113 protein-coding genes and 3 tRNA genes (2 of these 116 only partly in view) are annotated in these 115,343 nt (G+C 29.5%); 50 read left to right on the forward strand and 66 right to left on the reverse strand.

What is annotated here, in order from left to right:
• Window positions 1-309, reverse strand: the 5' end (the start) of a protein-coding gene (locus ACTT9C_RS01495) for a TIGR01459 family HAD-type hydrolase (protein ID WP_440922737.1). Its footprint begins 510 nt before the window's first position; only the first 309 of its 819 coding nucleotides appear in the window; it begins with the start codon at window positions 307-309; its stop codon lies off the left edge, out of view.
• A gap of 123 nt (window positions 310-432) precedes the next feature.
• Here ACTT9C_RS01495 and groES point away from each other — a divergent pair, with 123 nt between their 5' ends.
• The 3 genes from groES to typA all read left to right on the forward strand — a co-directional run bounded on the left by groES (window position 433) and on the right by typA (window position 4,511).
• Window positions 433-723, forward strand: coding sequence for a co-chaperone GroES (groES, locus tag ACTT9C_RS01500; protein ID WP_440922738.1), 291 nt, complete (start codon window positions 433-435; stop codon window positions 721-723).
• Between the two features lie 23 nt (window positions 724-746).
• Window positions 747-2,408, forward strand: coding sequence for a chaperonin GroEL (groL, locus tag ACTT9C_RS01505; protein WP_440922739.1), 1,662 nt, complete (start codon window positions 747-749; stop codon window positions 2,406-2,408).
• A gap of 276 nt (window positions 2,409-2,684) precedes the next feature.
• The gene (gene typA / locus ACTT9C_RS01510; RefSeq protein WP_440922740.1) at window positions 2,685-4,511 is read left to right on the forward strand and encodes a translational GTPase TypA; all 1,827 of its coding nucleotides are present in this window, start codon (window positions 2,685-2,687) and stop codon (window positions 4,509-4,511) included.
• On the opposite strand, the gene yczE is transcribed toward typA, so the two are convergent.
• Window positions 4,508-5,155, reverse strand: a complete 648-nt coding sequence (gene yczE, locus ACTT9C_RS01515) for a membrane protein YczE (RefSeq protein ID WP_440922741.1) — start codon at window positions 5,153-5,155, stop codon at window positions 4,508-4,510. The genes typA and yczE overlap by 4 nt on opposite strands.
• Window positions 5,156-5,205: 50 nt before the next feature.
• Here yczE and ACTT9C_RS01520 point away from each other — a divergent pair, with 50 nt between their 5' ends.
• On the forward strand, window positions 5,206-5,886 hold the full coding sequence (locus ACTT9C_RS01520) for a DUF6134 family protein (RefSeq protein ID WP_440922742.1): 681 nt from the start codon (window positions 5,206-5,208) through the stop codon (window positions 5,884-5,886).
• A 1-nt stretch (window position 5,887) separates the two neighbouring features.
• On the opposite strand, the gene ACTT9C_RS01525 is transcribed toward ACTT9C_RS01520, so the two are convergent.
• Genes ACTT9C_RS01525 through tldD form a run of 3 tightly spaced genes read right to left on the reverse strand, consistent with a single transcriptional unit; the run spans window position 5,888 to window position 9,585 of the window.
• The gene (locus ACTT9C_RS01525; protein ID WP_440922743.1) at window positions 5,888-6,859 is read right to left on the reverse strand and encodes an NAD(P)-binding protein; all 972 of its coding nucleotides are present in this window, start codon (window positions 6,857-6,859) and stop codon (window positions 5,888-5,890) included.
• Entirely contained in the window at window positions 6,856-8,172 is a 1,317-nt protein-coding gene (locus tag ACTT9C_RS01530) for a TldD/PmbA family protein (RefSeq protein WP_440922744.1), read from the reverse strand. The genes ACTT9C_RS01525 and ACTT9C_RS01530 overlap by 4 nt, the downstream gene beginning before the upstream one ends.
• Window positions 8,173-9,585, reverse strand: coding sequence for a metalloprotease TldD (gene tldD / locus ACTT9C_RS01535; protein ID WP_440922745.1), 1,413 nt, complete (start codon window positions 9,583-9,585; stop codon window positions 8,173-8,175).
• A gap of 95 nt (window positions 9,586-9,680) precedes the next feature.
• On the opposite strand from tldD, the gene ACTT9C_RS01540 reads away from it, so the two are divergent.
• Window positions 9,681-10,034, forward strand: coding sequence for a thiol-disulfide oxidoreductase DCC family protein (locus tag ACTT9C_RS01540; RefSeq protein WP_440922746.1), 354 nt, complete (start codon window positions 9,681-9,683; stop codon window positions 10,032-10,034).
• Here the strand turns inward: ACTT9C_RS01540 and truA are convergent.
• Genes truA through ACTT9C_RS01565 form a run of 5 tightly spaced genes read right to left on the reverse strand, consistent with a single transcriptional unit; the run spans window position 10,024 to window position 14,166 of the window.
• Complete coding sequence (gene truA, locus ACTT9C_RS01545) at window positions 10,024-10,764, reverse strand: tRNA pseudouridine(38-40) synthase TruA (protein ID WP_440922747.1); 741 nt, start codon at window positions 10,762-10,764, stop codon at window positions 10,024-10,026. The two genes, ACTT9C_RS01540 and truA, sit on opposite strands and share 11 nt — an antisense overlap.
• Complete coding sequence (gene fmt, locus ACTT9C_RS01550; protein ID WP_440922748.1) at window positions 10,757-11,689, reverse strand: methionyl-tRNA formyltransferase; 933 nt, start codon at window positions 11,687-11,689, stop codon at window positions 10,757-10,759. The genes truA and fmt overlap by 8 nt, the downstream gene beginning before the upstream one ends.
• A gap of 2 nt (window positions 11,690-11,691) precedes the next feature.
• The gene (def, locus tag ACTT9C_RS01555; protein ID WP_440922749.1) at window positions 11,692-12,216 is read right to left on the reverse strand and encodes a peptide deformylase; all 525 of its coding nucleotides are present in this window, start codon (window positions 12,214-12,216) and stop codon (window positions 11,692-11,694) included.
• Window positions 12,217-12,239: 23 nt separating this feature from the next.
• Entirely contained in the window at window positions 12,240-14,012 is a 1,773-nt protein-coding gene (locus ACTT9C_RS01560; RefSeq protein WP_440922750.1) for a hypothetical protein, read from the reverse strand.
• Window positions 13,987-14,166 carry a hypothetical protein gene (locus tag ACTT9C_RS01565; RefSeq protein WP_440922751.1) on the reverse strand — a complete coding sequence of 60 codons (180 nt, stop codon included), beginning with the start codon at window positions 14,164-14,166 and terminating at the stop codon, window positions 13,987-13,989. The genes ACTT9C_RS01560 and ACTT9C_RS01565 overlap by 26 nt, the downstream gene beginning before the upstream one ends.
• 57 nt (window positions 14,167-14,223) lie before the next feature.
• Here ACTT9C_RS01565 and ACTT9C_RS01570 point away from each other — a divergent pair, with 57 nt between their 5' ends.
• Together ACTT9C_RS01570 and aroB are read left to right on the forward strand one after the other, a co-directional pair.
• Window positions 14,224-14,736 carry a shikimate kinase gene (locus tag ACTT9C_RS01570; protein WP_440922752.1) on the forward strand — a complete coding sequence of 171 codons (513 nt, stop codon included), beginning with the start codon at window positions 14,224-14,226 and terminating at the stop codon, window positions 14,734-14,736.
• Window positions 14,723-15,829: a 3-dehydroquinate synthase gene (aroB, locus tag ACTT9C_RS01575; protein WP_440922753.1), complete on the forward strand. Its 1,107-nt coding sequence runs from the start codon at window positions 14,723-14,725 to the stop codon at window positions 15,827-15,829. Before ACTT9C_RS01570 ends, aroB begins: the two co-directional genes overlap by 14 nt.
• Here aroB and ACTT9C_RS01580 read toward each other — a convergent pair.
• Window positions 15,818-16,078 carry a BolA/IbaG family iron-sulfur metabolism protein gene (locus tag ACTT9C_RS01580; RefSeq protein ID WP_440922754.1) on the reverse strand — a complete coding sequence of 87 codons (261 nt, stop codon included), beginning with the start codon at window positions 16,076-16,078 and terminating at the stop codon, window positions 15,818-15,820. The genes aroB and ACTT9C_RS01580 overlap by 12 nt on opposite strands.
• Before the next feature lie 16 nt (window positions 16,079-16,094).
• Here ACTT9C_RS01580 and ACTT9C_RS01585 point away from each other — a divergent pair, with 16 nt between their 5' ends.
• The 3 genes from ACTT9C_RS01585 to ACTT9C_RS01595 are packed head-to-tail and all read left to right on the forward strand — an operon-like array spanning window position 16,095 to window position 19,386.
• Complete coding sequence (locus ACTT9C_RS01585) at window positions 16,095-16,616, forward strand: J domain-containing protein (RefSeq protein WP_440922755.1); 522 nt, start codon at window positions 16,095-16,097, stop codon at window positions 16,614-16,616.
• Window positions 16,613-17,587: a cobaltochelatase subunit CobS gene (gene cobS, locus ACTT9C_RS01590; RefSeq protein ID WP_440922756.1), complete on the forward strand. Its 975-nt coding sequence runs from the start codon at window positions 16,613-16,615 to the stop codon at window positions 17,585-17,587. Before ACTT9C_RS01585 ends, cobS begins: the two co-directional genes overlap by 4 nt.
• The gene (locus ACTT9C_RS01595; protein WP_440922757.1) at window positions 17,587-19,386 is read left to right on the forward strand and encodes a cobaltochelatase CobT-related protein; all 1,800 of its coding nucleotides are present in this window, start codon (window positions 17,587-17,589) and stop codon (window positions 19,384-19,386) included. Before cobS ends, ACTT9C_RS01595 begins: the two co-directional genes overlap by 1 nt.
• Here the strand turns inward: ACTT9C_RS01595 and ACTT9C_RS01600 are convergent.
• From ACTT9C_RS01600 to ACTT9C_RS01620, 5 genes are all read right to left on the reverse strand, one after another.
• Window positions 19,383-20,663, reverse strand: a complete 1,281-nt coding sequence (locus tag ACTT9C_RS01600) for an ActS/PrrB/RegB family redox-sensitive histidine kinase (RefSeq protein WP_440922758.1) — start codon at window positions 20,661-20,663, stop codon at window positions 19,383-19,385. The genes ACTT9C_RS01595 and ACTT9C_RS01600 overlap by 4 nt on opposite strands.
• 3 nt (window positions 20,664-20,666) lie before the next feature.
• Window positions 20,667-22,724 (reverse strand): DNA gyrase subunit B, encoded by a 2,058-nt coding sequence (locus ACTT9C_RS01605; protein ID WP_440922759.1) that lies wholly within the window; start codon window positions 22,722-22,724, stop codon window positions 20,667-20,669.
• Window positions 22,725-22,839: 115 nt separating this feature from the next.
• A tRNA-Ser gene (locus tag ACTT9C_RS01610) sits at window positions 22,840-22,929 on the reverse strand.
• A gap of 3 nt (window positions 22,930-22,932) precedes the next feature.
• Window positions 22,933-23,739, reverse strand: a complete 807-nt coding sequence (locus ACTT9C_RS01615) for a glycosyl transferase family 17 (RefSeq protein WP_440922760.1) — start codon at window positions 23,737-23,739, stop codon at window positions 22,933-22,935.
• The gene (locus ACTT9C_RS01620) at window positions 23,732-24,760 is read right to left on the reverse strand and encodes a Gfo/Idh/MocA family protein (protein WP_440922761.1); all 1,029 of its coding nucleotides are present in this window, start codon (window positions 24,758-24,760) and stop codon (window positions 23,732-23,734) included. The genes ACTT9C_RS01615 and ACTT9C_RS01620 overlap by 8 nt, the downstream gene beginning before the upstream one ends.
• Window positions 24,761-24,783: 23 nt before the next feature.
• Between ACTT9C_RS01620 and ACTT9C_RS01625 the strand changes: the two genes are divergently transcribed.
• Window positions 24,784-25,881 (forward strand): glycosyltransferase family 61 protein, encoded by a 1,098-nt coding sequence (locus ACTT9C_RS01625; protein WP_440922762.1) that lies wholly within the window; start codon window positions 24,784-24,786, stop codon window positions 25,879-25,881.
• Here the strand turns inward: ACTT9C_RS01625 and lepA are convergent.
• The 8 genes from lepA to ACTT9C_RS01665 are packed head-to-tail and all read right to left on the reverse strand — an operon-like array spanning window position 25,871 to window position 35,435.
• Entirely contained in the window at window positions 25,871-27,676 is a 1,806-nt protein-coding gene (gene lepA / locus ACTT9C_RS01630; RefSeq protein WP_440922763.1) for a translation elongation factor 4, read from the reverse strand. The two genes, ACTT9C_RS01625 and lepA, sit on opposite strands and share 11 nt — an antisense overlap.
• Before the next feature lie 7 nt (window positions 27,677-27,683).
• Window positions 27,684-30,089 carry a phenylalanine--tRNA ligase subunit beta gene (pheT, locus tag ACTT9C_RS01635; RefSeq protein WP_440922764.1) on the reverse strand — a complete coding sequence of 802 codons (2,406 nt, stop codon included), beginning with the start codon at window positions 30,087-30,089 and terminating at the stop codon, window positions 27,684-27,686.
• A complete protein-coding gene (pheS, locus tag ACTT9C_RS01640; protein WP_440922765.1) occupies window positions 30,086-31,153 on the reverse strand; it encodes a phenylalanine--tRNA ligase subunit alpha in 1,068 nt (355 codons plus the stop codon). The genes pheT and pheS overlap by 4 nt, the downstream gene beginning before the upstream one ends.
• A 43-nt stretch (window positions 31,154-31,196) precedes the next feature.
• Window positions 31,197-31,553 (reverse strand): 50S ribosomal protein L20, encoded by a 357-nt coding sequence (gene rplT / locus ACTT9C_RS01645; protein WP_440922766.1) that lies wholly within the window; start codon window positions 31,551-31,553, stop codon window positions 31,197-31,199.
• Window position 31,554: 1 nt separating this feature from the next.
• Window positions 31,555-31,761 carry a 50S ribosomal protein L35 gene (gene rpmI, locus ACTT9C_RS01650; protein WP_440922767.1) on the reverse strand — a complete coding sequence of 69 codons (207 nt, stop codon included), beginning with the start codon at window positions 31,759-31,761 and terminating at the stop codon, window positions 31,555-31,557.
• A gap of 53 nt (window positions 31,762-31,814) precedes the next feature.
• Window positions 31,815-32,360, reverse strand: a complete 546-nt coding sequence (gene infC / locus ACTT9C_RS01655) for a translation initiation factor IF-3 (RefSeq protein ID WP_440922768.1) — start codon at window positions 32,358-32,360, stop codon at window positions 31,815-31,817.
• A 6-nt stretch (window positions 32,361-32,366) separates the two neighbouring features.
• On the reverse strand, window positions 32,367-34,280 hold the full coding sequence (gene thrS, locus ACTT9C_RS01660; protein WP_440922769.1) for a threonine--tRNA ligase: 1,914 nt from the start codon (window positions 34,278-34,280) through the stop codon (window positions 32,367-32,369).
• Window positions 34,281-35,435, reverse strand: coding sequence for a glycosyltransferase family 4 protein (locus ACTT9C_RS01665; protein ID WP_440922770.1), 1,155 nt, complete (start codon window positions 35,433-35,435; stop codon window positions 34,281-34,283).
• Between the two features lie 42 nt (window positions 35,436-35,477).
• On the opposite strand from ACTT9C_RS01665, the gene ACTT9C_RS01670 reads away from it, so the two are divergent.
• On the forward strand, window positions 35,478-36,224 hold the full coding sequence (locus ACTT9C_RS01670) for a serine aminopeptidase domain-containing protein (RefSeq protein ID WP_440922771.1): 747 nt from the start codon (window positions 35,478-35,480) through the stop codon (window positions 36,222-36,224).
• Here ACTT9C_RS01670 and gltB read toward each other — a convergent pair.
• Window positions 36,217-40,722, reverse strand: a complete 4,506-nt coding sequence (gltB, locus tag ACTT9C_RS01675; protein WP_440922772.1) for a glutamate synthase large subunit — start codon at window positions 40,720-40,722, stop codon at window positions 36,217-36,219. The two genes, ACTT9C_RS01670 and gltB, sit on opposite strands and share 8 nt — an antisense overlap.
• Window positions 40,722-42,161, reverse strand: a complete 1,440-nt coding sequence (locus ACTT9C_RS01680) for an NAD(P)-dependent oxidoreductase (RefSeq protein ID WP_440922773.1) — start codon at window positions 42,159-42,161, stop codon at window positions 40,722-40,724. The genes gltB and ACTT9C_RS01680 overlap by 1 nt, the downstream gene beginning before the upstream one ends.
• A 183-nt stretch (window positions 42,162-42,344) precedes the next feature.
• On the opposite strand from ACTT9C_RS01680, the gene ACTT9C_RS01685 reads away from it, so the two are divergent.
• Entirely contained in the window at window positions 42,345-43,124 is a 780-nt protein-coding gene (locus ACTT9C_RS01685) for an undecaprenyl-diphosphate phosphatase (protein WP_440922774.1), read from the forward strand.
• Here ACTT9C_RS01685 and ACTT9C_RS01690 read toward each other — a convergent pair.
• The 4 genes from ACTT9C_RS01690 to ACTT9C_RS01705 all read right to left on the reverse strand — a co-directional run bounded on the left by ACTT9C_RS01690 (window position 43,092) and on the right by ACTT9C_RS01705 (window position 49,692).
• Complete coding sequence (locus ACTT9C_RS01690; protein ID WP_440922775.1) at window positions 43,092-43,988, reverse strand: DMT family transporter; 897 nt, start codon at window positions 43,986-43,988, stop codon at window positions 43,092-43,094. The genes ACTT9C_RS01685 and ACTT9C_RS01690 overlap by 33 nt on opposite strands.
• 8 nt (window positions 43,989-43,996) lie before the next feature.
• Window positions 43,997-45,262, reverse strand: a complete 1,266-nt coding sequence (locus ACTT9C_RS01695; RefSeq protein WP_440922776.1) for a 2-oxo acid dehydrogenase subunit E2 — start codon at window positions 45,260-45,262, stop codon at window positions 43,997-43,999.
• Complete coding sequence (gene aceE / locus ACTT9C_RS01700; RefSeq protein WP_440922777.1) at window positions 45,262-48,300, reverse strand: pyruvate dehydrogenase (acetyl-transferring), homodimeric type; 3,039 nt, start codon at window positions 48,298-48,300, stop codon at window positions 45,262-45,264. The genes ACTT9C_RS01695 and aceE overlap by 1 nt, the downstream gene beginning before the upstream one ends.
• 216 nt (window positions 48,301-48,516) lie before the next feature.
• Entirely contained in the window at window positions 48,517-49,692 is a 1,176-nt protein-coding gene (locus ACTT9C_RS01705; protein ID WP_440922778.1) for an acetyl-CoA C-acetyltransferase, read from the reverse strand.
• Between the two features lie 72 nt (window positions 49,693-49,764).
• Here ACTT9C_RS01705 and ACTT9C_RS01710 point away from each other — a divergent pair.
• From ACTT9C_RS01710 to ACTT9C_RS01735, 6 genes are all read left to right on the forward strand, one after another.
• Window positions 49,765-49,841: transfer RNA gene (locus ACTT9C_RS01710), tRNA-Arg, on the forward strand.
• Between the two features lie 120 nt (window positions 49,842-49,961).
• A complete protein-coding gene (locus ACTT9C_RS01715) occupies window positions 49,962-50,366 on the forward strand; it encodes a PaaI family thioesterase (protein WP_440922779.1) in 405 nt (134 codons plus the stop codon).
• 173 nt (window positions 50,367-50,539) lie between these two features.
• Window positions 50,540-53,017 carry a helicase-related protein gene (locus ACTT9C_RS01720; RefSeq protein ID WP_440922780.1) on the forward strand — a complete coding sequence of 826 codons (2,478 nt, stop codon included), beginning with the start codon at window positions 50,540-50,542 and terminating at the stop codon, window positions 53,015-53,017.
• 4 nt (window positions 53,018-53,021) lie between these two features.
• A complete protein-coding gene (locus ACTT9C_RS01725; RefSeq protein WP_440922781.1) occupies window positions 53,022-53,447 on the forward strand; it encodes a TerB family tellurite resistance protein in 426 nt (141 codons plus the stop codon).
• Window positions 53,428-53,754 (forward strand): ferredoxin FdxA, encoded by a 327-nt coding sequence (gene fdxA, locus ACTT9C_RS01730; protein WP_440922782.1) that lies wholly within the window; start codon window positions 53,428-53,430, stop codon window positions 53,752-53,754. Before ACTT9C_RS01725 ends, fdxA begins: the two co-directional genes overlap by 20 nt.
• Window positions 53,711-54,553, forward strand: coding sequence for a CarD family transcriptional regulator (locus ACTT9C_RS01735; protein ID WP_440922783.1), 843 nt, complete (start codon window positions 53,711-53,713; stop codon window positions 54,551-54,553). The genes fdxA and ACTT9C_RS01735 overlap by 44 nt, the downstream gene beginning before the upstream one ends.
• Before the next feature lie 336 nt (window positions 54,554-54,889).
• On the opposite strand, the gene ACTT9C_RS01740 is transcribed toward ACTT9C_RS01735, so the two are convergent.
• Window positions 54,890-56,590, reverse strand: a complete 1,701-nt coding sequence (locus tag ACTT9C_RS01740; protein ID WP_440922784.1) for an AMP-dependent synthetase/ligase — start codon at window positions 56,588-56,590, stop codon at window positions 54,890-54,892.
• Window positions 56,591-56,594: 4 nt separating this feature from the next.
• Window positions 56,595-56,679, reverse strand: a tRNA-Leu gene (locus ACTT9C_RS01745).
• Between the two features lie 60 nt (window positions 56,680-56,739).
• Here ACTT9C_RS01745 and ACTT9C_RS01750 point away from each other — a divergent pair.
• Genes ACTT9C_RS01750 through ACTT9C_RS01760 form a run of 3 tightly spaced genes read left to right on the forward strand, consistent with a single transcriptional unit; the run spans window position 56,740 to window position 58,337 of the window.
• Window positions 56,740-57,345, forward strand: coding sequence for a YqaA family protein (locus ACTT9C_RS01750; protein WP_440922785.1), 606 nt, complete (start codon window positions 56,740-56,742; stop codon window positions 57,343-57,345).
• On the forward strand, window positions 57,338-57,823 hold the full coding sequence (locus ACTT9C_RS01755; protein WP_440922786.1) for a disulfide bond formation protein B: 486 nt from the start codon (window positions 57,338-57,340) through the stop codon (window positions 57,821-57,823). The genes ACTT9C_RS01750 and ACTT9C_RS01755 overlap by 8 nt, the downstream gene beginning before the upstream one ends.
• A complete protein-coding gene (locus tag ACTT9C_RS01760; RefSeq protein ID WP_440922787.1) occupies window positions 57,807-58,337 on the forward strand; it encodes a demethoxyubiquinone hydroxylase family protein in 531 nt (176 codons plus the stop codon). The genes ACTT9C_RS01755 and ACTT9C_RS01760 overlap by 17 nt, the downstream gene beginning before the upstream one ends.
• Window positions 58,338-58,339: 2 nt before the next feature.
• Here the strand turns inward: ACTT9C_RS01760 and ACTT9C_RS01765 are convergent, their stop codons facing one another.
• Both ACTT9C_RS01765 and ACTT9C_RS01770 read right to left on the reverse strand, forming a co-directional pair.
• Complete coding sequence (locus ACTT9C_RS01765; RefSeq protein WP_440922788.1) at window positions 58,340-58,909, reverse strand: HNH endonuclease; 570 nt, start codon at window positions 58,907-58,909, stop codon at window positions 58,340-58,342.
• Window positions 58,910-58,954: 45 nt separating this feature from the next.
• On the reverse strand, window positions 58,955-59,608 hold the full coding sequence (locus ACTT9C_RS01770) for an alpha/beta hydrolase (RefSeq protein WP_440922789.1): 654 nt from the start codon (window positions 59,606-59,608) through the stop codon (window positions 58,955-58,957).
• 49 nt (window positions 59,609-59,657) lie between these two features.
• Here ACTT9C_RS01770 and ACTT9C_RS01775 point away from each other — a divergent pair, with 49 nt between their 5' ends.
• On the forward strand, window positions 59,658-59,861 hold the full coding sequence (locus tag ACTT9C_RS01775; protein WP_085149556.1) for a twin transmembrane helix small protein: 204 nt from the start codon (window positions 59,658-59,660) through the stop codon (window positions 59,859-59,861).
• On the opposite strand, the gene ACTT9C_RS01780 is transcribed toward ACTT9C_RS01775, so the two are convergent.
• Window positions 59,858-60,367 carry a TlpA family protein disulfide reductase gene (locus ACTT9C_RS01780; protein ID WP_440922790.1) on the reverse strand — a complete coding sequence of 170 codons (510 nt, stop codon included), beginning with the start codon at window positions 60,365-60,367 and terminating at the stop codon, window positions 59,858-59,860. The genes ACTT9C_RS01775 and ACTT9C_RS01780 overlap by 4 nt on opposite strands.
• A 24-nt stretch (window positions 60,368-60,391) precedes the next feature.
• Between ACTT9C_RS01780 and argH the strand changes: the two genes are divergently transcribed.
• The 4 genes from argH to ACTT9C_RS01800 are packed head-to-tail and all read left to right on the forward strand — an operon-like array spanning window position 60,392 to window position 63,838.
• Window positions 60,392-61,783 carry an argininosuccinate lyase gene (gene argH / locus ACTT9C_RS01785; RefSeq protein WP_440922791.1) on the forward strand — a complete coding sequence of 464 codons (1,392 nt, stop codon included), beginning with the start codon at window positions 60,392-60,394 and terminating at the stop codon, window positions 61,781-61,783.
• Window positions 61,780-61,914 (forward strand): hypothetical protein, encoded by a 135-nt coding sequence (locus ACTT9C_RS01790; protein WP_440922792.1) that lies wholly within the window; start codon window positions 61,780-61,782, stop codon window positions 61,912-61,914. The genes argH and ACTT9C_RS01790 overlap by 4 nt, the downstream gene beginning before the upstream one ends.
• On the forward strand, window positions 61,911-63,125 hold the full coding sequence (gene lysA, locus ACTT9C_RS01795; RefSeq protein WP_440922793.1) for a diaminopimelate decarboxylase: 1,215 nt from the start codon (window positions 61,911-61,913) through the stop codon (window positions 63,123-63,125). Before ACTT9C_RS01790 ends, lysA begins: the two co-directional genes overlap by 4 nt.
• Before the next feature lie 11 nt (window positions 63,126-63,136).
• On the forward strand, window positions 63,137-63,838 hold the full coding sequence (locus ACTT9C_RS01800; RefSeq protein ID WP_440922794.1) for a lysophospholipid acyltransferase family protein: 702 nt from the start codon (window positions 63,137-63,139) through the stop codon (window positions 63,836-63,838).
• On the opposite strand, the gene dnaN is transcribed toward ACTT9C_RS01800, so the two are convergent.
• The 4 genes from dnaN to mutM form a co-directional block, all read right to left on the reverse strand.
• On the reverse strand, window positions 63,835-64,947 hold the full coding sequence (gene dnaN / locus ACTT9C_RS01805) for a DNA polymerase III subunit beta (protein ID WP_440922795.1): 1,113 nt from the start codon (window positions 64,945-64,947) through the stop codon (window positions 63,835-63,837). The two genes, ACTT9C_RS01800 and dnaN, sit on opposite strands and share 4 nt — an antisense overlap.
• The gene (gene dnaA, locus ACTT9C_RS01810; RefSeq protein ID WP_440922796.1) at window positions 64,944-66,344 is read right to left on the reverse strand and encodes a chromosomal replication initiator protein DnaA; all 1,401 of its coding nucleotides are present in this window, start codon (window positions 66,342-66,344) and stop codon (window positions 64,944-64,946) included. Before dnaA ends, dnaN begins: the two co-directional genes overlap by 4 nt.
• 271 nt (window positions 66,345-66,615) lie before the next feature.
• Entirely contained in the window at window positions 66,616-66,876 is a 261-nt protein-coding gene (gene rpsT / locus ACTT9C_RS01815; protein ID WP_440922797.1) for a 30S ribosomal protein S20, read from the reverse strand.
• 50 nt (window positions 66,877-66,926) lie between these two features.
• Window positions 66,927-67,790, reverse strand: a complete 864-nt coding sequence (gene mutM, locus ACTT9C_RS01820; RefSeq protein ID WP_440922798.1) for a bifunctional DNA-formamidopyrimidine glycosylase/DNA-(apurinic or apyrimidinic site) lyase — start codon at window positions 67,788-67,790, stop codon at window positions 66,927-66,929.
• A 33-nt stretch (window positions 67,791-67,823) separates the two neighbouring features.
• Between mutM and ACTT9C_RS01825 the strand changes: the two genes are divergently transcribed.
• The 6 genes from ACTT9C_RS01825 to ACTT9C_RS01850 are packed head-to-tail and all read left to right on the forward strand — an operon-like array spanning window position 67,824 to window position 72,927.
• A complete protein-coding gene (locus tag ACTT9C_RS01825; protein ID WP_440922799.1) occupies window positions 67,824-68,528 on the forward strand; it encodes a class I SAM-dependent methyltransferase in 705 nt (234 codons plus the stop codon).
• Window positions 68,528-70,093 carry a 2-polyprenylphenol 6-hydroxylase gene (gene ubiB / locus ACTT9C_RS01830; protein ID WP_440922800.1) on the forward strand — a complete coding sequence of 522 codons (1,566 nt, stop codon included), beginning with the start codon at window positions 68,528-68,530 and terminating at the stop codon, window positions 70,091-70,093. The genes ACTT9C_RS01825 and ubiB overlap by 1 nt, the downstream gene beginning before the upstream one ends.
• An 8-nt stretch (window positions 70,094-70,101) precedes the next feature.
• Window positions 70,102-71,301 carry a bifunctional phosphopantothenoylcysteine decarboxylase/phosphopantothenate--cysteine ligase CoaBC gene (coaBC, locus tag ACTT9C_RS01835; protein ID WP_440922801.1) on the forward strand — a complete coding sequence of 400 codons (1,200 nt, stop codon included), beginning with the start codon at window positions 70,102-70,104 and terminating at the stop codon, window positions 71,299-71,301.
• Entirely contained in the window at window positions 71,301-71,738 is a 438-nt protein-coding gene (gene dut / locus ACTT9C_RS01840) for a dUTP diphosphatase (RefSeq protein ID WP_440922802.1), read from the forward strand. The genes coaBC and dut overlap by 1 nt, the downstream gene beginning before the upstream one ends.
• Window positions 71,735-72,472: a HesA/MoeB/ThiF family protein gene (locus ACTT9C_RS01845; RefSeq protein ID WP_440922803.1), complete on the forward strand. Its 738-nt coding sequence runs from the start codon at window positions 71,735-71,737 to the stop codon at window positions 72,470-72,472. Before dut ends, ACTT9C_RS01845 begins: the two co-directional genes overlap by 4 nt.
• Window positions 72,473-72,486: 14 nt before the next feature.
• Complete coding sequence (locus ACTT9C_RS01850) at window positions 72,487-72,927, forward strand: SH3 domain-containing protein (RefSeq protein WP_440922804.1); 441 nt, start codon at window positions 72,487-72,489, stop codon at window positions 72,925-72,927.
• A gap of 36 nt (window positions 72,928-72,963) precedes the next feature.
• Here ACTT9C_RS01850 and ACTT9C_RS01855 read toward each other — a convergent pair whose 3' ends face one another.
• The 5 genes from ACTT9C_RS01855 to ACTT9C_RS01875 form a co-directional block, all read right to left on the reverse strand.
• Window positions 72,964-73,143 carry a hypothetical protein gene (locus tag ACTT9C_RS01855; protein WP_440922805.1) on the reverse strand — a complete coding sequence of 60 codons (180 nt, stop codon included), beginning with the start codon at window positions 73,141-73,143 and terminating at the stop codon, window positions 72,964-72,966.
• Window positions 73,144-73,292: 149 nt separating this feature from the next.
• Window positions 73,293-73,532 carry a DUF2061 domain-containing protein gene (locus tag ACTT9C_RS01860; RefSeq protein ID WP_440922806.1) on the reverse strand — a complete coding sequence of 80 codons (240 nt, stop codon included), beginning with the start codon at window positions 73,530-73,532 and terminating at the stop codon, window positions 73,293-73,295.
• Window positions 73,532-74,128 (reverse strand): aspartyl/asparaginyl beta-hydroxylase domain-containing protein, encoded by a 597-nt coding sequence (locus ACTT9C_RS01865; protein ID WP_440922807.1) that lies wholly within the window; start codon window positions 74,126-74,128, stop codon window positions 73,532-73,534. Before ACTT9C_RS01865 ends, ACTT9C_RS01860 begins: the two co-directional genes overlap by 1 nt.
• Before the next feature lie 24 nt (window positions 74,129-74,152).
• Window positions 74,153-76,390 (reverse strand): catalase/peroxidase HPI, encoded by a 2,238-nt coding sequence (katG, locus tag ACTT9C_RS01870; RefSeq protein ID WP_440922808.1) that lies wholly within the window; start codon window positions 76,388-76,390, stop codon window positions 74,153-74,155.
• A 90-nt stretch (window positions 76,391-76,480) separates the two neighbouring features.
• On the reverse strand, window positions 76,481-76,879 hold the full coding sequence (locus ACTT9C_RS01875) for a Fur family transcriptional regulator (protein ID WP_440922809.1): 399 nt from the start codon (window positions 76,877-76,879) through the stop codon (window positions 76,481-76,483).
• Between the two features lie 94 nt (window positions 76,880-76,973).
• Here ACTT9C_RS01875 and fabA point away from each other — a divergent pair, with 94 nt between their 5' ends.
• Genes fabA through ACTT9C_RS01890 form a run of 3 tightly spaced genes read left to right on the forward strand, consistent with a single transcriptional unit; the run spans window position 76,974 to window position 79,473 of the window.
• Window positions 76,974-77,474, forward strand: coding sequence for a bifunctional 3-hydroxydecanoyl-ACP dehydratase/trans-2-decenoyl-ACP isomerase (gene fabA / locus ACTT9C_RS01880; RefSeq protein ID WP_440922810.1), 501 nt, complete (start codon window positions 76,974-76,976; stop codon window positions 77,472-77,474).
• Window positions 77,474-78,685 (forward strand): beta-ketoacyl-ACP synthase I, encoded by a 1,212-nt coding sequence (gene fabB / locus ACTT9C_RS01885; RefSeq protein WP_440922811.1) that lies wholly within the window; start codon window positions 77,474-77,476, stop codon window positions 78,683-78,685. Before fabA ends, fabB begins: the two co-directional genes overlap by 1 nt.
• A gap of 2 nt (window positions 78,686-78,687) precedes the next feature.
• Complete coding sequence (locus tag ACTT9C_RS01890) at window positions 78,688-79,473, forward strand: enoyl-ACP reductase FabI (protein ID WP_440922812.1); 786 nt, start codon at window positions 78,688-78,690, stop codon at window positions 79,471-79,473.
• A 140-nt stretch (window positions 79,474-79,613) separates the two neighbouring features.
• Here the strand turns inward: ACTT9C_RS01890 and pnp are convergent, their stop codons facing one another.
• From pnp to ACTT9C_RS01950, 12 genes are all read right to left on the reverse strand, one after another.
• Window positions 79,614-81,686, reverse strand: coding sequence for a polyribonucleotide nucleotidyltransferase (gene pnp, locus ACTT9C_RS01895; RefSeq protein ID WP_440922813.1), 2,073 nt, complete (start codon window positions 81,684-81,686; stop codon window positions 79,614-79,616).
• 61 nt (window positions 81,687-81,747) lie between these two features.
• The gene (gene rpsO, locus ACTT9C_RS01900) at window positions 81,748-81,996 is read right to left on the reverse strand and encodes a 30S ribosomal protein S15 (protein ID WP_440922814.1); all 249 of its coding nucleotides are present in this window, start codon (window positions 81,994-81,996) and stop codon (window positions 81,748-81,750) included.
• 12 nt (window positions 81,997-82,008) lie between these two features.
• On the reverse strand, window positions 82,009-82,377 hold the full coding sequence (gene rbfA, locus ACTT9C_RS01905; RefSeq protein ID WP_440922815.1) for a 30S ribosome-binding factor RbfA: 369 nt from the start codon (window positions 82,375-82,377) through the stop codon (window positions 82,009-82,011).
• Window positions 82,377-84,551 carry a translation initiation factor IF-2 gene (infB, locus tag ACTT9C_RS01910; protein ID WP_440922816.1) on the reverse strand — a complete coding sequence of 725 codons (2,175 nt, stop codon included), beginning with the start codon at window positions 84,549-84,551 and terminating at the stop codon, window positions 82,377-82,379. The genes rbfA and infB overlap by 1 nt, the downstream gene beginning before the upstream one ends.
• A 10-nt stretch (window positions 84,552-84,561) precedes the next feature.
• Window positions 84,562-86,115, reverse strand: a complete 1,554-nt coding sequence (gene nusA / locus ACTT9C_RS01915; RefSeq protein ID WP_440922817.1) for a transcription termination factor NusA — start codon at window positions 86,113-86,115, stop codon at window positions 84,562-84,564.
• Between the two features lie 96 nt (window positions 86,116-86,211).
• Window positions 86,212-87,381, reverse strand: coding sequence for a methionine adenosyltransferase (gene metK, locus ACTT9C_RS01920; RefSeq protein ID WP_440922818.1), 1,170 nt, complete (start codon window positions 87,379-87,381; stop codon window positions 86,212-86,214).
• Complete coding sequence (lnt, locus tag ACTT9C_RS01925; protein ID WP_440922819.1) at window positions 87,374-88,918, reverse strand: apolipoprotein N-acyltransferase; 1,545 nt, start codon at window positions 88,916-88,918, stop codon at window positions 87,374-87,376. The genes metK and lnt overlap by 8 nt, the downstream gene beginning before the upstream one ends.
• 1 nt (window position 88,919) lies before the next feature.
• Window positions 88,920-89,381 (reverse strand): rRNA maturation RNase YbeY, encoded by a 462-nt coding sequence (ybeY, locus tag ACTT9C_RS01930; RefSeq protein ID WP_440922820.1) that lies wholly within the window; start codon window positions 89,379-89,381, stop codon window positions 88,920-88,922.
• Window positions 89,374-90,369, reverse strand: a complete 996-nt coding sequence (locus ACTT9C_RS01935; RefSeq protein WP_440922821.1) for a PhoH family protein — start codon at window positions 90,367-90,369, stop codon at window positions 89,374-89,376. The genes ybeY and ACTT9C_RS01935 overlap by 8 nt, the downstream gene beginning before the upstream one ends.
• A gap of 2 nt (window positions 90,370-90,371) precedes the next feature.
• Window positions 90,372-91,700 carry a tRNA (N6-isopentenyl adenosine(37)-C2)-methylthiotransferase MiaB gene (miaB, locus tag ACTT9C_RS01940; RefSeq protein ID WP_440922822.1) on the reverse strand — a complete coding sequence of 443 codons (1,329 nt, stop codon included), beginning with the start codon at window positions 91,698-91,700 and terminating at the stop codon, window positions 90,372-90,374.
• Window positions 91,701-92,141, reverse strand: a complete 441-nt coding sequence (locus ACTT9C_RS01945) for a Fur family transcriptional regulator (protein ID WP_440922823.1) — start codon at window positions 92,139-92,141, stop codon at window positions 91,701-91,703. It abuts the gene before it with no gap.
• Between the two features lie 8 nt (window positions 92,142-92,149).
• Window positions 92,150-92,683 (reverse strand): peptidase M22, encoded by a 534-nt coding sequence (locus tag ACTT9C_RS01950; protein WP_440922824.1) that lies wholly within the window; start codon window positions 92,681-92,683, stop codon window positions 92,150-92,152.
• On the opposite strand from ACTT9C_RS01950, the gene ACTT9C_RS01955 reads away from it, so the two are divergent.
• Window positions 92,670-93,539: a polysaccharide deacetylase family protein gene (locus tag ACTT9C_RS01955; protein ID WP_440922825.1), complete on the forward strand. Its 870-nt coding sequence runs from the start codon at window positions 92,670-92,672 to the stop codon at window positions 93,537-93,539. The two genes, ACTT9C_RS01950 and ACTT9C_RS01955, sit on opposite strands and share 14 nt — an antisense overlap.
• A 4-nt stretch (window positions 93,540-93,543) precedes the next feature.
• On the opposite strand, the gene ACTT9C_RS01960 is transcribed toward ACTT9C_RS01955, so the two are convergent.
• From ACTT9C_RS01960 to murJ, 4 genes are read right to left on the reverse strand one after another with little or no spacing between them, the layout of a single operon-like run.
• A complete protein-coding gene (locus ACTT9C_RS01960; RefSeq protein ID WP_440922826.1) occupies window positions 93,544-94,626 on the reverse strand; it encodes a glucosaminidase domain-containing protein in 1,083 nt (360 codons plus the stop codon).
• Between the two features lie 3 nt (window positions 94,627-94,629).
• The gene (locus ACTT9C_RS01965; protein WP_440922827.1) at window positions 94,630-95,169 is read right to left on the reverse strand and encodes a NifU family protein; all 540 of its coding nucleotides are present in this window, start codon (window positions 95,167-95,169) and stop codon (window positions 94,630-94,632) included.
• A gap of 53 nt (window positions 95,170-95,222) precedes the next feature.
• A complete protein-coding gene (gene trpS / locus ACTT9C_RS01970) occupies window positions 95,223-96,224 on the reverse strand; it encodes a tryptophan--tRNA ligase (RefSeq protein ID WP_440922828.1) in 1,002 nt (333 codons plus the stop codon).
• A 3-nt stretch (window positions 96,225-96,227) separates the two neighbouring features.
• Window positions 96,228-97,757: a murein biosynthesis integral membrane protein MurJ gene (murJ, locus tag ACTT9C_RS01975; RefSeq protein WP_440922829.1), complete on the reverse strand. Its 1,530-nt coding sequence runs from the start codon at window positions 97,755-97,757 to the stop codon at window positions 96,228-96,230.
• Window positions 97,758-97,807: 50 nt separating this feature from the next.
• Between murJ and ACTT9C_RS01980 the strand changes: the two genes are divergently transcribed.
• Window positions 97,808-100,093, forward strand: a complete 2,286-nt coding sequence (locus tag ACTT9C_RS01980; protein ID WP_440922830.1) for an NADP-dependent malic enzyme — start codon at window positions 97,808-97,810, stop codon at window positions 100,091-100,093.
• On the opposite strand, the gene ACTT9C_RS01985 is transcribed toward ACTT9C_RS01980, so the two are convergent.
• Both ACTT9C_RS01985 and rsmI read right to left on the reverse strand, forming a co-directional pair.
• Window positions 100,090-100,683, reverse strand: coding sequence for a BON domain-containing protein (locus tag ACTT9C_RS01985; protein ID WP_440922831.1), 594 nt, complete (start codon window positions 100,681-100,683; stop codon window positions 100,090-100,092). The two genes, ACTT9C_RS01980 and ACTT9C_RS01985, sit on opposite strands and share 4 nt — an antisense overlap.
• Window positions 100,673-101,536, reverse strand: coding sequence for a 16S rRNA (cytidine(1402)-2'-O)-methyltransferase (gene rsmI / locus ACTT9C_RS01990; RefSeq protein ID WP_440922832.1), 864 nt, complete (start codon window positions 101,534-101,536; stop codon window positions 100,673-100,675). The genes ACTT9C_RS01985 and rsmI overlap by 11 nt, the downstream gene beginning before the upstream one ends.
• A gap of 34 nt (window positions 101,537-101,570) precedes the next feature.
• On the opposite strand from rsmI, the gene ACTT9C_RS01995 reads away from it, so the two are divergent.
• Window positions 101,571-102,725, forward strand: coding sequence for an ABC transporter substrate-binding protein (locus ACTT9C_RS01995; RefSeq protein ID WP_440922833.1), 1,155 nt, complete (start codon window positions 101,571-101,573; stop codon window positions 102,723-102,725).
• Here ACTT9C_RS01995 and rdgB read toward each other — a convergent pair.
• Window positions 102,709-103,311 carry an RdgB/HAM1 family non-canonical purine NTP pyrophosphatase gene (gene rdgB / locus ACTT9C_RS02000; protein WP_440922834.1) on the reverse strand — a complete coding sequence of 201 codons (603 nt, stop codon included), beginning with the start codon at window positions 103,309-103,311 and terminating at the stop codon, window positions 102,709-102,711. The genes ACTT9C_RS01995 and rdgB overlap by 17 nt on opposite strands.
• Window positions 103,312-103,347: 36 nt before the next feature.
• On the opposite strand from rdgB, the gene ACTT9C_RS02005 reads away from it, so the two are divergent.
• The 7 genes from ACTT9C_RS02005 (at window position 103,348) to ACTT9C_RS02035 (ending at window position 110,396) form a co-directional block, all read left to right on the forward strand.
• A complete protein-coding gene (locus tag ACTT9C_RS02005; RefSeq protein WP_440922835.1) occupies window positions 103,348-103,986 on the forward strand; it encodes a nucleotide exchange factor GrpE in 639 nt (212 codons plus the stop codon).
• Window positions 103,987-104,046: 60 nt separating this feature from the next.
• Window positions 104,047-105,972 carry a molecular chaperone DnaK gene (gene dnaK / locus ACTT9C_RS02010; protein ID WP_440922836.1) on the forward strand — a complete coding sequence of 642 codons (1,926 nt, stop codon included), beginning with the start codon at window positions 104,047-104,049 and terminating at the stop codon, window positions 105,970-105,972.
• Window positions 105,973-105,999: 27 nt separating this feature from the next.
• Window positions 106,000-107,136 carry a molecular chaperone DnaJ gene (gene dnaJ / locus ACTT9C_RS02015; RefSeq protein ID WP_440922837.1) on the forward strand — a complete coding sequence of 379 codons (1,137 nt, stop codon included), beginning with the start codon at window positions 106,000-106,002 and terminating at the stop codon, window positions 107,134-107,136.
• A gap of 66 nt (window positions 107,137-107,202) precedes the next feature.
• Window positions 107,203-108,045, forward strand: a complete 843-nt coding sequence (locus ACTT9C_RS02020) for a sulfotransferase domain-containing protein (RefSeq protein ID WP_440922838.1) — start codon at window positions 107,203-107,205, stop codon at window positions 108,043-108,045.
• On the forward strand, window positions 108,035-108,817 hold the full coding sequence (gene dapB, locus ACTT9C_RS02025) for a 4-hydroxy-tetrahydrodipicolinate reductase (RefSeq protein ID WP_440922839.1): 783 nt from the start codon (window positions 108,035-108,037) through the stop codon (window positions 108,815-108,817). The genes ACTT9C_RS02020 and dapB overlap by 11 nt, the downstream gene beginning before the upstream one ends.
• The gene (gene nth / locus ACTT9C_RS02030) at window positions 108,817-109,470 is read left to right on the forward strand and encodes an endonuclease III (RefSeq protein WP_440922840.1); all 654 of its coding nucleotides are present in this window, start codon (window positions 108,817-108,819) and stop codon (window positions 109,468-109,470) included. The genes dapB and nth overlap by 1 nt, the downstream gene beginning before the upstream one ends.
• Window positions 109,470-110,396 (forward strand): adenosine kinase, encoded by a 927-nt coding sequence (locus ACTT9C_RS02035; RefSeq protein WP_440922841.1) that lies wholly within the window; start codon window positions 109,470-109,472, stop codon window positions 110,394-110,396. The genes nth and ACTT9C_RS02035 overlap by 1 nt, the downstream gene beginning before the upstream one ends.
• Here ACTT9C_RS02035 and ACTT9C_RS02040 read toward each other — a convergent pair whose 3' ends face one another.
• The gene (locus ACTT9C_RS02040; protein ID WP_440922842.1) at window positions 110,397-110,957 is read right to left on the reverse strand and encodes a winged helix-turn-helix domain-containing protein; all 561 of its coding nucleotides are present in this window, start codon (window positions 110,955-110,957) and stop codon (window positions 110,397-110,399) included.
• An 11-nt stretch (window positions 110,958-110,968) separates the two neighbouring features.
• Here ACTT9C_RS02040 and ACTT9C_RS02045 point away from each other — a divergent pair, with 11 nt between their 5' ends.
• A complete protein-coding gene (locus ACTT9C_RS02045; RefSeq protein ID WP_440922843.1) occupies window positions 110,969-111,466 on the forward strand; it encodes a L,D-transpeptidase family protein in 498 nt (165 codons plus the stop codon).
• On the opposite strand, the gene ACTT9C_RS02050 is transcribed toward ACTT9C_RS02045, so the two are convergent.
• Window positions 111,459-112,124 (reverse strand): YggS family pyridoxal phosphate-dependent enzyme, encoded by a 666-nt coding sequence (locus tag ACTT9C_RS02050; protein WP_440922844.1) that lies wholly within the window; start codon window positions 112,122-112,124, stop codon window positions 111,459-111,461. The genes ACTT9C_RS02045 and ACTT9C_RS02050 overlap by 8 nt on opposite strands.
• Here ACTT9C_RS02050 and ACTT9C_RS02055 point away from each other — a divergent pair.
• Window positions 112,119-112,661 (forward strand): thiamine phosphate synthase, encoded by a 543-nt coding sequence (locus tag ACTT9C_RS02055; protein WP_440922845.1) that lies wholly within the window; start codon window positions 112,119-112,121, stop codon window positions 112,659-112,661. The two genes, ACTT9C_RS02050 and ACTT9C_RS02055, sit on opposite strands and share 6 nt — an antisense overlap.
• Before the next feature lie 36 nt (window positions 112,662-112,697).
• On the opposite strand, the gene ACTT9C_RS02060 is transcribed toward ACTT9C_RS02055, so the two are convergent.
• Window positions 112,698-113,633, reverse strand: a complete 936-nt coding sequence (locus ACTT9C_RS02060) for a porin (RefSeq protein WP_440922846.1) — start codon at window positions 113,631-113,633, stop codon at window positions 112,698-112,700.
• Between the two features lie 217 nt (window positions 113,634-113,850).
• Here ACTT9C_RS02060 and ACTT9C_RS02065 point away from each other — a divergent pair, with 217 nt between their 5' ends.
• Both ACTT9C_RS02065 and leuS read left to right on the forward strand, forming a co-directional pair.
• On the forward strand, window positions 113,851-114,438 hold the full coding sequence (locus ACTT9C_RS02065; protein ID WP_440922847.1) for a DUF3576 domain-containing protein: 588 nt from the start codon (window positions 113,851-113,853) through the stop codon (window positions 114,436-114,438).
• 33 nt (window positions 114,439-114,471) lie between these two features.
• A protein-coding gene (leuS, locus tag ACTT9C_RS02070) for a leucine--tRNA ligase (RefSeq protein ID WP_440922848.1) crosses the window boundary here: on the forward strand, window positions 114,472-115,343 show its start. The gene runs 1,672 nt beyond the window's last position; the window shows 872 of its 2,544 coding nt (coding positions 1-872); it begins with the start codon at window positions 114,472-114,474; the stop codon falls past the right edge of the window.

Raw genomic sequence — 115,343 nt, forward strand, 5'->3', positions numbered from 1 at the left:
AAAAAAAGTTTTATTAATTAAATTTTTTTTTAAATAAATGAGGGCTGCCTCTCCAGACGTAAAAACATGTTCTCTAATTTCTTTTTCCATGCCTAGTTTTTCTAAAAAAGATTTGACTACATGATTGGGTCTGGGTGCATTTGTGAGTAAAATATAGTCCTTTCTTTTTTTATTGATTTCTTTGAGAGCTTTTATTGCCTCTAGGTGTAGAGTAACCCCATTATGGACCACTCCCCATAAGTCAACATAAAATAGCTGATAATTGTCTGCTATAGAACTTAGACCCTCTTTATCTAAATTTTTAGTCATCAAATCAATCTATAAACCATAAAACCCACAAATTCCTTTATTTTTTAACTAACTAATTTTTAACTATATCTTGAAATAGTAAGGCCAATCTCTATATGAGGATCATATTAATAAGGAGAATTTATGAAATTTAGACCGTTACACGATAGAGTTCTAATTGAAGTTTTAGATAGCAGCGAAAAAACTGCTGGAGGAATAATCATACCTGATACAGCACAAGAAAAACCTCAAGAAGGTAAGGTAGTAGCAGTTGGTGGTGGAGCTAAAACTGAAGACGGTAAAACCATACCAATGGACGTGAAAATTGGAGATAAAGTTTTATTCGGCAAATGGTCAGGAACTGAAGTCAAAATTGATGGCAAAGAATACAGCATAATGAAAGAGTCAGACATTATGGGTATTTCAAGCAAGTAATTTAATTTAAAGGAGAAAATAAAATGGCAAAAGTAGTAAAATTTGATGCTGAGGCAAGAGCAGCAATGATTAGAGGAGTAAACATCCTAGCTGATACGGTTAAAGTTACATTAGGACCAAAAGGGAGAAATGTAGTTATGGACAAATCTTACGGTGCTCCAAGAATTACAAAGGACGGTGTATCTGTTGCAAAAGAAATTGATCTAGAGGATAAATTTGAAAACATGGGTGCTCAAATGGTCAAAGAGGTTGCTAGCAAAACTAATGATGAGGCTGGTGATGGAACAACAACCGCAACCATTCTTGCACAAGCTATTGTAAAAGAGGGTGTAAAATATGTAACAGCAGGCATGAACCCTATGGATGTAAAAAGAGGAATTGATGCTGCAGTAGATGTAGTAAAACAAAATCTTGTATCCTCAGCTAAAAAAGTAAAAGATAGTGATGAGATTGCTCAAGTTGGAACTATTTCTGCTAATGGCGACAAAGAAATTGGCACTATGATTTCGAAAGCAATGCAAAAAGTTGGTAATGAGGGTGTTATCACGGTTGAAGAAAACAAAGGAATTGAAACAGAATTAGACGTCGTTGAAGGTATGCAGTTTGATAGAGGTTATCTATCTCCATACTTTATTACAAATAGTGATAAGATGACAACTGAATTAGAAAATCCTTTTATTCTCTTACACGAAAAAAAATTGACAAACCTACAGCCAATGGTTCCTCTTTTAGAGGCAGTTGTTCAAGCTGGACGACCTTTAATGATTATTTCTGAAGATGTTGAGGGTGAAGCATTAGCTACATTAGTGGTAAATAAATTAAGGGGTGGTTTAAAAGTTGTAGCTGTAAAAGCACCAGGATTTGGTGACAGAAGAAAAGCTATGCTTGAGGATATTGCAATTCTTACTGGTGGTTCAGTTATTTCTGAAGACTTAGGAATTAAACTCGAAAATGTTAAACTTGATGATCTAGGTTCATGTAAAAAAATTAAAGTTGATAAAGATAACAGTACTATAGTAAATGGTTCTGGTAAAAAATCAGATATAGAAGCTAGATGTTCTTCAATAAAACAACAAATTGATGAGACAACTTCAGACTACGACAAAGAAAAACTTCAAGAGAGATTAGCAAAATTAGCTGGTGGTGTTGCAGTAATTAAAGTCGGTGGTGCAACTGAAGTTGAAGTAAAAGAGAGAAAAGATAGAGTTGAAGATGCTTTAAATGCAACCAGAGCCGCTGTTGAGGAGGGTATTGTTACTGGTGGTGGTTGTGCATTATTGTATGCTGCTCAAGAACTTGAAAAAGTTAAAGCTAAAGGTGAAGACCAAAAAGCAGGCGTTGATTTAGTAAGAAGAGCATTAGAAGCTCCTATTAGACAAATTACAAAAAATGCTGGTGTGGATGGATCGGTAGTTGTTGGCAAACTTTTAGATCAGAATAAAAAGACACATGGATATGATGCACAAAATGAAGAGTATTGTGATATGTTCGCTAAAGGTATTATAGATCCTGTAAAAGTTGTTAGAACTGCTTTACAAGACGCAGCATCTATCTCAGGATTATTGGTAACAACTGAAGCAATGATAGCTGATAAACCTGAGGAAAAAGATGCAGCTGCTGCTGGAATGCCTGGAGGAATGGGTGGCATGGGTGGCATGGGAGGAATGGGTGGAATGGGAATGTAACCCAATCTAAAATATTAAAAATTTAAAGGCCATCTTTTGATGGCCTTTTTTTTTGGAAATATTAAAATGATACAATGTCAAAAAGATATAGTGGGAAATCGTTCAAAGACTCAAGTCTTAATAAAAAACCAAAATTTACTCTAAAAGAAAAAAGAAAATTAAAAAGAGAAAAGGCAAAAAAAACAAAATAACGACATTTTTTGATCAAAATCCCAATATTTATTGGTTTTTTTAAAGTTTTCAAAAAAAATTTTTAAGGTATAAGAGCCAGGATTTATGAGCAAAGATATTAGAAACATCACCATAATCGCACACGTTGATCACGGAAAAACTACCTTAATTGATAATCTAATGAAGCAGAGCGGTTCGTTTAGGGAAAATGAGGTTGTTGACGAAAGATTAATGGATTCAGGTGAACTTGAGAAAGAAAGAGGAATAACAATTTTAGCAAAACCTGCATCTATTAATTGGAAAGACTCGAGAATAAATATTATTGATACACCGGGCCACCGAGATTTTGCGGCAGAAGTTGAAAGAGTTTTAAGCATGGCAGATGGCGCATTACTTCTAATAGATTCTGCTGAAGGAGTTATGCCTCAAACAAAATTTGTTTTATCTAAAGCTCTAAAACAAGGTCTAAAACCAATTGTTGTTATCAATAAATTGGACAAATCAGATCAAAGAGCTAATGAAGTTTTAGATGAGACTTTTGATTTATTTGTTAGTTTAGATGCAAATGAAGATCAACTAGACTTTCCAGTTTTATATGCGAGTGGAAGATCTGGTTGGGCTGATAAAGAGATTGATGGTCCAAGGGAAAATTTAAATCCTTTATTAGATAAAATTATTGATCATGTAAAACCTGCTGAACTTGATAAAACGAAACCCTTTGCAATGCTGTCTACTCTTCTTTATGCAGACAATTTCTTGGGTAGAAGCTTAGTCGGAAGAATTGCTCAGGGAACTGCAAAAGCTAATCAATCGATCAAAGCAATAAATCTAAAGGGTGAAAAAGTTGATGAAGGAAGACTTACTAAAATTTTTAGATATGAGGGCACAAAAAAAGTGCCAATCGAAATTGGTGAGGCGGGAGATATTGTAGTTGTCGCTGGTTTAGAAAAAGCAAATGTTGCTGACACAATTTGTGATCTTGAGGTAAATGATCCTATTAAAGCTACTCCAATCGATCCACCAACAATGTCTATTACCATTACCGTAAACACATCTCCTCTTGCAGGAACTGAGGGTAAAAAACTTACAAGTACTCAAATAAGAGATAGGTTGCTTCAAGAAGCGCAGAATAATGTTGGAATTACTTTTACAGAAAATGAAGGTAATGACTCTTTTGTTGTAAGTGGTCGAGGTGAATTGATGTTAGAAATTTTACTCACTCAAATGAGAAGAGAAGGTTTTGAAATGACTGTTAGTCCCCCAAAAGTTCTTTATAAAAAAGACGAAAATGATAACAAACTTGAGCCAATAGAAGAAATAACTATGGATCTAGATGAGGAACATTCATCAAAAATTATTGACTCCATGAATAGAAGAAAAGGCAAATTAATTGAATTGAAAGATACTGGTAAAAATAAAAAAAGATTAATCTTTCATGCACCAACAAGAGGATTAATGGGATACACAAGCCGGTTTCTAACACTTACAAAAGGTAATGGTGTAATTAACAGAATTTTCCATGCGTATGGACCATTTGAGGGTGAAATGGAAGGTAGAAGAAATGGTGCACTTATTTCAATGGAACAAGGAAAAGCAGTTGCATTCGCAATATTTAATTTACAGGCTAGAGGGGAGATGTTTGTAACTCATAATGATCCTGTTTATCCAGGTATGATCGTGGGATTATCTCCTAAACCTGGAGATATGATTATTAATGTTATGAAGGGCAAAAAATTAACTAATATGAGAACACAAGGTACAGATGAAAATGTTGTTCTAACACCAGTAAGAAAAATGTCGATCGCAGAGCAATTAAGTATGTTAAATACTGACGAGGCTTTGGAAATCACTCCAGACTCCTGTAGATTAAGAAAAGCCATTCTTGATCCGCATGAAAGAAAGAGAAGTGAAAAATCAGGCGTTGCAGCCTAATCGAAAATTTTATCAACTAAATACAAGCCTAAGGCAACACAAGGACCAATTCCAAAAGCAAATAATAAAGTTCCTACTCCCACAGTTCCACCTAAGTACCATCCAATACTTACAACAGAAATCTCTAAAAATGCTCTTACGGCAGCAACTGGTAAATTTGTTTTTTTTTGGAGACCGATCATCAAACCATCCCTTGGTCCAGCTCCAAGATTAGATACTAGATAAATACCTCCACCAATCCCAACGGTTACTACTGAAATTATTGCCAGAATTAATTGATATAAGTAATTAGATGGGGTTGGAACAAATTTTATGCAAAGATCAATCATTAATGCAATAATGATCGCATTAAGTATAGTTCCCATTCCTGGTTTTTGACCAAGCGGTATCCACAAAATTAGAACGGCAACACTAATCAAAAAAGTTATTGTTCCTATACTCAAGTTAACATTTAAAGAGATACCTTGTGCTAAAACACTCCATGGAGAAGCACCAGTAAAAGATACAATTAATAAACCTTCTCCAAGACCAAATAACATCAAACCAAAACATAAAAAAAAGAATGTAGAGAATTTTGGTTTAAAATTATAAGGCTTATCTGAACTCCAATTGACCCTTGGTATTTTCTTAATTTTTAAAAACATTTTAATATGTTATTTCTATTGTTAATAAAGTCTATTAAACTAGTTGTTAAATGAAAAAAATTATAGTCATTTTATTTCTTTTTATTTATCCAACCAATTCAATCGCTCATATTGGACATTACATTAAATACAACAAAATTGAGATGGAGATTTTTCGAAATGGTGAGCTTATTGGCTATAATCATTATTTTTTCAATAGAAATGGATCAGAAACAATTGTTACTAATCAAATTAAGTTTGTAGTTAAACTTTTGGGAGCAACAGTTTTCCAAGTTGAGAGTTATAGCGAGGAAAAATATTTCGAAGATCAACTAGTTTCTTATAATTCTAAAACTTTACAAAATGACAAAAAGAAGTTTGTTAATTTAACATTTGACCAAAAAAATAAAAAATTTGATATCAAAGGCTCTTCATATAATGGAGAAGCCTCAGCTGATAACGTGGTTGGAAATTGGTGGAATCACAAAATTTTACAAGCGAGTTCTCAAATAAGTCCTATCTCAGGGAGTATTAAGGATCAAGTGGTAACTTTTTTAGGTAAAAAAAAAATAGATCTTTATGGAAAAGTTTATGATGTTGATCATTTTACACTGAAGTCTAAAGACATGAGTATACCGAAAGATAAAAGGTTAGATTTTGAAATTTGGTATGATCGTAAAAATTTAATGATACTAAAAGTATCCTATTCAAGAATGGGTAACTGGGAATATAAATTAAAAAATTTTAATTGATTTATTTTGAGATTTTTTTAAATAAATCTCGTGCACTTATCCATCCTGACTCTAACCTAGGTCCTACAAACCAATCGGCACAAACACCCAATCTTTTCCTAGGATCCCAATAACTCTTAATTTTAAATGGTCTCGAATTTGAAGAATATCGCCAACCGTGATTAAGTGAATAATAAATTTTTGTTTTTTTAATATTTGATAGTTTAAAAAATTTATCGATCATAATTTGTGAATTTTCTTTTTTGTTATTCTTGTTTTTATTGATCTTTTTATTTGCCCAGTCAAATGTACTTTGAAGAGTCCATAAATCATATTTTGATTTAAATCTTCTTTTTGAGTTTTCGTTTCCTGCCCAACCAAGAATCGGATCTTCAAAAAGATAGCTACTATTTGAATTCTTGTTTTTTTTTATTGCAATCATAGTGGTAATATTTGCATCCATTTTAATTGATTTTCTTAAAAAAGAATTATTGATAAATTTTTTAGAAAGCTTTTTTAATTGTGGAAACGGACAAGTCAAAATTAGGTTTTTAAAGGATCTTAATTTTCCATTATCAAATAACAAATACCAGAGTTTATTTTTGTAATAGATTTTTTTTAATTCACTGTGATAGTTGCAATTAATTTTTTTAAGTAAATATTTGCTAATGTCATTATTTCCATTTTTACCAATTACTTTTAAATGTTTCTTATCCTCTTTTTTTTTTGAATTAAAAAAAACGTGTTTGCCTCTCCATACTTTTAAAATTCTTTTTTTTATTAAATCTCTAGTAAATTTTTTAAATTCCTTAGTTTTTGGTGAAATATACTGCGTGCCATGATCAAAACCTGTTTTGCCTTTTATTCTTTTAAAAGATGCACGACCGCCAGGACCTCTTGCTTTGTCGAACAAAATTACTGAATATTTTTTATTTAGAAGATTTGCGATTGTGGCTCCAGATATGCCAGAACCAATAATACAAAACTCACTCATTTACCAGCAACAACCATTCCCTCTATTAACATGGTTGGTGAGTTAGTTGCATATTTAAACTCTAAGTCATTTGCTAAGGTGATATTTTGAAACATGTCTTTAAAATTACCTGCTATGGTAATTTCATTTATTGGATATTTAAACTCACCATTTTCAACCAAAAACCCTGTTGCTCCGACTGAATAATCTCCGGTCACAATATTACTTCCATGTCCAATTGTTTCTGTAATATAGAGACTTTTTGAATTTGAATTCAGTAAATCTTTAAAACTAATGTTTCCATTTTCAAAATAAAGATTACTTGTTCCTCCACATCTTCCATTAGACTTAAGATTTAATTTTTTTCCATTATAAGTATCAATCAGATAATGCTTCAAGATTCCATGATCAACTAGTTTAAGTGTGTCGGTCTTTACCCCTTCACTATCAAAATTTCTTGAACCTAACCCTTTGAGCATATCAGGTTTGTCAAATACATTAATTTTATCTGAAAATATTTTTTGATTAACTTTATCTTTTAAAAAAGAAGTTCCTCTTGATATTGCTGATGAAGAAATAGCGCTTGCAAAAGTACTTAGTATGCCCTTAGCTATTCTTTTATCAAAAATTATAGCAATTTTCTCACTCCCAATTTTTTTTGGACTTAATTTTCTAATAGTTTGATTAGCAGCAAGTTTACCTAATTCATCTGCATCATCTAGGTCTTTAAGAAAACATTTACTAGAGTATTCGTAATCTCTTTCCATGCTTTTTTCATCTTTTGCAACTGTTACACTTGATGCTGTAAATGAAGATGTTTTGTAACCATCACAAAAACCCTCACTATTAGCTAAAACAAAATTAGATTTATTTTGAGTAAAACTAGACTCGGTATTGACAATTTTTTTGTCGCTTGAAGCAGCGGCCTCTAATTTTTTCAAATAATCTATTTTTTCATCATTCGCTAAATGACTTTCATCATAAAGATCTAAATCTTTAACTTCTTTTGCTAATAAATCTTTGTCCGGTAAAGAATTGAATTCATCCTCAGGAGTATTTTTTGTAGTTTCGACACATTTTTCGATCAAAATATTCAAATTATCAGTAAGCAGATTAGATGAAGATATTGATGATTTTTTTTTACCAATGTAAGTAGTGATACTTATGCCTAGATCATCTGATCTGTTAGCTTCATCTAATTTTTTATTTCTAAAATTAACAGTTTCAGAAACTGAGTTTTTTACAATCACACTTGAGTCTGTTGCACCTAATTTCTTAGCTAAACCTAAACAAAATGATGCTTTTTTCTCTAAAAATTCTTGATCTTTAACCATTTAAAGTTTCGTACCGCCTACGGTCATCTTATCGATTAATATTGATGGCTGTGCAACACCTACAGGTACACCTTGTCCAGCTTTACCACATGTTCCGATTCCTGGATCCATCATCATATCATTACCTACCATGGAAACCTCTTTTAAAATTGAAGGACCATCTCCAATTAATGTTGCGCCCTTAATTGGTGATCCAATTTTGCCATTAACTATTTCATAAGCTTCAGTGCAATTAAATACAAATTTTCCAGATGTAATATCAACTTGTCCACCACCAAAACTAACTGCAAAAATACCTTTGTCGACAGCTTTAATCATCTCCTCTTGAGTTTGCTTACCGCTTAACATCATCGTATTTCTCATTCTTGGTAGAACTATATGTCTATAGTTTTCTCTTCTTCCACTGCCAGTAGATCTTGTTTTCATCAAACGTGCGTTAAGCCTGTCTTGCATAAAATTTTTTAAAATTCCATTTTCAATTAAAACAGTCTTTTCTGTTGGTGTTCCTTCATCGTCTATTGTAAGACTGCCTCTTCTATTATCAATGGTACCGTCGTCAATAATTGTAACTCCCTCACTTGCAACTTTTTGGCCCATTAGATTATGAAATGCTGAAGTTTTCTTTCTATTAAAATCTCCTTCTAAACCATGACCAACAGCCTCATGAATTAATATTGCTGGCCACCCAGGTCCGAGTACAACTTTCATCTCACCTGCTGGAGCAGGTTTACTCTCTAAATTCACTGATGCTATCCTTAAAGCTTCATCACAAACACTTTTCCAATTTTCATCTTTTAAATATGAATCGTAAGATTGTCTTCCACCAACACCGTATACGCCTGTTTCTTTTCTGCCATCTTTTTCCACCATAACTGAAACATTAAATCTTACTAAAGGACGAACATCTGACAAAGTCTCTCCACCAGATCTAATTATTTCTACAGACTTTTGCTCTCCCAAAAAATTTGCTGTAACTTGTTTAACTTTATCACCTTTAGATCGTAAATAATCATTTACATCGTTCAATATTTTAATTTTTTCATTAAGAGATTTTTGCTCAATAGGATTAATATTGTCATAATACTTTTTATTTGATTTAGGAATTTCATGATTATAAGTTCCTTTAACAGATTTTAACGTTGACTTTAAATTTTCAGAAGATTGTTTTAAAGAGTTCTTAGAAATTTCATTAGAATGAGAATAAGCAACCACTTCATCAGATATTGCCCTAAAACCAAATCCTAAATCTGAATTATAACTGGAATTTTTAATTTTGTTATCGTCTAATAATATCGACTCAGATTTCGAATTTTCCAAATACAATTCACCATCATCACATTTTTGCAATGTATCTGAAATAATACTTTCAGCCTCTTTTCTAGATAGGTCAGATTTTTCAAAGAAATTACTCATAAAAGACATTAAATAGATTGTTTCATAAAATTTTCAACTAGAGTATTTTACGCATGTACATATGTGAGACAAATTAGTAATAAATTCTCTTAATTATGAAAGTTTATTTTAATAATTCTTGTAAAATTTGTAAGGCCGAAATTGATCTTTATAAAAAAGAAAAAATAGATGAAATTGATTGGGTTGATATTACAGATAATCAGCTAGCTGAAAAAGAAACCTCCAAAGACAGTAAACAACTATTAAGAAGACTTCATATCAAAGAAGGTGAGAAGGTTCTAGGAGGTGCAGAAGCATTTTTATTATTATGGAGAAAAATTCCAAAATATAAATTTCTTTATAATTTTTTTAAGTTACCAATAATTTTTAATATATTTGCTGTAGTATATGAAATAGTAGCTTTTTTTCTTTATCTTAAAAATAAAAAACAATTAAAAATTAATAAATAACTCTCGCTAAATAAAGTCCTTCTGGTGGGGCTGGCGGTGCACACAAAATTCTTTTTTTCGAACACATAATAGAGTTGAATTTTTTTAAAGTCCATTTTTTTTCACCTACATATTTTAGACAGCCAACCATTGATCGAACTTGTTGTTGTAAAAAAGATTGAGATTGAAACTCTATTTCTATTTTATTATTTTTAGATTTTATTTTGACAGATTTCATGGTTTTGATTGGACTTTTGGCTCTGCAGCTTGAAGCTCTGAAAGTAGAAAAATCATTTGTACCAATTAATTTTTTTGATGCCTTTTTCATCATTTCTAAATCTAGTTTGTTAATAACATGCCATCCCCTATTTTTATCTATTACAGGTCTACTAAAACGATTAATGATTATGTACCTATATATTCTCATTCTTGCAGAAAATCTTGCGTGAAAATTTTTACCTTTTTTTTTGATTTTAATAATTGTAATCATTTCCTTATTTAAAAAATGATTGAGAGATTTGACAAATTTACTCAAATTTTCAATTTTTTTTTTACACTCAAAATGGGCCGATTGCTCAAGTGCATGTACTCCTTTATCTAATCTTCCAGCACCAAATAAAATAATTTTTTCTTTTAATAATTTTGAAATTTTTCCTTGAATAAGACCTTGTATAGTTTTACCTTTTGTTTGAATTTGCCAACCTCTAAAATTGGTACCTTCATACTCTATTAGTATCTGATATTTAAACATTAGATATTATTGAGCCTTTTCTAATTTGAGATCCAAGCATAAATTCTCCAATTTTTTGAATTTTTTTCCCCTCTCTCTGTATTTCAAGAACTTTAATAGATTTTTCACCTCCACACGCTATTTCAAGATTGTCTGATATAACCTCACCATTTTTACCAATACCATTTCCAATTTCTGCTTTTAAAATTTTATACCTTTGACCGTTAAAATTAAAAAAAGCTCCTGGAGAAGGATATAAGCCATTAATTTTTCCAATTATTTTTAAAGCATCACTTTTCCAATCAATTTGCCCCTCATTTTTAGTAATTTTTTTTGCATAAGTAGCTTTGGAGTGGTCTTGATCAATAAACTTTGATTTACCATCTAAAATTTCATCTACAACATCTAAAATTTTATCTGATGCCAAAAGAGCAAGTTTTTCTGAGACCTCTTTTGCATTGTGTTTTTGATCAAGTTTAAATTTATATATATTGCTTATAGGTCCACTATCTAATTCTTCATTAATTTTCATTATACTGATACCAATTTCTGAATCTAAATTCATAATTGCTCTCTGAATGGGTGCGGCACCTCTCCATTTCGGTAGTATAGATGCATGAATATTTATAAAACCTTTTTTTGTTAAACTTAAAAATTCCTTAGGAATTATTTGTCCATAAGCGACGACAATAGCAAGATCAGCATCCATTTTCTTCAAAAAGTCATATTCCTCATCATTATTTCTCAAGTTCTGAGGAGATCTAAAATTTATATTTAAAGTTTCTGATATACCTTGTACTGGTGATTTATTTATCTTTTGTCCTCGATGAGATTTTTGAGGTGGCTGTGTGTATACCTGGGTTACTGGAAATCCATTTTGATAGAGAGATTTTAATATTGGAACTGCAAACATGGGTGTACCCATAAAGATAATTTTTTTAGGCATTTCTACACTAGTATTCTGTCGGGATTTTTTTTTGTTTTAGAAATTTTTTTTATTATGATATCTCTTTTTAATTTCGATAAATGGTCAATAATCAATTTTCCATCTAAATGATTTATTTCATGTTGTAAGCAAGTTGATAAAAGTCCATCACATTTTAAATTTTTTTTTTTTCCATTTATATCAATATATTCCACCTCACAAATTTTCGGTCTTTCTATTTCTATAAATGTATCTGGAATCGATAAACAACCCTCTTCATAAATCGAAGTCTCATTACTAACTTTTTTTATAACGGGATTTATAAAACTTAAAGGTTCTTTCTTTTCATCCTTTGTAGACACATCAATTACTAAAATTCTTTTTAGGACACCTATTTGCACTGCAGCTAGTCCAATACCTTTTGATGCATACATTGTTTCAAATAAATCATTGATAAGTTTTTTTTCTTCGGTGCTGACTTTTTCTAACGGTTCAGAAATTTTTTTAAGCGTTTCATCAGGGACTGTGATTATATCTCTAATAGTCATTTAATAAATAAATAAACTAATTTTTAAACTTTTAAAGGAAGAACTTTTAATAGAATTTTATTGCGAATAAAGTCTATGTTTAATTGATTAAGTGCGCTTATAATAAAAAATAAAGTATCCTCATCTAAGGCATTTAGCTCATCTTGGCCAATAACCTCTATAATTCTTAGAATCGTTGAAGCTGACTCATTATTATTTATCATAACTTGAATATCTGTTGGCATTTCAGATTCTAAAATATTGTATAAATTATCATATTTCTTATCAACTTTTATACCATCTGATTTTAATGCCTCGATTAAAATTATATCTTTTTTTGAAAGTGAATATTTTTTATCCTTTTTAATTTTCTTAAGAAAATTATTTAAATCCTTTTCTATTTTTGTCTGATTGTAATCTCCATTAAAATATCTTATGAGTTTTGATTGATGTAAAATATCGTCATTATACTTTATTTTAATTTGTTTTTTTTCATCAGTATTAATATTCTCCAAATAAAAACTGGTGTGCTCTGAGGAAATTTGATCTAACTCGATGTTTTGTAATAGTTTTTTAAGTTTATCATCAAAAGCATTGCCAATTTTATCCTTTATAAATACTCCTTTTAAAAGTTTCATTAATTCTAACTTTTTATTTATTTCGGACTCTAATAATACCGTTTGGTACAAGAGAGCTCTACTTTCAATACCAGTTAAAGATTTAAACACAGTTTTAGCATTCAACAATTGATCGATATTAAATTGAAACCTTTTATAAATTTGAAATAAATCGTCCTCAAGGTAATTCTTGTTATGTGTGGCGTATTCAACTAAGCTAATTTTTTCTAATTCATTCAAATCAATTTCATTCGTTTGATACAATAAATTTGAAGCAGCTAAATATTTCCATATGAGCGGATCAGTATTTTCTTTTGGTTCAAAAAAAAAGTCTGGGTTTGTTTTATGTGCTAAATGAAATTCTAAAATATTTTTTTCAGACACACTAGTATCAACTTTATTTGTATATCCAAATAAATAATTTAATTTATTTTCAAAATATTTTTCATTAAAACCTAATTCTTTTTTTAAATCGAGAATTAATTGTGCTTCATCTTTTTTGCCATTATTTATCAAACAATATATATTAAATTTTGACAAATAATTATTTTCTATCGGGTCAGAATTGTTTAAAAAGATCTTACAAGCTTTATCAAGTTCGGACTCAGATAAATAATTATCAACAAAATATTTACCTAATTTAGGGTGTAAATTTAAAATATTGTTCTTAATTAAATATTCCCCTATAAGCTCTAAATCATTATATTTTATTAACCAATCTGATTTTATTTTTAAAAATTCTTTTTCACTAATATTTTTATTTGGATAATAAGCATTAGTTAATAAAACAATATTCATAAGTTCTGAAGCATCTTGTGACAGTTTTATTTTCGCTAAATTTGAAAAAAGATATTTTAATTGATCACCGTTGGAATTCGACCACATGTCAATTTTCAATCCAAAATCTGCCGGATCATAGAGGCCTATAATTTTAATTTCTTTGGAATTTAAAGTTTCATCAACCTTTATTGAGTCTAAATTATCTTTACTTTGCATATTAAAAATATCAATTTCTTTACCTTCAAGTTCACTTTCAGTAATCGAAATTAATTCCTTATTTTCAGAATTGTTTTGCGTTTGTACTTTTTCGGTATTCCATATATCTACAGGTTCGTTTTCTGAAAAAGAATTCACCATTGAAAAAAAAAGAATAATTGGAATTGATAAATAAGTTTTATTTAACAATTTTAAAATTTTCATTAGGGATTATTTTTTCAATTGTTTTCTTTGGTGCTGGAAAATCTAATTTATTTAAAAGAAAAATTACTCCAAAAAATACAATTGCAATTAATGTTAACTTTATTAACAATCCAATTATACTTTTGCTATAACTTGTTTTTCTTGTAAATTGCATATAGATTTAACTAATTTCAAATTAAGACATATTTGTGTTTTTTCAATAAAGAAACTTATGAAATCAAAGAAAAATTTAGTTTTTGTCGGAATGATGGGCTCAGGAAAGAGCTCTATTGGCTCTATGGTATCAAAGAAACTAAATCTTAACTTTTTTGACATTGATCAGTTAATTGAAAATGATCAAAAAATGAAAGTATCAAAAGTCTTTGAAACAAAAGGCGAAAGCTTTTTTAGAGATATTGAAAAAAAAATAACTCTTAATATTTTAAAAAATAAAAGAGGTGTGATTTCGCTCGGTGGAGGAGCATTTATAACTCGAGCTATTAAAAATGAAGTTCTAGAAAATCACTTATCATTTTGGCTTAATTGGAATATCGATACATTAATTAATAGGATTAAGAATAGCAAAAAAAGACCATTGGCAGTTAATTCTAGTAAAAATGAGTTAACAGAAATCTTAAAAAAACGTTCAATTATTTACTCTAAAGCACTATATAAAATAGATTGTGAAAATTTTACAAAACAACAAATTACAAAAAAAATCATAGATATTTATGAGGCCAATTAAACTTATAATTAAAACGAATTCAGAAAAATATCCTATTATAATTGGTAGAAATTTAATTTCTAATCTATCGCAAATATTTAAAAAAAATTCTATCGACTTTAAAAAATGCTTGTTAGTTTTAGATAAAAATATTCCAAATATGTATGTTAAGCAAATTTCAAAATCCTTAAAAAGGTATGAGGTTTATAAATTTATTTACTATGCCAATGAGAAAAATAAAAACCAGAAAAACGTTAATAAAATTTTAGATCTTTTGCTTAAAAAAAATTTTTCAAGAGACGATTGTTTAATATCTATTGGAGGAGGAATTACTGGTGATGTTGCAGGATTTGCTGCAAGTTTATTCAAAAGAGGTCTAAAGTTTGTAAATATCCCAACAACATTGTTATCACAAGTTGACTCATCTGTTGGTGGTAAAACAGGAATCAACACATCTCAGGGCAAGAATTTAATTGGAAGTTTTTACCAACCTAAAATTGTTATCAGTGATATAGACTTTTTGAAAAGTCTACCTTTTAGAGAAATAGTTTGTGGCTACGCAGAAATAATAAAGCATGCATTAATCGCAAATAAAAAGTTTTATAATTTTTTGGATGAGAATATTAATGGAATATTAAAACTAAAGTCTCCAAATATTGAAAAATCTATCTATGAAAGTTGTAAAGTCAAAAAATCAATTGTTGAAAAGGATGAAAAAGAGAAAAATCTGAGAAAAATTTTAAATTTTGGTCATACTTTTGCCCATGCATATGAGGCAAGTTTAAATTTTTCAAAAAAATTAAATCATGGAGAGGCGGTAATTCTAGGTATGAAGTCAGCATTTGAATTTAGTCATGATAAAAAGTTGGTTAACTATAAAGAATTTTATTCTGCAATTAAACATCTAAATAATTCTCATTTTCCGATTTCAATCAAAAGTTACTTCTCAATAAAAAAAGTTGATCGGATTGTATCCTTTATGATGAGGGATAAAAAAAATAATTCCAAAAATATTAAACTTATGTTGATTAAAAAAATTGGTGGTCCAATAATTGAAAAAGAATTTACTAGCGTTAATATCAAACTTTTTTTAAGGAAGTTACTAATTAATTGAAATTTGAAGTGAATGAATGTGATTTTTTAATTCTACATCTAATATTTTAAAAATTTTTTTATTGCTTTCAATCCTATTTAATTTCTTAAGCTCTTCAGATTCAATTCTTATTTTTAAGTGAAATTTATTGTTTTCATGTCCTGCATGATTTTTATGTAAAAATGTTTTATCTTCTATTAAAATATTTTCGATATTTATATTTTTTTTTAGTTTTTTTTTTACGTTTACGATTAATTCATCTATATTCATATGATATAATTATATCATGAAAAATATTTGTGACTGGAATAATTGCAATGAAATTGGTGAATATAAAGCACCAGTTGAAAAAGATAATAGTAAAAAGTTTAGATTATTATGTTTAAATCATGTCAAAGAATTCAATAAGAATTGGAATTATTTTTCGGGTATGAATGATGATCAAGTAATTGATTTTTTGAAATCAGACATGGTTTGGCATAAACCTACTCAGAGTTTTAGTTCTTCAGATAATTTTTTTAAAGTTCTTTGGAATAATACTTTAAAAGACGAACTTGACAAAGAAAAGTTAAAAAGTGATTTTAATCACATGGGACAATTTAGATATAATCACAAAGACATCAAAGCATTTGAAATATTAGGTATTTCAGTAGGATCTGGATGGGAAAAAATTTATGATAAATTTAAAATACTTGTTAAAAAATTTCACCCTGATATGAATTCTGGTAATAAAAAATTTGAAGAAAAACTTAAATCAATAACTTTGGCTTACACTCAATTAAAAAATACATATAGAGAAAAAAATTGACACCAAATATAAACAACCAACCTGACATAAAGCTATCAATAAAACAGACTTTTGGGATAGACTCAAATATGGAAGTGGATGCATTTTCTAAAAAAAATGAATATGTGCCAGAAATAGACAAAAATTATAAATTTGATCGAGATACTACTTTAGCAATTATCTCAGGTTTTGCTTTTAACAAAAGGGTTCTGGTTCAAGGTTATCATGGAACAGGAAAATCTACTCATATAGAACAAATTGCTGCAAGGTTAAATTGGCCGTGCATCAGAGTAAACTTAGATAGTCATATTAGTCGTATAGATTTGATAGGTAAGGATGCGATTGTTTTAAAAGATGGTAAGCAAGTTACACAATTTAACGAAGGGATTTTGCCTTGGTCCATACAAAATCCAGTGGCTTTGGTATTTGATGAGTATGATGCGGGAAGACCTGATGTAATGTTTGTTATACAGAGAGTACTTGAAGCTGAAGGTAATTTTACTCTTTTAGATAAAAATAAAGTTATTAAACAAAATAAATTTTTTAGATTATTTGCAACCTCTAATACTGTTGGTTTAGGAGATACAACAGGACTTTACCATGGAACCCAACAAATAAATCAAGGACAAATGGATAGATGGAATATTGTTACAACTTTAAATTATCTTAGCCTTGATAAAGAAATGGAGATAGTCTTAGCAAAAAACAAAGGTTTAGATACTACAAAAGGCAAAGAAAAAGTTTCAAATATGATTAAAGTTGCATCATTAACTAGAAAAGGATTTATAGCTGGGGATATATCTACAGTGATGAGTCCACGAACAGTTTTACACTGGGCTGAAAATGCAGAAATTTTTAAAGACACAGGTTATGCTTTTAGAGTGACGTTTTTAAATAAGTGTGATGAAATTGAAAAAAATATAATTGCAGAGTATTACCAAAGATGTTTTGGTGAAGAATTACCAGAATCCTTGCTGAACATTCAAATTTAATGAACAACAAAACTGAGAGTTTAAAGGAAAAGCTTAGACAAGCTTTATCCTCTACAGCAAGAGTAATCTCAGATGATTTGGGTATCGACCTAAAAAAAAATATTAAAAATTCTAAAAAACAAGATTTAATTGAATTAGAAAATTTAAATTCAAAAAACGATTTTATTAAGGCTAGAGCAGAAACAGATTCGAAAGCTCTTAAGAAAAAATTTTCTAATGAGTCAATATTTAAAAAAAATTTACCTTCCAGCTCATCATGTAAATCGCTTTACACAATTACAGAGAAAATAAGATATGAAAAATTGGGATCAAAAATGTTAAAAGGAATAGATAAAAATTTAAGGGATAATTATATTCAAATGATCGACCATAAAAGAAAAGATCAAATTAAATCCAAAGATGATGTACCTGTGGTTGAAGCTTTTGAACTATATATGCTGAAAAACTTCCACAATATCAAACTCAATTCTTTGACATCAAAAATGTTAAACTTCTGGGAAAAAGATTTTGATAAATCAATTTTTGAACATATAGAATTTTTTAAACAAAATTTAGAAAATCAAAATATTTATAGTTCGAAATTCTCCCAGATATTACAAGAAATGGATATTTTTCAATCAGAGGAAAATGATGAAAAAAAGGATGAAAACTCAGAGGATAATAAAGAAAATCAGTCAAGTGAAAATAATGATAGTGAAGATGAGGACAAAAAAGATCCTGATAAACAAGATGAAACAGAAGCCAGTCTAGACTCAGATTATAATATTGATGAATATAAATTAGATGAACAACTTGTAGATACAGAATCAGAAAAAGAAAACTCTGAGCAAGTTATCCAAAAGAAAAATTTAAAAGATTTAAATGTAGATTATGAAATTTTTACTACGCAGTTTGACGAAATTACGAAAGCCGAAAATCTTGAAAACGCAGATGAAGCACATAAGCTTCGAAAAACTTTAGATCAACAATTAATTGGTTTCCAAGATGTTATAACTAAACTTGCTAATAAACTTCAAAGACAATTATTGGCAAAACAGAATAGAGCTTGGGAGTTTGATCTAGAGGAAGGATTGCTCGATAGCTCTAAGTTACCAAGAATTATAATGGATCCATACAATTCATTATCTTTCAAGAAAGAAAAGGATCTAGACTTTAAAGACACGGTGGTAACACTTCTAATTGATAACTCTGGTTCAATGAGAGGTAGACCAATTACAATTGCAGCTATTTGCGCTGATATCTTATCTAGGACTTTGGAACGTTGCTCAGTGAAAGTAGAAATATTAGGGTTCACAACAAAAAATTGGAAAGGTGGGCAAAGTAGAGAGTTATGGAATAAAAACAATAAACCAAAGACACCTGGAAGATTGAATGATTTAAGACATATTATTTATAAAGGAGCTGATACACACTGGAGGCAGGCAAAAGATAACCTCGGGCTAATGTTAAAGGAAGGATTACTAAAAGAAAATATAGATGGGGAGGCTATAACATGGGCTTTTAATAGAATTAAGAAAAGAAAAGAGGAAAGAAAAATTTTAATGGTAATTTCAGATGGTGCGCCAGTTGATGACTCAACCTTATCAGTAAATTCAGGAGATTTTTTAGAGAAACATTTAAAAAAAATGGTTAAGTTTATAGAGGATAAATCTGAAATAGAAATTTTAGCCATAGGGATTGGTCATGATGTTTCTAGATATTATAAAAGAGCAATTAAGATAACTGATGTAAATGAACTTGGTGATGTAATGATTTCCCAATTAAGCTCATTATTTGATAAAAAAGCAAAATTACATTAAATTTTTTTTAAGTCTTGATTTTTCCATCTTATATTCACTTCAGCCCCGGATCGTGTTTTAGAATTTTGACAATTTAAAGAAGCAAAATTTTTTTCAAGTAAGTTTTTACCTATAAATATTCCTAGACCTAAACCCGATTGATTTTTATCTTTATTCTTTAGTGATCTTAAATAAGGTTCCCCTATTTTTGATAATATCTCACCTGGATATCCTTCACCATCATCTTCAATAGTAATTTCAGTATATTCATTGTTACTTTTAAGAGTTATAAATATTTTTTCTTTAGCAAATTTATTTGCATTTCCAATAAAATTTCTTAAACCGTATATAATCTCTATTGATTTAGGAATTTTTCTGGGACTTGAATCTTGATCAAAATTTAAAATAAATTTTTTATCACTTGTTTCTTCGTATGAATTGACAATTTGATTTATATATTTTTTAAAATTTAAGTCCTCATCTATAAAATCATCTTCTTCAATAGGATTTAAAGACAACCTTTTCAAAATTTGATTACATCTTTCAACTTGACTTGACAATAATTCAATGTCCGAGGAGAGTTCTTTACGGTCCTTTAATTGTAGTTTTAACTCTTGTGAGATAATTTTAATTGTGGATAGGGGGGTTCCAAGAGAATGAGCTGCTGCTGCTGCTTGACCTCCTAAAGATAACATCTCATGTTCTTGAGCCATAATTTCCTCCATTTTACTTAAAGCTTCTTTTCTTTTTCTAGACTCTGAGCCAAATACTATCGCAAAATAATTCAAAAAAATAAGAGCAATTATAAAAGCAATTGGAATTGAATAATAATAATATGGATCAACATGAAAGTGATTATTTAAAGGCGCAGGTAAATCCTCTGAGTAAAATGTCAGAAATGTAATCATTAATATTGTTGTAATAACAAGAAGTAAATTTGTCCTAATACCTAAATTTGATGACGCAAACACGCTAGGAATTAATAAAAAAATTACAAAAGGATTTACTATACCTCCTGTTAAATATATTAATGAACCTAATTGAAATATATCAATCATCAAAAAAATTAATGCTGATCTATCAGAGAGTTGTGTTTTATTGTAAATAAAAATCAAATAAAAATTACTTAAAATTCCAATAAAGATAATTAAATTTGATAGAATAAAATTAAAATCAAAATTTAGAAAAAAATAAACAATATAAACCGAAATTAATTGGCCTATTATACCAATCCATCTTAAAAAAATATAAGTAGATTTTTTTAAAGTATGAAATTTAGAAGTTTCAAAAAACTTCATATTCTAAATATCTAAATTTTGAACATTTATTGCGTTAGAAATAATAAAATCTTTCCTTAATGTTACATCATTACCCATTAAAGTATGTATCAATTCCTGGTCTTTTTTGGAGTTTTTTGAATACTGAACCTGAAGTAAATTTCTCGTTTCTGGATTAAGAGTTGTGCTCCAAAGCTCTTCTGGATTCATTTCTCCTAAACCCTTAAATCTTTGTATACTCATTTTAGATTTTTCAGTTTCTATTAGTTTTGAAAACTCCTTAGAACCTTTCTTAGATTTTTTAATTTCCTTACTGTTAGTCATTATATAATTTTCTAATTCTTCCTCGTCTTTTATATAAATTCCTTTAGAACCTTTGTTAATTTTAAATAATGGTGGTTGAGCAAGGTAAACATGTCCATGTTCTATTAATTTATTAAAAGGTTTATTATTAAAGAATGTTAATAATAATGCCCTAATATGTGATCCATCTACATCAGCATCTGTCATTATAATTATTTTTCCATACCTTAAATCTTTTAAATCAATTTCATGAGCTTTTGGATCTAATCCAAGTGCATTGATTAAGGTAACTATTTCATTTGATGATATCATTTTAGACAATGCTTTTGTTCTTTGATCTGAACCATTTCCGTTTCCATTTTTTTTAATGTTCAAATCTTCAACGTAAGTATTAAGTATTTTTCCTCTTAATGGTAATACTGCTTGATTTGATCTGTTTCTACCTTGTTTTGCTGAACCACCAGCTGAATCTCCCTCAACAATAAATAATTCTGTTCCATCTTGTTTTCCTATTTGGCAATCCGCTAATTTACCTGGAAGACCGCTCAATTCAATAGCACCTTTCCTTCTTACATTCTCTCTTGCTTTTCTTGCTACATCTCTGGCCATCGCAGCTTGTATTACTTTAGCTAAAACTATCTTAGCTACCGATGGATTCTGGTCAAACCATATCGATAACTTTTCATTTACTAATGTTTCAACTATCATTCTTACTTCAGATGAAACTAATTTATCTTTTGTTTGAGAAGAAAATTTTGGATCAGGAATTTTTGTTGACAGAACACATGTCAAACCTTCTTTAATATCATCCCCAGAAATAGTAAGTTTGTTTTTTTTGAGCAGATTATTTTCATTTGCATATTTATTTATTATTCTTGTTAAAGCGCTTCTAAAGCCGAGTAAATGTGTTCCTCCATCTTTTTGATAAATATTATTCGTATAAGGAAAAATATCTTCAGAATAGCCTGCGTTCCATTTTAATGAACACTCTAATTCTACATTATTTTTTTGGCCTTCAATATAAATTGGTTTTCTAAATAGATCATTTCCGTTTTTATTTTGTAATTTTTCTCTTTTATCGTCTAAATAATCTACAAATTCTATTAAACCTCCGTCATATTTGAATTCTAAGATTTTTTCTTTTTTTTGACTATTGTCAATGAATGTTATCTTTATACCTTTATTCAAAAAGGCTAACTCTCTCAATCGTTTAATTAGAATATTTGCACTGAATTTGATTGATGAGAAAACTTCCTTTGAAGGTAAAAAGGTTATTTGAGTCCCTGTTTGTTTTGATTTACCTGAAATTCTAAGAGGTGCTTTTGCTTCACCATTACTGAATTCAATAGAATATTTTTTTCCATCCCTATTTATTTCTAAGAATAATTTTTCTGAAAGAGCATTAACAACAGAAACACCAACACCATGAAGCCCTCCTGATACTTTATAAGAATCGTGATCAAATTTTCCACCAGCATGAAGTTGCGTCATTATTACCTCTGCAGCAGATTTTTTTTCTCCTTTATGTATATCTGTAGGGATCCCACGACCATCATCATTAACAGTAACAGTTCCATCAGAATTTAATTTAACATTTATATTTTTACAGTACCCAGCCAGAGCTTCATCGATTGAGTTATCGACGACTTCATATACCATGTGATGTAAACCAGTTCCATCATCGGTATCACCAATATACATACCAGGCCTTTTTCTTACCGCCTCTAAGCCTTTAAGCACTTTAATAGAGTCTGCTTGATATGTGTTTTTATTTGCCATTTTTTTAAATTAAGGAAAAAAAAATTATAACATTTTTTAGTAAAAATTGCTCAATTATAATCACAAATTTCTAATAAAAATCTTAAATAAACTTTATATATCAAGGCTTATTTGATGGCGGAGAGAATGGGATTCGAACCCATGAAAGGATTACTCCTTTACACGCTTTCCAAGCGTGCGCCTTCAACCACTCGGCCACCTCTCCAGATCATAAAATAAATTTTTTATAAAATTGATAATTGTCATGTAGATATTTTGGAAAAGTTTGATCTAAAATAACTTTCTTATATTGGTGTCCTCGATTAAATAAGTCAATTTTTTTATCAATTTTTGACTTTATTATATCAATGTCAGAATACTTACTATCACTAAATTCTGTGTGAGCAAATGTTTTGAGTTTAAGAGATATTTCATTAGGCTCCATGATATTATTGAAATGCCAACCAGCATTTTCATAAATTTGAATACTTTTTTCTTTATCAAATCTTAAAAAATTATATTTAAGATTTTTTGATTTAACTTTTTGACGCATATAATCTATAGAATTTAAGTTTTTTTTCTTACAAACTCTTGTCCCCTCCCAGGGCGTTTCGTAAGGGTTAAAGAGATTAAATTTATAATTAAAACATTTTTGATAAAAAATTCCATATTTTTTAACTAAATTGAAGTTTTTAAATATTTGTGGATTCGGAATTTCGTCAGGATCTGAAAAAAAAATATAATCATCTGGTTTAGCAAAAAGTAAGTTTTTCAAAATAAATTCTCTTTGAATAGCTTGATTTTTCCATACATCAATATTATTAGGAAATGGTTTATCTAGAGTAAAATATTTAACTTTGTTTGAGTCATAATCTCTAATATTAAAATTTAATTTTTTAATATTGTTTTTATGGTCATATCGGGACTCACAAATAACAAAATAATCAATATATTTTTTAAGGATATTGTACCTAAGATTAAACATGAAGTTGTTGTCAAAAAAAGTGACACAGTCAATAAATTTGTTTTTAATCATTTATCCATCTATCTAAAATTTTACTACCTACTAATATATCTTTTTTATTTGTGCCTGGAAAACTTGCCTCCTTTTTATTATTTAAAATATCATTACTAATTTCGTCAATTTCTCTAGAATAAATATTTTTTTCATTTTTTATTTTATAAATTTTTTTCTCTTCATTAATTAAAATTATTTCACCTTCGTCTGAATTCCAAGTATTAGTAATTAATATTTTGCCATTCTTGCCATTGATACTAGTAGAATATCCAATGTCTCTTAAAAAGGATGCGGTAATTTCAGCTTCAAATTTCTTATCAATGATCAATTTTACAGAACTTTCTACATCAATATCTTCAATTTTCTTTTTTTTGTTTTCAGATAAGTCAAAATTTTCAATATCCACTCCATTTATTAGAGATGCAATTAACAAGCTCATCGAGACAGTGTATGAACCATGATCTAATATGGCTCCACCACCTAACAATTTAGAAAAAATTCTTTTTTTTTTGTTAAATTTACTTGAATTAAAAAGTCCAAAAAAACTTTTTTTTGATAACAAATCTTTTCCAAATGAAGATTGCATTGAAATAATTTGACCAATTCTGTTATTCTTTAATAACTCAATTATTTTCGTTATTTGGGGATGATATCTAAACATAAAACCCTCTCCTAAGAAAAATTCATTAAAATTTGGGTGATTAAAAATATTTTGTGTTTCTCTAAAATTTATAAATGCTGGCTTTTCAACGAGTATGTGCTTTTTAAACTCTAATGATTTATGTACCCATTCATAATGGAGATTATTTGGCAAGGCTATATAGACTACATCTATTTTATTATTATTTAATAACTTCTCGTAATCATTATGACAATTAATTGTATCAATATTAAAATTAGCCTTAAATTTTGATAATTTATTCTCTGATTTACTCGCAATTGCTATTAATTTAGCATTCTTTGTATTATAAAATGATTTTGCAAACTCATGAGCTACATTTCCAAGTCCAATTATTCCCCATTTTACCACTTCACCCATAATTTAAATATTCTTTATCATAAATGATTAAGAAGAAAATAAAATCATATTATAAAAGTTTAAGATCAAAAGTTTTTAAACATATTCATGGTAAAATCTTGATCAAAAAAAATTTTTCTTCTGTTGTTGATATTTCTCAAATCAACGATCCTAAAATTAGAAGTTTCGAAAATAGAAAGTACAAATTTTATACAGTCAAAAAAGCTAAAATATTTACAGATAATAATGAAAATGTTGCTGTTATTAAAGACAATTTTTTATTACCTGAATTATCTTTTCAACAAGTAAATGGAAGATTAAAAAGTGTGAAATATAATTCAGTATTAAAGAAGGGTACAACGTCATTAGTGAAAAAATTCTCTGGCACTGTTCTGAATCTGTCTCAAGGAGGTAGTGGAAACAATTATTTTCATTTCATATTTGATATAGTCCCAAAAATATATATTTCACTGAATAAGATAAAAAAGAAAATAAATTTTTATTATGTTTCTAGACCACAGAAATGGCAAATCAAAATATTTAATATTTTAGGTGTTTCAAAAAAAAAATTAATTGATAGCTCAAAATATAAACATATTTTTGCTGATAAAATAATATGCATTGATCATCCCTGGTATTACAAAGGTTATATTCAAAATGAGGTGAAGAAAATCCCAAAATGGGTAATACTTATCAATAGAAAGATTTTTTTAAACAAATCAGTCAAGTTAAACTCCTTTGAGAGAGTTTTTTTAGACAGATCAACATCTAGATTTAATCATTGCAAAATCTACAATCAAAGCTCTTTAAATGACTGGCTTAAAAAAAATAGTTTTGGAATTTACAACCCAGAAAAACTTTCTCAGGAAAAGCAGATATATCTTTTCAAAAATGCCTCAATCATATTGGGTGCTCATGGAGCAGCACTTACAAATATAATATTTTGTAAGCCAGGCACAAAAGTTATTGAAATTATACCTGCTGACCATCCAAATAAAAAATGTGAGAGAATAAGCAAAATTTTAAAACTCAGATACTTTAGAATAAAAACAAAACCTGACAATAGTGATAAAAATTTTCCTTTTAAAATTCATTTGAATAAAAGACATTTAAAAATTATCAATGATAAAATTAATCTTTAGAAATTTTTAATACTCCAATAAATGCTTCTTGTGGTATCTCGACTCTTCCAAACTGCTTAGATCTTGCTTTACCTTTTTTTTGTTTTTCAAGAAGTTTTCTTTTTCTATCTGTGGCTCCACCTCCATGAATTTTTGTCAAAACGTCTTTCTTGAAACCTTTAATTGTTTCTCTTGCAATGATTTTACCTCCAATTGCGGCTTGTACTGGTATCATAAAATTATGTCTTGGGATCAAATCTTTTAATTTTTCACAAACCTCTCTTCCAGTTTTCTGCGCAAAGTCTCTATGAATCATCATTGCTAATGCATCAACTGGCTCAGCATTAACTAAAATTCCTAGTTTTACCAAATCACCCTCTCTATGATCAATGATTTCGTAATCAAAGCTTGCATATCCACTAGTCATTGATTTTATTCTATCATTAAAGTCGAAAACTACTTCGTTTAAAGGTAGCTCATAATTTAAAACTGCTCTATTGCCTGAATAGGTTAAATTAATTTGAATACCTCTTTTATCTTGGCATAATTTTATAATTGAACCTAAATATTGATCTGGTGTAATAATTGTTGCTTTTATCCAAGGTTCCTCGATTGATTTAATTAATGTTGGATCGGGTAAACTTGACGGGTTTTGTAGATCAATTGTATTACCTTTGTTCAAATTTACTTTGTAAACAACACCTGGAGTTGTTGTTAATAAATTTACATCAAACTCTCTTTCTAATCTTTCTGTAATTATTTCAAGATGAAGTAATCCCAAAAAACCACATCTAAAACCTAAACCAAGAGCAGATGAGGACTCGGCTTCAAATGAAAAACTTGCATCATTTAATTGAAGTTTTGCTAATCCATCTTTTAATTTTTGATATTCTGAACTATCGACTGGAAATAGCCCACAGAAAACAACAGGTTTGCTCGGTTTAAAGCCAGGTAATGGATTTACTAATGGCTTAGAGGCATCACAAATTGTGTCTCCAACTTTTGTATCAGATAAAACTTTTATTCCTGTTGTGATAAAACCAATCTCACCAGCATTTAATTCGTTTATATCTTTTGGTTTAGGAGTGAAAACACCAACTTTTTCAACAACATAATCTTGATTCGTTGAAAGCATTTTAATTTTCATATTTTTAGCAATTGTTCCATTTATAACTCTTACTAGTATAACTACTCCAAGGTATGTATCGTACCAACTATCTACTAATAAACATTTTAAATCTTGCTTTAAATCACCTTTTGGTCCTGGTAATCGACTTATTATTTGTTCTAATATCTCATCTATACCTTCACCAGTTTTTCCAGAACATGGAATAGCATTTTCAGTATCTATACCAATTACATCTTCAATTTGTTTACTGGTTCTATCTAGGTCCGATGCTGGTAAATCAATCTTATTTAAAACTGGAATTATTTCATGATTAGTATCTAGTGCTTGATAAACATTAGCTAATGTTTGTGCCTCAACACCTTGGGTACTGTCGACAATAAGTATGGAACCCTCACATGCATAAAGGGATCTGCTGACTTCGTAACTAAAATCAACATGTCCTGGAGTATCTATTATATTTAATATGTATTCTTTTCCATTTTTAGCTTTATAGTTTAGCTTAACTGTTTGGGCTTTAATTGTAATTCCTCTCTCTCTTTCAATATCCATAGAGTCTAAAACCTGAGCTTTCATTTCCCTTTCTGTTAAACCACCACATTTGTGAATTATCCTATCTGCAATTGTTGATTTACCATGATCAATGTGTGCAATTATTGAAAAATTTCTTATATTATCGATAGTGTTCATTTAAATATTAAGATCGAATTTTTGCGCCAGTTTTATTTTCAACAGTCTTGATTATCAAGTTATTAATTTTTTCTAAGTCTTTCTCATTTAAAGTTCTTTCAGATGACTGTATCGTTACGCTGATTGCTATCGATTTCTGATTTTCAGGAATATTATCACCCTCATAAACATCAAAGACTTTAATATCTTTTATTAAACTTTCGTCTACATTTGAAATAATATCTATCAAATCTTGGGCTTTTACTTCTTTGTTTACGATAAATGCAAAATCTCTTTCAGATTTTTGATAATCTGAAAATGAAAATTTTACTTTTAGATCTTTAAGGGTCTTTTTCGGTAATTCTAAATTTTCCATAAAGATCTCAAAACCGACTAAAGACTCTGTTTTAATATCAATCTGTTTTAAAATATTTGGATGAATTTCTCCAAAATATGCAGCTATTTGATTTTTTTCATTATTTAAAAATAATCTTCCTGATTTCCCGGGGTGATAATAATTGGGTGTTTCATTATCAATAAAAAATTTTTCTGAATTATAACCTACCTCAACTAAAGTTTGAACAACATCTCGTTTCACATCAAATACATCTACGTTTCTATCCTTTTCAATCCAAGATAATCTAGATTTTTTACCTGCTGACAATCCACAAACAACCGTATTTTGTTCACCGGGATTAGAACCATTAAAAATAGGACCTATTTCAAATATTGATAAATCTTTAAAACCTCTGTCGAGATTTTTATTTATATGCATTATTAAATTTGAAAAAATTGAATTCCTTAAAACTCCTAATTCAGAACTAATAGGATTAATAATCTTTATCTCTTTATTTGTATCTCTGAAATAATCATTATAACGTTTATCAGTAAACGACCAAGTGATTGCCTCCAGATAACCTTTGGATGCGACTGATCTTTGTAAAAAATGAAATAATTTCTGAAATTTATTTAAAGTAGATTTTTTTCTTTTTTTAATTGGCTCTATATACTTTATCTTTTCATAACCACTTATTCTAACCAACTCCTCAACAATATCTACTTCCTGTGAAATATCTGGTCTCCATGAAGGAACAGTTAATTCGAGTCTTTTCTTATCCTTTTTTACTTCAAAACCAAGATCCCCTAAAATTTTAATCATTTCTTTTAAAGAAATTTTAAAACCAGATATTTTTTCAAAAATATTTGGATCAAATTTAATCTTTTTTGTTTTGTAAGTTTCTATTTTTTGAACATCAATTTTGCTAATTTCACCGCCACAAATCTCTTTTATTAATTTTGCAGCTTTATTTAAACCATCTTCGATTGATAACGGATCTATACCTCTTTCAAATCTAAATTTTGCATCGGTATCAAGATTTAATTTTTTTGCTGTATTTCTTATTGATCCCGGTTCAAAATAAGCTGACTCAAGTAATATATTTTTTGTATTAAATTCTGTACCAGATCTTGTGCCACCAATAATTCCTCCAAGTCCTAAAACACCTTTATTATCGCTAATAACACACATGCCACTCTCCAGTTTATAATTTTTATTATCAAGTGCTGTAAACTCTTCTCCAGACTTAGAATTTCGAACAATTATACCCTTTTCAATTTTATCAGCATCATAAGCATGTAATGGTCGATTAATATCGAGCATAACATAGTTTGTAATGTCAACTATTGCTGAGATTGGTTTTTGACCAATAGAAATTAACTTATCTTTAAGCCATTTAGGGCTTTCAGAATTTTTCACATTTGTTATCAAACAACTGCCAAACGCAGTACATCCTTGGCCTTTTTCCTTATTAATTTTTACTTTTAAGGTGTGTCTATTTTTTGAATGATTTTTTTTTTCTTCTAAATCTACTAGCTTTCCAAAACCTGATGCAGCTAGATCTCTTGCTATTCCCCTGACTCCAAGACAGTCTGGTCTATTAGGTGTTATGGATAAATCAATAAGATTTGATTTTGATTTTGAAAAATAACTTTTACCAATATTTTTTCTAAATTCCTTGGTTAATTCAGTAATCCCATCGCTTTCATCAGACAGATTCAATTCAGACTCTGAACAAAGCATTCCATAAGAAGTAACACCTCTTATTTTAGCGACTACTAATTTTGTCTTGGTTTTAGGGATAATTGCACCTGGAGGAGCATATATAGTAAGCAATCCTTCTTTTGCATTTTCTGCACCACATACAACTTTTTTAATTTCATTCTCTCCAATATTTACGTCACAAACTTTAAGTCGATCTGCATTTGGATGTTTTTCAGTTTTTATAATTTCAGCTACTTTGAATAATTCATTATCACCAGAAAGACTTTTTACACTCTCTACTTCTAGACCAATATTGGTAAGTTGCTCTAAAAGTTTTTTTTCTTTTAGATTCGTCTTTAGATGATCTTTTAACCAATCAAATGTTATTATCATCGACTGAGGCCTCTATAATTCGTAGGTACATCCAATGGGTCAAATCCAAAATGATTCAACCATCGATAATCACAATCAAAAAAAGCTCTTAAGTCATTGATTCCATATTTCAGCATAGCAAGTCTATCTATCCCAATACCAAATGCGTATCCCTGAAACTTTGATGGGTCTACTTTAACATTTTTTAGAACATTGGGGTGAACCATTCCACACCCTAAAATCTCTAACCATTGATTTCCTTCTCCTATTATAATTTTTCCATCTTTCATCTCGTATCCAATATCAACTTCAGCGGATGGTTCCGTAAAAGGGAAATGACTAGGTCTAAATCTCATCTTAATTTTATCTACCTCAAAAAACTCTTTGATAAAATAATTTAAACATCCCTTTAGATGACCCATGTTTATATTTTTGTCTATATGAAGTCCCTCAACTTGGTGAAACATTGGTGAATGAGTTTGGTCACTGTCTGATCTGTAAGTTCTTCCAGGTGCAATTATTTTAAATGGTGGCTGGTCTTTCAACATAGTTCTAATTTGAACTGGAGAAGTATGTGTTCGCAATAGTTTCTGCTTTTTTTTATCTAGATAAAACGTATCATGCATATCCCTAGCAGGATGATTTTCTGGCGTATTTAGTGCTGTAAAATTATTGTATTCATTCTCGACGTCTGGTCCTTCTTCAACGCTAAAACCTATTTCGGAAAAAATTGATGATATTTCATCGATCGTTTGTGAGACTGGATGAATTTTTCCTCGAACAAATGATCTTTCAGGTAATGTAATATCAATTTTTTCTTTTTCTAATTTCTCGTTAATTTCAGCACTTTTAAATTCATTTGTTTTTGAATTTATTAAATCCTGGAGTTCATCTTTAATTATATTTAAGTCAGAGGCAAATTTTTTTCTCTCTGACTCTGCAATTGTCCCAATCTTTTTAAATTGAGTTGAAATTAATCCACTTTTACCAAATAGATCAGATTTAATTTGGTTTATTTCTGAAATATCTAATTTTCCACTAAGCTTTGAAAGAAATTCATCTTTTATTTTTTTAAGATCTGACATTTTTACAGATTATTTCTTCAGAAAAATAAAACAATAGCGAAGATTAATTTAAAGCTGATTGAGCTTTTTGAACGATAGTTTTAAAGGCTTCTGGACTATCATAGGCTATCTCAGCTAGAATTTTTCTATCAATTTTTATTCCACATTTATTTAATCCATTAATAAACTTAGAATATGTCAAACCTTCTGCTCTAACCCCAGCATTTATTCTTTGTATCCACAGTGACTTAAAATCTCTTTTTTTATTTCTTCGATCTCTGTATGCATATTGCATAGCTTTTTCCATAGCTTGCTTTGCAACTCTGATAGTATTTTTTCTTCTGCCCCACTGACCTTTAACAGCTTTTAAAACTTTTTTATGTTTTGCTCTACTAGTTACACCTCTTTTAACTCTTGCCATATTAACCTCTTAAACTGTAAGGCATATACGACTTTACAATTTTACCGTCTTGTTTCGACATGGTTGTAGTGCCTCTTAATTTTCTTATTTGAGAATTTGTTCGTTTTATCATGCCATGTCTTTTACCAGCTTGGGCCATTATAACTTTACCTTTTGCAGATATTTTGAACCTTTTTTTTGCAGAGCTTTTTGTTTTTAGTTTTGGCATAATTTTGCGAGTTTATACAAAGAATGTTATTAATTTACAACTACTATTAAAGCTTATAAAGGCTGAATTACCATTATCATTTGCTTTCCATCGAACTTCGGATGTAATTCTACCTTACCAATTTCCTTCATATCCTCTTTGATCTTTGTCATTAACTCATTGCCTAAATGTGAGTGCTGAAGTTCTCTACCTTTAAATCTTATTGTAAATTTTACTTTATCGCCTTTAGCAATAAATTTTTTGGCATTTTTAACTTTGAACTCGTAATCATGTGTTTCAGTTACAGGTCTCATTTTTATTTCTTTTAATGCAATTATTTTTTGTTTTTTTTTAGCAAGGTTTGCTTTTTTTTGTGCATCATACTTATATTTCCCCATGTCCATGATTTTGCAAACTGGTGGATTTGCATTTGGAGCTATTTCTATTAAATCTAAACCTTGATTCCTCGCCATCGATATTGCTTCGTTTGTGCTAATGACACCTAAATTTTCTCCGTCACTTCCTATAACTTGAACTTCAGGAGATGAAATTCTATTATTAGATCTTGGACCTCGATCTTTAGTTCTTTTTTGAAAATAATTTTGCTTAAAATCTGCCACTTAAATTTAAGATACTTTATTTAAAGCAGAAAATGTTTTTAAAAATTTATTTAGTTCCATATTTTCTTGTTTATTAGAATCCAACCTTCTAATAGTTACGGAGTTACTGTCAACTTCTTTTTTACCACAAATTAATAAAATAGGGACTTTTGCAAGGGAATGTTCTCTTATTTTATAGTTTAAATTATGATTTTTTAAGTCAACTATTGAACTCATCCCAGCTTCTTTTATTTTTTTGGAAACTTTACTTGCATATTCCTCAAAATCTTCTGAGATTGGAATTACTACTGTTTGTAACGGAGATATCCAAAATGGAAACTTACCAGCATAATTCTCAATTAAAATTCCAATAAATCTTTCAAGTGATCCAAACAAAGCTCTATGTAACATCACTGGAACTTTTTTTGTTCCATCCTTGTCAACATAAGTAGCATCTAATCTTCCAGGTAAGTTTAAATCTACTTGTACTGTTCCACATTGCCAATCTCTACCAATTGCATCTCTTAAAACAAATTCTATTTTTGGACCATAAAAGGCACCTTCTCCCTTATTTATACTGTATTCTAATTTCGTTGCTTTGACTGCTTCTAATAATGATGCCTCGGCTTTATCCCAAACTTTATCTTCGCCCACTCTTACTTCTGGTCTGTCGGCATATTTTAACACCACTTTTTCAAAACCTAAATCTTTATAAATATCTAAAATCAAATTTGTTACATTTAAACACTCACTTGTAATTTGATCTTCTGAACAAAAAATATGTGCATCATCTTGTGTAAAAGCTCTTACTCTTAGAAGACCATGTAAAGCTCCCGATGGTTCATATCTATGTACTTTACCAAATTCTGTTATTCTTAATGGTAAATCTCTATAACTTTTTAAACCTTGATTAAAAACTTGTATATGACCCGGGCAATTCATAGGTTTTATTGCAAAAACTTTTTCGTCAGGAGTCTCGGAAGTATACATGTTTTCACCATATTTTTCCCAATGCCCCGATTTTTCCCATAATAATCTATCTAATACCTCTGGAGTATTCACTTCTTTATATCCTGCTGCATCTTGGCGTGCTCGCATATAATTAATCAATTTTTGAAATAATGCCCAGCCCTTCTCATGCCAGAAAACAGATCCTGGACTTTCTTCTCTAAAATGAAATAAATCCATTTCTTTGCCAAGTTTCCTATGATCTCTTTTTTCCGCTTCCTCGATTCTTTTTAAATAATCATCTAAATCTTTTTGAGATGCCCAACCAGTTCCATAAATTCTTTGTAACATCTCGTTTTTTGAGTCTCCACGCCAATATGCTCCAGCAACTTTTGTAAGCTTAAATGCTTTACCAATTTTTCCAGATGAAACTAAGTGTGGACCTCTACACAAGTCATGCCAAGTATCCCCGTGGTGATATACGGTTAGCTCCTCACTCTCTGGAATACTCTCTATTATTTCTGCTTTATATTTTTCACCAATTTTTTTGAAATGACTTATTGCTTTATCTCTTTTCCATACTTCTCTTTTTGTTTTTACATCTTTATCAATTATTTCTGACATTTTTTTTTCTATTTTTTCTAGATCATCCTCTGTAAAAGGCTCTTTACGAGCAAAATCATAGTAAAAACCATTTTCAATTACTGGTCCTATAGTCACTTGTGTACCAGGGTATAATTCTTGAACAGCCATTGCCATTATATGCGCAGTGTCATGTCTTATAACTTCAAGACCTTCTGGATCTTTTGCAGTAAAGATTTTTACAGAACAATCTTTTTTAATTGAAAAATACAAATCTTTTAACTCACCGTCGACACTCATTATTAATGCTTGTTTTGATAATGACTTGCTTATTTTTTCTGCAACATCTAAACCTGTGACTTCTTTGGGAAATTCAATATTTTTTCCATCTGGTAATGTAATTGTAGGCATTTAGTTTAATAGTCTTTTATACTCTGAATATGTAGAAAAACACATTTTTTCAACATTAAATTTTTTTATTATATTGTTTCTTCCCTCTTTACCTATAAGATTTATAGATCTTTCGTCCATTGTTAATCCATGAATTATTTTTTTACTTAAAGACTCTGCATTCCCCGATTTAAATAAGAAGCCTGTTTTTTCATCAATAATTGTCTCATTGGATCCTCCAATATTACTAGCTATAATTAATTTTTCCATAGATTGTGCTTCCACAGCTACTCTTCCAAAAGCCTCTGGTTCAATTGAGGCTGATACAATTATATCAGAGACTTTATAAGCTAATGCCATATCCTCACAATGATCTATAAATTTAATTTGATTTGTTAAATGATATTGCTCAGTCAGACGGATTAATTTTTTTTTATATAGATCTCTACCTTGATCATTTCCAAGTATAACTGCGTGAAAAGCTTCATAACCTAATTCAATTTTGACAAGATTAATTGCTTCAATAAATAATTCTTGACCTTTCCAAGAAGTAAGTCTACCCGGCATTAAAATTATTTTTTTTTCATCATTTATATTCCATTTTTTAAGTAAGTTTTTTTCATCATTTTCTAATTTTGTAGAAGAGTCAAAATAATCAACATTTATTCCCCTAAAAATAACTAAAAATTTTTTTTGGCTTTTTAAAAATTCAGAATAATTTTCTTTAATATGAGAAAAAATAAAATTTGATCCTGCAATAACCAAATCAGATCTTACCATCACAGAATTATAAAATTTTTTAAGCTTCCCACTAAAATTATAGGTTCCATGAAACGTGGTAACAAACTTTCTATTAGTTAACTTTGTTGCAAATAAGCAAGACCAAGCTGGCGCTCTACTTCTTGCATGAACAATTGAGATTTTAAAAAATAAAATTATCCCGATTAATAAAATTGTATTTATTAAAATCAATAATGGGTTTTTACTATGTACTGGAAGTTTAATTAATTTTACTTTTTTTTTATCAACAAATTTTGTTAATTCCCCTCCGCTAGTTACTATAAAAGACTCGCACCCATTTTCTGGTAAATAGTGAGCAATATCATAACATCCAGTTTCTGCCCCTCCGTAACCTAGTTTTGGTATTACTTGCAGGACTTTTATATTAGACGACATACAGTAAGATTATATAATAATAGAGATAACTAATAAACTTTTATGAACAAATTCAATTACCTTAAAATAAATAAATATAAAAAAATCAGATATTTAAAATACAGCCAAAAAAATACAACTTACATTGTTTTTTTACACGGGTTTATGTCCGATTTAGAGGGAAAAAAACCTAAAGCATTTTTAAATTTTGCAAAAAAAAATAAACTTGGTTTTCTTGCACTGGAATATTCTGGTCATGGTAAATCATCTGGTAAATTTACCAATGGGAATATCTCAAAATGGACTAAAGAGACAACTTTATTAATTAAAAAAATCGTCAAAAAAAATAAAATCATATTAGTTGGTTCAAGTATGGGCTCTTGGATCGCTTTAAATCAATTTAAGTTTTTTAAGAAACAAATTTTAGGATTTTTAGGAATTGGTTCTGCACCTCAATTTTTAGAAGGTCTAATGTGGAACAAATTTTCAAAAAAAATGAAAAAAGAAATAACAAAAAATGGAATTATTAACTTAAAGCATGGAAATTATGAATATCCAATCTCTTTACAACTAATTAAAGATGGCAGGAAAAATAAAGTATTTCATAAAAAAATTTACGACAAATTAAAGATTACTATGGTTCATGGACAAAAGGATGAGTCTGTCCCTATAAGTTATTCTAAAAAAATTTTAAAAATTTTCGTAAATTCAAAAAAAAAATTAGTTATCATTAAAAAAGGTGATCACAGCTTATCCTCACCTAAATGGTTAGGTATATTAAAAAAAGAATTAAAAATTATAATTAACTAACTTCTTTAATCTTAGACTTGAATGTAATTGGATTTTTAAGCTTGTTAATCATCTCTTTTGGACAAACCTGAACAAAATTTTTAATTTCAACTTCAAAATTTTCAAAAATATTTTTTGATATCAACGATCCTGTCTCCTTTGAATGTTCTAAAATTAATTCTTTTAAATAACTTGTCCAATAATCTGTCTCAACATTTTGCCAAACAACTGAATCTGGATTTACTTTTTTTTCAAACTCATTAGATTTATCATAGATAAATGCCATACCTCCGGTCATGCCAGCTGCAAAGTTGTCACCGACATTTCCTAAAATGACCACTGTTCCTCCAGTCATATACTCACAACCATTTGAGTCACAACCCTCAATAACTGTAGTTGCACCAGAATTTCTTACAGCAAATCTATCACCTGCTTGACCCGCAGCAAAAAGTTTACCTGAAGTAGCTCCATACAGAACTGTATTTCCGATGATTGTATTTTCATTAGAGATTAAATTACTTTCATCCGAAAGTTTTATCGAGATTGTAGCGCCTGACAATCCCTTGCCAACATAATCATTTGCATCACCTTTGAGATTTAATTTTAGTCCTTTTGATGAAAAAGCACCAAATGACTGACCCGCAGAGCCTTTGAAATTTAATGTAAGAAAATTTTCATCAAGTTTTTCGTAACCATACTTTTTGTAAAGATGATGTGAAATTCTTGTACCAACTGCCCTGTTTGTATTTTTGATAATAAATTCTTTCTCAACTTTTTCTGAATTATCTAAAGATTTTTCTATTTCTGGCCAAATTTCCTGGTCTAATGTTTCTGGTACTTTATTGATCTCCAACGACTCGCAGTATCTTTTATTGTTTCCTGGGTCTGCCTGAACAAATAACGGATTTAAATCCAAATCATCTAAATTTGGTGAAGCTTTGTTAACTTGCATTAATAAATCAGTTCTTCCAATAATATCATTTAATGATTTAAAACCTAATTCGGCTAAAATTTCTCTTACTTCAGATGCAATAAAAGTGAATAAATTCACAACCTTGTCTGGAGTGCCGGTAAATTTTTCTCTTAATTTTTCATCTTGCGTACAAACACCTACTGGACAAGTATTTGAGTGGCACTGTCTTACCATTATACATCCCATTGCCACTAGAGCTGTTGTAGCAACTCCATATTCTTCTGCTCCCATCATTGCAGCAATAACAACATCTCTTCCAGTTTTAATACCACCATCAGTTCTCAATGTAACTTTGTGTCTTAAATTGTTTAATGTTAAAACCTGATTTGCCTCAGTGAGACCCATCTCCCAAGGTATTCCAACATATTTGACACTTGTTTGAGGAGTTGCGCCTGTTCCTCCATTATGACCCGAAATTAAAATAATATCTGCTTTCGCTTTAGCTACACCTGCAGCGATGGTTCCGATTCCTGATGATGCGACTAACTTAACGCCAACTCGTGCTTTTGGATTTGTTTGCTTCAAATCATAAATCAGTTGTGCCAAATCTTCTATCGAGTAAATATCGTGGTGTGGAGGTGGAGAAATTAGTGTTACTCCTGGTGTGGAATGTCGTAGTCTTGCAATTTCCTTTGTTACTTTAAAGCCAGGTAACTGACCGCCTTCCCCTGGTTTAGCGCCTTGTGCCATTTTGATTTCTATTTCATTGCAATTATTCAAGTAATTTACAGTCACACCAAATCTAGCAGATGCAATTTGTTTAACTCTAGAATTTGCACTATCACCACTATCCATCACCTTAAATCTTTCTGCATCTTCTCCACCTTCACCGCTACAAGAAGCTCCTTTAATTCTATTCATTCCAATAGCTAGTGTTTCATGCGCTTCTTTAGATAAAGCACCGTGGGACATGCTTCCACTACCAAATCTTTTTAATATTTTTTCTATTGGTTCAACTTCTGATAAGTTAATTGATGGGCCCAATTTTTTTTTTCTAAAATCAACAAGATCCCTCAAATTTATTGGTGGTAAATTATATATACCATCAGCATATTTTTTATATGCTTCATATGAATTTGAGCCTACAGCACTTTGTAATAAATGAATTAGCTTTCCCTGATATTGATGTGTTTCTCCGTTTTTCCTATATCTATAAATACCTCCAATTGGCAATACAGTTTCTGTACTTTCAAATGCTTCTTTATGAATTTCTCTTATTTTTTTTTCAATTCCAACTAAACCAATGCCTGAAATTTTTGAGGTAACTCCAGGAAAGTATTCATTTACAACTGTTCTGCTCAATCCTACTGTTTCAAAATTACATCCACCTCTGTAAGAACTTAAAACTGAAATCCCCATTTTTGACATTATCTTCAATAAACCTGCATTAACTGAATTAATGTAGCGTTGTACACACTCATCAAAACTAAATTGGCCAAAAAGTTTTTTTTCATGTCTTTGATATAAACTATCAAAAGCTAGATATGGATTTACTGTAGTTGCTCCAACTCCAATTAATGTTGCAAACGAATGGGTATCTATAGCCTCTCCAGACTGAACATTTATAGAAACATAACCTCTTAATTTTTTTTGTATCAAAAATGTGTTTATGGCTCCGACACATAATAACATAGGCATTGGCAATCTTTCAGATGAGAGATTTTTGTCACTTAAAATTAATTGGGTAATACCTTGTCTTACTGCAATTTCTGACTCTTTTTGGATCCTGTTAATAGAATTTTCTAAATTGTCATCTTGTGAAAATGAACAATCAATGGTTACTGAATTTTTACCAAAAAAATTAGTGAACTTATTAAATTGTGAATTTGATAGAATAGGGCTATTTAAAACATAAATATTCTCTTTAGTTAAAGTATCAAAATCAAGAATATTACCTAAATTTCCAAATCTAGTTTTTAAACTCATCACTTTATTTTCTCTTAAAGAGTCAATTGGCGGATTAGTTACTTGGCTAAAATTTTGTCTAAAAAAATGGTAAAGTGGTCTATACTTATCAGATAACACTGCTAAAGGGGTATCGTCACCCATTGAACCTGTTGCTTCTTTTGCATCTTCTGCCATTGGATGTAAGATAAGTTCTAGATCCTCTAAACTTATTCCGAAAGTATATTGTCTTCTCCTTAAGTTTTCGCCATCAAAATTATGTTTTTCATTGGAAATTGATAATTTTTCATCTAGATCAATTATTTGAGAATTGAAGTGTTTAAATTCTTTAGCCAAATAATCTTTTATTTGACTATTAGAAAAAACTTTACCTTTTTCAATTCTAACCCCGATAATTTCACCAGGACCAAGTCTTCCCTTGGTTAAAATTCTTTTTTCGTTTAAATCAATCATTCCTGTTTCTGAGCCTGCGAAGATCATTTTGTCTTTTGTAATGGCATACCTCAAAGGCCTAAGACCATTTCTATCATTTGCAGCTATAACCCATTCATTGTCTGTAGCAGCAATAGCAGCAGGTCCATCCCATGGTTCCATTGTGCTATTTAAAAAATTAAATAATTGCTGATGACTTTTTGATAATGTCTTATTTTTTTTTGACCATGCATCCGGTACTAACATTAATTTAGCTAATGGTGCAGATTGGCCTGATTTATTTAATAATTCAAATACATTATCTAAAGCTGCAGAGTCAGAGACACCTTTTTGGATTACTGGTTTTAAATTTTCTATGTCCTCGAAAAGTGGACTACTCATTTCTTGTTCGTGAACTTTCATCCAGTTTTTATTGCCTTTATAAGTATTTATCTCACCATTGTGCGCTATGGCCCTAAATGGTTGAGCTAAGCTCCAGCTCGGAGCGGTGTTAGTTGAAAATCTTTGATGAAAAATTGCATATCTTGAAATAAATCTTGAATCTCTAAGATCTAGATAAAAGTCAGATAAAGATTCTGCTAAATATAGCCCTTTATAAATTATAGATTTTGAACTAATTGAACAAATATAAAAATTATTCAATGATGCATCAAAAGCTTTATTTTCAATTCTCTTTCTTATTTCATAAATTTTTCTCTCTAAGTTTTTATCTAATAAATTTGGATCATTAGGTTTAAAAAGAACTTGTATGATTTCTGGCATGGTTTGAAGAGCTTTTTCCCCTAAAACTTTTGAATTTACTGGTACTTGTCGCCAACCATATATACTAAAATTATTTTTAGTTAGTTCACTCTCAACTATTGTTTTGCAACTCTCTTGAGCTGAATAGTCATTTCTAGGTAAAAAAATCATTCCTACACAGATTTCAGAATTATCATAATCGTGTCCGGTAACTTGTATTTTTTCTATAAAAAAGTCTTTAGGAATTTCAACATGTATTCCAGCTCCATCACCCGTTTTACCATCTGCATCAACGGCACCTCTGTGCCAAACTGCTTTTAAAGCTTCAATTCCATACTCAACTATAGCCCTAGATTTTTTTCCTTCTGTAGATGCGATTAAACCAACTCCACAAGCATCGTGTTCCATCTCTTTTGAATAAACATGATTTTTTGTGAGTAACTCTAAATTTTTTTTATAATTTTCCATTAAGCTACTTTTGTTTTTTTTAATTGCATATTTTCTAAATATGTTTTCATAGAAGAAGCTGCATCTCTCCCATCTTTGATTGCCCATACTACTAACGACGCTCCTCTTACAATATCTCCTGCAGCAAAAACACCTTTTAGATTTGTTTCCATCGTATTGAAATCAGTTTTAATTGTTCCCCATTTTGTTACTTGTAACTCTTGTGCATCAAATAATAATGGTAAATTTTCTGGATCAAATCCAAGAGCTTTGATTACCATATCGGCTTTCACCATAAATTCTGAACCTTCTTTAATTTCTGGTTTTCGTCTTCCTGATTCATCTGGTTCACCTAATTCAATTTGATTAACAACTAAATTTTCGATTTTATTTTTTCCCTTAAATTCTTTTGGACTAGAAAGCCAAACAAATTCTACACCCTCTTCCTCAGCATTTGCAACTTCTCTAGCAGATCCAGGCATATTTTCTTTATCTCTTCTGTATAAACATTTTACCGACTTTGCTTTTTGTCTTACTGAAGTTCTTACACAATCCATTGCTGTGTCGCCGCCACCTATCACGACGACATCTTTTCCCTCAGCGTTTAAAATTCCTTTATCAAATAACTCTACTTTATCTCCTAGGCCTTTTTTATTTGATGCTGTCAAAAACTCCATTGCAGGAAAAATATTACCTAAATCATTACCAGGTAATTCAACTTCTCTTGGTTTATATACACCCGTCGCTATTAAAATTGCATCATGTTTTTTTCGCAACTGTTCTAGAGTTGCATCTTTACCAACTTCAAAATTTTGAATAAATTTTATCCCACCATCCTTTAGCAACTTTGTTCTTCGCTCAACTACATGTTTTTCAAGTTTAAAATTTGGAATTCCATAAATTAATAATCCACCTGCGCGATCATATCGATCATAAACAGTAATTTTATATCCATTTTTCCTTAGCTGCTCAGCTGCTGCCAATCCTGCGGGACCGGCACCAATTATTCCAACGCTTTGGTCTTTTTCATGTTTTAGAGAAATTGGTTTAACCCAGCCTTGTTCCCATGCTTTATCATTAATATATTTCTCAACTGAACCAATAGTAACTGTTCCATGTCCTGATTGCTCAATAACACAGTTACCCTCACACAATCTGTCCTGAGGACAAATTCTTCCACACACCTCTGGCATATTGTTAGTGCTTTGAGATAACTCGTAGGCCTCTTTTAATCTTCCCTCAGCTGTAAGTTTTAACCAATCTGGAATATTGTTGCTTAAGGGACAATGTACTTGGCAAAATGGAACTCCACATTGAGAACATCTGCTTGATTGTTCTTCAGCTTTTTTAGTTACAAACTCGTCATAGATCTCATTAAAATCCTCTTTTCTAGTGCCAATCTTCCTTTTAGGTGGAGTTTGTTGACCTATTTTTACAAATTTTAACATTTTATCAGTCATAGAATCTTTAAATTTTCGGCAAACTATACACTGTTTTTAGTAATTAAAGTATTATTTAGGTCAATAATTATGACCTATAATTAACGCTATTTAGCATAAAATGTGAGAAATTTATTTTTTGCATACCTATTATGATTAAATCGAATTGTTTAAAATGAATATTTTTTAAGTTACGACATCTTTATGCTTCAAGATTTTATAGAAATACTAATTCTTTCTGCGGTCCAAGGAATTTCTGAATTTTTACCTATTAGCTCTTCGGCCCATCTGATCTTAATATCAAATTTTTATGATTTTAGCTCAAGCTCTTTATTCATTGATATTGGTCTGCACTTGGGTTCTTTATTTGCAATAATCTTTTACTTTAAAAAAGATTTACTAAATTTAAGAAACAATCAAAAACTATTGGTTTTGATTTTAGTTGGATCAATACCTCTTATAATTTTTGGATATATAATATATTCGATCGAAATAATTAATCTTTTAAGAAATATAGAAATTATTGCTTGGACAACTCTATTTTTTGGTTTAATCCTATTTTTATCAGATAAAAGAGATACTGATCAAAATATATCAGTCAACTTAAATATAAAATCAATATTATTCATAGGTTTATTTCAAATTTTAGCACTCATACCCGGTGTGAGTAGAGCAGGAATAACTTTAACAGCAGCTCGATTTCTAAAATTTAATAGAGTTGACTCAAGCAAAATCGCCTTTTTATTATCTATACCCGCATTAGCAGGGGCAAGTTTTTTAGGTCTTCAAGATGCTGTACAACAGTCTACTGAATTTAATTATTTATTATTAATTGCAGTAACTCTTTCTTTTATCTTCTCATTTATCACAGTCAAATATTTTATAAGATATGTAAGGAATTTTTCTTTAACCGTGTTCGTAATTTATAGAATTATTATTGCTTTAGTTTTATTATTGATAATTTATTTTCCTCATCAGGGGTAATAATTGAGAAATTAAAACACCACACAATATGAACAAGCACCCTAATATATTATTAAAATCTAAAATTTGACTTAATAAAACCCAAGCTGCGATAGTTGCAAATACACCTTCTAATGAAAAAATTATAGCTGCTGGTGCGGGTGTTATATTTTTTTGAGCGTAAATTTGTAAAACGAATGCAAAACCACCTGATAAAATTCCTGCATAGAGTATAGAGTCTATCTCGTTGAGAATATTTTCAATTACAAATTCTTCATAAATCAAACTAATAATAAAAGAAAATAAAGCCACTAATAAAGTTTGGATTGCACCTAATGTTAAAGGTAAGTTATATGTTTTAACAATCATTCCAGTAAATATGATGTGAGTACTCCAGAATAATGCTCCAAGAATGACCAATGTGTCTCCAAGTCTAACTGTAGCATCATAAAAATTGGTTAAAAGATATCCACCAATTAAACATAAAATAACTGAAGGCCATACACTCCAATGCAATGAGTCTCTCTTAAATATAAAAATAATAATTGGTACCATCGGAACATAAAAAATCGTAAAAAAAGCAGCATTAGCTACGTCTGTGTAAAGCAGAGCTACTTGCTGTAATGCCGATCCTAAAAATAATGATAATCCTATTAAAAAAGATAGAATAGCAAAATATCTAAAACCAGTTTTAAATTCTAATTTAAATTTTTTAGTCTCAAATAATAATGCTAAAGGTAGAATCGCCAAAAAACCCACAAAAAATCTTACTGCATTAAATGTAAACGGACCAATATCATCCATGCCAGTGTCTTGAGCAATAAATGTAGTTCCCCAAATAAATGTACACAGCAAAGCACTTAACAATGAAACGCTTTTAGACATAAATTTTATCAAACGGCTAACTTATAGGCAAAATTTTTACCAAGATTTTCTTTTAAATCATTATTAAATCGAGCTGCCTCCGCACCATCAATAATTCTATGATCATAAGATAGTGAAAGTGGCAACATAGTGCGCGTTACAAATTTTCCATCCATGAATACTTGTTTTTTTTCTGCTCTTCCTACTCCTAAAATAGCAACTTCAGGATAATTTATAATTGGGGTAAAAAAAGATCCCCCGATTCCCCCTAGGCTTGTTATCGTCATAGAACCTCCGAATAACTCTTTTTTATCAATTTTAAGATCTCTACATTGCTGACTGATTTTTTTTAACTCTGTGCTTATTAAAGAAATATTTTTATTATCTGCATTTCTTAATTTAGGAACCATCAAACCATGTGGTGTATCCACTGCTATACCAACATGATAATACTTTTTAACAGTCATTTTACCGTTTTCAATTTGATCGATTGAGGTATTAAAATTTGGAAATTTTTTTAATGATGTTGTTAATGCTTTTACGATGAAAGCTAATGGTGTAATTTTTTTTTTTTCACCAGTATATACGTCCGTAAGAGAAGTTCTAAATTCCTCTAGCTCAGTTATATCAGCTTCATCATGATTAGTTACGTGAGGAATTTTTGTCCAAGAGTTCATTAAATATTTAGACGACAACTTTTTCACTCTGGGAATGTCTTTAATATCTACTTCTCCAAAATCTGTATGGGAATACTCTAGTTCAATTTTTTGTTCAGTTGTATTTTGATCTTTGAAACTTTTATCAGATTTAGTTGCAACAAATGTCTTTACATCACTCTCGGTAACCCTACCTTGTCTTTCACTACCTGAGACTTTGTTGATATTAACTCCAAGTTCTCTCGCAAATTTTCTAACTTTTGGTGAAGCGGAAACTTTTGTAGAAAAATCTTTAACTATTATATTTTCAGACTCATTGGTTTTTTTTACGTCATTTTTTTTTATTTCTTTTGGTAATTGACTTTTTGGTAATTCTTGAGCACTTGTCTCTTTTATTTCGTTCTCACTTTCAATTTCAATAATTTTATCACCTTCCGATACTTTGTCTCCAATTTTAACATTCAAAGAAATTATGGTTCCATCATCAGAAGATGGTATTTCCACACTTGATTTATCACTCTCTATGGTTATCAGTGGATCATTCTTTTTTATTTTTTGACCTTTTTTTATTAAAACTTCGATGACTTCCACATCTTTGAATTCACCAATATTTGGAACTTTTATATCTTTCTTTGACATTATAATTTTGTCGGCATTGGTTTATCTTTATCAATTTGATACTTCTTTATTGCCTCTTGAGCATATTTAGATGCAATTAATTGTTCTTTAGCTAAAACGCTTAGTCCATATGCAACGACATGTTCTTTATCGACCTCAAAGAACTTCCTCAAATTTTTTCTAGTATCACTTCGACCAAATCCATCTGTTCCTAACGAGTAAAAGCTCTTGTTAATATAAGGTCTAATTTGATCTGAATTCATCCTCATATAATCTGATGCAGCCAAAATTGGACCTTCGGTTTTGCCTAAACAGCTTTCAACATATGATTTTTTCGGTTCTTTTTCAGGATTTAATAAATTATATCTTTCTACCTCTAAGCCATCTCTTCTTAATTCATTGAAACTAGTCACACTCCAAACTTCACTATCGATTTGATATTCCTTTTGTAGAATCTCCGCACCAGCTATCATTTCTCTTAAAATTGTACCTGACCCTAGAAATTGAATTTTGGTTTTTTTATATTTGTTAAATTCTTTAATTTTATACATTCCTTTTAAAATGCCTTCTTCACATGATTTTTCAGTTGGCATAGCAGGATGAGGATAATTTTCGTTCATTGTTGTAATGTAATAAAAAATATTTTCTTTCTTCTCATGCATTCTTTTCAATCCTTCTCTAAAGATTGTTGCTAGTTCATAATGAAATGTTGGATCATAAGACTTGCAGTTTGGAATAGTTGATGCCATTAAATGACTATGTCCATCTTGGTGCTGTAAACCTTCTCCCGCTAATGTTGTTCTCCCAGCAGTAGCACCAATTAAAAACCCTCTTGATTGACTGTCTGCTCCTGCCCAAGCAAAATCACCTATTCTTTGAAAACCAAACATTGAGTAAAAAAGATAGATAGGGATCATTTCAATATCATGATTTGTGTATGAAGTACCTGCAGCAATCCATGAAGACATTGCACCTGCCTCGTTAATTCCTTCCTCCAAAACTTGTCCGCTTTTTTCTTCTCTATATGAACTTAATTGAGCTGAGTCCTCAGGTTCATATTTTTGTCCTTCGTGAGCATAAATACCAATTTTCTGAAAAAAACCCTCCATACCAAATGTTCTCGCCTCATCAGGGATGATTGGTACTAATCTTGAAGCAACATTTTTATCTCTCAGAAGATTAGTAAGCATTCTTACTAATGCCATCGTAGTTGACATTTCTTTTTTACCTGTAGACTCTTTCATATTATCAAAAATGTTTTTCGGAGGAGCTTTAATGGGTTTTGCATAAGTAGTTCTCTCTGGGATAAATCCTCCTAATTGAAGTCTTCTTTCTTTAATATATTTTATTTCAGGTGAGTTTTGGTCTGGCTTATAATACTCAATATTTTGCACCTGTTTATCAGTTAAAGGAACATCAAACCTGTCTCTGTAATACATCAAATCGTCTATATCTAATTTTTTAGTTTGATGTGTTGTATTAACGCTCTCACCACTTTTGCCCATTCCATAACCCTTTATAGTTTTGGCAATCACAACTGTAGGGCTTCCAATGTTTTTTGAGGCTTTATCATAAGCTGCAAAAACTTTGTGAGGATCATGTCCACCTCTATTCAATCTCCATATATCTTTGTCTGAAAGGCTTGAGATTAACTCTTTAGTTTCAGGGTATTTACCAAAAAACTTTTCTCGCACATAAGCTCCATCTCTTGCTTTCATTGCTTGATATTCACCATCGACAGTTTCATTCATAACTTTAATTAAATGACCAGTTTTATCGTTGGCCAATAATGAGTCCCAATAAGAACCCCAAATTACTTTGATAACATTCCATCCAGCTCCTCTAAAAATACCTTCTAGTTCTTGTATGATTTTTCCATTACCCCTCACAGGTCCATCTAATCTTTGAAGGTTACAATTGATCACGAATATTAAATTATCTAATTTTTCTCTAGCTGCTAAACCAATTGCCCCTAGAGACTCTGGTTCATCCATTTCCCCGTCTCCTAAAAAAGCCCACACTTTTCTTCCTTCATCTTTGATGAGACCTCTGTTAATCAAATATTTCATATATCTTGCTTGATAGATAGCTAACATTGGTCCTAAACCCATTGAGACTGTTGGAAATTGCCAAAAATTTGGCATCAACCAAGGATGTGGATAAGATGATAAACCTCCTGGATTAACTTCTTGTCTAAAACTATCTAATTGTTTTTCATTAAGTCTTCCCTCAAGAAAAGCTCTTGCATACATACCTGGAGCGCTATGTCCTTGAAAATAAATTAAGTCTCCCCCAAATTTATTATTTTTTGCTCTCCAAAAATGATTCATTCCTACATCATAAAGCGTAGCTGCTGATGCAAATGTTCCTATATGTCCTCCAAGTTCAGGAAATTTCTTATTTGCGCGAACAACCATTGCCGCGGAATTCCATCTTATTAATGACCGAATTCTTCTCTCAATATTTTGATCACCATTTGATTTTTTCTCTTCATTTACTGGTATTGTATTTATATAGGGTGTGTTTTGTGTATAAGGAATATTTGCACCCTCCATATATGCTTTATTTATTAATTCCTTAATTAAATAATGGGCCCTTTGATTTCCGTCTTTTTCGATTACTGCAGTGAGTGACTCTAACCACTCATTAGTTTCTAATGGATCAATATCACCGTCATTAACTACTTGAATTATTTCTGATTTTTTTTTCTCAATATTATTTGTGTTAATGATTTGCTTTTGTTTTTTTTCTAATGATTTTTCTGCCTCTTCAATCAAATTTTCAGTGTCCTTAGGAATAGTTTTTGTTGTAGAATTTTCTTCATTTGACCCTGAAATATTCAAAATCAAATCACCTTTTGAAACTTTATCACCTACTTTAACTTTTATTGTCTCAATTATGCCTGATAACGTTGAAGGTATTTCAACACTCGATTTATCACTTTCAATAGTAACTACTGGATCGTTCTTGGCGATTTTTTGGCCCTCTTTGACAAGTAATTCAATAACCTCTACATTTTCGAAGTCACCAATATCAGGAACTAAAAGTTTTTCACTCATTTAATTAATATTTAGATCTTATACACTATATAACTTTACTTAATTGCTAATTTTAACACATTCTGCTCAATTTTTTGACACTCTTCTGATGTATCCATCAAAAATGATTAAAAAGTTATTAAATACACTCTTACAACCCAAAGAAAGCACTTACATTGATGCTAAAATTTGGATACAAAAAATTCTACTTGAAGAGAAATTTAAAAAAATTAATTCTTAAATTCTCTCAACACAAATAGCTATGCCCATTCCACCACCTATGCATAGTGTGGCGCAACCTTTATTCTTTTTCTGTTTTATCATTTCATGAATAAGTGTAACTAATATTCTAGCACCTGATGCTCCTATGGGATGGCCTAAAGCTATCGCTCCTCCATTTACATTTACTTTATTCTCGTCAATATTTAACGCACGTATTACTGCAATGCTTTGAGCAGCAAAAGCTTCGTTAATTTCAAAAAGATCAACATCATTTAAATTCCATTTTGCTTTTTTAACTGCTTCACGTACAGCCTCGATTGGCCCGAGACCCATCAGAGTTGGATCAACGCCAACTGAAGCCCATGAGATTATTTTTGCTAGCGGTTGTATAGATTTTTTTTTAGCCTCTTTTAAAGTTGTTAATAATAAAGCGGCTGCACCATCATTAATTCCTGATGAATTTCCAGGTGTAACGGTTCCATTTTTTAAAAATACTGCTTTAAGTCTCTCTAAATCTGATTTAGTAAGATCTTTTCTTGGATGTTCATCTTTCTCAAGACTGATACCAGGTTGATCTATTTTAACTAGCTCTTCCTCAAATCTGTTAGTATTAATTGCAATTTCTGCTTTTTTTTGAGAATTTAGTGCAAATTCATCTTGATCTACTCTTGAAATATTTAATTTCGTTGCAACATTTTCAGCAGTTACCCCCATATGGTAATTATTAAATGCGTCTATCAATCCGTCACTTATCATTGTATCTATCAAATGTTTCTCTGAAATTTTTTTATTATCTCGATAAAAAATTGAATGTGGAGCTAATGACATGTTTTCTTGGCCACCAGAAATTACATTTTTTGCATCTCCTAATTTTATTGTCTGATAACCTGAGATTACGGCTCTAAGTCCAGAGCCACAAACTTGATTTACTATGTGGGCTGGTTTAGAAATATTTATACCTGCATTAATTGCAGCCTGTCTTGCAGGATTTTGGCCTCCACCAGCTGTGAGCACTTGGCCCATAATTACTTCATCAATATCATCTTTATCTAATTTACTTTTTCTCAAAATTTCTCTGATGACAATTGATCCCAGCTTATCAGCACTTAATTCTTTAAGAGACCCTTTATAAGCCCCAATTGGAGTTCTAATGGCACCTACAATTACAACTTCATTTATTGAATTATTCATAATAATTTAAATTTGTCTTAGCATTAAAATACACTAAAAAATGATATAGAATAATAAATAAAATTTAAAAATGCGCCTGTAGCTCAACTGGATAGAGCGCTTGGCTACGGACCAGGAGGTTCTGGGTTCGACTCCTAGCAGGCGCACCATTAATAAGATCAATTATGTTGAAATGGCTGATTAAATCCTCTCTTCAAATGTCTGTTATTTATTTTTTCGTAATTATTCTTATAGTTTTAATTATTTTAACTTTTATACTCTAACAAATTATGTCTAATTCATTTGAACAAATAAGTTTAAAGCATGGTTTTATGAAACATAATGGTGGTGTTATGTTTAGAAATATCTCTGAAAACGAATATGAATTTAAGTCAATAATTAATGAAAATCATTTAAATGCTGCAGGAATAACTCATGGAGGATACTTGGCAGCTTTGATAGATGCTGGAGCAGGAACAGCAGCACACCGTAGCGCCCAAAATGCGCCATGTGTAACAATTTCATTAGATCTTAAATATATCGGAGCTTCAAAAATTGGTGACGAAATTACAGGGCATGTAAAAATTTTAAAAAAAACAAAAACTTTAGTATTTTTATTTTGTGAATTAAAATGTAACGACAAAATTATTACATCTGCTTCTGGAGTTTGGAAAATTCTCAAAATAAAGACCTAAGACTCTAGGTTTGATAGCAATTTGGACAATAAATCATATTATGTTAAACTGAATTTTTAAGAACTATAAATGAGAACTTTTCATAGAATGATTCGGTCATGTTTTAGTCTATTTTTGTTCTTTACGAGTAACTACATCTTGTAGGTAAAATATTAAACATACCAAAGATAGAAATGAATAAAAATAAAATTACGGCAGTCCTTGGTCCAACAAATACTGGTAAAACTCATTTAGCAATAGAAACAATGCTCTCTTTTGATACTGGGATGATTGGTTTTCCATTAAGACTTTTAGCTAGAGAAGTCTATGACAAAGTTATTAAAAAAACTAAATATGATGAAGTTGCTTTAATAACTGGTGAAGAAAAAATTATACCTTCAAATGCAAAATATTTTTTATGCACAGTAGAGTCAATGCCAATAGATAAAAATTTAGAATTTGTAGGGGTTGATGAAATTCAAATGTGTGCAGACCATGAACGAGGCCATATTTTTACAGATAGGTTACTTAATATGAGAGGAAGTAAACTTACAATGCTTATGGGTTCAAACACAATCAAAGGAATAGTTTCAAAATTAAATGACGATATAGAATTCATAGATAGAAAAAGATTATCTAAACTTACTTACTCAGGTCATAAAAAAATTTCACGTATTAACAGAAAAACAGCAATCATAGCTTTTTCAACAGAAGAAGTTTACGCAATAGCAGAATTAATACGAAGACAAAAAGGTGGAGCTGCAATTGTTATGGGATCTTTAAGTCCAAAAACAAGGAATGCACAAGTAAACTTATACCAATCAGGTGACGTTGATTTTTTAGTGGCAACCGATGCAATTGGAATGGGTATAAATATGGATTTAGATCAGGTATATTTTTCAAATCTAAAAAAGTTTGATGGAAGAAAATTAAGAAAACTAAATCTATCTGAGATAGGCCAAATTGCTGGAAGAGCAGGTAGATATCTCAATGATGGTAATTTTGGTATCACGGGTGATTGTAAAGAAATTTCAGCTGAAGAAGTTGAACTTTTAGAAAATCATAAATTTGAAAATATTAGAACGTTGTTTTGGAGAAACTCAGATTTAAATTTTAACAATCCTACTTCTTTATTAAAATCACTTGAGGAAAAGCCAAATAAAGATTGGCTTAGAAAAATTCATGAGTGTGAAGATGAAAAGGTTTTAAAGTATTTCTTAAAGAAGTTGGACTTATATAATTTGCCAAATGTAAAAGAAACACTGACGCTGCTATGGGAATGCTGTCAAATTCCTGATTTTGTAAAGAAAACCTATGGAAATCACATCGATGTCGTTGAAAAAGTATTCAATTTTTTAATCAGTGATAAGGGGAAAATATCAGATAATTTTATGCATTTACAGCTTATGAAGCTTGATAAATTGGATGGAAATGTAGATTCCTTAGCGAATAGAATTGCAAATGTTAGAACTTGGTCATATGTTTCTAATAAAAACAATTGGGTTGAAAATCAAAATTACTGGATTGAAAAAACTAAATTCTTAGAGGATAAACTTTCAGATAGACTTCATGAAGAGCTTACAAAGACATTTATTGATAAAAGAGCAAGTGTGCTTGCTAGAGGTTTAAAACAAGACATGGAATTTGATACTAAAATTTTAGAAAATAATAATGTTATGATCGATGATCAATTTATAGGTAAGATAAATGGTCTTAAATTAGAACTTGATCTTAAGAAGGGAGCCTTAGAGACTGATATTAAATCTCTAAAAAAAGCTGCAAGAAAAACAATAGGTCCTGAACTTGAAAAGAGAATCCAAATGGTAATTGATACAGGTTTAGTTGAATTAAAAAAAGACTCAAAGATTTATTGGAATAATGCAACAATAGGTAAGTTAATCCCTGGTAAAGATTATTTGAGCCCTAACATAGAACTATTAGTAGATGAAATGTTAGAGCAAAATCAAAAAAGTAAATTAATTACTTTTTTAGACAAATGGTTAAAGAATAAAATTTCAACAGTTTTAAAAAGTCTTTATGACTTAAAAGATATAAAGGATAAAAACTCATCAATTAAAGCATTGGCTTATCAACTTTACGAGAATAATGGTGTTATTAAGAGAGATAAGGTATCTGAGTATTTAAAGAATTTAGACCAAAAAGATAGAAAAATTTTAAGAAATTTAGGTGTAAAGTTTGGTAGATACCATGTCTTTTTATTTAAATTGATAAAGCCAGAACCAGTTTCTCTAAGAACTCTTTTGTGGAAAAATCATAATCAAAAATACTTTCATTTAGAACCTCCAACTTTCGGTTTAAATTTTTTAAATGATAACAAAATTAAAAATAAAAACTTTATGTTACTTTGCGGATTTGAAAAATTTGATAATTTATATATTAGAATAGATATTTTAGAGAGATTATTTGTGCAAATAATAAATTCAGATACTAAGAGTATGAAAGAAATAAAGATGATACCAGAGATGCTAAATTTATTGGGATGCAATAAAGATGACTTTAAACAACTACTAAAAGCTATGAGCTATAAGGTTTTGGAAAAAAATAATGAAGTTTACTTCAAATATATTCCAAAAAAAAAGGCAAGGCCTCAAAATAAAAAAGATATTAAGGAAAACCCTTTTGGTGTTCTAAAACATCTAAATCTTAATTAAAAATATGTTTTTTAAAAAAGAAAAGAATGAAAAGAATGATCTGTCTAAAGTGGCTGCTCTCTTAATTCACGCAGCTAAAATTGATGAAAACTTTTCAAAAAGCGAGGAAGTAATAATAAAACAAGCTCTTTTACAAATAGGCGTAGACAATGAAAATTTAGAAAGAATATTTTCAGACGGAAAAAAAATTGAGGAAGATTCAAATCAAATTTTAGAATTTACAAAAGAAGTAAAAAACATGGAGGAAAATGATAAAATCAAAATAGTTGAGACACTTTGGAGAATAATTTACTCAAATAATGAGGCAGATATTTATGAGACAAGTTTGATGAGAAGACTAGGTGGACTATTATATATTGACAATAAATTAATGGGGGATATTAAAGAAAAAATTAAAGCGAAATCTAATCATGACTTACATAGTAAATGATAAATGTATCAAATGTAAATTAATGGACTGCGTTGAAGTTTGTCCTGTAGATTGTTTCTATGAAGGAAAGAATATGCTTGTAATTAAACCGGATGAGTGTATAGATTGTGGCGTTTGCGAGCCAGAATGTCCAGTAGATGCTATAAAGGCAGATACAGAGCCAGGCAGCGAAAAGTGGTTAGAAATCAATAAACAATACTCTGAACTCTGGCCAAATATAAGTGAGAAAAAAGATCCACCTGCGGATCATGAGAAATTTAAAAATGAGCAAAATAAGTTTGAAAAATATTTTAAAGAAAACCTTTAAAAAAAAATCTAAATCAAAATCTCCTAAAAAAAAAAGTAAACCAAAAAAAATAAAAAAAAATAAAAAACCAATAAAAATTACAAAAAAAATAAAACAAAAAACTGAAAAGAAAATTGAGACAAAAAGTGAAAGTTTAAGAATACCCAAAAATAACGAGTTAAAACCTGAAATTAAAAAAGTTAAAAAACAAAGCACTGAAAAAAGAGAATTTAAAATTAAGGATTATGTTGTTTACCCAAAACATGGGGTTGGTCAAATAACAGAATTCAAAAAAATAAATATTGGTGGTATTGACGTTGAGACATATATAATTAAATTCGAAAAAGACAAAGCTAACGGTATGGTACCCGTTAATAAACAATCTCATTTACGGCCACTATCGACAATAAATCAAGTTAATAAAAGTATTTCAATCTTAAAAAGTAAACCGAAAATAAAAAGATCTATGTGGAGTAGAAGAGCTCAAGAATATGAAGCAAAAATATCATCAGGTAAAATTTATGACCTTGCTGAAGTGGTCAGAGATTTAAATAAAGGAGATGATTTGATGATTGAACAATCTTATAGCGAAAGACAATTATTTGAAAAAGCATATGATAGAATTCTTTCTGAATTTCAAATTGTTTTAAATGTTTCTAGGGAAGATACACAAAAAAAATTGGATAAAGCTCTAAAAAGAAATATTAATAAAGAGGTTAAAGAAATTAAAGAGGAAAGCAAAACTGATAAAACTTCAAACAATGATAATTTATCAGTTGAAGAACCTATATCAGATGTGGACGAACCAATTGATGAGTAAAAAAAAACGCCTCTCACACAAAAAGTTATGAGAAGCGTTTTTTATAAAGAATACTAAGTTATTATCTTCTTCTTCTTTTTTTAGCTTTTTTCTTAGCTTTTTTCTTAGCCTTCTTTGCTTTTTTTCTTCTCTTAGGCATCTTTAGCTCCCTTTTTAGTTAAACGAATCAAAATGATTCGCGATTAACTTATTTTTATTTTTTTATACACGTTATGTCAATTCTTTAATTAAAAGAAAAAATTTTGAAAAAAATTTTATAAAAATATTATTTTTATATTTTTAAAAGTGTAAAAAAGTTAATGTTTACGCGCTTTATGATCAAATATTTTTAATAAATTAATAAAGTTTTTCTAAATCATCTTTATATTTATCTAAAATTTTTTTTCTTTTTAATTTTAATGTTGGTGTTAACATTCCATTTTCAATTGAAAATTCTTCCTGTATTAATTTAAATTTTTTAACCTTTTCAACTAAAGATAAAGTTTTATTTATATTTTCTAAAAAAATTTCAATTTCTTTTCTATTTTCGGTACTTTCAGAAACAATTAACGCAACCAAATAAGTTTTTTTGTCTCCATAAACAAAACTTTGTTTAATTTTTTCATTTAAACATAATAAATTTTCAATTTTAGATGGTGAAATGTTGTCACCACCAAGATTAACTATTATTTCTTTCTTTCTATCAGTAATTTTTAGGTTTCCTTCTTCTGTAATCTTTCCAATATCACCAGTATGTAACCAGCCGTTCCTTATGACATCATCTGTCTCTTTTTTCATGTTCCAATATCCAAGCATTACATTTTCACCTTTGACTAAAATTTCTCCATCTTCGGCTATTTCTACCTGGTTTGTTTTAAAGGGAGGCCCTACTGTGTCGATTTTGATTTTTCCAGGAATGTTACAACTTACAACAGGTGAGGCCTCTGTGAGACCGTAACCTTGGAGTGTGGGCAATCCTATTGCATTTAAAAATTCTCCAATTTTTTGGTCTAAAGCACCACCCCCAGATACAAAGGCTTTTAGTTTTCCACCAAACTGATTTTTAATCTTTTTTCTTACTAATTTTTCACAAAAAAAATTTATTAATTTTTCTCTCAATGTTAAATTCTCATTATTAAGTTTTTTGGTGCCAAGTAAAATAGTGGATGATATCAGTTTTTTCTTAAACCCTTTTTGTTTTGAAAAATTCATTGAAATTTTACTGTACAAATTTTGATAAAATCTTGGGACAGCTGTCATAATCGTAGGTTTTGCAATGGACATATTGGATAATAACTTCTCTAGACTTTCGGCATAATAAATTTTTGCACCAAGTGAAATTTGAACAAATTGAACTGCATGCTCATATGAATGAGATAATGGTAACCATGTTAAAAAAGTAGGTTCACTATCCTGAACTAATTGGTTTAATATTTCTTGAGCCCCCTCACAATTTGACAAAATTCCTCCATGACTAAGCATTACTCCTTTAGGATTACCAGTCGTTCCAGATGTATAAATTATACAGGCAAGATCTTTCCTTTCAAGATTTTGATTAAAACTTATATGAATATCTGATTTTTTTTTTTTTAAATATGCATCAAATATATTTTCTAGGTTTTCAACTCTTTCATTTATTTTTTCAATAGATAAAACTTTTATTTCCTTTGAAATAAATTTTTGTATTTTTTTTAATTGGATTTCATTAGAGACTATACAAATTTTTGGCTTACAATCATTAATGATGTATTCATAATCTTTCTCTGAATAAGTTGTAAATAGTGGAACTGTTACTCCACCTGCATTCATAATCGATATATCAGAGATAAGCCACTCTGGTCGGTTTTCAGATAATAGTATACATCGGTCTCCATCAGCTAAATTTGTTCTTAAGTATTCAGACAAAATTTGAATTTTTAACGCAACCTGTTCCCAAGTAAAAAAATTTTTTTCATTTTCTTTTAACCATTTTAAAAATGGCTTATCGGCAACTGAGTTTATTTCTTTATACTTGGAAAAAAAAAGTTCTACTAAACTGTTTATTCTACTTAATTGCATAATTTGGTGGGCGAAGAGAGAATCGAACTCTCACTTCTTGCGAAACACGATTTTGAGTCGTGCGCGTCTACCAGTTCCGCCATTCGCCCTGATTGTTTAATAATTTATTAAATAGTATAAGAACTAAAATTATATTAAAACAAAAAAAAATGTTTAAGAATCTTTACAAAAAATGTTTAGATTTAGCAGGTCACAAAAGTTCTAAGTATTATTTAGCAATTGTGTCATTTGTTGAGAGCTCTTTTTTTCCTATTCCTCCTGACGTTATGGTTGTTCCGATGGTAATCTCCAAAAAGGCGGATTTTAAAAAAATTTTTTTTATAACAACAATATTTTCAGTTTTAGGTGGTATGCTCGGCTATGTAATTGGAGCATTCTTTTTCGAGTTTGGAGCACATATCATGAATTTTTACGGTTATGAGGATAAACTATATAATTTAAAAGAAAGCTTGATAAAAAATGATGGTTTCTATGCTTGGCTAGGGATTCTTTTTTTAGCAGGTTTTACCCCTCTTCCTTATAAAGTTTTTACGATTACAAGTGGTCTCATAGGATTTAATTTTTTAATATTTGTTTTAATAAGTTTAATTTCTAGAGGGTTAAGATTTTTTTTAGTGTCATATCTCTCTTATAAGTTTGGAGACTTGTTTAATGAATTTATGGATAAACATGGGTCAAAATGGTTTACGATAATTGGGATATTAATTGTTATTGTTGGTTTAGTAGTTTATCTAATTTTTAAATCTAATGTTTAATTTAAAAGCTGAATTTTATTTAAAGATAATTTTTTTATTTAGCTTTATTGCTTTAATTTCTGCTTTTTTTATAGAATATATTCTTGGACATCAGCCTTGTAATTTATGTTTAATAGAGAGAATTCCCTATGGATTAAGCATTATGATAATAATGGCGATCTTTTTAATTAGTAAAAATCAGAAATTCTTAGTTATGTTATTAATCCTTACTTTTATCTTCTCTTTTGCAATTTCATTTTATCATTTTGGAATTGAACAAGGTTTTTTTCAGGAGTCATCTGTTTGTGGGGTAAAGAGTTCGACAGGAATTGTCACTAAAGAAGATCTGCTTAAACAGTTAAGTGAAAAAACAATAAGTTGTAAAGATGTGACATTTAGGATTTTTGGATTATCGCTTACAAGCATTAATATTGTAATTAGTTTATTGTTTATTATAACACTTTTAAAAATTTTTAAGAAATATGAAAAAAACAAATAAAAGAGTACAGGAATTTATTAGAGTTGATCATGCTGGTGAGAGAGGTGCTGTCAAAATCTATGAAGGCCAATTGTTAGCTTTAAACACTATTGTAAAAAATGAAAGTTTAAAAAAAACAATTGAAGATATGAAAGAACACGAAATAGAACATTGTCAATTTTTTGAAAAAGAAATAAAAAAAAGAAATATAGAACCAACAAAATTTTTACCCTTATGGGATTTACTAGGTGTTGGTTTAGGTTTTGGCTCTACATTATTAGGCAAAAAAGCTGCAATGTTATGTACAGCATCTGTTGAAGAAGTTATTGATAAACATTATTTAGATCAAATTAATCAGCTTGGTCCTGAAGAAGAAGAATTAAAAAAGAAAATTACAAAATTTAGACAAGATGAATTAGATCATAAAGATATTGCTTATGAAGAGGGTGCAACAAAAAAAGGCTTTTACGCTATAATGGATAGAATTATCAAAACTGGATCTAAATTAGCAATAAATATTTCTGAGAAAATTTAATTTTAAGCTTCTAGCTCAACATCCCAATATAAATAGTCCATCCAACTTTTATGTAAATAATTAGGAGGAAAATTCTTTCCATTTCTATGTAAATCTTCAGTTGATGGTTGATAAGGATATTGATTAAGTTTCATTCCTGAAGATTTTAATAATTTTCCACCTTTTTTAACATTACATGCTGAACATGCTGTTACAACATTATCCCAGTGTGTTTCTCCACCTTTTGATCTTGGTAACAAATGATCAAAAGTTAATTCCTCTCCACTTCCGCAATATTGACAAGAAAATTTATCCCTTAAAAAAACATTAAATCTTGTGAAACTTGGTTTAGATTGTGGAACTATGTAATCTTTAAGAGCAATAACGCTTGGAAGCTGCATTTTGAATGATGGACTTCGTACAATTCTTTCATAACTACTTACTATAATTACTCTATCTAAAAAAACTGACTTTACTGTATCTTGCCAAGACCATAATGATAAAGGATAATAGCTTAAAGGTCTATAATCAGCATTTAAAACTAATGCAGGACATTTTTCTAATGATACATCTTGTTCAATAAAGTTATTCATAAATTAATTTTAACTTAAATAAAAAATGATTTCAATATTAAGAACTCATTTTATTTTTTTTAAAATATAATTTAATGCTATACTGGAAGCTTCGATAGGAATATGATGATCACAATCCTTAATTAAATGGGTCTCTATTTCAATATTAGATCTGATAAAAAAATCTTTTGCCTCTAACATATGATTGGGTGAGACAACTTGATCAGAATCACCATGAATTAAAAGAATATTTGTTGATGTTCTCTTTCTTTGCTTGAGATCCTCTTGATTAATAATCTTACCAGAAAAACCTACAACACAACTAAATTTATTTTTAGATGTAAGCCCTAAATTAATTGACATCATACATCCTTGACTAAAACCAGACAAACAAATTTTATCGTTTTCAAGATTATATTTAATTTTTACCTCATCTATGAATTGATTGAGTTTTTTTTCAGCCTTGATTGTCTCATTTAAAATGTATTTTGGATCATCTTTTGTAAGATCAAACCATTGATACCCAGATGGATTTATTGGACAAGGTTCATGACCATTCGGGCAGAGAAAAATTGTATTTGTAAGGTGTCTTTTCCAATTTAATGAAAGCATACTTATATCTTTACCATCACCTCCGTACCCATGTAGTAAAATGACTGCGTTTTCAATTTTCACATCTTTTTCTGGTTTTATAATGGTTGTATCAAGGCAAAATGTCATAGTAATTGATTTATGTTTTTTTATCTATAAAACAGCCTACTATAATTTTATGATTTCTGGAATATTAGTAAAAATTTTATCTATAATCTTACTTGTGGCTGTTGGTTTAGTTCTAATTCTTGGTATTGGAACTTTATTTAAAGGTGGAGAAACAAGTAAGAAATACTCTAATAAATTAATGCAGTTAAGAGTCTTGCTACAATTTATAGCAATTATAGCCTTAGTTGCTTTTGCATATTTTTTTAAAAATTAATTAAAATTACTTAACCACTTAATAAATTTTTCATCGTTAAAGTCGATTGATCCAATTATTCTTGCAAACTCAAGTCCATCTTTGTTAAAAAGTATAGTTGTAGGAAGACCTCTTAATTTAAATTTCTTTGCCAATGTATTAGGCGAGTCAAAATATATTTCTAAATTTTTTATCTTCAAATCTTCGAAGAAAGTTAAAGATTTTTGACTAGTATCCTTGCCAATATTTATAGGAAATATCTTTAGATTATCTAAATTTGGATTTTCAGCTAACAAATCTAAAGATGGCATTTCATCTTTACATGGAGCACACCAAGTTGCCCAAAAATTCAATAAAACTAGATTTCCTCTATAATCATTTAAGTATAATTCTTTATTTTTAATGTTTAAAAACGTTATATCACTGTAATTTTTTAACTCTTTATTAATGACTAAATTTTTTATATCGGATGCGTCACTAGCAAAAGAATTTGATAGCATTAAAACAAATATTATTAATAATCTCATGTTAAATAGGTATAATTAATTATCATGGTAAAAAATAAAAACAACCAGACAATATGGAATACAAGAATTAAAAATAATTCTTCTAGTCTCTCACAAAAAATAGGTAGCTCTATTGATGTTGATAAAAGACTGTATAAAGAAGATATAAATGGTTCTATTGCTCATGTAGAAATGTTATTTAAACAAAAAATAATTTCTTTTAGAACAAAAAATAAAATTATTTATGGACTAAATAAAATTGAAAAAGAAATATCCAGTAAAAAATTTGAATTTAATAAAAAATACGAGGACATTCATATTAATATTGAAAAACGACTGTTTCAAATAATTGGTGAAGAAGCGGGTTATGTTCACACAGCAAGATCTAGAAACGACCAAGTAATAACCGATTTTAAGATCTGGATTAAATCTGCAAATCAAAAAATTAGTACGATGTTAAATAACGTAATTAAAAATTCAATTAATTTAGCTCAAAAAAATGTTGATACTATTATGCCAGGTTTTACTCATTTAAAAAATGCACAAGCAGTTTCATTTGCACACTATCTAATGGCATACGTAGAGATGTTTAAAAGAGACAAAGACAGATTTAAGAATAATTTAGACAGTCTAAATGAAAACCCATTAGGTGTTGCTGCATTAACTGGAACTTCTTTTAACATTGACAGGAACTATACGACAAAAAAACTTGGTTTTGAAAAGCCTACAAATAATTCAATCGACACTGTAGCGGATAGAGATTTCGTTTTAGATTTTCTTTATAGTGTTTCTGTTTGTTCGTTGCATTTATCAAGAATTTCTGAAGAATTAATTATCTGGAATTCTGATGGTTTTAATCTAATTAACCTCTCAGATAAAATAGTAACTGGTTCATCAATAATGCCACAAAAAAAAAATCCTGATCTTTTAGAGTACTTAAGAGGTAAATCTGGAATTACTTTTGGTAATTTATTTTCAATGTTTACTATATTAAAAGGATTGCCTCTTTCATACTTCAAAGATCTTCAAGATGATAAAGAAATTATTTTTAAATCATATGATGTTCTTTTTCAAAGTTTAAAAGTATTTAATGAAATTCTTAAGAATGTAAGTCCTAACAAAAAAAGAATGCTTGAATTGGCATACTCAGGTTATATTACTGCAACAGATTTAGCAGATTACCTTGTTAAGAATAATTCAATGTCTTTTAGAAAAGCTTATCAAAAAACAGCTTTGCTGGTGAATTTAGCTGAAAAGAAAAAGAAAAAACTAAATGAATTATCCATGGAAGACTTAAAAAAGGTAGAACCTACATTAACAAAGGATGTGCTAAAAGTGTTTGATTTAAAGAATTCCGTCAATTCCAAAAAATCTTATGGTGGAACATCTTTTGATAATATCAAAAAGATGATAAGGAAATATAAAAAATTAAGATGATTAAAAAAATTACATTTGTTATTTTAGTTTGTTGTATTTTAGTTTCTTGTGGAAAGAAAGGTGATCCTGAATATAAAGTTTTAAATAAAGAAATTAAAGTACCAACAATTATAATTAACAAAATTTCATGAAATATATTAATAAAAGACTAACAGTGGAAAAAGTCAATTTCCAGAGAATAGCTAAAAAATTTGGAACACCTTTTTATTGTTATTCATATTCAAAATTAAAAGAAAATATAAATAAATTTAAAAAAAATTTTAAATCTTTTTCACCTTTAATTTGTTTTGCAGTTAAATCGAATACTAATGTTAATTTAATTAGAGAAATTAAAAAATTTGGTTTAGGGGCTGATGTAGTTTCTTTAGGTGAGCTCATGATAGCCATAAAAGCAGGAATAAAACCAAATAAAATAGTATTTTCTGGAGTTGGAAAAACTTCTAGTGAATTGAATTTTGCAATAAATAAAAAAATACTACTCATTAATGCTGAGTCATTAAGTGAAATAATGGAAATAAATAGACTTGCAAAATTAAGGAACAAAAAAGTGAGGGTTGGAGTTAGACTTAATCCTAATACAGATGCAAAAACACTAAATCAAATTTCTACAGGAAAAAAAGAGAATAAATTTGGAGTAAATAAAGATACATTTCATAAAATTGTGGATTTTTGTAAAAATTCAAAAAATATAGACTTAAAATGTTTGAGTGTTCACATAGGTAGTCAAATTTTAGATCATAAACCCTATGGTAAAATGCTTGAAGCTGTTAGCCATATCTTAGATAAGACTAATCATCAATTTGAATTTATTGATTTAGGTGGAGGTATGGGAATTAATTATTCTAATAAAGACAAAACACTTAATTATAAAAAGTATAACACTGCAATAAATAATTTTCTCAAAAAGCATAACGTAAAAATAATTTTTGAACCTGGAAGATCTATAATTGGCAATACTGGTATGTTAATTAGTAAAGTTATTTATATTAAAGACAGTGGCAGGAAAAAATTTATAATTTTAGATGCTGCTATGAATGATCTTATGAGACCCGCATTATATGGGGCATTTCATAGGACATTGCCAGTAATAAAATCGAATGGAATATCAAATAAACCTTATGAATTCGTTGGTCCAATTTGCGAAAGTACTGATAAATTTATAACATTAAAAAAATTTCAAAAATTAGAGGAAAAAGATTTAATAGCTATATGCGATGTTGGCGCGTACGGTATGTCTTTAAGCTCAAATTATAATTTAAGACCTAAACCCATAGAATTATTAATTAAAGGTTCAAAAATTAATGTAATTAGAAAAAGACAAAAGCACGCGGAAATAATCTAGCTTTTAACACAATGTTAAGAAACTTCATATTTTCATTATTTTTTTTTACTGGAATTATTGTTATTTCAATAATTTTTTTGCCCTCGTTTTTCTTACCTAAACAAGTAGTGTTATTTGGTGGTAAGCTAATGGGTCACTGGACGAGTTTTTGCTTAAAATTTTTTCTTTCAACAAAAATAATAATTAAAGGAACTGAAAATATTATTAGAGATGAAAAATTTTTTATAGCAGCATCACATCAATCAATGTTTGAAACTTTCTTTCTTCAAACTTTATTTAACTCACCTGTATTTATTCTAAAGAAAGAGTTATTATTGATACCTATATTCGGATGGTATTTAAAAAAAATTGGATCTATATCAGTTAAAAGAGGTCAAATTACAAAAGATAATCTTAGTTTTTATGATGAAATTTCAAGTGTAGTTACTAATTCAGATAGACCTTTGATAATTTTTCCTCAAGGAACTAGGGTTTTACCTAATGAAAGACCTCCTTTTAAAAAAGGAGCCTCTAGAATTTATGAAAAACTTAAAATTGCTTGTCAACCAGTTGCGATTAATTCTGGATATGTTTGGCCTAAATCAGGAAGAAAAATTAGCAATAGAACTATTACTATATCTATAATGCAAAAAATAAATAATGATTTGGAAAAAGAAGTATTTCTTAAAACTTTAGAGAATACAATTTATTCAGAATTAAATCTTATAGATTAGCCTTTCATGGGCATCACCACATAGATACTATCAAAATCACCTGGATCTTTTATTAAAGCTGGAGATCCTGTATCGTTTAAAAATAATTCTATTTTTTCCCCATCAAGCTGTGAAGCAACATCTATTAAATATCTTGAATTGAAACTGATTTCTAAATTATGATCAAATTTAACACCTAAGGTTTCATTTCCATCACCACTGGTAGTGTTATTAACAGAGAGATTTAAGGTATCCTTGGACAATTTAAACTTAACCCCATCCTTTTTATCTAGAGATACTGATGCGACCCTATCGATAGATCCTAAAAATGATTTAAGATTCGTCTCTAATTTTTTTTGATTATTTTTAGGAATCACTTGTACATAATTTGGAAATTTTCCATCAATTAATTTAGAAATCAAAATACTATTAGTTAGTTCAAACTTAATTTTTGATTTTAAATTTGATATTTTAAGGTCACCATCATATTTATCTAGTAAAGAGCAAAGCTGGAAAATAGTTTTTTTTGGAAGAATAATTGGTTCAAAATTTATTTTTTCACTTAATCTTATTTTTGAAATTGACATCCTATGACTATCAGTTGCAACGGCAGTCAAATAGATCTTATCCTCAACCTCAGTTTGATGAAAATATATTCCACTTAAGTAATGACGTGTTTCATCATTCGATATTGAAAACTTACACTTATTAAGTAACTTTAAAAAATGTTTCGAATTAATTGCAAAAGTATTATCATTAAAGTTTTCTTCAGTAAGCGGAAACTCTGAGGAATTTATACAATTTAGATTAAATATTGATTTTTCAGACTCTAATTGAAGTTTGTTTTCGCTACTCATTGATAAGTTTATTTTTTTGTCTGAAGAAAATTTTCTAACAATATCAAACATAATTGATGAAGTAGTAGTTGTATTTCCCTCCTCTAAAATTTCAACATTTTCAATTTGATGAATAAAAATTAAATCAAGATCGGTGGCTGTAATTGTTAATTTTGAGTCACTTGCATTTAGTAAAACATTAGAAAGTATCTGTAAAGTGCTCCTTTTTTCTATAACACCTTGGCAATAACTTAGGGCCTCTTGAAGCTCTTTTTGATTAACGTTAAATTTCATCCTTCTTTATTATATAAAATAATATTCCTTAATTTATTTATATTATCATTCATGTCTGGATTTTTTTCTTTTAATTTTTCTATTGTTTTCACAGAATGAATTATAGTCGTATGATCTCGATTTGAAAATTCTCGTCCAATTTCTGGTAATGATTTTGTGGTTAAAATTTTAGTTAAGTAAATAGCTGTCTGTCTTGGTCTAACTAAATATCTCGATCTTCTTGAGGATAACATCTCATTTTTACTAATTTTGAAAAATTTACAGACAATTGTTTGTATTGAATCTATTGTTACGTTATTTTCTGTTAAATTTAATAAATCTTTTAAAATAATCTTTGTCTCAGATAGACTTGGTTGTTTGTTATAAATCCTTGAGAACGAAACTACACGATTTATTGCTCCAACTAATTCGCGCACATTAGTGGTAATTTTATTACTTATAAAATCTTGAATTTCATCTGTAACATTTATTTTGTCAGCATATAGAGTGGTTAATTCATTTATCTTGTGATTGATAATCTTTCTTCTTAAATCATACTCAGGTTTTTGAATATCTACAACTAGACCTCCAGAAAATCTTGATTTAATCCTTTCTTGAATTCTAGATAGCTTATTAGGTGGTCTGTCAGCTGAAACAATTATTTGTGACTCTTTATCCAAAAGTGCATTAAAAGTATGAAAAAACTCTTCCTGCATAGCTTCTTTGCCATTCATGAACTGAATATCGTCAATTAATAAAACATCTGTATTTCTGAAATACTCTTTAAATTTAAACATATTGTTAGATTTAATTGATTTTACAAATTGATACATAAAACGTTCAGCTGAAATAAACATCACTTTTTTGTTTTTACTCATTTCGTAGCCTATTGAATTTAAAAGATGAGTTTTACCTAAACCTACGCCCCCATATATATAAAGTGGATTATAATGAGAAATATTCTCAGATACCTTTAAAGAAGCTTCAAAAGCTATTTTATTACTTAAGCCGATTAAAAAGTTTTCAAATCTTTTATTAGGATCTATTCGACTATACTGGAGATGAGAGTCTTTTATAAATGAGATTTTTCGAGTTGGGTTTATTTGATTAAGATCATCAAATTTTTTATTTTTAGTATCCTTTTTTTCTAAAATCTTAAATTCTATTCTGATAATTTGTTTTTTATGTTTTCTGATAGTTTGTAAAATTTGATCTAAATATCTAGAAGTGATCCAGTCACGAATGAATCTGGTAGGGACAGATAATAAAATATAATTATTAAACTCCTCATTTAAATCAATTTTTTTTATCCAACTTTCATAAATCTCTATTCCCAATTTAAGTTTTAATTCAGACTGAATAAGTTTCCAATCAAGACTAATCTTATCAAAACTTTTATTTGTATGCGTGTTGTTCATTTTTATGGGGAGTCTCCAGTTACATCAATAATGAAGGTTATTGCAACAAATTATTTTGCTAAACTGAAAATAAATAAAATCTGGGATTGTGTAAAAATTTTTTTTTTAAAATTTCTTTGACAAATTTTTTTTTTATGTATTAAAAAATAAATAAAATTTATGATTGAATTAAATATAATATTTTTTTACTAATTCTAAATATTGTAATTTAAGATTAACGCATCATATATGAAGCGTATTCTTAAAGTTGAATCAACTTGGGGTATAGAAATTATAAGGAACTTATTTTTTTTGTAATTCTTGATACATTCCTAGATGCATTTTGTTTCTTAATAATTCCAGTTTTAGCAATCTTCATTAACTCAGAATTCAACTTAGGTAAGAACTTTAAAGCCTCTGACTTTTTTTTATTTTCAATCAGAACGTTCATCTTTTTTAATGCAATTTTATATTTACTTTTTCTCGCCTTATTAACCGCGGTCTGTTTAGATATTCTTCTAATTCTTTTAATTGCTGATTTTGTATTAGCCATAATTTTGCTGGGGTATAACCGCTTAAATAGGTCTGGTCAATAATATATTTTTATTTTTGACATATTTCACACAAAAATGTTGATCTATTTGATTGGGTAATTTTACTAATTGTTCCCGAACAACTAAATCTTTTACAGTTTTGTTTATCTCTACCATAAACCTTAAATTCTTTTTGAAAATTACCTTGATCACCCTTGGTATTTTTAAAGTCTCTTATAGTTGATCCACCTTTCCTTATAGCGTTTTGTAAAATTTTTCTCGAATTTATGACTATATTTTTGCATTGATTTTTTTGCAAATACTTAGCCGATAATAAAGGGTTGATTTTTGATAAATATAAAATTTCGCTTGCATAAATATTTCCAATTCCAGATACAAAATTTTGATCTAATAAAAAATTTTTAATATTTTTGTCCTTTTTTTTAAAGTGATTAATCAAATATTTTGAATTAAATTTTTTATTAAAAGGCTCTGGTCCAAAATTTTTAAACTTTTTTTTCAGACTGTTAAAATCATTAAAAAATTGAAAGTAACCAAATCTTCTTGGATCATTATAAATTAACTTCATATTCTTAAAAGAGAATTCAACATGGTTATGATTTTTAGGCAAATTTGGTGAACTATAAAAACTTGTGTTAGTTGGTATATCATCTTTTTTATTTTTAATAATATGAATTGTTCCTGACATTCCTAAATGAACTATAAAAAAACTTTTATTTTCTAATTCAATGATCAAATATTTTGAGAATCTTTTGATATTCGAAATAAATTTATTTTTTAGCTTCTTTTCAAAAGAAGTTTCTAATTTAAATCGTAAGTTTCTGTTTCTAACCAAAACTTTATTGATTTTTTTACCTTTTATATTTTTTAACAAAGATTGTCGGACTATTTCTACTTCTGGTAATTCTGGCATTTACTATTATATTAAATGAATAATTAATTAAAAATGCAACAACATCTTCAAAATAAAAAAGGGCTAGTTCAAGGTGTATTTGACCAAGTTTATGACAAATATGATTTAATGAATGATTTTATGTCGTTTGGAATACATAGGCTATGGAAAAAAAATTTAATCAACATGATGGGACCATCAAAAAATAAAAGCTTGGTTGATGTTGCTTGTGGTACTGGAGATATAGGAAGACTTTATCTAAATAACACAGATATTAACAATCATATTACTTGTATTGATCCAAATAAAGGAATGGTGACCAAAGGAAAAGAAAAGCTTAAAAATTATAAAAATGTAAAATGGATAATTTCTAGTGCAGAAAAACTCCCTGTTGAAAGTAATACATTTGATTTTTATACAATTAGTTTTGGCTTAAGAAACACAAAAGATTTAGATAGATCCTTGTCAGAAGCATATAGAGTTTTAAAAAAAGGTGGAAGATTTTTTTGTTTAGAATTTTCCAAGATACAAAATGAAAACTTGGAATTTATCTATAAAAAATATTCAAAATTAATTCCTTTAATTGGTAAATACGTTGTAGGACAGAGAGAACCTTATGATTATCTTATTGAAAGTATTAATAATTTTGTGAATCAAGATGAACTTTTAGAATATATGAAAATTAATAAATTCCAAAAATGCAATTATAGAAATTACTCTAATGGAATAGTATCTATACATAGTGGTTGGAAAGTTTAATGATAAAAAAAATTATAACTTTATTTAAACTTGGACGAAAAATAGCTCATTCAGATATATTAGAGATAATCTCAAAATTTGAAAAACCACCATTAGCAATCACATTACTATTTAAATTTTTAGCAATATCTTTTTCACCTAAAAAAAAGAACTTAATTAAAAGTGAAGGCGAACGATTATCAGATTCTTTGGAGTCTATGGGCACAACTTTTATAAAACTTGGACAATTCTTAGCTACGCGACCAGATATAATTGGGGAGAATCTATCAAAACAACTTGAAAATCTTCAAGATAAATTGCCACCATTTTCACTTATACAAGCTAAAGAAATCATAAAAAATGATTTAGGGCAGGAAACATATGACTCAATTATAAATTTAAGTGATCCAGTTGCAGCAGCTTCTATAGCTCAAGTTCATAAAGCTCAAATTAACGACAATGGGACTATCAAGGATGTTGCGATAAAGATTTTACGTCCGAACATAAAAAAAATTTTTAATGATGAGATTGATGCAATTATGCTTTTTGCCTTTTTGGTGGAGTCATTCATTAAAAAGACAAAAAGATTAAAATTGGTCGAGGTAGTTTTTTTACTTAAAGAAATAACAAATTTAGAAATGGATTTAAGATTTGAAGCAGCTGCAGCTAATGAATATGCAGATAATACTAGAAATGATGTTGGGTTTAGAGTTCCTGAAATTTATTGGAATTTTACAGGTGAAAATGTAATGACATTAGATTGGATTGATGGAATTTCTATTAGGGAAACTGAAGAACTAAAAAAAAGAAATTTTAATACTGAAAAAATTGCAAACGACATAATTCAAAATTTTCTAAGACATGCAGTGAGAGATGGATTTTTTCACGCTGATATGCATCAAGGAAATATATTTATAGATAATAATGGTCATATTGTTCCAATTGATTTTGGAATAATGGGCAGACTTGATAAAATGAGTAAAAGATTTTTAGCAGAAATACTATTTGGTTTTATCCAAAGAGATTATCGTAAAGTAGCAGAAGTACATTTGGTTGCTGGACTGGTTCCTAAAGAAGTTCCAATTGATGACCTTGCTCAAGCCCTAAGATCAATTGGTGAACCAATTTTTGGCCAAACAGTAAAAGATATTTCTGGTGGAAAATTGCTAAAACAATTATTTGATGTTACAGAAAAATTTAACATGCAAACACAACCTCAACTTCTGATGCTTCAAAAAACAATGGTTGTTGTGGAGGGGGTAGCCAGAAAATTAAATCCAAATACAAACATTTGGACTACATCTAAACCTGTTCTAGAAAATTGGTTAAGAGAAACAAAAGATCCTATGACCACAATTAATGAAACAATTCAAAGTACTTCTGAAGTGATTAAAAGATTACCAGAATTCCCAGAAATAATGGATAAAGCTAATCAAGCTCTAACGTATTTAGCTAGTGGTCAAATTCCACAAAATTCAAACTCTTATACTGCTTTAAATACAAAAAAATCAGAAATGACCGCTTTTAGAAATCAATCTATTATTGGCTTTTTAGTCCTTGTAATTTTTGGTCTATTGGTATTTTAATTCACTACATGAGCAACTTGAATAATAAAAAAATCTTATTAATAATTTGTGGAGGTATAGCTGCATATAAATGTCTTGAATTAATCAGACTTTTAAAAAGGGATGGTGTAATTATAAAAACAATTCTTACTAAAAGTGGTGCTGAATTTGTGACACCTCTCTCAATTACTTCGTTATCTCAATCTAAAGTTTATCAGGATCTTTTTAGTATAGAAAATGAAGTAGAAATGGATCACATAAGTCTTTCAAGATGGGCAGATCTCATTTTGATTGCACCTGCAACTGCTAATACAATATCTAAACTTGCTATTGGAAGTTCAGACGATTTAGCTTCAACTGTTGCTCTTGCGTCAAACAAAAAAATTTTTATTGCTCCTGCAATGAATGTAAGGATGTGGGAACATCAATCTACTAAACAAAATATAACAAAACTAAAAACCTATAACTATGAATTAATTGGTCCTGAAATTGGAGATATGGCATGTGGAGAATACGGTGAAGGTAAAATGTCGGAGCCAAAAGAGATAATAAATAGTCTTGAAATTTATTTCAAAAATTTAAAACTTAAAAATAAATTAAAGGCAATCGTGACCGCAGGACCAACCAAAGAGTATATTGATCCAGTAAGATATATATCTAATAAATCCAGTGGTAAGCAAGGCTATGAAATTGCGAAATCATTATCAAAAAAGGGTTTTGAAACAACTTTAATTTCTGGACCAACAAATTTAGAAATAAATAATGATATCAATTTGATCAAAGTTGAGACTGCTGAAGAAATGTTTCAATCGACACTTAAAAATTTACCGGCCGATGTTGCAATATTTACAGCAGCAGTGTGTGACTATAAGGTGAAAGAAATTTCTAGAATAAAAATAAAGAAACAGGATGAAATTAGTTTAGACTTAGAAAAAAATGTCGATATTCTTGATTATGTCTCTAATCATAACTCCTTAAGACCAAAACTTGTGGTAGGCTTCGCAGCTGAAACGAATGATTTAGAAAATTATGCTAATAAAAAACTTAGTGAAAAAAATTGTGACTGGATAGTTGCAAATGACGTATCAAATAAATCAATTGGTTTTGAGTCAGATTTTAATGAAGTATCAATTCTTTATAAAAATAAAAGAATAGAAAGAATTAAATATAAATCTAAATCAGAAATTTCAGATGAATTAGTTGAAAAAATCATTGATCATTTAAACTAATGATTAAAGTTTTAGTAAAAAAATTAAAACCTTCTGTAAAATTACCATCATATAAAACTAATGGTGCATCTGGCATGGACCTGATGGCATATATAGATAAATCAATTGAACTAAAGCCAGGAGTATCGTGCTTAATACCAACTGGATTATCAGTTGCATTTCCTAAAGAATATGAAATTCAAATAAGACCAAGGTCAGGATTAGCGGCAAAAAGCAATATTAGTGTTTTAAATACACCTGGTACAATTGATAGTGATTATAGAGGAGAAATAAAAGTTATTTTATTCAATCATGGAAACAAAAGTTTTAAGATCAATAAAAACGATAGAATTGCTCAAATGGTTTTAACTCCAGTTATAAAAATGGATCTAGAAGAGACAAACGAACTTCCAGAGTCAATAAGAGGAGCAGATGGTTTTGGTTCAACTGGTAAATGAGAGAAAGTCTTAACAAATCTCAAATTGAAAGATTCTCTAGACAATTAGTTTTAAAAAATATAGGTGCGAGAGGTCAAAAAAAAATTTTATCCTCTAAAATTTTAATCGTTGGTGTTGGAGGTTTAGGTTGCCCTGCTGCAGAAAATCTAGTAAGAGCTGGTATTGGAACTATTGGTCTTGTTGACAATGATATCGTAAATCTTTCTAACATACATAGACAAAGCTTATTTACTTCTAAAGATATAAATAAATCAAAAGTTAGTGTGGCCGCAAAAAAACTGAAGGAAATAAATCCATCTGCTAAAATTAAAACTTACAAATCAAGACTCAATAAGAATAATATCAAAAATATAATTAAAGATTATGAAATAATAATTGATGGTTCAGATAATTTTAAGACAAAATTTTTAATTAATGATTTCTGTGTAAAATTGAAAAAAAGATTGGTGACAGGGGCAATCAGTAAATTTGATGGTCATGTATTTACATTTGATTTTAACGATAAAAAAACAGCTTCTTTAAAAAGTTTCTACCAAGAAAATGAAATTTCAGACGATGACCTAAATTGTGAATTTGAGGGAATTCTTGGCACAACTGCATCAATTGTAGGAACAACTCAAGCAAATGAAGCCTTAAAAATGATTATGAAAATTGGGCAAACTTTAAAAAATCAAATATTAATTATTGATCTTTTAAATCTTAATTTTAGAAAAGTTAAATTTAATAGGAAATAAGGTGTAACTTAATAATGAAAAAGTTATATTTTTTGATTTTTCTCTGGATTTTTTTTCCATTAAATGTTTTTGCAAACGATACTTTTCTCTCATTAAAAAAAAATAAAGTAAATGTAAGATATGGTCCAGGGTTTGAGTATCCTATAAAATATATCTATAAAAAAATTAATTTACCTATTAAGCAGATTGATAAGAAAGAGAATTTTAGGAGGATTATTGATTTTAAAAATAATAGTGGATGGATACATGTCTCTCAACTCAAAAAGGTAAATTCTTTAATACCAAAGATCGATAAAATTTTATTTAGCAGGCCAACAAATTTTTCAAAACCTTTAGCAAAAATAGAAAAGGGTAGAGTTTTGTTAATACAGAATTGTAATGATGAATGGTGTAAGGTGAAAACTGGAAACTTTAAAGGTTGGGTAAAAATAGAAAATTCCTGGGGTGTGAATTAATCTTAATCTACTAGACTAATATTTTTTAATGTTAAACTACTTTTGTTGTTCACAAACATCCTTGATTACAGGAGCATTTGCACAATCTAAACATTTTGTTTTCTGAACAATACAACCATCATCAAGAACTTCAACATCAACAATTTTATCACACTTGGAACAAGTTGAGGAAATTGTTAGTCCACATTTTTTACAGTTATAATTTTCTGTTTGCATGATGAAAAATTAATCATAAATAAATTTATTTCAACAACTATTCATGCGAATGATTATTATTATCGAAACTTTTTTGCGAATGATTATTATTATCGAAACTTTTTTGCGAATGATTACTAATTGCTTTTTTTTTGGAGTATTCGATCAAATTATTTTTTAGATTTGCTTGTCCACCATTTATCTAAAATAAAATACCAAATTGAATTTGCAATTGGTTCAACTATTGCATCCGTAAGTGCAACTTTAAAAGAGACATCTGCTACTATCATTAAAACTGTAATCGCAATTGCAAAGTGTCCAATTGTATAAATTACAGTTCTAAGTAAAGAGCCTTTATTGTTTTGATAAATATTTTGGGATGCTTGAAATATGCCTTTAGTAATTTCCATCAGTTTTTAAAAGGACTCTCAAGAACACAAGCCACAAGGTGTATTCTAGCCTGTTCACCTCCATTAAAAAAATTATGATATTTAGTGTTATTTGTAATCCAAACTTTCCCATCTGCGGGTAAATGTTTAGCAACATTCTCTATAACCATTGAACACCCTTTGTTTGTGATTATAGGCACATGAAGCCTACATTCTGGATCTTTGTGCCAACTCAAAGTTGATCTAGGCTCTTTTAATAACAGCCTAACCCTTCCCAATTTAAATCTGTTGCTTAGAACTTTGTAAACTTCTGCAAAGTATGTATTTTCAAATTCAGGTATTAATTGTGTATATTTAGACTCATCTATATCAACATCTCTTGAAACCTCTTTTCCAGTTTCGTCTGCAATTGTCCAATATTTTCCTCTAATATTGCTTCCTTCAATTGAGCTCTTATCGTTTGGAATTTGGTTTAATGGAATTGCACCAAAATGTGTAACACCTGGTGTATTAAATTTTTTTAATTTCAAAATTCTATCTAAGTCGTCTTTTAACTTTGAAATGTCAAATTTTAGATTTGGAACTTCGTAAAAATCCTCAAAATTTGCTGTTGCCATATAACTTTATCTTTTTTTTCAAATTTAATTTAATTTCAAATCAAATCGATCAGAATTCATAACTTTTACCCATGCAGCTATAAAATCTTTAACAAATTTTTCTTTCGAGTCCTCACAGGCATAAACTTCTGCAAGAGCTCTTAGTTGAGAATTTGAACCAAAAATCAAATCAACTCTTGTTGCTTTCCATTTTGTTTTTTGAGTTTTTCTATCTCTTCCTACAAATGTTTGTTCTGATTTGTCTTCCTCTTTCCATGTAGTATTCATATCTAATAAATTTACAAAGTAATCGTTAGTAAGAGAACCAGGTTTATTTGTAAAAACTCCGTAATTTGAACCATCATAGTTAGTATTTAAAACTCTCATACCGCCTATAAGTGCTGTCATTTCTGGCGCAGTAAGACCCATTAGTTGTGCTTTATCAACCAATTTTTCCTCTGCCGAAACATTTGAAGCTCCACCATTTAGATAGTTTCTAAAACCATCTGCCTGAGGCTCAAGAAGACCAAAAGAATGAATATCAGTCTGGTCTTGTCTAGCATCTCCTCTACCCGCTAAAAATGGAACATTAACTTTATGCCCTGCCTTTTTAGCAGCCATCTCAATACCAACACCGCCTGCTAGTACAATTAAGTCTGCCATTGATACACTTTTCTTTTTATTTTCAAATTGGTCTTTAATTTTATTTAAAGCTTTAACCACAGTTGATAATTTCTTAGGATTATTTACAGCCCAGCTTTTTTGTGGCTCTAGCATTATTCTTGCACCGTTAGCACCACCTCTTTTATCTGATCCTCTAAAAGTTGAAGCTGATGCCCATGCAGTAGAAACTAAATCTGAAATTGATATTTTTGATTTAGAAATTTTGTTTTTTAAATCTTTAATATCTTTTGATTTAAGCTTGTACTTCGGTTTATCAATTGGATCTTGCCAAATTAATTGTTCTTTTGGAACTTCACTGCCCAAGTAACAAACCCTTGGACCCATATCTCTATGAGTTAGTTTAAACCATGCTCTAGCAAATGCATCGTGAAACTCTTTAGGGTTTTGATGAAAATGCTTAGTAATTGGTCCATAACTTGGATCAACTTTCATTGATATATCTGTTGTTTGCATCATTGGTGGATGAAGTACACCTTTTTGGTGTGCATCAGGAACCATTTTAATTTTTTGTCCATTTTTCTTTGGAGTCCATTGATGAGCTCCAGCAGGGCTTTTTGTTAGTTCCCAATCATGATCGTATAAACAATCTAAATAACCCATATCCCATTTTGTAGGATTTTGAGTCCAAGCACCTTCAATACCACTACTTATCGTATCGACACCTTTTCCAGATTTATATCCACTATTCCATCCAGTAGACTGAGCTTGAAGTTTTGAAGCCTCTGGATCTGGACCTTTATAAGACTCTGATGCTGCTCCGTGAGATTTTCCAAATGTATGTCCTCCAGCAACTAAAGCTGCTGTTTCATAATCGTTCATAGCCATTCTTCCGAATGTCTCTCTGATGTCATGTGCTGCTAGTAGTGGATCTGGATTTGCGTCTGGACCTTGTGGATTTACATAAATCAAGCCCATGTGAGAAGCACCTAGCGGCTGCTCTAAATCTCTTTTTCCACTATATCTTTCCACACCTAGCATCTCTTTTTCTGAACCCCAATAGATATCGTCCTCCGGTTCCCAAATATCAGTTCTACCTGCACCGAAACCAAAAGTTTTGAAACCCATGGAGTCTAATGCAACATTTCCAACTAATATAAATAGATCTGCCCAAGAAATTTTTCTTCCATACTTTTTTTTGATTGGCCATAAAAGTAACCTTGCTTTATCTAAATTCACGTTATCTGGCCAAGAATTGAGCGGAGCAAATCTTTGGTTGCCAGTACCGGCACCGCCTCTACCATCCCCAGTCCTGTAAGTTCCTGCAGCGTGCCAAGCTAATCGGATAAATAAAGGACCATAATGACCATAATCTGCAGGCCACCATTCTTGTGAGTCTGTCATTAATTTTTTTAAATCTTTTTTTAACGCTTTGTAATTGAGTTTTTTAAATTCTTTTGCATAATTAAATTTTTTATCCATAGGGTTTGATAAATTAGAATGCTGACTGAGAATTTTTAGATTTAAACTATTTGGCCAGAAGTCTCTTACTGTTTGACCTCTTCCTGCAGAAAACTTTGCAGGTGTGCCTGCTCCTGTAAAAGGACATTTACTTAGCTCATTTGATTTAAAAGATTTATTTTTAAAATTTTCAGTGCTCATTTATTATTTCCCCATGTTTATATTGGTAACCTTTGCAGTTTATAATGGTTCTAAATAGCTGTCAATTGGTTAATAATGACGCTTAATAAATTAATCCTCAAGTTTGACAAGAACTTCAATGGATTTGATTTTTTTCCCATCAATTTTTCTTTTAATATTTATAGGTCCTACATCAGAGTTTTCTAAGTCAATCAACTTTCCATCTTTCAAATTATAAAAATGATGATGATCAGTAATATTTGTGTCAAAATAAGTTTGGTTTGAATTTACAGGGATTTGCTTTAAATATCCTTTTTTTTCAAAAGCATGAACAGTATTATAAATTGTCGCCAAAGAGATTTTGTTGTGTATTTTATCTTTAATTTTTTGGTCTAGTTCATTTATTGTAAAATGAAATGTCTTATCTGTATCAAACAGTACTTCACATATTTGAAGTCTTTGTTTAGTAGGCCTTAATCCAGAATTTCTTAATTTATCTATATATTTCACTTTTTAAGCAAATTGTTGGTTAAAATTATTCTAAACTGGTATTATAATTATATTATATAGTCCCAAAATCAAGTAAATAAGAGTACTCAATTTTATGAAAAAAAACTCTTACTCATACGATGAGCTTATAAATTGTGGTGAGGGCAAATTATTTGGTCCTGGTAATGCTAAATTACCTCTTCCACCAATGCTTATGTTTGATAGAATTACAGAAATTAATGATGACAAAGGAGCTTTTAAAAAAGGTTTATTAAAAGCTGAACTAGATATTAAAAATGATCTTTGGTTTTTTAATTGTCATTTTAAGGAAGATCCTGTGATGCCAGGTTGTCTCGGACTCGATGCTATGTGGCAATTGGTTGGGTTTTATTTGGGCTGGATAGGAAACCCTGGAAAAGGTAGAGCGTTAGGAGTTGGGACAGTAAAATTCACAGGCGAAGTATTACAAAATGTTAAATTGGTAACATATGAAATTGATATGAAAAAAATTATGTCTCCAGGTGGAACAACTGTTGGTCTTGCGAATGGAGTAGTTTTGGCTGATGGAAAGAAAATTTATTCAGCAGATAGTTTAAAAGTAGGATTATTTAAGTAATGAGGAGAGTAGTAATTACAGGTTTGGGTATTGTTTCTTGTTTAGGTAATAACCAAGAAGAAGTTCATCAATCGCTTTTAAACTCAAAATCAGGAATTACTTTTTCTGAGGAATATAAAGAGCATAATCTTAAAAGCCATGTCCATGGAAAACCTAATATTAAACTTGAAGATCATGTCGATAGAAAAACTATAAGATTCATGGGTTCAGGCTCAGCTTATAATTATATTGCTATGAAAGAGGCAATTAAGGACTCCGGCTTAGAGGAGGATGAAGTAAGTAATTTCAAAACTGGAATTGTAATGGGTTCTGGAGGTCCTTCTATCGAGAATGTAATTTTGGCTGCAGATAAAACTAGAGCTAAAACTCCAAAATTAATGGGTCCATTTATTGTTCCAAGAACAATGGCAAGTACTGCTTCGGCAACACTTGCAGTTCCTTTTAAAATCAAAGGAACAAACTACACAATGAGTTCTGCTTGTGCAACTAGTGGGCACTGTATTGGAAACTCAATGGAATTAATTCAAATGGGAAAACAGGATGTTATATTTGCTGGTGGTAGTGAAGAAATTCATTGGGCAATGACTGCTATGTTTGATGCAATGACTGCCTTATCATCAAAATATAATGATACACCAGAAACGGCTTCGAGAGCCTATGATAAAACCAGAGATGGATTTGTAATAGCTGGTGGTGGTGGAGTTTTGGTACTTGAAGAATACGAGCATGCTAAGGCTAGAGGAGCTAAAATTTATGCAGAATTAACTGGTTATGGCGCTACCTCTGATGGTTATGATATGGTAGCACCATCAGGTGAGGGAGCTGTAAGGTGTATGCAAATGGCAATGGCTACAGCAAGAAATAAAATTGATTATATAAATACTCATGGAACATCTACACCGGTTGGAGATATTACAGAGCTAAGTGCGGTTAAAAATACTTTTGGAGATAATATTCCAAAAATTAGTTCAACGAAATCTCTTTCAGGACATCCTTTAGGTGCTGCCTCTGTACATGAAGCTATCTATTGTTTAATTATGATGAAAAATAATTTCATTACTGGCTCAGCAAACATAAAAGAGATAGATGAGGAAGCTAAAAAATTCCCAATAGTAGCAAAAACAGAAACTGGTGCAAATTTAAACACAGTTATGTCAAATAGTTTTGGTTTTGGTGGGACTAATGCTGCTTTAATTTTTGAAAAGGTTTAAACATGAGTTTAATGAAAGGAAAAAAAGGATTAATAATGGGTGTTGCCAATGAGAGATCAATTGCCTGGGGTATCTCTCAAAAATTAGCTGAGGCAGGAGCTGAGTTAGCATTTACATATTTAGGTGATGCTCTTAAAAAAAGAGTTATACCTTTGGCAGAAAAATTAAATTCAAAATTGACATTTAGTTGTGATGTTGAAAAAAAAGAAGAAGTTGTTAAATTGTTTCAAGATATCAAAACTCAGTGGGCAGAAATTGATTTTGTTGTTCACGCAGTCGCTTTTTCTGATAAGTCAGAATTGGCAGGTGAGTATTTAAATACTACTAGAGAAAACTTTTTAAGAAGTATGTTAATTTCTTGCTTTTCATTTACTGAAGTCGCTAGAGAAGCATCAAAAGTGATGAAAAGTGGTGGCAGTATGTTAACTTTGACTTACGAATCCACTAAAGCTATCCCAAATTACAATGTTATGGGTGTTTGTAAATCTGCTCTTGAAGCGAGTGTCAAATACCTTGCGAGAGATTTAGGTGCAAAAGGAGTAAGGGTAAATGCAATAAGTGCTGGGCCTATTAAAACACTAGCGGCATCAGCAATAGGAGATGCAAAATTTTTATATAAATGGAACGAAGATCATTCTTTTTTAAAAAGAAATGTAGATATTCATGATGTTGGTAATTCAGCATTATATTTACTTAGTGAACTTGCGAATGGTGTAACAGGTGAAATCCACTATGTAGATGCTGGATATAATAAAGTTGGAATGCCAGATCCTAAAAATATAAGTTAAATTTTAAATCTAAAACCCACCTCGCCAATTACTTTTATCATTAAATTGATCCTTTTCTTTTTTAGAAGTAGGCCTAAATAAATAATAGATTACAAATACTAAACAAACTAAAAATATAAATATCTCCATAATTTTTAAATCTATTCAGCTGCTTGTTTCATAGATAACTTAACTTTGCCTCTATCGAAACCAATTACTTTAACTTTTACCTCGTCACCTTCTTTAACAACATCAGTTACTTTGGCTACTCTTTTATCGGCAAGTTCTGAGATATGAACAAGTCCGTCTTGTTTTCCTAAAAAGTTTACAAATGCACCAAATTCCATAATTTTCATTACTTTGCCTGAATAAATTTTATTCAATTCAGCTTTAGCAGTAATGTCTTTGATCATCTGCATAGCAATATTTCTTGCATCTTCATCTGGTGCAGCGACTGTCACTACGCCTTCATCATTAACATCAACTTTTGCACCTGATCTTTCTACAATCTCTCTTATTGTTGCTCCTCCTTTTCCGATCACAGCAGCAATGTCTTTTTTATCAACAGAGATTTTTTCCATTTTTGGAGTGTGTTTTCCAACATCTGCTCTTGAAGCTGATAATGCTTTATTCATTTCACCTAAAATATGAATTCTTCCATCTTTAGCTTGATTTAATGCCTGTTCCATAATCTCGAATGTAATACCAGTGATTTTAATATCCATTTGAAGTGAAGTAATTCCAGTTTTAGTCCCAGCTACTTTAAAATCCATATCACCAAGATGATCTTCATCACCTAAAATATCTGATAAGACACTAAACGCATCTCCCTCTTTTATCAATCCCATTGCGATTCCTGCGACAGGCTCTTTGATAGGCACACCCGCATCCATTAATGCAAGTGATGTTCCACAAACTGTGGCCATTGAAGAAGAGCCATTAGACTCCGTAATTTCTGAAACAACTCTAAATGTATAGGGAAATGACTCACTTGACGGTAATGAAGAGTGGATAGCTCTCCAAGCTAATTTACCATGTCCTATTTCTCTTCTACCAGTTCCTATTCTACCTGTTTCTCCAACTGAAAATGGTGGAAAATTATAGTGAAGCATGAACCTTTCTCTTTGTAATCCATCCAAACTTTCAATTCTCTGCTCATCATCAGAAGTTCCTAAAGTTGCAGTTACTATTGCTTGTGTCTCTCCTCTAGTGAATAGAGCAGAACCGTGGGTTCTTGGTAAAATTCCAACTTCACAAGAAATAGGCCTAACATCTGATAATCCTCTACCATCAATTCTGTTCTTATTTTTAAGAATATCTGTTCTTACAATTGATTTTTCTATCTTTTTAAGTTCAGAATTTACATCTAGATCTGTATAATTTTCATCTTCCTCATAAAGTTTTTTAGCTTTATCAGTTATTTCAGAAATTTGATTTGACCTATCTTGTTTATCTCTTGTTGCAAATGCTTTTTTAAGATCTTCTGTAAAAGTACCTTCAAGTTTTTTCTTAACTTCAGAAAGATCTTTTTTTTCGACAGTCCATTCAGGTTTTCTACATTCTTTTGCAAGTTCCTCTATCATTTTAATAACTGGAACAAAGCCTTCGTGACCAAATTTAACTGCATTTAACATTTCTTCTTCTGTTAAACCACTTGCCTCAGACTCGACCATAAGCACAGCATCTTTTGTGCCTGCAACAACTAAATCTAATTTTGATTTTTCAAGATCTACTTTAGATGGGTTTAAAACATATTTGCCATCAATATAACCAACTCTGGAAGCGCCTACAGGTCCCATAAATGGCATTCCTGATATAGCTAATGCAGCTGAGGAGGCTATGATGGATAAAATATCAGATTCATTTTCTTTATCATAAGAAATTACAGTTGGTAACAACTGAACTTCATTTTTAAATTCATCTGGGAACAATGGTCTAATAGGTCTGTCAATTAATCTTGAAATTAATGTTTCACTTTCAGTTGGTCTTGCTTCTCTTTTGAAATATCCACCTGGAATTTTTCCAGCTGCATAATACTTTTCTTGGTAATTAACTGAAAGTGGAAAATAATCCATATCTGGATTAACTTTTTTCGCTCCAACTACTGTTGCTAAAACAACTGTCTCTCCACATGTTGCAATTATTGATCCATCGGCCTGTCTTGCTACTTTACCCGTTTCTAAACTTATTTTCTTACCTGCTACTTCAACTTCCTTCTTATATACTTTAAACATTTCATTTCCATTTCGTTTCGTTCATTTCTTTTCGTTCATTTCGTTCTATCTATTTTGACTTCTACTTTCTCAAATTCAATTTCGACAGTACATTTTTGTAAGAGTCCATTTTATTTTTTTTTAGGTACTCTAACAATTTTTTTCTTCTATTTACCGCTCTCAACAATCCTACAGATGAATGCTTATCTTTTTTAAATTGCTTAATGTGCTTTGAGAGAGTTTCAATTTTTTCAGTTAGCAGAGCGATTTGCACCTCGGACGAACCAGTATCCTTATCATGCATTGCTAATTCTTGTGATTTTTTATTCATATTTATATCTTTCTATTTATTTGATTGTTTTATTAAATTTTCTATTTTTTCCGCATATTCAAAAGACTCATCTTTTCTAAAAAGTAATTTGGGTAAAAATTTCATAACCACTTTTTGTGATAAAATTTTTCGTATTAAAAAAGAGTATTCTTTTAAAACATTGATAATTTCCTCAGCATCTTTTCCTCCTAATGGAAGAACGTATGCTTTGGCTATTTTTAAATCTGGACTCATTTTTACTTCTGTTACAGTTATATTATTGGTGTCTAAATTTGGCAACTTAGCCTCATTTCTAATAAAAATCATGCTCAAAGACTGCTTAATCATTTCTCCAACTCTTAACTGTCTTTGGGATACTGGTTTTCCTATTCGATCTGCCATTAAATTGACCTTTCCGTAGATGTAACACTAAATGCCTCTATTGTATCATTTTTTTGAAAATCCATATAATCCTTAATTGTAATACCACATTCTTGGCCACCACTAACCTGCTTAACTTGGTTTTTTTCTCTGAATATTGTTGAAACTTTTCCTGTATAAATAATAGTTCCATCTCTAATAATCCTTACATTGGATGTGCTATTTATTTCTCCTTCGGTGATTTTCGAGCCAGCCACCTTGCCAGCTCCTGAAACTTTAAAAATCTCTAAAATTTGTGCTGTACCAATTATTTTTTCTTGAATATCTGGAGCTAATAAACCTGACATCTTTTTTTTAATGTAATCTAAAACTTCGTAAATTATATTATAGGAAGAAATTTTTATTTTTTCGTTTTCAGCAAGCTTTTTTGCTTCTTTACTTGGTTTGACATTAAATGCAACAAGAACGGCATTAGATGCCTTTGCTAAGGTAACATCTGTTTCTGTTACCATTCCTATATCTGCTAAAATTATTTTTGGTTTAACTTCATCATGTGTGATTTGACTTATTGCATTTTTAATCGCTTCAGAGGATCCATGCACATCTGATTTTATGATTAAATTAAGTTCTTTAGATGAATTTTTTGAAAAAGCAGCTTCTTGAGTTGTTAATGTTAAAGGATTTTTACCCTCTTTTTTTTCTTGAGCTCTATTTTCACTTAATATCTTAGCTTCTTTCTCGGTTTCCAAAACAATGAAGTCATCTCCGGCTTTTGATGCCCCATTAATTCCTAAAATTTCAACAGGTGTTGATGGCAAAGCTTCATCGATATTTTGACCCTTGTCGTTTATAATTGCTCTAACCTTACCCCATTTCAAGCCACTTACAAAAAAATCTCCCTTTTTAAGTAGTCCTGCTGTCACGATTATATTTGCAACTGGTCCTCGCCCAACATCTATTTTTGACTCCAGAACTATACCTGTTGCTTTAGACTCGTAATCAGTTTTGAGATCTAATATTTCCGCCTGAAGAATTATTGATTCAACCAATTTATCCAAATTTTTTTTTGTTTTTGTTGATATTTCTACCATTAATGTATCCCCTGATAAATCTTCAGCAATTAATTCATGTTCCAACAATTGATTTTTAATCTTTTGTGGATCAGCCTCTGGTAAATCACATTTGTTTATTGCCACTACTATTGGAACATTAGCTGCTTTAGCATGCTTAATTGACTCCACTGTTTGAGGTTTTACACCATCATCTGCGGCAACTACTAAAACAACCAAGTCAGTAAGTTTTGAACCTCGTGCTCTCATCTCTGTAAAAGCTGCATGCCCTGGTGTATCAATAAAAGTTAGTTTGTGACCTTTATTCTCAATTTGATAAGCTCCTATATGTTGTGTGATACCACCAAATTCACCTGAAACAACATTTGCACTTCTCAAAACATCTAGCACAGAAGTTTTCCCATGATCAACATGGCCCATGACAGTTACAATTGGGGGTCTATTTTTTAAATTTTCAGTTCTTGAGGCTTTAATTTTTTGAATTATTTCCTCTGCTTTTTCCTCTCTGATTGGGTTATGTCCAAATTCTTTAACCAAATATTCTGCTGTATCAGCAGCAAGTGTTTGATTGATTGTAACTGTAACGCCCATACCAAACAGATATTTAATTACGTTACTTGATTGTTCTGCCATTCTATTTGCAAGCTCTCTAACAGTGATAGCTTCAGGTATATTTATATCTCTTTTAATTTGTTTAATACTCTCATTATTTTGTTCTTTGTTTTGATTTTTGCTCTCTTTCTCTCTTGCTCTTCTTACAGATGCCAAGCTTCTTTCTCTTGCCTCTATTTCATCACTTAATGCTCTAGAAACAGTCAATTTAACCTCTCTTTTTTGTGGTGTGAGTTTATGTTTTTTATCTTTAGCGCTAGATTCATCTTTTAATCTTTTTGTAGCCCTTTGTTCGGCTAATTTCCTTTTTTCGAAATCGCTTGTGTTATTTTTAAGTTTGGAATCAAACAGAGGTTTTTTAGTTTTAAATGAAGTTCCTCTTTTTACTAATTTACTATTAGATTTTTCTATTATTACGGATCGTTTTCCCGAAAATTTATTTACATCAATATTCTTTAAAGGTTTTTTGTTTTTGCCAGATCCAGATAAAGATAATTTTAATTTTTTGTCCATAAGTCATCTCTTAATTTTTGTAAACAATTTTTCTAGCTGACATAATTAATTCGTCTGCCTCTTCTTTAGAAAGTGCAAAATCCTCAAGATACCCCTCTATCCTGATTTTCGAGCCTTTTATAATGTCATAACCTCCTGTAAGTTCATCAGATGCTAAATCAGCAAATTCTTCTAATGATAGGATTTTTTTTTCTCCGAGTGTAACTAACATGCCAGGTGTAAGACCTTTTAAATTTATTAAAGTCTCACTTAAACCAAGCTCTTTAATTCTTTTTGAAATATCCTCTTGGTCTTTTTTATGAAAATCCTTTGATCTCTCTATTAACGCTTTGGCAGTCTCTTCCTCTATTCCTTCTATTTTAGTTAAATTTTCGACTGAGCTATCTTTGATATCATCTATTGTTGCAAATCCCTCTGCTACAAGCAACTGTCCAAGTGTTTCGTCTAATTCTAAATTTTTTACAAAATTTTCTGTTTTTTCTTTAAAATCTTGCTGCCTTCTTTCTGAGTCTTCTTGATCTGTCATAATATTAATTTCATAATTAAGTAGTTTTGTAGCTAGTCGAACATTCTGTCCTCTTCTACCGATTGCCTTACTTAAATTTTCTTCAGTTAATATTACATCTAATTTTTTTCTCTCTGCATCAACATTAACTCTCAAAACATCTGCAGGAGATAAGGCACTAGAGACTAAAATTGCTGGATCCTCAGACCAATTTACAATGTCGATTTTTTCACCCTGAAGTTCATTTACTACAGCTTGAACTCTCGACCCTCTCATACCTACACAAGCTCCAACTGGATCTAAAGATGCATCAATAGCTTTTACACAAATTTTTGCTCTGCTTCCTGGATCTCTTGAAGAAGATTTTATTTCTATCAATCCATCATAAATTTCTGGAACTTCTTGAATAAAAAGCTTTTCCATAAATTTCGGATGTGCTCTTGATAAAAATATTTGCTGACCTCTTTGTTCTCTTCGAACATCAAAGCAATAAGCTTTGATTCTATCTCCCGCTTTAATATTTTCTCTTGGAATTAACTCATTTTTTTGAATAACAGCCTCTGTTCTCCCTAAGTCAACTATTACATTTCCAAACTCCAATCTTTTTACAATACCACTCAATATAGTATCTTTTTTGTCTATAAAATCATTAAATTGTCTTTCGCGCTCTGCATCTCTTACATTAGAACTTATTACTTGTTTAGCAATTTGTGCTGCAATCCTTCCAAAATCAAAAGAGGGTAAAGGTTGCAAAATTTCATCACCAATAGATTTATTTTTATTGTTATTATCTAGATTAATCGCATCCTCTAACTTAATTTCCATATTTGAATTTTCTGGATTTTCTGCAACAGTCAATTTTCTAAATATTTCAATATCGCCATTATCTCGATTAATTGAAACCTTGATTTCATTATCTTGACCAAATTTCGATTTTGCAGCTTTTGCTATTCCAGTTTCCATTGAACTAATTATTAATTCTTTATCTATAGATTTTTCAAGTGCCACAGCTTCAGCAATTCTTATTAGTTCTAGTTTATCTGCTCTTTTATTTAACATTTTTATTTATCCCAAAAAAAAATGGGCAAAAGCCCATTTTATAAATTCAATGATGTGAACTGAATATAGTAAAGATTTTTTTTAATTCAACTCTAACTATTTAGAAAAAATACCTTTTTTATCAGTTTTTTCCCAAGAAAAAGAGCCATCCTGTTCTGGTGTTCTGCCAAAATGGCCATATGCAGCAGTTTTTTCATAAATGGGTTTGTTAAGCCCTAACATTTCTCTTATGCCTCGAGGTGATAAATTGAAGTTCTCCTGTATCTTTTCTACAACAAATTTATTTTTATCTAAATCATTATCAAAAAGATCAACATAAATAGAAAGAGGTTTAGAAACACCGATTGCATATGCTAATTGTATCAAACACTTTTTAGAAATTTTTGATGCAACAACATTTTTTGCAATATATCTCGCTGCATAAGCTGCTGATCTATCAACTTTAGTTGGGTCTTTTCCTGAAAACGCACCACCTCCATGAGGAGCAGCTCCTCCATAAGTATCAACAATGATTTTTCTTCCAGTTAAACCACAATCACCATCAGGGCCACCAATTACAAAGTTACCTGTCGGGTTAACATAAAACTCATCATCATTAAAACCTTCTAAAAAATTTTCAGGTATAGATTTTAACATGTAAGGTTTTAATAAATCCCTTACTTGGGATTGATTAACATCGGCTGAATGTTGAGAAGAAATAACTACTGATTTTACTTTAAAAGGTCTTCCATCAACATATTCGAATGTTACTTGGCTCTTTGAGTCTGGTTCAATATTTTTTAATTTTCCTGACTTTCTGTCTTCAGCCATTAATCTTAAAATTTTGTGAGAATAATGAATTGGTGCTGGCATCATTACATCTGTTTCATCACATGCATAACCAAACATAATTCCTTGGTCTCCAGCTCCTTCGTCTTTATTTCCTGTCGAGTCTACGCCCATTGCAATATCTGCAGATTGAGAATGTAAATGACTTTCAATTTTAGTTTGTTCTTTCCAAGTGAAACCTTCTTGATCATAACCGATATCCTTAATACAGTTTCTGACCTTTTCAATTAATTCATCCTTTTTAATTTCAGGACCTCTTACCTCACCAGCCAAAACAACCTTATTAGTTGTTGTTAAGGTTTCGCATGCGACTCTTGAGTGTGGATCACCAGAAATAAAACTATCAACAACCATATCTGAAATTCTATCAGACACTTTATCAGGATGCCCCTCAGATACGGACTCACTTGTAAAAAAATAATTTTTTAAATTACTCATTTTTGATTCTATTAAATGAAAATATTAAAAAAATATACAATAAAATTATTAATACAAAAATTTTATTTCCATATTTAGAAAATATTGTTGGATTTATTTTTTTTGATTCAATTAAATCAACATAACCAGTGTTATTTAAATTAATCTGTTTTTCAACCACTCCTAAAGGATTAACAATTGCGGCTATACCATTGTTAGCAGACCTTAAAACATATTTACCACTTTCAATTGCTCTATAAATACTATGCACAAAATGCTGCTGAGGTCCTATAGACTGACCAAACCAACCATCCTCAGAAATATTTACGATAAAATCAAAACTTCTATCTTCAAAAATGTTACCTGAATAAATTATTTCGTAACAAATAAGCGGTAATAATTTTATAGAAAAATTAAATGTGTTTATTTCAATGACATTTCTTTTTTTCCCACTTGAATAAGATTGATAATTGTTAGTTATATTTTTAAATCCTAATCGTCTTAATATTTTTTCAAAAGGTAGAAATTCACCAAAGGGGACAAGATTAACCTTTTTGTATGAATCTATTATTTCAAGGTTATGGTCATAAATCGTAAATGAATTAAAATATTTTACAAATTGATCTTGTTTTGCAATATCATTAATTCCAATCGCTAATATATGGTTCTCATTAAATTCATTTTCGAATAACCATTTATACTCCTTAAGTTGGTTTTTTGAGATTTCTGGCAAAATACTTTCTGGCCAAATAAAGATTGTTCTTTCATTATTTTGAGGTGAGCTAATTTTAACCAAATCTTTTATTACTGAAACGGGCTCAATATCATTATAAAACCTATCAATACTAATTTTTGAACTTATAACTCGAATTTTATAATCATGCTTATTAGCTTTTATACTGTTAAATTTTTCTAACCTTTGTGAGCCAAAAACATAAAAGGATAAGGTTATTAAAAGAAATAAAATACAAATAAAAATTTCTTTTTTATCATCTCTTAAAATAAAGATTGACGGGCTTGTGAAAAGAGAAATACAAAAAAGATTAAAACCATAAGTACCTATAATCGATGTGATATTCAAAATTTCTAAATGATTAGAAAAACTATAGGCAATCAGGTTCCATGGGAATCCTGTTAATATTGATCCTCTTAAAAATTCAATTGTTCCAAATATTAAAGAAAAAAGAAAAAAAGAGCTCAAGTTTTTTTTTTGCCTAAAGGTTACGAATAAATATGAAATAAGACCATAAAATAAAGCTAAAAAAGCTGGAACTAAAACTACTGCTAATGGAATTAAAAACTTAAAGTTTTCATCAAAGGTTAGTGATAATGAAATCCAATAAAGATTACTTGCAAAATATCCAAATCCAAATAACCAACCGTAAATAAAAAATATTTTTTTGTTTTCACTTGTCAAAGAAAGTCTTACTAGAAGAATATAAAATAAACTAAAAGTAAAAAAATTAATTATAACATAATTAAATGGTGGTAAACTTAAAGATGAAAAAAAACCTAATAAGATTAAAAGAATAAACTCAATATATATTTTTTTTTTCAATTTAGTTTAATTTTGACTTTACGCGTTTATACAAAAAATCTTCCTCTTTTAGCATTTTATAATAATCATTATTTTTTCTATGATCAAAACCCAAAAGATGTAAGAAACCATGAATAAACAACTTTATAACTTTTTCTTTAAATAATTTTAAATCTTGAGACTTTGGTTTATCTAAATATTCATAACTAATAATAATATCTCCTAAATAAGTATTTTTTGTAATCCTAATTTTTTTACTTGAAGGAAATGATAAAATATCTGTGGATCTATTTTTATTTCTAAAGTTTTTATTTAATCTTTTAATATTTATATTATTAGAAAGTAATAAGCTTAAAGATACTTTTTTATTTGAGAATTGATATTTTTTTGGCAAAGCTTTACATATTTTTTTAAAAAAGAGACTTTTATTTTTCAGCCTTTTTGACCAAGCCTTCTCCTCTGAGAAGACATTAACATTAATCATTATTTGAATATGCTTTTACAATTTTTGAAACAAGCGGGTGCCTGACAACGTCAGAGTGATCAAAATCAACTATTGAAATTTCTTTTAGATGTCCAAGTAATTCTTTTGATCTTACCAGTCCCGACATATTTTTGTTAGGAAGGTCAATTTGGGTTGGATCTCCGTTAACAACAATTTTTGAATTCTCACCAATACGAGTAAGAAACATTTTGATCTGAGTATCAGTTGCATTTTGTGCTTCATCTAAAATTGCAAAGGAATTCTTGAGAGTTCGGCCTCTCATAAAAGCTAATGGTGCTATTTCTATATCTCCAATTTCAATCATTCTTTGGATTTTTTCGAAATCAAAAAGGTCGTATAAAGAGTCATATAACGGTCTCAAATAAGGGTCTACTTTCTCTTTCATATCACCAGGTAAGAATCCTAAACGCTCTCCAGCTTCAACAGCAGGTCTTGATAAAATTATTCTTTCAATTTTTTTCTCCAAAAGCATAGTCAAACCAACAGCAACAGCCAAAAACGTTTTACCTGTTCCTGCTGGTCCAGCAGAAATTACAATATCACTTTGTCTTAAAGCTCTGACATAATTCTTTTGTTTTTCAGATCTAGGAATTATAGATTTTTTGGGAGTTTTGATTATATCAGTTATATTATTATTTTTTATTTTTTCATTAATCATAAATTTATCTACCGAAGAAAGTATATCTTTATTTTCGATATTTCCATTATTAATAAATTGGCTAACTAAAAATTGAATCGCATTCTTTACCTTTTCATTTGTTTCTGGATCTGATTTTATAAGAATAGAATTTCCCCTAGAATATAAACTGCATTTAGTGATTTTTTCAAGTTCCTGTAAATTTTTATTAAATTCACCAACAACACCCATTAACAAATCGTTATCATGGAATATTACACTTAAAGAGTTATTGTCCGAGTAAACAAACTTTATTGCCTGATCAATATTTTTTTTTGTTATTCCACTCAAATTTATGCAACTTTCTGATTAGAATTATCTACAATTTCACCAAATAAAGTACTTCTATTGCTTTTACTAATTTTTACTTGCACAATTTTTCCAATATCACTTTTTTTACCATCAAAGATTACTGATGTCATGTGCTTAGATCTTCCAAATGTTTTAGTTTTATCTTCTGTGAAATTTTCAACTAACACTTCCACAATGCTGTTTTCTAAAGACTTGTTCTTTTGGATCTGATTTTCAAACAACTCATTTTGAATTATTTCTAATCTTTCAAATGAAGTTTTTTTATCAATTAAATTTAAATTTTCAGATACGGTTCCAGGTCTAGGGCTAAAAATATATGAATAAGAATTTATAAACTTTACTTTTTTAATTAAATTTAAAGTATCCTCAAAATCCTGATTTTCTTCCCCGGGGTAAGCTATTATAAAATCGCTTGAATATTCTATTTTTGAATTAATTTCTTTAAGTTGATTAAATGTATCGAGGTAATTCTCAATAGAATGATTTCTATTCATTAATTTTAATATTTTATTTGATCCACTTTGCACTGGTAAATGTACAAGGGGCATAATTTTATTAGAACACTTATAAACTTCAATCAGGTCATTAGTCATATCTTTTGGATGAGATGTTGTGTATCTTATTCTTTTAATATCACTTAATTTTTCAATACTTAAAATTAAATCTGATAAGCGAAAACCATTACTTTCGTAAGCATTAACATTTTGACCTAACAAAGTTATTTCTCTTACACCATTGTCCGCCAAATATTTTGCTTCATCCAAAATTTGACTAGGTGGTCTTGAGTACTCTGGTCCTCTAGTGTAAGGAACTACACAAAAATGACAAAACTTATCACAACCTTCTTGAATTGTTAAAAAAGATGAAACTTTTTCAACTTTAGTTTTTATTTTGCTCAAATATTCAAATTTTGTAACAGCATCAAACTCTGTTTCTTCAAGTTTTCTTTTTTTTTCAACGTAATTTAAAATTGTATCATTAATTTTATGGTAAGCTTGAGGACCTATTACCAAATCAATGAAAGGCTCTCTTTTTAGCATTTCTTGATTCTCTGCTTGGGCAACACAGCCTGCAATAATAACTAATGGTTTTTTTTTAAATCTAAAAATTTTTTTTACTCTACCTATTTCAGAATAGACTTTTTCTTTAGCTTTGTCCCTTATGTGACATGTGTTTAACAAATAACAGTTAGCATCCTCATATTTTTCTGTTTTCTCATAACCAATTTTTTTAACAGTGTCTAAAATTCTGTTAGAGTCATACTCATTCATTTGACACCCAAAAGTTTTAATGAAAATTTTTTGACTCATTTATTGAGGCTTTTTTTTAACCCCATATAATTCCAATTTATGATCTACTAATTTATAACCGTATTTTTCTGCAACTTTTTTCTGAAGTTTTTCTATTTCATCATCAACAAATTCTATAATCTCACCTGTTTTTATATCTATCAAATGATCATGATGGCTCTCGATCATTGCTTCATATCTTGCTTTTCCACCTTTAAAATCGTGTTTTGTTAAAATCCCAGCCTCTTCGAATAATTTTACTGTCCTGTAAACTGTAGCTATACTTATTTTTGGATCAACTTTCGAAACACGGTTATAAAGCTCATCTACATCCGGGTGATCTGACTCTCCGTACTCAGACTTCGACTCTGAAATTATTTTTGCAATAATTTTTCTTTGTTCTGTAAGTTTAACACCTTTAGCTAAACACTTTTGTTCAATAGTATCTACTGTATCTGACATACTTAATTTTAACTTATATAATAAGGTTTAATCAAATTTTTTTTGAGGTTAAATTTACTGCAAAGATGCGGTATATTCTCGTATTCAATATCATTTTCATTCTCAAAGTCCTTAAAACTAAAACAATAATAATCAATTTTTTTTATCATATGAATTGCTTTAATTGTTGAGAAAGAATTTCTAATACCTGCAAAACTGCCAGGGCCTCTATTTATATAAATTGATCCAATATCACTAATTTCCAAATTATTTTTCTTTAGAAAATTAACCAGCAAAACAATCAGTTTTTCATAATTATTTTTACTATTTTCATGAGTAACACTATAAGTATTATTATTACTAATGACCATAAAAAAAATATTTTCCTTTACCGCATCTATAATTAATTTTTTCATTTTTTTAATTATATTGACTTTTAACTCAAACGCACAAGAAAATAATGACAGGTTTTTTTCTAATGATGAGGGTGTGTTATCTATTATGTACCATCGATTTAATGAATTTAAGTATCCATCAACAAATATATCAATGGATATTTTCAAGGAACATGTTGATCTTATTTTAGATGCTAACCTAGCCTTCTATCATCCAAAAGATTTTATGGATGAGTTTGATGTTCCAAAAAAAGAGAAAAAAATTCTTCTTACTGTTGATGATGCATTTCAATCCTTTTATGATAATGCGTGGCCTTACCTAAAAAAAAATCAGATTCCATTTATATTATTTGTCTCCACCGAACCTGTTGGTAACAATGGATACATGAACTGGAACCAAATTAAAGAAATTGAAAGTAGTGAATTCGGAGTTATTGGACATCACTCACACTCTCATGATTATTTAATTGATAAATCGGAGGAAGTTTTTTTAAATGACATAAAAACATCAAATCTAATTTTTAAAGAAAAATTAGGATATGTACCAACTTTATTTTCTTACCCGTTCGGGGAGTATTCGGGATTTATGAGAGATTATATATCTCAAAATTTTAAAATTGCATTTGGGCAACATTCTGGAATTATTGATGTAAATAAAAATAAATTTGAACTTCCGAGATTTCCAATTAATGAAAAATACGGGGAAATTAAAAGATTTAAATCAATAATCAACTATTATCCGCTTGAGTATAAAAATTTAGAACCTGAAGAAAAAAAATTATCAAAAGAAAATAATCCACCAAATTTTAGAGTTAAATTTTTTGACAATCAAAAAAATATTGAAAATATAAATTGCTATTCAAATGAAGGTGATAAATGGATGAAATCAAATATTAAACTTGTTGATAAAGAACTTACAATAAAATTTAGAGAGCCATTTTTACCAAGAAGAGGCCGAGTTAATTGTTCTTTAAATGACAATGGTAAATGGAGATGGTTTGGAACTCAATTTATTGTTGATTAGTATCTTAAATTAAACTCTCTAATGCTATACTTGAAGGCAATAATTTTGCATCATCAAAATCTTTCAAATTATTTTGTTGGATAATTTTTTGTAAAACTTTTACATACTCATTTCCAGTCTCTGCATATTTGTCTAAATATTCTGATAAAATCATGCTGTCTAATGGTTCACCTAGATCTCTCAACTTAGCTCTGGCTAATCTAAAATCTTCATAGCTTGAATGTGTATTTATATTTCTTTGATAAGCTCTTACAGACGCTTGCAAAATATTAAATTTCATAACTTTATGACCTTCATTTTTCTCAGCATCTTTTGGTTTCAATCCTTCCCCTGACCAAGTCCATTGACCAAATAAAGCATTTCCTTGTTGCGCAAATCTCGAAGTTCCCCATCCTGTTTCTTTAGCAGCTTGAGCAAGTGCCAATGAAACTGGAACTATGTCCATTCTTCTTTTTAAATTTGATAAATCTCTAGAGGGTATACCGTATTGTTTATATTTTTTTTCTAACCATTGTTTCTCAGATTTTGTGTTATTGCTCTTATTAATTATACTGAACAATCTCTTTCTATCTAATTTAATGTTTTTATTTTCCTCTAAAATTAATGGTAATATTATTTGTATAAAGAATTCTTTTCTCTTTTTAACGCTCTCTATCATTTTTATTTCTGCAGGAAGTAAAGTTAAAGCTATAGGCTTAACTAATTTATTTTTTCTTACATCATCAAGCTTATAATCTGTATCTTCAAAAAGCTGTTTAATCGTTGAAGCATCTAGTCTTACTGTGTCCGTTTCTTGATCATTTAAACTATAAATATCGATTAATAAATCATCCTCATTAAGTGTTTGAGAATTTAACGAATTTGAGGATTTTTTATTAAGAGTGTATGCGAGTATTGCTTTTGAATTATTTTGAATCCCAGCAGAACTTTCAATCTTATCATTGGTAAAATTAATAACAATCGGCAAAGAATAAAAAAATAAGATAACAAGTGCACTACTCAGAATAATTCTTGGAAGTGAACTTAGATTATTTTCATCGAAAACTTTAAATGGTTTTATTTTATTTTTTTTGAAGATTCTTTTCATTTATTAAATAGCCTCAACTTTTTTTACTTCTGGCAAATAATGACATAAAAGATTTTGAACGCCTTGTTTTAGAGTCATTGTAGAACTAGGACAGCCGGAACAGCTCCCTTGTAATTGAACTTTAACCACTCCATCTTTAAACTCTTTAAATTTAATATCTCCTCCATCTCTTGCTATTGCTGGACGAATTTTATCCTCAAGTAATTGTACAATTCGTTCCTCAATTTCATCAAAGCTTTCACTTTGTTCGTTTAGATCTTTATTAATAACAAATTCTTTCCCTGATGCATAAAAATCGTTGATATGTGAGATTACAATATGCTTGATATCTTCCCAAGAATTTTCATGATTTTTATTTACTGAAATAAAATCTTTGCTTAAAAAGATTCCCTCAACACCATTAACTGAAAGAATATTTCTTATTAGCTCATTATTTACATTATCATTTTTTTTTACTTCAAATGATCCTGCACTAGAGACAACTTTACCTGGTATAAATTTTAACGAATTAGGATTAGGTGTTATCTCTGTCTGGACGAACATAAATCATATATAAGCAATATTTAAAAAAATGGTACTGCTTTATGAAAATATCCTCAAAAACCTACTATTTCATGAATTTTTTTAATTTTTTTTGAGGCAATTTCATTCGCTTTCTCGTATCCCTCTTTAAGTATTTTTTCCAAAAAAACTTTATCACTTAATAATTCTTTAATTCTTAATGAAATTGGACTGATTTCATTAACCACTATATCTGAAAGTTTTTCTTTGAATTCTGAAAAATTTTTCCCAGCAAATTCATCTATCGTTTTTTGGAAAGTATTGTTCATTAAACTCGAATAGATACCAATTAAATTTTTAGCCTCAGGTCTTTTTTCTAATTCATCAATAGTGGATGGTAAAGGTAAAGTATCAGTTTTTGCTTTTTTAATTTTATTAATTATTTGATCTTTATCATCAGTTAAATTAATTCTACTCAGATCTGATATTTCAGATTTACTCATTTTCTTGAGACCATCTTTAAGGCTCATAATTCTAGAAAATTCTTTTTTAATCAAAGGTTCAGGAACTATAAAAAAATTTTCAATTTCATAATCATTGTTAAATTTTTGTGCAATATCACGACATAACTCCAAATGTTGTTTTTGGTCATCTCCAACTGGTACATGAGTTGAGTCATATAATAAAATGTCAGCCGCCATTAAAACAGGATACGAGTATAAACCGATACTTGCTTTTTCTTTATCTTTCCCTGCCTTTTCCTTGAATTGGGTCATTCTATTTAACCATCCCATTCTCGCAACACAGCTTAATATCCACGCTGCCTCTGAGTGAGCACTCACTTGAGATTGATTAAAAATGATACTTTTTTTCGGATCTATTCCACTAGCAACAAATGTAGCTACTGTCTCATGTATATTTGATTTTAAATCTTTTGGATTTTGGCTTACGGTTATTGCATGAAGGTCGACAACACAAAAAATACATTCATTTTGAGTATCGTTATTTAAATCAACAAAATTTTTTATCGCTCCTAAATAATTTCCTAAATGAAGATTTCCAGTGGGTTGAACACCAGAAAAAATTTTTTTTTTCATATTCTAATACTTTAATTTAATATCTTGATAATTAAAAGCTTTGATGAAATATGACAGTGTTAAGTAAAAAATTATTGTTAATAAAACGCATAATACTAAATAAACCGACTTTAAATAATAGGTATAACTTAATTCATTTTCAAAAAATAAGATCATATATTTAAAGATAACACCCATCATAATTGATGCAAAAATTATCTTAACAAATTGTTTAAAAAAAGATTTGTTAAATTCAAAAAGATCATTATTTTTTAAATAAACGAACAATATAAAAGAGTTAAACCATGAAGATATTGTCGTTGCTATAGGAATAATTATAAAACCAATATCTTTAAAAAAGTAAACACTTATCAAAATATTTAGCAAAACAGAAACTAACGAAATATAAAATGGGGTTTTTGTATCATGATTTGCAAAAAAAAATGTTGAAAAAACTTTTATTAATGCAAATGCTGGAAGTCCCAAGCCAAAATAATAAAGAGCATTCGAAGAATTAAAAACTGATTTTTCTGTAAAAGAACCATATCCAAATAGAGCTGAAATAATTTGTTCAGATCCTATAACCAATGCTACTGAGGCAGGTATACTTAAAAACATACTTAGCTCTAATGCTTTATTTTGAATTAATAATATTTTCTTCTTTTTTTTTTGGTGAACATGTTTTGAGAGTTGGGGCAGGACAACAACACCAATGGCTATACCAGCAATTGCTAAATTAATTTGGTATATTCTATCAGCATAATATAGGTATGATACAGCACTAGCCTGGAATGAAGCTATAATTGTTCCAACCAAAATATTTATTTGAGTAACTCCCGAGGAAAAAATACTTGGTAATAATTTTTTAAAAAAAAATTTTACTTTATTGGTGATTTTAAATCTAAAATCAAAATCTAATGCATAATATTTTTTTACAAATCTATATAAAAAAATTAATTGTAGTAATCCTGCGATAGATATCCCGTATGAAAGATAGTAAATTAATTCATCACCTAAATATCTTCCAAAAAATAAAATAGTAATTAAAATTATATTTAAGATAATGGGCGCAGCCGAAGCAGCAGCAAATTTATTATGAGAGTTTAAAATTGCGCCAAAAAAGGAAGATAGACTTACAAACATTAAAAAGGGGAAAGTAATCCTTGTCAAACTAGTTGCTAATTCAAATTTTTTAGTATCTTCAACAAACCCTGGTGCTATTAGTCCCACAAAAATTGGCATGAAAATTTCAATTATGAGAACTAAAAAAAATAAAGCTAAAAATAATAAATTAAAAACATCATTGGCAAATTTATTTGATCTAGATTTATTTTTAACTAATTCAGAAGTGTAGCTTGGTACAAAAGCTGAGTTGAAAGTTCCCTCAGCAAAAAGTCTTCTAAAAGTGTTAGGTATTCTAAATGCTACAAAAAAAGCATCAGCCAAAAAACTTGTTCCAAGAAAAATTGCTATCAAAACATCTCTCAAATATCCAAGTAATCTGCTAATAATAGTATAGAAACCAAAAGTCCCTGTTGACTTAACTAAATTCATAAATCATATTAGTCTTAAATTTACCTCATTTGTACACCTAATTAAGCTAAATGAAAAAAACAAAAATTGATCATTATACAGATAAAGAAGCTTTAGATTATCATCGTCATAATAAACCAGGTAAGATCGAAATCTCATCCTCAAAGAATATGACTACAAAAAGAGATCTCGCATTAGCTTATTCGCCAGGTGTAGCAGCACCAGTAAAAGCCATAAGTGAAAATCCAGAAACTGCATTTGACTATACAAGTAAGGGAAATCTTGTGGCAGTAATTAGTAATGGTTCTGCAATTTTAGGTATGGGTAACTTGGGAGCTTTAGCCTCAAAACCTGTTATGGAAGGAAAAGCAGTATTATTTAAAAGGTTTGCTGATATTGACTCGATTGATCTTGAAATTGACTCACAAGATCACAATGAAATAATTAATAGTGTTAAAAATTTTGCTCCAAGTTTTGGAGGTATTAATCTGGAGGACATTGCTGCTCCAGATTGTTTTATTATCGAGGAAAAACTTAAAGAAATTTTAGATATTCCTGTATTTCATGATGATCAACATGGTACGGCAATCATAACTACAGCTGCATTAATCAATGCACTGGATATTACCAAAAAAAAAATTGATGAAGTAAAAATAGTTGTCAACGGCGCAGGTGCATCAGCAATGGCTTGTGCTAATTTGTTTAAAAAAAGTGGAGTTCCAAAGAAAAATATTACAATGGTTGACAGAACAGGAGTGATCTATAGTGGAAGAGAAAATTTAAACCAGTGGAAAACAGCTCATGCTATTGAAACTAAGCATCGAACATTATCAGATGCAATCAATAATGCCGACGTATTTTTAGGTTTATCAGCAAAAGGAGCTTTGACAAAAGATATGGTTAAAACTATGGGGAAAAATCCAATAATATTTGCATGCGCAAATCCTGATCCAGAAATTAAACCAGAGGAAGTTGCAGAGGTAAGAAATGATGCCATCATGGCCACTGGAAGATCAGACTATCCAAACCAAGTAAATAATTTGATTGGTTTTCCATATATATTTCGAGGTGCATTGGATGTAAGATCCAAAACTATTAATGAGGAGATGAAAATCGCAGCCGCTCACGCGATTGCAAACCTAGCTAAAGAGGAAGTTCCTGATGAAGTTGTTGCTGCAATGGGGGGTGAGAGGCCACATTATGGAAAAGATTATATAATTCCATCAACATTTGATCCAAGGCTTATAAGTGTAATTCCTGCTGCAGTAGCTAAGGCGGCAATAGATTCTGGTGTCGCGAGAATAAATATTAAAGATTTTGGTAATTACAAAGATCAGTTAAGACAAAGATTAGACCCGACAGTTACGATCATGCAGGGTATTAACAACTATATAAAAAAGAAACCCAAAAAAGTAATTTTTGCAGATGGTGAAGATGAAAACATGCTTAAAGCAGCAATAGCATTTAAAAACTCCAACTTAGGAGTGCCAATCTTAGTTGGAAAAGAGGATCTAATTAAAAATCAATTAAAGAAAATTGGTTACAGTGAAAATTTTGATATAGAAATTACCAATTCAAAAGATGCTAAAAAAAGAGAAAAATATGTAAAATATCTTTTTCGAAAACTTCAAAGAAATAAAGGCATGCTTGAGCGGGATTGTGATCGTTTAATACGAAATGATAGGGTTATTTGGGCATCTTGTATGGTAGCATGTAAGGATGCTGATGCTATGGTTACTGGAAATACCAGAAGATATTCTTCATCTTTAGAAAAAATAACTCAAGTTGTAGATCCTAGAGCTGGAGAAATAATGTTTGGCCTAAATTTGATAGTGAATAGAGGAAAAACAATTTTTATATGCGATACCTCTGTCATCGAATATCCTGATGCAAATCAGCTAGCAGAAATGGCGAAATCAGCAGCTAGAGTTGTTAGATTATTTGGATTTGATCCTAAAGTAGCTTTCTTATCTCATTCCACTTTTGGAGAACCAGCTACTGACAGAACAAAAAGGCTAAGCGATGCAGTTAAAATTTTAAAGAAGGAAAAAGTTGATTTTAAATTTGATGGAGAAATGCAGCCAGATGTTGCCTTAGAAGAATTATATAAAGAGCTTTACCCTTTTTCGGAAATTGTTGGAAATTCAAACGTCTTAATAATGCCAAGCCAACATAGTGCAGCTATTTCATATAAAATGATAAAATCAATGAGTAGAGCTAAAGTTATAGGGCCATTACTAATAGGCTTAGGCCTTCCAATAGAAATTGCTCCTTTAAGAACATCAACTTCAGAAATTATTAATTTAGCTTCAATAGCTGCATATTCTGCAGATGTAATTGACTATAAAAATAATTAATTTTTTTGAATTCTTAGATCCTCTACGAGTAAAATACTTGCCACAACATCCTCTACATCCAATATTTCTTTGGCTTCCTCTATAACAAGTGATTTTTCATCTGACGTTAAAGCTATACCGTAAATATAAATTTTCTTTTTATATGTGTCGATTTGATAATTAGTTGCCTTTATCTGTTTATTAATAATTAAAGCAGTTCTTAATTGTGAAGTAATTAAAACATCTTTTGCAGATTGTTGAAAGTTAAACTTCTCTTTAATCTTAACATCATTTCTTACAGATCTAGCCCCCTCTGTTTCCCAAGCCAATTTTGTTATTTGGAGTTTTTCTTCAGGGTTATCAACTTTGCCTGTTAAGAATATTCTTCCATCCAAGACTTTTGATTTTATAGATAAAAAATATTTTTTATCTAATAATAATATTCTTGCTGATAAATTTTTTTGCATAATTGAGTCATCAATTTGTGTACCTAAGGATCTAGGATCTAGTGCGACTGATACACCCGTTCCAAAAATTCCCTTTGAAGAAACGCCAACGCATCCTGACAAAAATAATGTTAGTGATATAAATATTAAAACTTTAAACTTCATTTTTTATCTTTAAACAAAAATTATAAATTATTTTTTTGGGTACAGCATTATTTTGAGAAATAAGGTTTACAATTTCTTTAATACTTAATTTTTTAATCATTTTCCTTATATTATTTTTATCTGATTCACTTAATAAAAGAGAACTTTTTTTTATTTTTTTTTTTTCAGATATTACAAGAGTTAATTCACCTTTTAAATTTTCATCTAAAGTTTTTAAATCATCAATTTTAAATCTTAAATATTCCTCATAAATTTTTGTCATTTCTCTACAAATTAAAATTTCTCTACCAGAAAAACTTTCTTTAAGAAATGGAATGGTCTTATTTATTTTTTTTGATGAAATAAAAAAAACAATACTAGAGTCCAACTGGGAAAGTAATTTTAAATCATTTTTAATATTCTTTAATTTTGATGGAAAAAAACCATAAAAAAAATATTTTTCAGAAAATCCACTAATTGAAACAGCAGTACTAACCGCGGAAGGACCTGGTAATGGAAAAATATTTATTTTTTCCTTAACACATTCTCTAACCAAAATGGCTCCAGGATCTGATATTCCAGGAGTGCCAGCATCTGAAACAAGAGATACAATTTTATTATTCCTTAAATGATTTATAATTAGAGATAAATTTTTCTTTTCATTAAATTTGTGATTGGATAATAATTTTGATTTTACCTCAAATTTTACCATCACTTTTTTGGAAATTCGCGTATCCTCGCATAGAACAAAATCAGAATTTTTTAAAATTTCTATTGCTCGGTAAGTAATATCTCCTAAATTTCCGATCGGGGTAGGTATTATATATAGACCTTTTTTAATTTCTTTATTTTGAAATTTGGGGTTTACAGTCATAATTATACAATACTAAAATTATATAAATCATTAAATGAATAAATTTTTTAAAATTCTTTTCTCTATATTTTTTGTTTTATCATTTGAAACATCTATTTCATATTCTGAAGAAACAAAAATTAAAATAGGAGTATTAGCTCCGCTATCAGGAGAAGATGAGTCTTTGGGAAAACAAATACTTAATTCTATCAGGATGGCCTTAATTGATATTAAAAATAGTAACATAGAAATATATCCTAAAGACACTAGGTCAGATCCCGATGTGACTTTACGTTCAGCTCTAGAATTTGAGGAGATGGGAATATCATTGGTTATCGGTCCAGTTTTTCATAAAAACTTGTTATTTTTAGATAAAGTAAAAAATATCACTTTTTTATCTTTAACGAACAAAACTTTAGATCTTCATAAAAATATCATAAGCAGTGGCATTAACTCATCTTCGCAACTTAAGACAATTAAAAAATTTTTAGAAAAGAGTGAAATAAAAAAAACAATTCTTTTAATTCCTAATTTAAATTATGGTCAAGAGGTAAAAAAGGGAATTAAAGATTCAAACATAAAATTTTTTAAACAATACAATTATAATATTGATCCTACAAAATTAACAAAACAAATTGAGAAGATCACAAATTACGGAATAAGAAAACAAAATCTACTAGACGAAATATCACGAGTTGAAAATTCTGATGATCCAAATAAAGAAAAAATTATAGAGAACCTTGAAAAAAAATACACTCTTGGAAATGTAAAATTTGATTCTGTTGTAGTTGCAGATTTTGATGAAAGTTTAAAAAGTGTTATTACTTCATTACTCTATACCGACGTATCACCAAAAAAAAAATATATAATTACTTTAAACCAATGGTTTGATGAGAGTTTGTTAAAAGAACGTAATTTACAACCAATTTATTACCCTTCAATAAACAAACAAAATTTGGATCAGTTTACTGATAAATTTTTTAAAAAATTTAATTATAAACCAAATTATCTGTCATTACTGAGTTATGATTTAGTTGGATTAATATATTATCTATCACTTAAAAATGAAGCTTTAGAAATAAACAAATCGTTTAAAACTCAAAATACATTTAAAGGGAAAATAGGAGTTTTTGAAATCAAGGATAATAAAATTAATCATCAATTAAATTTTTATCAAATCAATGATGGAAAACTTATAGAAATTTTTTAATTTTTTTAAATGCGATTGATCTATGATCGATTTTAAATTTGCTAGAAAACTTCATTTCACCAAAAGTTTGTTTCTTTTTTTTTGGGATAAAAATTGGATCGTATCCAAAACCATTTTTTCCTCTAATTTTATTTGAGATATGACCCTCAATTTTTCCTATGACACTTGCAATTATTTCATCTAAATAACAAATTGATAGCGCGCATACAAATCTTGCTTTAATCTTTTTGGCTCTCCAATTCTTATCTTTTTTATCTAACTCTTTATATACTCTTTTAATCGCTTTATTAAAATCTCCTTTAGATCCTGCCCATCTGGCTGAAAAGATTCCAGGCTTTTTATCCAAACTATCTATTTCAAGACCAGAGTCATCAGCTATACAAACTAAATTAGATTTTTTTGAAAAATACTTAGATTTGATTATTGAATTTTCCTTAAATGTTTGCCCATTTTCTGCTGGGCTTTTAAGATTAAAATCTGATGTAGAAAAGGTCTTAATTGATTTTGGCAATAAACCCTTAATTTCTCTAAGTTTTCCTTTGTTATTTGTGCCAATTAATATTTTTGATATTTTTTTTTTTAACATCTGGAAATTCTTAAATTTCTTACCATATAAGCTCTTATGGAAAAAGAGCAAAAAGAAAACATCCAAAATGAAAATTTAGCTAAGGAAGAAAATAATCAATCTACTAGCTCTCAGGATCAAACAGATGATCATAATAAAAAAGAAGAAGAGGACAAGAAAGAACTAACACCAGAAGAAAGGATTCTAGGGCTTGAAGATAAACTAGCTAGAACATTTGCTGAAATGGAAAATCAACGAAGAAGGTTTGAGAAGGAGAAGGAAGATGCTTTTGAATACGGAGGTTTTTCATTTGCTAAAGAAGCGCTCAGCCTTATAGATAATTTTGAAAGATCCAAAAGTATTTTAGAAAGTGATGAAAAGTTGAAAGACTCTGAAGCGCTTAAAAAAACTTTAGAACATTTTGATATAATTCATAAAGATTTAATATCCATATTTAACAAAAATGATATTAAACAGATTGATAGTTTAAATAAAAAATTAGATCCAAACTTTCATCAAGCAATGATGGAAATTGAGGATGATACAAAAGAGCCAGGAACTATAATTCAAGAAATTCAAAAAGGTTTCACTATTAAAGATCGATTACTAAGGCCCTCATTGGTTGGTGTAGCTAAGAAAACTCAAGAAAAATCAGCTAAAACAGAGGAAACTAGAGAGAATTCGGAGACTAAATAATGATTGGAACAGCTTGTAGAATCAAAAATAACACATATATGACGAGTGGGATTAATTATTATGAGTAAAATTATTGGAATAGATTTAGGAACAACCAACTCTTGTGTGGCTATTATGGAAGGAAGCCAAGCAAAAGTTTTGGAAAATGCTGAAGGCGCGAGAACGACACCATCTGTTGTTGCCTTTACCGATGAAAAAGAAAAATTAATAGGTCAACCAGCTAAAAGACAGGCTGTAACCAATCCCGAGAATACTATTTTTGCTGTTAAAAGACTTATTGGAAGAAACTTTGACGACCCGACTGTTAAAAAAGATATAGAAGCTGCTCCATTTAAGATTGTCAACTCAGAAAAAGGAGATGCGTGGATAGAGTCTAAAGGGGAAAAATACTCTCCTTCTCAAATTTCAGCTTTTATTTTACAAAAAATGAAAGAAACAGCTGAAAAATATTTAGGCCAAGCTGTGACAAAAGCTGTAATAACTGTTCCTGCATACTTTAATGATGCTCAGAGACAAGCAACAAAAGATGCTGGAAAAATTGCAGGTCTAGAAGTTTTAAGAATCATAAATGAACCTACTGCTGCATCATTAGCTTATGGTTTAGATAAAAAACAAAATAAGAAAATTGCAGTTTATGACTTAGGTGGTGGAACATTTGATGTTTCAATACTTGAGCTTGGTGATGGAGTTTTTGAAGTTAAATCAACCAACGGAGATACATTCTTAGGTGGTGAAGATTTTGATAATTCTGTAGTTGAATATTTAATTACAGAATTTAAAAAAGATAATGGAATAGATTTGAAATCAGATAAACTTGCTCTTCAAAGATTAAAAGAAGCAGCAGAAAAAGCTAAGATTGAATTATCCTCAGCTGAACAAACTGATATTAATCTGCCATTTATTACAGCTGACAAAACTGGTCCAAAACATATTAATCTAAAACTTACAAGAGCAAAACTTGAGGCGCTAGTTGAAAATCTTATAGCTAAGACAATGCCACCATGTAAAACTGCATTGAAAGATGCTGGTATCACTGCCAATGAAATTGATGAAGTTGTAATGGTTGGTGGTATGACTAGGATGCCTAAGGTGATAGAAGAAGTTAAAAATTTCTTTGGGAAAGAACCTAATAAAAGTGTTAACCCTGATGAGGTTGTAGCAATGGGTGCTGCAATTCAAGCAGGTGTTCTTCAAGGCGATGTCAAGGATGTGTTATTATTAGATGTAACTCCTCTTTCTTTAGGTATTGAAACCTTGGGTGGAGTTTCTACAAAATTAATTGAAAAAAACACAACAATTCCTACTAAAAAAAGTCAAGTATTCTCAACTGCTGAAGATAATCAACCTGCTGTTTCTGTTAGAGTGCTGCAAGGTGAAAGAGAGATGGCAGCTGATAATAAAATTTTAGGAAACTTCGAGCTTGTTGGAATTGCACCTGCACCTAGAGGTGTTCCTCAAATTGAAGTTACATTTGATATTGATGCCAATGGTATTGTTAACGTTTCAGCGAAAGATAAGGGGACTGGAAAAGAACAAAAAATTCAAATTCAAGCCTCAGGTGGTTTAAGTGACGAAGAGATTGAGAAAATGGTAAAAGATGCTGAAGCCAATAAAGAAGCTGATAAAAAGAAAAGAGAATCTGTAGATGTAAGAAATCAAGCAGATACCTTAATTCATTCTACAGATAAAAATCTTAAAGAGCACGGTTCTAAAGTATCTGAAGCTGACAAAAAAGCTATTGAAGATGCTTCAAGTCAATTAAAAGAGGCTCTTAAGGGTGAAAACACAGATGATATTAAGAAAAAAACTGAGGCATTAGTTCAAGCTTCAATGAAACTTGGAGAAGCAATATATAAATCACAACAAAATACAAAGCCGGATTCTAATAAAGATGATGGTAAAGATGATAAAGGAAAAAAAGAGGATAATGTTGTTGATGCTGATTTTGAGGAAGTAAAAGACGAGAATAAAGAAAAGAGCGCTTAACATACATTTATCTGTCCGGGGTATTAAATGGCAAAAAGAGATTATTATGACGTCCTCGGTGTAAATAAAAACGCATCCCCTGAAGAATTAAAATCTGCGTATAGAAAGTTAGCTGTAAAATATCATCCAGATAAAAATCCTGGTGATAAAGGAGCTGAAGAAAAGTTTAAAGAAGCAAGTGAAGCGTACGGCATTCTTTCTGATAAATCTAAAAAAGAAAATTACGATAATTTTGGTCATGCTGCCTTTGAAAATGGTGGTGGTGGACAAGGTGGATTTGGAGGTTTTGGAGGTTTCAGTGGTGCAGATTTTTCGGACATATTTGAAGATTTTTTTGGAGACTTCGGAAGTGGAAGAAGAAGTTCTAGGGGAAGAAGTTCAAATAATAGAGGCTCAGATCTAAGATATGATTTATCGATTACATTAGAGGAAGCTTACTCAGGGAAGAAACAAAATATACAATTTTCGACATCAGAAAAATGTAACACATGTAAAGGAAATGGATCTAAGCCCGGGTCTAGCCCTGATAGATGTACTTATTGTGGAGGAAACGGTAGAGTAAGATCTAATCAAGGTTTTTTTACAGTTCAACAAACATGTCCTCAATGTGCAGGAAGTGGGGAAGAAATAACAAATCCTTGCTCAGACTGTAATGGACAAGGAAATACTCAAACCTCAAAAAAAGTGTCTGTGACAATTCCCAAAGGGGTTGATGATGGCACAAGAATTAGACTTGCTGGCAAAGGTGAAGCAGGAACAAGAGGCGGTGCTAGCGGTGATTTATATTTATTTATAAACGTAAAATCCCATGAATTATTTAAAAGATCTGATGTAAATTTATTTTTTGAATTTCCAATTTCCATAGCAGATGCTGCACTTGGTACTACAATAGAAATACCAACAATCGACGGTAAAAAAGCAAAAATAAAGATACCTGATGGAACTCAAGATGGTAAACAATTTAGGTTGAAAGGCAAAGGCATGCCCTTTATGCGTAGAGGAGATTTTGGAGATTTGTATGTACAAATTAAAACCGAAGTTCCAGTTTATTTAAACAAAGAGCAGCGAAATCTTTTAGAAAAATTTAGGGAAATAGAAAATGAAAAATCTAATCCAAGTATTAAAAAATTTTTTCAAAAAGCTAAAGATTTTTGGAAGAATTAACATATAGTTTAAAATCAACAAAGATATTTAAGTTGAATTAATTGATTCCTAGTTTAAAAAATAATAATGATAATTTGGATAGCATCTTATCCTAAAAGTGGAAATACCTGGGTCAGATCTTTTGTAATTGCCTATTATTTTTGTGAAAATGGAATTTTTGATGTTAATAAATTAAATTTAATACAAGATTATCCAAATAAACAGTTTTTTAAAGAAACCGTAAAAAAAAACGAAATTCATAAACATTGGGACTCCTCTCAAAAAAACATTTGTAATGAAAAAAAAGTAAAATTTTTAAAAACTCATAATTCTTTAATTACTGCTTTCGGAAACGACTTTACTAAACCAGAATATTCTTTAGGTGTAATACATGTTATTAGAGACCCAAGAAACATCATCACTTCATTAAAAAATCACTATGATTTTGAAACTTATGAAAGAGCATTAAAATTTATGCAAGATGAAAATAAAATATTAGAGGATTACCCACATTTGAAGAATTATGCAAAAACAAATATAATTAATTCCTGGAGAATAAATTATCAGTCTTGGATGAGTAATAAAAATTTTCGTAGGCTTACAATAAGATATGAAGATATGATCAAAGATCCACATCAAACTTTCAAAAAATTAGTGGTTTTTATAAATACCTTAATGAGGTTTAAAGATAAGATAGATCCAAAAAAGTTTAGTAATGCTATAGAAACAACAAATTTTAAAAGTCTTCAAGATATTGAAAATCAAGGAAAATTCAGTGAAAATGTTTATTCTCTTAAAGATAATAAAAAAATAAAATTCTTTTATCAAGGACCAGAAAACGACTGGAAAAAAAATCTTGATGAAAACATGATAAAAAAAATGAATGAATATTATAAAAAAGACTTAAAATTCTTTCGATATGAAAACTAAAAAAATAAATTTAACCATTACAGGATGTCTAGGTAGAATGGGACAGCAATTAATCAAATCTGCAAGTAAAGATAAAAGATTTAAAATTAACAGTCTAACGGAAAATAAATTACAAAGAAAAAAAATCCTCGGTATTTTACCAAAATTAAATAGTTTTGAGGCCTTTAAGAGAAGTGATGTTATAATAGATTTCACAATTCCAAAATGTACACTTGAAGTTCTCAGTATTGCTGCCAAACAAAAAAAAAGAGTGATAATAGGGACTACAGGTTTTAGTTTAAAAGAAGAAAATATAATAAAAAAAATTTCAAAAATAATTCCAATTCTCAAAGCTGGAAACATGAGTCTTGGAATTAATCTTTTGATGTATTTAACTGAGATTGCATCAAAATCTTTGAGTAATAATTTTCTAAGTAAGGTTTTTGAAGCTCATCATAAATTTAAAAAAGATCATCCCTCTGGTACAGCATTAATGTTGGGTCAGGGCATTGCAATAGGGAAAAATAAAAATTTCTATGGAATTATAGGTAAAAAATATTTAAATAAAAAAAAATTTCCTTACGGAAAAAAAATAAACTTTAATTCAGTTAGAAAAGGTAAAATTATTGGTGAACATGAGGTTTTATTTTCCAGTGGTAAAGAGATAATAAGATTAAATCATGAAGCATTTGATAGAGCACTTTATTCTGAAGGTGCACTTACAGCCGCCAGTTGGTTAATGAAGAAAAAACCTGGTTTGTATTCCATGAGAGACTTAATGAATTTCAAATAATGAATGAAATTCAAAGGGCAAAGATAATACTAAAGATACTTAATAAAACATACCCAAGTATTAAAGTTCCACTTAAAAGTCGAAATGTATTTACTCTATTAATATCTGTTCTTCTTTCCGCTCAATGTACAGATGTAAATGTAAATAATGTTACTAAAAATATTTACCCCAAATATCACAAACCAGAACACTTTGTTAAGCTTGGAAGAAAAAAAATAGAAACTTTAATTAAAAAAATTGGTATTTTTAGAGTTAAAGCAAAGAGTATTTATAACTTGTCAAGAATACTGTTAAAAGAATACAATGGTAAAGTACCCAAAACCTTTGAAGAACTTGAAAAACTACCAGGCGTTGGACATAAAACAGCTAGTGTAGTTATGTCCCAAGGTTTTGGTCATCCAGCTTTTCCTATTGATACTCATATTCATAGGCTTGCTCAAAGGTGGGGATTAACAAATGGAAAAAATGTAGTTCAGACTGAATATGATCTAAAGAGATTGTTTCCAAAAAAGCATTGGAACAAACTACATCTACAAATAATTTATTACGGAAGAGAGTACTGTAAAGCAAGAGATTGTTATGGATTAAGTTGTAAAATTTGTACTTCTTGTTATCCTAACCGAAAAAAACCGTTTATCGCAAAAAAACCTTGATGAAAATTTTAGGAATTGGAAATGCTATCGTTGATGTACTTTGTAATGTGACAGATGAGTTCTTAATAAGACATTCTCTTACTAAAAGTACAATGAAATTAGTTGATGAGACAGAATTCAAAAATTTACTATCATCATTAAAGATTGAGCAAACTGTTTCGGGTGGTTCTGTCGCTAACTCTATTGTAGGTTTATCGCAGCTAGGAAATGAAGTCGGATTTATTGGAAAAATAAGCGCTGATGAGTTAGGTCAAAAATATGAAGATGGAATGAAAAAAGAAAAGGTTAAATTTCTATATAAAAAGAAAATCGAAAAAATTCCAACCGGATCTTGCTTAATTTTAATTACACCAGACTCTGAAAGAACAATGTGCACTTATTTGGGAACTGCAGGAAAAATCGACGATAATGACATTAAAGAAGAAGAAATTAAAAATGCAGATATGATTTTTTTAGAGGGTTATTTATGGGATGAAGGAAGTCCTAAAAAGGCTTTTGATAAAGCAATCACTCATTCAAAAAAAGTTGCCATGTCTTTATCAGACCAATTTTGTGTTGAAAGACATAAGCCTCATTTTTTAGATCTAGTAAAAAATCACTTAGATATAATTTTTGCTAATGAGCAAGAGATTTTATCTTTAATAGATGCAAAAAATTTTAATGAAGTTATTTCATTTTCTAAAGAATTAAAAAAAGATATTATAATTACTAGAGGTTCAAAGGGTGCAATTTCAATTAATGATAAGCAAGTTGAGGAAATTGAAGCTAAACCAAATTTAAAAATTAAAGATTTAACTGGTGCTGGAGACCTTTTTGCTGCTGGGTATTTACATGGTATTATAAATAATTTAAAGACAAAAGAGTGTCTTATAAAAGGAACTGAATTGTCCTCAAAAATTATCCAGATTGTTGGTGCAAGAATTTAATTATTGAATTGAATAACTACTATTATTATTTAATATAAAATTTTCATCACCAAAAACCTCATTCATTTTTTTTCTTAATCTATAAATATGAGTCTCAACTGTATGTGTCTCTAGATCTGGTGAATAATCCCAAACACTTTTTTGTAAATCTTTTACAGTTACATCTTTTTTATCATAAATAAAAATTATCAAATTTATTTCTCTTTCAGTCAAATCTAAATTTTTATCTTTAAAGGAAATAATTCTAGAATTTAAATCTAAATTATATTTTCCAATTCTTATATTTGATTGTTTCAAAAATTTATTTTTTAAAAAATTTACATTGATAATTTCTAGTAATTTTTTTAGTTGAATTATTTTATCCTCTAAAACTAAAAGATTTTTTACACCAGTAATATTTTTTTTAGAAATAACAAGGTAATCAATTTTAGGGTCAAATTGAATATTTTTATATTCATTTTTGTTACATTTAATTATTTTAAAATTTAAACTTTTATGAATTTCGTCTAATATTTCAAATAAAATTTGATGTTCAAAAATGATTAATATTTTTGGACTCATTTTAATAAAATATGACAATTATTATCAAAAATAAAGAAACACTTTTGATTGATGACTTTAAATTTAAATGTTCAGTTGGAAAAAATGGATTTAGCAAAGATAAAAAGGAAGGAGACAATAAAACACCGATCGGTATTTTCAAATTAGGTAATATCTACTACAGGGAAGATAGAATTAAAAAACCAATTTCTAAACTTAAGTCAATTAAAATTAAAAGAAATATGGGATGGTGTGATGATCCAAGAAGTAAGTATTATAATAAATTAATCAAGATCAAAAAAAATTTAAAAATAGGTTATGAAAAACTTTTTCGAAAAGACAACAAATATGATTTATTTATAGTAATTAAATATAATTACAACAAAACATATAGAAACAAAGGTAGTGCAATTTTTATACATTTAACAAAAAATTATTCCCCTACACAAGGTTGTATTGCAATAAAAAAAAAAGATTTTTTTATTTTAAATAAATTAATTCATAAAAATACAAAAATAAAAATTAGCTAGTTCTTTTTCCAAATATCCCTGTGCCTATTCTCAAAAATGTTGATTTATATTCTAAAGCATCTAAATAATCGTTAGTCATTCCCATGCTTATTTCGGAGAGATTTATTTTCTGATTCAATGCAAGTAGATGTTTAAAAAAGGGTTTTGGATCCTGATTATCTGGCGGTATACACATCGTTCCAATTATATTTAATTTTAATTCAATGCATTGATTATAAAAAGTTTCTAAATCAGCAGGATTTATTCCTGACTTTTGACTCTCATCACCAAGGTTTACTTGGATAAAGATTTTGATTTTTTTTGTTTTTTTTTGAATTTCGTTAGAAATTTTATTTGCAAGTTTTAAATTATCTAGAGAATGTATATAATCGAATATTTCAACAGCATTTTTAACTTTATTAGTTTGTAACTTACCCAACATGTGTAATTTCAAGTTATTGTACTTTTCTTTTAACTTTTGCCATTTTAATTGAGCCTCTTGAACTTTATTTTCACCAAATTCAACGTGACCATATTCTATTAAAGGTAAAATATCTTGTTCTGAGAAAGTTTTTGATACGGCAATTACTTTCGGTTCATATTTAGAGTAATTGAGATTATCAATTTTATTCTTAATTTTTTCTTTAATTTCAACTAAATTCTTTTGTGTATTATGCATAAAAAATTACAAGTGTATTATTTTATAGATGAATTTAATTATTCGCATCTTATTAATTTAGATAAAAATATATCTTTAATTTGGAGAAATAAAAACAAAGAAACTTTGCTTAAGACTTTAATAGAATTACGTAATTTTTGTAATAAAAACGGAAGAAAACTTTATATAAATAACGATGTATATTTAGCACACAAAATTGGAGCTGACGGTATATATATTTCATCAAATAACAAAGATTTAATTTTAAGCCCAGGTAGATTAAAAAAAAATTTCAAAATTTTAGGATCAGCACATAATGTAAAAGAAATCAAAATTAAAGAAATTCAAAAAGTTACTGAAATATTCCTATCACCTCTATTTAAAAATAAAAGAAATAACAAATTAGAAATCTTTAGATATTTAAACTTACGAAAAGCAACTAATATTAAAGACATAGCCTTGGGTGGAATTGATGAAAAAAACTTTAAAAGACTTAAATTAATTAATCCAACAGGATTTGCTGGAATTTCTTATTTTGAGAAAAAAAAAGGCCCCTAATTTATTAGGGGCCTTTTAAATCAATCTATCAAATGATTAGAATGAGAACGCAACGTTTAAGACTGTTGCTTCTACATCTTTAGCAGTCGCTGATCCATTTTTAGACTCCATAGTATTCATAGCCAAACCGAGAGCGATTGAACCCATCGTGTATGAAGCTGAAATACCTGAGTTAACTTCATCATCAGCAGCACCGTCAAACTCGATTTCTTGTCTACCAGCACCTACTGAAAGCTCTTCATTAACTGCAATCGAGATACCATAGTGTGTAGCATCTTGGTCAGTTGATGTTGTAGCTTCGTAATCAACAGTAGTTACTTGATAACCAGCAGTCACTGAACCTGCAGTGTATTTGAAACCATAAGTTTCGTTTTCTGCTTCCTCACCATCGTCAAAGTATGCAGCACTTAGCTCTAAACCATCCATTAAGCCACTGTAAACAATAGCATAACCAGTTTCTGCATCACCTTTAACACCTTGAGCAGTTCCTCTTGGGTTGTAAGATGCTGATAATGCAACACTACCTACTGATACATCATATCCCCATTGACCAGTTTGGTTGTTACCAGAAGAATCAATCAAACCACTGTCTGTACCATCAGTTGCTTCGTAAACTGCTGAGTAAGCATTTGGAACGATGTCCTTAAGTTTGTCAACACCACTTCCAGAGCTTGATGCACCTGAAAATGATAAAGTACCTGCATCACCCATACCAAGTTTTAGATTGTAGTCATCATAAGTACCACCATCTAACTCGTAGTAAACTGATACAGTCATACCATTGTCTAAGTCTCCACCACCATTGAACTTGATGCTGTCACCCATAGCAAATGGGTTAACATCTGAATTGGTGTTAAGACCAGTGTAAGATAAACTTGCGCTACCAGATACACTCATTTCACCAGCAAAAGATGCTGAAGAAACTAATGTTGTAGCTAAAGCAGTTAATCCTACTTTAGTTAGTTTGTTCATAAATTTACTCCTTTTTTATAATTAATTATAAACAGGATCGTTTTTAGCAAAAAAAGATATTTTTCTTATAAAATATTAGTATTTTAACTAATAAATTGTCCTACTGTTGTATTTTTACATCACTTTTTCTAAGTAAAATGGGCATTTTTTTAAGTTTAATTATATTCTAATTTTAAACTAATTATTTTGTGCTAATAACTGAATATAACAGATTAATATGATTACTTCACGCAACATTATTATTTTTTTCTCGGTAATTATTCTCTTAACTCAGTCTGCATGTAATGCTTTAAAACCGAAAAAAGTAAGTGCTAAAGATTTTCCACCCGACCCGAGACAAAGAGTTAAAAAGAATATTGAGGAAGGAAAAGGATTTAGACTTTTCGATGGAAAAGGGGCTGGCACCACTTATGACTTTGCGAGCTCTAACCCATTGTGGCAAGCCACTCTTGATACTTTGGATTTTATGCCATTAGTTTCAGCAAACTACAGTGGAGGTATAGTAATTACTGATTGGTATAGTGAAAATAATTCACCGAATGAGTCGGTCAAAATTTCCGTAAGATTTTTAACTAATGAAATAAGATCAGATGCTTTAGACATAAATGTTTTTTTAAAGAAATGTTCACAAAATTTAACTAATTGCTCTATTAGCAAAAATAACAATGATTTGGTTGCTAACCTAAATTTAAATATTCTTAAAAAAGCTTCGAAATATCAAAAAAATATGCTTGAAAAAAGAAAGAAAGAAAATCCTTATCCTATGGGTCAAATGAAATCAGGTAAGGGTAGAAAAAAAGATTAAAAATAAAAACGATTAACTTGATTCATATCAATTGTGGAACGATATAATTTTAAGCTTGTAGAAGAAAAGTGGCAAAGATATTGGCTTGAAAATAAAACTTTTAAATCAGACAAAGATAAAAAAAAAGAAAAGTTTTATTGTTTAGAGATGTTTCCATATCCCTCTGGAAAAATTCATATGGGCCATGTAAGAAATTATACACTAGGTGATGTGTTATCCAGATATAAAACTTTAAAAGGTTACAATGTGCTTCATCCTATGGGATGGGATTCATTCGGTCTACCAGCGGAAAATGCTGCAAAACAAAATAACCTCAATCCTAAGATTTGGACTGAAAAAAATATTCAGACAATGAAAAATCAATTAAAGATGCTTGGATTATCCATTGATTGGGACAGAGAAATATCAACATGCTCAGCAGAATACTACAAACACCAACAAAAAATATTTTTGGATTTATACGACAAGGGTCTGGTTTATAGAAAAGAAAGCTATGTTAATTGGGATCCAATAGACAAAACAGTTTTAGCAAATGAACAAGTTATTGACGGCAAAGGCTGGCGGTCTGGAGCTATAGTAGAAAGAAAAAAATTAAATCAGTGGTTTTTTAAGATTTCACATTTTTCTGAAGATCTCTTAAAAGATTTAGATAGTTTAGATAATTGGCCACATAAAGTAAAAACAATGCAAAAAAACTGGATAGGAAAGTCTTATGGTTGTGAGATAGATTTTCAGATTGAAGGCTCTAAAGATATAAAATCTATTAAATGTTATACTACCAGACCAGATACATTATTTGGTTTTTCGTTTTTAGCCTTATCAGTTGATCACCCCTTATCAAAATACTACGAGACTAAAAAAGATTTTATTGATTTCAAAAATGAGTGTTCTAAGACTGGAACCAC

This window comes from Candidatus Pelagibacter sp. (assembly GCF_052049575.1).
Classification (GTDB): Bacteria; Pseudomonadota; Alphaproteobacteria; order Pelagibacterales; family Pelagibacteraceae; genus Pelagibacter.

Excerpts from the sequence above, each read along its gene's own strand:
- argH (WP_440922791.1), top strand. The coding sequence starts at position 60,392 with ATGGTAAAAAATAAAAACAACCAGACAATATGGAATACAAGAATTAAA.
- dnaN (WP_440922795.1), bottom strand. The coding sequence starts at position 64,947 with ATGAAATTTAACGTTAATCAAAAAGAGCTTCAAGAGGCCCTAAGTTAT.
- ACTT9C_RS01560 (WP_440922750.1), bottom strand. The coding sequence starts at position 14,012 with ATGAAAATTTTAAAATTGTTAAATAAAACTTATTTATCAATTCCAATT.
- dnaK (WP_440922836.1), top strand. The coding sequence starts at position 104,047 with ATGAGTAAAATTATTGGAATAGATTTAGGAACAACCAACTCTTGTGTG.
- ACTT9C_RS01525 (WP_440922743.1), bottom strand. The coding sequence starts at position 6,859 with ATGAGTGAGTTTTGTATTATTGGTTCTGGCATATCTGGAGCCACAATC.
- dnaJ (WP_440922837.1), top strand. The coding sequence starts at position 106,000 with ATGGCAAAAAGAGATTATTATGACGTCCTCGGTGTAAATAAAAACGCA.
- ACTT9C_RS01850 (WP_440922804.1), top strand. The coding sequence starts at position 72,487 with ATGAAAAAGTTATATTTTTTGATTTTTCTCTGGATTTTTTTTCCATTA.
- ACTT9C_RS01715 (WP_440922779.1), top strand. The coding sequence starts at position 49,962 with ATGTCTAATTCATTTGAACAAATAAGTTTAAAGCATGGTTTTATGAAA.
- ACTT9C_RS01765 (WP_440922788.1), bottom strand. The coding sequence starts at position 58,909 with ATGAATAACTTTATTGAACAAGATGTATCATTAGAAAAATGTCCTGCA.
- ACTT9C_RS01605 (WP_440922759.1), bottom strand. The coding sequence starts at position 22,724 with ATGGCAAATAAAAACACATATCAAGCAGACTCTATTAAAGTGCTTAAA.
- miaB (WP_440922822.1), bottom strand. The coding sequence starts at position 91,700 with ATGAGTCAAAAAATTTTCATTAAAACTTTTGGGTGTCAAATGAATGAG.
- ACTT9C_RS01540 (WP_440922746.1), top strand. The coding sequence starts at position 9,681 with ATGAAAGTTTATTTTAATAATTCTTGTAAAATTTGTAAGGCCGAAATT.
- ACTT9C_RS01955 (WP_440922825.1), top strand. The coding sequence starts at position 92,670 with ATGGATATTTTCAAGGAACATGTTGATCTTATTTTAGATGCTAACCTA.
- aroB (WP_440922753.1), top strand. The coding sequence starts at position 14,723 with ATGAGGCCAATTAAACTTATAATTAAAACGAATTCAGAAAAATATCCT.
- ACTT9C_RS02035 (WP_440922841.1), top strand. The coding sequence starts at position 109,470 with ATGAAAATTTTAGGAATTGGAAATGCTATCGTTGATGTACTTTGTAAT.
- nusA (WP_440922817.1), bottom strand. The coding sequence starts at position 86,115 with ATGTTAAATAAAAGAGCAGATAAACTAGAACTAATAAGAATTGCTGAA.
- ACTT9C_RS01845 (WP_440922803.1), top strand. The coding sequence starts at position 71,735 with ATGAGAGAAAGTCTTAACAAATCTCAAATTGAAAGATTCTCTAGACAA.
- tldD (WP_440922745.1), bottom strand. The coding sequence starts at position 9,585 with ATGAGTAATTTCTTTGAAAAATCTGACCTATCTAGAAAAGAGGCTGAA.
- ACTT9C_RS01735 (WP_440922783.1), top strand. The coding sequence starts at position 53,711 with ATGAGCAAAATAAGTTTGAAAAATATTTTAAAGAAAACCTTTAAAAAA.
- ACTT9C_RS01865 (WP_440922807.1), bottom strand. The coding sequence starts at position 74,128 with ATGGCAACAGCAAATTTTGAGGATTTTTACGAAGTTCCAAATCTAAAA.
- ACTT9C_RS01695 (WP_440922776.1), bottom strand. The coding sequence starts at position 45,262 with ATGTCAAAGAAAGATATAAAAGTTCCAAATATTGGTGAATTCAAAGAT.
- ACTT9C_RS02045 (WP_440922843.1), top strand. The coding sequence starts at position 110,969 with ATGACAATTATTATCAAAAATAAAGAAACACTTTTGATTGATGACTTT.
- rbfA (WP_440922815.1), bottom strand. The coding sequence starts at position 82,377 with ATGGCAGATCGAATAGGAAAACCAGTATCCCAAAGACAGTTAAGAGTT.
- pheT (WP_440922764.1), bottom strand. The coding sequence starts at position 30,089 with ATGATAATAACATTTGATTGGTTAAAAGATCATCTAAAGACGAATCTA.
- ACTT9C_RS01775 (WP_085149556.1), top strand. The coding sequence starts at position 59,658 with ATGATTTCTGGAATATTAGTAAAAATTTTATCTATAATCTTACTTGTG.
- ACTT9C_RS01995 (WP_440922833.1), top strand. The coding sequence starts at position 101,571 with ATGAATAAATTTTTTAAAATTCTTTTCTCTATATTTTTTGTTTTATCA.
- ACTT9C_RS01595 (WP_440922757.1), top strand. The coding sequence starts at position 17,587 with ATGAACAACAAAACTGAGAGTTTAAAGGAAAAGCTTAGACAAGCTTTA.
- murJ (WP_440922829.1), bottom strand. The coding sequence starts at position 97,757 with ATGAATTTAGTTAAGTCAACAGGGACTTTTGGTTTCTATACTATTATT.
- rpsT (WP_440922797.1), bottom strand. The coding sequence starts at position 66,876 with ATGGCTAATACAAAATCAGCAATTAAAAGAATTAGAAGAATATCTAAA.
- ACTT9C_RS02065 (WP_440922847.1), top strand. The coding sequence starts at position 113,851 with ATGATTACTTCACGCAACATTATTATTTTTTTCTCGGTAATTATTCTC.
- ACTT9C_RS01985 (WP_440922831.1), bottom strand. The coding sequence starts at position 100,683 with ATGAAGTTTAAAGTTTTAATATTTATATCACTAACATTATTTTTGTCA.
- ACTT9C_RS01530 (WP_440922744.1), bottom strand. The coding sequence starts at position 8,172 with ATGGTTAAAGATCAAGAATTTTTAGAGAAAAAAGCATCATTTTGTTTA.
- ACTT9C_RS01665 (WP_440922770.1), bottom strand. The coding sequence starts at position 35,435 with ATGTCGTCTAATATAAAAGTCCTGCAAGTAATACCAAAACTAGGTTAC.
- ACTT9C_RS01600 (WP_440922758.1), bottom strand. The coding sequence starts at position 20,663 with ATGAAGTTTTTTGAAACTTCTAAATTTCATACTTTAAAAAAATCTACT.
- rpmI (WP_440922767.1), bottom strand. The coding sequence starts at position 31,761 with ATGCCAAAACTAAAAACAAAAAGCTCTGCAAAAAAAAGGTTCAAAATA.
- ACTT9C_RS01685 (WP_440922774.1), top strand. The coding sequence starts at position 42,345 with ATGCTTCAAGATTTTATAGAAATACTAATTCTTTCTGCGGTCCAAGGA.
- ACTT9C_RS01750 (WP_440922785.1), top strand. The coding sequence starts at position 56,740 with ATGTTTAAGAATCTTTACAAAAAATGTTTAGATTTAGCAGGTCACAAA.
- ACTT9C_RS01720 (WP_440922780.1), top strand. The coding sequence starts at position 50,540 with ATGAATAAAAATAAAATTACGGCAGTCCTTGGTCCAACAAATACTGGT.
- ACTT9C_RS01860 (WP_440922806.1), bottom strand. The coding sequence starts at position 73,532 with ATGGAAATTACTAAAGGCATATTTCAAGCATCCCAAAATATTTATCAA.
- ACTT9C_RS01670 (WP_440922771.1), top strand. The coding sequence starts at position 35,478 with ATGAACAAATTCAATTACCTTAAAATAAATAAATATAAAAAAATCAGA.
- ACTT9C_RS01965 (WP_440922827.1), bottom strand. The coding sequence starts at position 95,169 with ATGTTCGTCCAGACAGAGATAACACCTAATCCTAATTCGTTAAAATTT.
- gltB (WP_440922772.1), bottom strand. The coding sequence starts at position 40,722 with ATGGAAAATTATAAAAAAAATTTAGAGTTACTCACAAAAAATCATGTT.
- rdgB (WP_440922834.1), bottom strand. The coding sequence starts at position 103,311 with ATGTTAAAAAAAAAAATATCAAAAATATTAATTGGCACAAATAACAAA.
- infB (WP_440922816.1), bottom strand. The coding sequence starts at position 84,551 with ATGGACAAAAAATTAAAATTATCTTTATCTGGATCTGGCAAAAACAAA.
- ACTT9C_RS01825 (WP_440922799.1), top strand. The coding sequence starts at position 67,824 with ATGCAACAACATCTTCAAAATAAAAAAGGGCTAGTTCAAGGTGTATTT.
- lepA (WP_440922763.1), bottom strand. The coding sequence starts at position 27,676 with ATGAACACTATCGATAATATAAGAAATTTTTCAATAATTGCACACATT.
- ACTT9C_RS01680 (WP_440922773.1), bottom strand. The coding sequence starts at position 42,161 with ATGACTGATAAAATGTTAAAATTTGTAAAAATAGGTCAACAAACTCCA.
- ACTT9C_RS02055 (WP_440922845.1), top strand. The coding sequence starts at position 112,119 with ATGCATAAAAAATTACAAGTGTATTATTTTATAGATGAATTTAATTAT.
- katG (WP_440922808.1), bottom strand. The coding sequence starts at position 76,390 with ATGAGCACTGAAAATTTTAAAAATAAATCTTTTAAATCAAATGAGCTA.
- thrS (WP_440922769.1), bottom strand. The coding sequence starts at position 34,280 with ATGCCTACAATTACATTACCAGATGGAAAAAATATTGAATTTCCCAAA.
- ACTT9C_RS01585 (WP_440922755.1), top strand. The coding sequence starts at position 16,095 with ATGAAAAATATTTGTGACTGGAATAATTGCAATGAAATTGGTGAATAT.
- ACTT9C_RS01945 (WP_440922823.1), bottom strand. The coding sequence starts at position 92,141 with ATGTCAGATACAGTAGATACTATTGAACAAAAGTGTTTAGCTAAAGGT.
- ACTT9C_RS02050 (WP_440922844.1), bottom strand. The coding sequence starts at position 112,124 with ATGCATAATACACAAAAGAATTTAGTTGAAATTAAAGAAAAAATTAAG.
- ACTT9C_RS02005 (WP_440922835.1), top strand. The coding sequence starts at position 103,348 with ATGGAAAAAGAGCAAAAAGAAAACATCCAAAATGAAAATTTAGCTAAG.
- fdxA (WP_440922782.1), top strand. The coding sequence starts at position 53,428 with ATGACTTACATAGTAAATGATAAATGTATCAAATGTAAATTAATGGAC.
- yczE (WP_440922741.1), bottom strand. The coding sequence starts at position 5,155 with ATGTTTTTAAAAATTAAGAAAATACCAAGGGTCAATTGGAGTTCAGAT.
- dnaA (WP_440922796.1), bottom strand. The coding sequence starts at position 66,344 with ATGAACAACACGCATACAAATAAAAGTTTTGATAAGATTAGTCTTGAT.
- ACTT9C_RS02040 (WP_440922842.1), bottom strand. The coding sequence starts at position 110,957 with ATGAGTCCAAAAATATTAATCATTTTTGAACATCAAATTTTATTTGAA.
- ACTT9C_RS01625 (WP_440922762.1), top strand. The coding sequence starts at position 24,784 with ATGATTAAGAAGAAAATAAAATCATATTATAAAAGTTTAAGATCAAAA.
- rplT (WP_440922766.1), bottom strand. The coding sequence starts at position 31,553 with ATGGCAAGAGTTAAAAGAGGTGTAACTAGTAGAGCAAAACATAAAAAA.
- def (WP_440922749.1), bottom strand. The coding sequence starts at position 12,216 with ATGACTATTAGAGATATAATCACAGTCCCTGATGAAACGCTTAAAAAA.
- dut (WP_440922802.1), top strand. The coding sequence starts at position 71,301 with ATGATTAAAGTTTTAGTAAAAAAATTAAAACCTTCTGTAAAATTACCA.
- ACTT9C_RS01570 (WP_440922752.1), top strand. The coding sequence starts at position 14,224 with ATGAAATCAAAGAAAAATTTAGTTTTTGTCGGAATGATGGGCTCAGGA.
- ACTT9C_RS01620 (WP_440922761.1), bottom strand. The coding sequence starts at position 24,760 with ATGGGTGAAGTGGTAAAATGGGGAATAATTGGACTTGGAAATGTAGCT.
- coaBC (WP_440922801.1), top strand. The coding sequence starts at position 70,102 with ATGAGCAACTTGAATAATAAAAAAATCTTATTAATAATTTGTGGAGGT.
- ACTT9C_RS01855 (WP_440922805.1), bottom strand. The coding sequence starts at position 73,143 with ATGCAAACAGAAAATTATAACTGTAAAAAATGTGGACTAACAATTTCC.
- metK (WP_440922818.1), bottom strand. The coding sequence starts at position 87,381 with ATGAGTAATTTAAAAAATTATTTTTTTACAAGTGAGTCCGTATCTGAG.
- ACTT9C_RS01725 (WP_440922781.1), top strand. The coding sequence starts at position 53,022 with ATGTTTTTTAAAAAAGAAAAGAATGAAAAGAATGATCTGTCTAAAGTG.
- fabB (WP_440922811.1), top strand. The coding sequence starts at position 77,474 with ATGAGGAGAGTAGTAATTACAGGTTTGGGTATTGTTTCTTGTTTAGGT.
- typA (WP_440922740.1), top strand. The coding sequence starts at position 2,685 with ATGAGCAAAGATATTAGAAACATCACCATAATCGCACACGTTGATCAC.
- ACTT9C_RS01760 (WP_440922787.1), top strand. The coding sequence starts at position 57,807 with ATGAAAAAAACAAATAAAAGAGTACAGGAATTTATTAGAGTTGATCAT.
- groL (WP_440922739.1), top strand. The coding sequence starts at position 747 with ATGGCAAAAGTAGTAAAATTTGATGCTGAGGCAAGAGCAGCAATGATT.
- ACTT9C_RS01690 (WP_440922775.1), bottom strand. The coding sequence starts at position 43,988 with ATGTCTAAAAGCGTTTCATTGTTAAGTGCTTTGCTGTGTACATTTATT.
- fabA (WP_440922810.1), top strand. The coding sequence starts at position 76,974 with ATGAAAAAAAACTCTTACTCATACGATGAGCTTATAAATTGTGGTGAG.
- ACTT9C_RS01520 (WP_440922742.1), top strand. The coding sequence starts at position 5,206 with ATGAAAAAAATTATAGTCATTTTATTTCTTTTTATTTATCCAACCAAT.
- trpS (WP_440922828.1), bottom strand. The coding sequence starts at position 96,224 with ATGAAAAAAAAAATTTTTTCTGGTGTTCAACCCACTGGAAATCTTCAT.
- ACTT9C_RS01580 (WP_440922754.1), bottom strand. The coding sequence starts at position 16,078 with ATGAATATAGATGAATTAATCGTAAACGTAAAAAAAAAACTAAAAAAA.
- ACTT9C_RS02020 (WP_440922838.1), top strand. The coding sequence starts at position 107,203 with ATGATAATTTGGATAGCATCTTATCCTAAAAGTGGAAATACCTGGGTC.
- fmt (WP_440922748.1), bottom strand. The coding sequence starts at position 11,689 with ATGCCTAAAAAAATTATCTTTATGGGTACACCCATGTTTGCAGTTCCA.
- ACTT9C_RS01705 (WP_440922778.1), bottom strand. The coding sequence starts at position 49,692 with ATGAATAATTCAATAAATGAAGTTGTAATTGTAGGTGCCATTAGAACT.
- pnp (WP_440922813.1), bottom strand. The coding sequence starts at position 81,686 with ATGTTTAAAGTATATAAGAAGGAAGTTGAAGTAGCAGGTAAGAAAATA.
- ACTT9C_RS01755 (WP_440922786.1), top strand. The coding sequence starts at position 57,338 with ATGTTTAATTTAAAAGCTGAATTTTATTTAAAGATAATTTTTTTATTT.
- ACTT9C_RS01800 (WP_440922794.1), top strand. The coding sequence starts at position 63,137 with ATGTTAAGAAACTTCATATTTTCATTATTTTTTTTTACTGGAATTATT.
- pheS (WP_440922765.1), bottom strand. The coding sequence starts at position 31,153 with ATGTCAGATCTTAAAAAAATAAAAGATGAATTTCTTTCAAAGCTTAGT.
- ACTT9C_RS01565 (WP_440922751.1), bottom strand. The coding sequence starts at position 14,166 with ATGCAATTTACAAGAAAAACAAGTTATAGCAAAAGTATAATTGGATTG.
- ybeY (WP_440922820.1), bottom strand. The coding sequence starts at position 89,381 with ATGATTAATGTTAATGTCTTCTCAGAGGAGAAGGCTTGGTCAAAAAGG.
- groES (WP_440922738.1), top strand. The coding sequence starts at position 433 with ATGAAATTTAGACCGTTACACGATAGAGTTCTAATTGAAGTTTTAGAT.
- ACTT9C_RS01890 (WP_440922812.1), top strand. The coding sequence starts at position 78,688 with ATGAGTTTAATGAAAGGAAAAAAAGGATTAATAATGGGTGTTGCCAAT.
- ACTT9C_RS01780 (WP_440922790.1), bottom strand. The coding sequence starts at position 60,367 with ATGAGATTATTAATAATATTTGTTTTAATGCTATCAAATTCTTTTGCT.
- rsmI (WP_440922832.1), bottom strand. The coding sequence starts at position 101,536 with ATGACTGTAAACCCCAAATTTCAAAATAAAGAAATTAAAAAAGGTCTA.
- ACTT9C_RS01790 (WP_440922792.1), top strand. The coding sequence starts at position 61,780 with ATGATTAAAAAAATTACATTTGTTATTTTAGTTTGTTGTATTTTAGTT.
- ACTT9C_RS02060 (WP_440922846.1), bottom strand. The coding sequence starts at position 113,633 with ATGAACAAACTAACTAAAGTAGGATTAACTGCTTTAGCTACAACATTA.
- lysA (WP_440922793.1), top strand. The coding sequence starts at position 61,911 with ATGAAATATATTAATAAAAGACTAACAGTGGAAAAAGTCAATTTCCAG.
- ACTT9C_RS01980 (WP_440922830.1), top strand. The coding sequence starts at position 97,808 with ATGAAAAAAACAAAAATTGATCATTATACAGATAAAGAAGCTTTAGAT.
- aceE (WP_440922777.1), bottom strand. The coding sequence starts at position 48,300 with ATGAGTGAAAAACTTTTAGTTCCTGATATTGGTGACTTCGAAAATGTA.
- ACTT9C_RS01960 (WP_440922826.1), bottom strand. The coding sequence starts at position 94,626 with ATGAAAAGAATCTTCAAAAAAAATAAAATAAAACCATTTAAAGTTTTC.
- ACTT9C_RS01770 (WP_440922789.1), bottom strand. The coding sequence starts at position 59,608 with ATGACATTTTGCCTTGATACAACCATTATAAAACCAGAAAAAGATGTG.
- ACTT9C_RS01740 (WP_440922784.1), bottom strand. The coding sequence starts at position 56,590 with ATGCAATTAAGTAGAATAAACAGTTTAGTAGAACTTTTTTTTTCCAAG.
- ubiB (WP_440922800.1), top strand. The coding sequence starts at position 68,528 with ATGATAAAAAAAATTATAACTTTATTTAAACTTGGACGAAAAATAGCT.
- rpsO (WP_440922814.1), bottom strand. The coding sequence starts at position 81,996 with ATGAATAAAAAATCACAAGAATTAGCAATGCATGATAAGGATACTGGT.
- truA (WP_440922747.1), bottom strand. The coding sequence starts at position 10,764 with ATGTTTAAATATCAGATACTAATAGAGTATGAAGGTACCAATTTTAGA.
- ACTT9C_RS01615 (WP_440922760.1), bottom strand. The coding sequence starts at position 23,739 with ATGATTAAAAACAAATTTATTGACTGTGTCACTTTTTTTGACAACAAC.
- dapB (WP_440922839.1), top strand. The coding sequence starts at position 108,035 with ATGAAAACTAAAAAAATAAATTTAACCATTACAGGATGTCTAGGTAGA.
- nth (WP_440922840.1), top strand. The coding sequence starts at position 108,817 with ATGAATGAAATTCAAAGGGCAAAGATAATACTAAAGATACTTAATAAA.
- mutM (WP_440922798.1), bottom strand. The coding sequence starts at position 67,790 with ATGCCAGAATTACCAGAAGTAGAAATAGTCCGACAATCTTTGTTAAAA.